This window comes from Streptomyces sp. NPDC043867, from assembly GCF_056435845.1.
This window is the reverse complement of sequence record NZ_JBWKDS010000008.1, coordinates 77482-188876: the sequence shown is the minus strand read 5'-3', so window position 1 is coordinate 188876 and position 111395 is coordinate 77482. Positions and strand designations below refer to the sequence as shown.

Annotated in this window: 94 protein-coding genes and 2 pseudogenes; 49 read left to right on the top strand and 47 right to left on the bottom strand. The window is 72.1% G+C overall.

Features of this window, described 5'->3' with window-relative positions; genetic code table 11:
* Positions 1-99 precede the first annotated feature (99 nt).
* Together ppk2 and AC069T_RS10880 are read right to left on the bottom strand one after the other, a co-directional pair.
* Positions 100-1089, bottom strand: a complete 990-nt coding sequence (ppk2, locus tag AC069T_RS10885; protein WP_478782478.1) for a polyphosphate kinase 2 — start codon at positions 1087-1089, stop codon at positions 100-102.
* Positions 1090-1196: 107 nt separating this feature from the next.
* Complete coding sequence (locus tag AC069T_RS10880; RefSeq protein WP_478782418.1) at positions 1197-1439, bottom strand: DUF6411 family protein; 243 nt, start codon at positions 1437-1439, stop codon at positions 1197-1199.
* Positions 1440-1825: 386 nt separating this feature from the next.
* Between AC069T_RS10880 and AC069T_RS10875 the strand changes: the two genes are divergently transcribed.
* The 6 genes from AC069T_RS10875 to AC069T_RS10850 all read left to right on the top strand — a co-directional run bounded on the left by AC069T_RS10875 (position 1826) and on the right by AC069T_RS10850 (position 6310).
* Positions 1826-2266, top strand: a complete 441-nt coding sequence (locus tag AC069T_RS10875) for a helix-turn-helix domain-containing protein (protein WP_478782417.1) — start codon at positions 1826-1828, stop codon at positions 2264-2266.
* 208 nt (positions 2267-2474) lie between these two features.
* Entirely contained in the window at positions 2475-3626 is a 1152-nt protein-coding gene (locus AC069T_RS10870) for a winged helix DNA-binding domain-containing protein (RefSeq protein WP_478782416.1), read from the top strand.
* Between the two features lie 70 nt (positions 3627-3696).
* Positions 3697-4485 (top strand): SAM-dependent methyltransferase, encoded by a 789-nt coding sequence (locus AC069T_RS10865; protein WP_478782415.1) that lies wholly within the window; start codon positions 3697-3699, stop codon positions 4483-4485.
* 143 nt (positions 4486-4628) lie between these two features.
* The gene (locus AC069T_RS10860; RefSeq protein ID WP_478782414.1) at positions 4629-4889 is read left to right on the top strand and encodes a hypothetical protein; all 261 of its coding nucleotides are present in this window, start codon (positions 4629-4631) and stop codon (positions 4887-4889) included.
* 13 nt (positions 4890-4902) lie between these two features.
* Complete coding sequence (locus AC069T_RS10855) at positions 4903-5457, top strand: hypothetical protein (RefSeq protein WP_478782413.1); 555 nt, start codon at positions 4903-4905, stop codon at positions 5455-5457.
* A gap of 109 nt (positions 5458-5566) precedes the next feature.
* Positions 5567-6310 (top strand): phosphotransferase, encoded by a 744-nt coding sequence (locus AC069T_RS10850; protein ID WP_478782412.1) that lies wholly within the window; start codon positions 5567-5569, stop codon positions 6308-6310.
* A gap of 57 nt (positions 6311-6367) precedes the next feature.
* Here the strand turns inward: AC069T_RS10850 and AC069T_RS10845 are convergent, their stop codons facing one another.
* Positions 6368-7225 (bottom strand): isocitrate lyase/PEP mutase family protein, encoded by an 858-nt coding sequence (locus tag AC069T_RS10845; RefSeq protein WP_478782411.1) that lies wholly within the window; start codon positions 7223-7225, stop codon positions 6368-6370.
* A gap of 313 nt (positions 7226-7538) precedes the next feature.
* On the opposite strand from AC069T_RS10845, the gene AC069T_RS10840 reads away from it, so the two are divergent.
* A complete protein-coding gene (locus AC069T_RS10840) occupies positions 7539-8219 on the top strand; it encodes a beta-glucanase (protein WP_478782410.1) in 681 nt (226 codons plus the stop codon).
* Between the two features lie 112 nt (positions 8220-8331).
* Here the strand turns inward: AC069T_RS10840 and AC069T_RS10835 are convergent, their stop codons facing one another.
* A complete protein-coding gene (locus AC069T_RS10835; RefSeq protein WP_478782409.1) occupies positions 8332-10695 on the bottom strand; it encodes an AbfB domain-containing protein in 2364 nt (787 codons plus the stop codon).
* Between the two features lie 280 nt (positions 10696-10975).
* Between AC069T_RS10835 and AC069T_RS10830 the strand changes: the two genes are divergently transcribed.
* A complete protein-coding gene (locus tag AC069T_RS10830) occupies positions 10976-12544 on the top strand; it encodes a hypothetical protein (protein WP_478782408.1) in 1569 nt (522 codons plus the stop codon).
* 19 nt (positions 12545-12563) lie between these two features.
* Here AC069T_RS10830 and AC069T_RS10825 read toward each other — a convergent pair whose 3' ends face one another.
* The 3 genes from AC069T_RS10825 to AC069T_RS10815 all read right to left on the bottom strand — a co-directional run bounded on the left by AC069T_RS10825 (position 12564) and on the right by AC069T_RS10815 (position 16011).
* Positions 12564-13766: a hypothetical protein gene (locus AC069T_RS10825; protein ID WP_478782407.1), complete on the bottom strand. Its 1203-nt coding sequence runs from the start codon at positions 13764-13766 to the stop codon at positions 12564-12566.
* A gap of 256 nt (positions 13767-14022) precedes the next feature.
* Positions 14023-15387 carry an FAD-dependent oxidoreductase gene (locus tag AC069T_RS10820; RefSeq protein ID WP_478782406.1) on the bottom strand — a complete coding sequence of 455 codons (1365 nt, stop codon included), beginning with the start codon at positions 15385-15387 and terminating at the stop codon, positions 14023-14025.
* Between the two features lie 105 nt (positions 15388-15492).
* Positions 15493-16011, bottom strand: a complete 519-nt coding sequence (locus AC069T_RS10815) for an SRPBCC family protein (protein WP_478782405.1) — start codon at positions 16009-16011, stop codon at positions 15493-15495.
* Positions 16012-16327: 316 nt separating this feature from the next.
* Here AC069T_RS10815 and AC069T_RS10810 point away from each other — a divergent pair, with 316 nt between their 5' ends.
* Positions 16328-17629: a lipase family protein gene (locus AC069T_RS10810; RefSeq protein ID WP_478782477.1), complete on the top strand. Its 1302-nt coding sequence runs from the start codon at positions 16328-16330 to the stop codon at positions 17627-17629.
* Between the two features lie 133 nt (positions 17630-17762).
* Here the strand turns inward: AC069T_RS10810 and AC069T_RS10805 are convergent, their stop codons facing one another.
* Positions 17763-19019, bottom strand: a complete 1257-nt coding sequence (locus AC069T_RS10805; RefSeq protein WP_478782404.1) for a LuxR C-terminal-related transcriptional regulator — start codon at positions 19017-19019, stop codon at positions 17763-17765.
* A gap of 239 nt (positions 19020-19258) precedes the next feature.
* Between AC069T_RS10805 and AC069T_RS10800 the strand changes: the two genes are divergently transcribed.
* Together AC069T_RS10800 and AC069T_RS10795 are read left to right on the top strand one after the other, a co-directional pair.
* On the top strand, positions 19259-20173 hold the full coding sequence (locus tag AC069T_RS10800) for an NADP-dependent oxidoreductase (RefSeq protein WP_478782403.1): 915 nt from the start codon (positions 19259-19261) through the stop codon (positions 20171-20173).
* Positions 20174-20554: 381 nt separating this feature from the next.
* Complete coding sequence (locus tag AC069T_RS10795) at positions 20555-20896, top strand: DUF5713 family protein (RefSeq protein WP_478782402.1); 342 nt, start codon at positions 20555-20557, stop codon at positions 20894-20896.
* A gap of 43 nt (positions 20897-20939) precedes the next feature.
* On the opposite strand, the gene AC069T_RS10790 is transcribed toward AC069T_RS10795, so the two are convergent.
* Both AC069T_RS10790 and AC069T_RS10785 read right to left on the bottom strand, forming a co-directional pair.
* Positions 20940-21890 (bottom strand): ornithine cyclodeaminase family protein, encoded by a 951-nt coding sequence (locus tag AC069T_RS10790; RefSeq protein ID WP_478782401.1) that lies wholly within the window; start codon positions 21888-21890, stop codon positions 20940-20942.
* Positions 21887-22654, bottom strand: a complete 768-nt coding sequence (locus tag AC069T_RS10785) for an IclR family transcriptional regulator (protein WP_478782400.1) — start codon at positions 22652-22654, stop codon at positions 21887-21889. Before AC069T_RS10785 ends, AC069T_RS10790 begins: the two co-directional genes overlap by 4 nt.
* Positions 22655-22760: 106 nt before the next feature.
* Between AC069T_RS10785 and AC069T_RS10780 the strand changes: the two genes are divergently transcribed.
* The 4 genes from AC069T_RS10780 (at position 22761) to AC069T_RS10765 (ending at position 28043) form a co-directional block, all read left to right on the top strand.
* Complete coding sequence (locus tag AC069T_RS10780) at positions 22761-24116, top strand: amidohydrolase family protein (RefSeq protein WP_478782399.1); 1356 nt, start codon at positions 22761-22763, stop codon at positions 24114-24116.
* Complete coding sequence (locus tag AC069T_RS10775; RefSeq protein WP_478782398.1) at positions 24113-25189, top strand: dipeptidase; 1077 nt, start codon at positions 24113-24115, stop codon at positions 25187-25189. The genes AC069T_RS10780 and AC069T_RS10775 overlap by 4 nt, the downstream gene beginning before the upstream one ends.
* A 146-nt stretch (positions 25190-25335) precedes the next feature.
* Entirely contained in the window at positions 25336-27399 is a 2064-nt protein-coding gene (locus tag AC069T_RS10770) for a pectinesterase family protein (RefSeq protein ID WP_478782397.1), read from the top strand.
* A 35-nt stretch (positions 27400-27434) separates the two neighbouring features.
* On the top strand, positions 27435-28043 hold the full coding sequence (locus AC069T_RS10765; RefSeq protein ID WP_478782396.1) for a flavin reductase family protein: 609 nt from the start codon (positions 27435-27437) through the stop codon (positions 28041-28043).
* A gap of 143 nt (positions 28044-28186) precedes the next feature.
* On the opposite strand, the gene AC069T_RS10760 is transcribed toward AC069T_RS10765, so the two are convergent.
* Positions 28187-29212 carry a PP2C family protein-serine/threonine phosphatase gene (locus tag AC069T_RS10760; RefSeq protein ID WP_478782395.1) on the bottom strand — a complete coding sequence of 342 codons (1026 nt, stop codon included), beginning with the start codon at positions 29210-29212 and terminating at the stop codon, positions 28187-28189.
* Between the two features lie 329 nt (positions 29213-29541).
* On the opposite strand from AC069T_RS10760, the gene AC069T_RS10755 reads away from it, so the two are divergent.
* Positions 29542-30378 (top strand): hypothetical protein, encoded by an 837-nt coding sequence (locus AC069T_RS10755; protein WP_478782394.1) that lies wholly within the window; start codon positions 29542-29544, stop codon positions 30376-30378.
* A gap of 33 nt (positions 30379-30411) precedes the next feature.
* Here AC069T_RS10755 and AC069T_RS10750 read toward each other — a convergent pair whose 3' ends face one another.
* The 3 genes from AC069T_RS10750 to AC069T_RS10740 form a co-directional block, all read right to left on the bottom strand.
* Positions 30412-31146 carry an anti-sigma factor gene (locus AC069T_RS10750; RefSeq protein WP_478782393.1) on the bottom strand — a complete coding sequence of 245 codons (735 nt, stop codon included), beginning with the start codon at positions 31144-31146 and terminating at the stop codon, positions 30412-30414.
* Positions 31143-31709 carry an ECF RNA polymerase sigma factor SigK gene (sigK, locus tag AC069T_RS10745; RefSeq protein ID WP_478782392.1) on the bottom strand — a complete coding sequence of 189 codons (567 nt, stop codon included), beginning with the start codon at positions 31707-31709 and terminating at the stop codon, positions 31143-31145. The genes AC069T_RS10750 and sigK overlap by 4 nt, the downstream gene beginning before the upstream one ends.
* A gap of 162 nt (positions 31710-31871) precedes the next feature.
* Positions 31872-32279 carry an ATP-binding protein gene (locus AC069T_RS10740; RefSeq protein WP_478782391.1) on the bottom strand — a complete coding sequence of 136 codons (408 nt, stop codon included), beginning with the start codon at positions 32277-32279 and terminating at the stop codon, positions 31872-31874.
* Between the two features lie 366 nt (positions 32280-32645).
* On the opposite strand from AC069T_RS10740, the gene AC069T_RS10735 reads away from it, so the two are divergent.
* The 5 genes from AC069T_RS10735 (at position 32646) to AC069T_RS10715 (ending at position 35711) form a co-directional block, all read left to right on the top strand.
* Positions 32646-33029 carry a hypothetical protein gene (locus AC069T_RS10735; RefSeq protein WP_478782390.1) on the top strand — a complete coding sequence of 128 codons (384 nt, stop codon included), beginning with the start codon at positions 32646-32648 and terminating at the stop codon, positions 33027-33029.
* Between the two features lie 131 nt (positions 33030-33160).
* Positions 33161-33400 (top strand): hypothetical protein, encoded by a 240-nt coding sequence (locus AC069T_RS10730; RefSeq protein WP_478782389.1) that lies wholly within the window; start codon positions 33161-33163, stop codon positions 33398-33400.
* On the top strand, positions 33400-33777 hold the full coding sequence (locus AC069T_RS10725; protein ID WP_478782388.1) for a fic family toxin-antitoxin system, toxin component: 378 nt from the start codon (positions 33400-33402) through the stop codon (positions 33775-33777). The genes AC069T_RS10730 and AC069T_RS10725 overlap by 1 nt, the downstream gene beginning before the upstream one ends.
* Before the next feature lie 153 nt (positions 33778-33930).
* The gene (locus AC069T_RS10720; protein WP_478782476.1) at positions 33931-35283 is read left to right on the top strand and encodes a phosphatase PAP2 family protein; all 1353 of its coding nucleotides are present in this window, start codon (positions 33931-33933) and stop codon (positions 35281-35283) included.
* 119 nt (positions 35284-35402) lie between these two features.
* The gene (locus AC069T_RS10715; protein ID WP_478782387.1) at positions 35403-35711 is read left to right on the top strand and encodes a hypothetical protein; all 309 of its coding nucleotides are present in this window, start codon (positions 35403-35405) and stop codon (positions 35709-35711) included.
* 59 nt (positions 35712-35770) lie between these two features.
* On the opposite strand, the pseudogene AC069T_RS10710 reads toward AC069T_RS10715, so the two are convergent.
* From AC069T_RS10710 to paaA, 10 genes and pseudogenes are all read right to left on the bottom strand, one after another.
* Positions 35771-36190 (bottom strand): annotated as a pseudogene (locus AC069T_RS10710) (LLM class oxidoreductase); the annotation flags it as partial.
* Positions 36191-36236: 46 nt separating this feature from the next.
* Positions 36237-37487 (bottom strand): kynureninase, encoded by a 1251-nt coding sequence (kynU, locus tag AC069T_RS10705; protein WP_478782386.1) that lies wholly within the window; start codon positions 37485-37487, stop codon positions 36237-36239.
* On the bottom strand, positions 37484-38335 hold the full coding sequence (locus AC069T_RS10700; protein ID WP_478782385.1) for an alpha/beta hydrolase family protein: 852 nt from the start codon (positions 38333-38335) through the stop codon (positions 37484-37486). Before AC069T_RS10700 ends, kynU begins: the two co-directional genes overlap by 4 nt.
* Positions 38325-39173, bottom strand: a complete 849-nt coding sequence (locus AC069T_RS10695) for a tryptophan 2,3-dioxygenase (RefSeq protein WP_478782384.1) — start codon at positions 39171-39173, stop codon at positions 38325-38327. The genes AC069T_RS10700 and AC069T_RS10695 overlap by 11 nt, the downstream gene beginning before the upstream one ends.
* Before the next feature lie 90 nt (positions 39174-39263).
* Positions 39264-40034, bottom strand: a complete 771-nt coding sequence (locus tag AC069T_RS10690; RefSeq protein WP_478782383.1) for an SDR family oxidoreductase — start codon at positions 40032-40034, stop codon at positions 39264-39266.
* 84 nt (positions 40035-40118) lie between these two features.
* A complete protein-coding gene (locus tag AC069T_RS10685; protein WP_478782382.1) occupies positions 40119-41243 on the bottom strand; it encodes a 2Fe-2S iron-sulfur cluster-binding protein in 1125 nt (374 codons plus the stop codon).
* 8 nt (positions 41244-41251) lie between these two features.
* Complete coding sequence (gene paaD / locus AC069T_RS10680) at positions 41252-41716, bottom strand: 1,2-phenylacetyl-CoA epoxidase subunit PaaD (RefSeq protein ID WP_478782475.1); 465 nt, start codon at positions 41714-41716, stop codon at positions 41252-41254.
* Positions 41717-41871: 155 nt separating this feature from the next.
* The gene (paaC, locus tag AC069T_RS10675) at positions 41872-42675 is read right to left on the bottom strand and encodes a 1,2-phenylacetyl-CoA epoxidase subunit PaaC (protein ID WP_478782381.1); all 804 of its coding nucleotides are present in this window, start codon (positions 42673-42675) and stop codon (positions 41872-41874) included.
* Positions 42668-42970, bottom strand: coding sequence for a 1,2-phenylacetyl-CoA epoxidase subunit PaaB (gene paaB / locus AC069T_RS10670; protein WP_478782380.1), 303 nt, complete (start codon positions 42968-42970; stop codon positions 42668-42670). Before paaB ends, paaC begins: the two co-directional genes overlap by 8 nt.
* Positions 42967-44034 carry a 1,2-phenylacetyl-CoA epoxidase subunit PaaA gene (gene paaA, locus AC069T_RS10665; protein ID WP_478782379.1) on the bottom strand — a complete coding sequence of 356 codons (1068 nt, stop codon included), beginning with the start codon at positions 44032-44034 and terminating at the stop codon, positions 42967-42969. Before paaA ends, paaB begins: the two co-directional genes overlap by 4 nt.
* A gap of 512 nt (positions 44035-44546) precedes the next feature.
* Here paaA and AC069T_RS10660 point away from each other — a divergent pair.
* The 3 genes from AC069T_RS10660 to AC069T_RS10650 are packed head-to-tail and all read left to right on the top strand — an operon-like array spanning position 44547 to position 47000.
* Positions 44547-44795: an acyl carrier protein gene (locus tag AC069T_RS10660; protein ID WP_476753257.1), complete on the top strand. Its 249-nt coding sequence runs from the start codon at positions 44547-44549 to the stop codon at positions 44793-44795.
* Complete coding sequence (locus AC069T_RS10655) at positions 44795-46273, top strand: class I adenylate-forming enzyme family protein (RefSeq protein ID WP_478782378.1); 1479 nt, start codon at positions 44795-44797, stop codon at positions 46271-46273. Before AC069T_RS10660 ends, AC069T_RS10655 begins: the two co-directional genes overlap by 1 nt.
* A 52-nt stretch (positions 46274-46325) precedes the next feature.
* On the top strand, positions 46326-47000 hold the full coding sequence (locus AC069T_RS10650) for a 4'-phosphopantetheinyl transferase (protein ID WP_478782377.1): 675 nt from the start codon (positions 46326-46328) through the stop codon (positions 46998-47000).
* 255 nt (positions 47001-47255) lie between these two features.
* Here the strand turns inward: AC069T_RS10650 and ccrA are convergent, their stop codons facing one another.
* From ccrA to AC069T_RS10635, 3 genes are all read right to left on the bottom strand, one after another.
* The gene (gene ccrA / locus AC069T_RS10645) at positions 47256-48485 is read right to left on the bottom strand and encodes a crotonyl-CoA carboxylase/reductase (protein ID WP_478782376.1); all 1230 of its coding nucleotides are present in this window, start codon (positions 48483-48485) and stop codon (positions 47256-47258) included.
* Between the two features lie 106 nt (positions 48486-48591).
* Positions 48592-52464, bottom strand: a complete 3873-nt coding sequence (locus tag AC069T_RS10640; protein WP_478782375.1) for a type I polyketide synthase — start codon at positions 52462-52464, stop codon at positions 48592-48594.
* Positions 52457-61228, bottom strand: a complete 8772-nt coding sequence (locus AC069T_RS10635) for an amino acid adenylation domain-containing protein (RefSeq protein WP_478782374.1) — start codon at positions 61226-61228, stop codon at positions 52457-52459. The genes AC069T_RS10640 and AC069T_RS10635 overlap by 8 nt, the downstream gene beginning before the upstream one ends.
* Before the next feature lie 1221 nt (positions 61229-62449).
* Here AC069T_RS10635 and AC069T_RS10630 point away from each other — a divergent pair.
* The 3 genes from AC069T_RS10630 to AC069T_RS10620 all read left to right on the top strand — a co-directional run bounded on the left by AC069T_RS10630 (position 62450) and on the right by AC069T_RS10620 (position 65703).
* Complete coding sequence (locus AC069T_RS10630) at positions 62450-63754, top strand: phthiocerol/phthiodiolone dimycocerosyl transferase family protein (RefSeq protein ID WP_478782373.1); 1305 nt, start codon at positions 62450-62452, stop codon at positions 63752-63754.
* Positions 63755-63816: 62 nt separating this feature from the next.
* Positions 63817-64338 carry an RNA polymerase sigma factor gene (locus AC069T_RS10625; RefSeq protein ID WP_476753264.1) on the top strand — a complete coding sequence of 174 codons (522 nt, stop codon included), beginning with the start codon at positions 63817-63819 and terminating at the stop codon, positions 64336-64338.
* Positions 64339-64512: 174 nt separating this feature from the next.
* Positions 64513-65703, top strand: a complete 1191-nt coding sequence (locus AC069T_RS10620; RefSeq protein WP_478782372.1) for a cytochrome P450 — start codon at positions 64513-64515, stop codon at positions 65701-65703.
* Positions 65704-65825: 122 nt separating this feature from the next.
* Here the strand turns inward: AC069T_RS10620 and AC069T_RS10615 are convergent, their stop codons facing one another.
* Positions 65826-67001, bottom strand: a complete 1176-nt coding sequence (locus tag AC069T_RS10615; protein WP_478782371.1) for an amidase domain-containing protein — start codon at positions 66999-67001, stop codon at positions 65826-65828.
* 213 nt (positions 67002-67214) lie between these two features.
* Here AC069T_RS10615 and AC069T_RS10610 point away from each other — a divergent pair, with 213 nt between their 5' ends.
* The 4 genes from AC069T_RS10610 to AC069T_RS10595 all read left to right on the top strand — a co-directional run bounded on the left by AC069T_RS10610 (position 67215) and on the right by AC069T_RS10595 (position 72271).
* Positions 67215-67592: a hypothetical protein gene (locus tag AC069T_RS10610; RefSeq protein ID WP_476753280.1), complete on the top strand. Its 378-nt coding sequence runs from the start codon at positions 67215-67217 to the stop codon at positions 67590-67592.
* A gap of 4 nt (positions 67593-67596) precedes the next feature.
* Positions 67597-70377: a caspase family protein gene (locus AC069T_RS10605; RefSeq protein ID WP_478782370.1), complete on the top strand. Its 2781-nt coding sequence runs from the start codon at positions 67597-67599 to the stop codon at positions 70375-70377.
* A complete protein-coding gene (locus tag AC069T_RS10600; protein WP_478782369.1) occupies positions 70374-71795 on the top strand; it encodes an extracellular solute-binding protein in 1422 nt (473 codons plus the stop codon). Before AC069T_RS10605 ends, AC069T_RS10600 begins: the two co-directional genes overlap by 4 nt.
* 86 nt (positions 71796-71881) lie before the next feature.
* Positions 71882-72271, top strand: coding sequence for a TraR/DksA family transcriptional regulator (locus AC069T_RS10595; RefSeq protein WP_478782368.1), 390 nt, complete (start codon positions 71882-71884; stop codon positions 72269-72271).
* Between the two features lie 84 nt (positions 72272-72355).
* On the opposite strand, the gene AC069T_RS10590 is transcribed toward AC069T_RS10595, so the two are convergent.
* Complete coding sequence (locus tag AC069T_RS10590; RefSeq protein ID WP_478782367.1) at positions 72356-73279, bottom strand: NAD-dependent epimerase/dehydratase family protein; 924 nt, start codon at positions 73277-73279, stop codon at positions 72356-72358.
* A 252-nt stretch (positions 73280-73531) separates the two neighbouring features.
* On the opposite strand from AC069T_RS10590, the gene AC069T_RS10585 reads away from it, so the two are divergent.
* Both AC069T_RS10585 and uvrA read left to right on the top strand, forming a co-directional pair.
* Positions 73532-74233, top strand: coding sequence for a ScbR family autoregulator-binding transcription factor (locus tag AC069T_RS10585; RefSeq protein ID WP_478782366.1), 702 nt, complete (start codon positions 73532-73534; stop codon positions 74231-74233).
* A gap of 182 nt (positions 74234-74415) precedes the next feature.
* The gene (uvrA, locus tag AC069T_RS10580) at positions 74416-76884 is read left to right on the top strand and encodes an excinuclease ABC subunit UvrA (RefSeq protein WP_478782365.1); all 2469 of its coding nucleotides are present in this window, start codon (positions 74416-74418) and stop codon (positions 76882-76884) included.
* A 114-nt stretch (positions 76885-76998) separates the two neighbouring features.
* Here uvrA and AC069T_RS10575 read toward each other — a convergent pair whose 3' ends face one another.
* Positions 76999-77145, bottom strand: a complete 147-nt coding sequence (locus AC069T_RS10575; RefSeq protein WP_476753404.1) for a hypothetical protein — start codon at positions 77143-77145, stop codon at positions 76999-77001.
* Between the two features lie 622 nt (positions 77146-77767).
* On the opposite strand from AC069T_RS10575, the gene AC069T_RS10570 reads away from it, so the two are divergent.
* Positions 77768-78427 carry a YceI family protein gene (locus AC069T_RS10570; RefSeq protein WP_478782364.1) on the top strand — a complete coding sequence of 220 codons (660 nt, stop codon included), beginning with the start codon at positions 77768-77770 and terminating at the stop codon, positions 78425-78427.
* A gap of 99 nt (positions 78428-78526) precedes the next feature.
* Here AC069T_RS10570 and AC069T_RS10565 read toward each other — a convergent pair whose 3' ends face one another.
* A complete protein-coding gene (locus tag AC069T_RS10565; protein WP_478782363.1) occupies positions 78527-79981 on the bottom strand; it encodes an MFS transporter in 1455 nt (484 codons plus the stop codon).
* A gap of 204 nt (positions 79982-80185) precedes the next feature.
* On the opposite strand from AC069T_RS10565, the gene AC069T_RS10560 reads away from it, so the two are divergent.
* Together AC069T_RS10560 and AC069T_RS10555 are read left to right on the top strand one after the other, a co-directional pair.
* Positions 80186-80605 carry a MarR family winged helix-turn-helix transcriptional regulator gene (locus AC069T_RS10560; protein ID WP_388785040.1) on the top strand — a complete coding sequence of 140 codons (420 nt, stop codon included), beginning with the start codon at positions 80186-80188 and terminating at the stop codon, positions 80603-80605.
* 117 nt (positions 80606-80722) lie between these two features.
* Positions 80723-81220, top strand: coding sequence for an HIT family protein (locus AC069T_RS10555; protein WP_478782362.1), 498 nt, complete (start codon positions 80723-80725; stop codon positions 81218-81220).
* A gap of 40 nt (positions 81221-81260) precedes the next feature.
* On the opposite strand, the gene AC069T_RS10550 is transcribed toward AC069T_RS10555, so the two are convergent.
* Positions 81261-82508, bottom strand: coding sequence for an MFS transporter (locus tag AC069T_RS10550; RefSeq protein ID WP_478782361.1), 1248 nt, complete (start codon positions 82506-82508; stop codon positions 81261-81263).
* Between the two features lie 120 nt (positions 82509-82628).
* Here AC069T_RS10550 and AC069T_RS10545 point away from each other — a divergent pair, with 120 nt between their 5' ends.
* A complete protein-coding gene (locus AC069T_RS10545; RefSeq protein ID WP_478782360.1) occupies positions 82629-83633 on the top strand; it encodes a LysR family transcriptional regulator in 1005 nt (334 codons plus the stop codon).
* Between the two features lie 10 nt (positions 83634-83643).
* On the opposite strand, the gene AC069T_RS10540 is transcribed toward AC069T_RS10545, so the two are convergent.
* Positions 83644-84318, bottom strand: a complete 675-nt coding sequence (locus AC069T_RS10540; RefSeq protein WP_478782359.1) for a hypothetical protein — start codon at positions 84316-84318, stop codon at positions 83644-83646.
* A 399-nt stretch (positions 84319-84717) separates the two neighbouring features.
* On the opposite strand from AC069T_RS10540, the gene AC069T_RS10535 reads away from it, so the two are divergent.
* Complete coding sequence (locus tag AC069T_RS10535) at positions 84718-85710, top strand: AraC-like ligand-binding domain-containing protein (protein ID WP_478782358.1); 993 nt, start codon at positions 84718-84720, stop codon at positions 85708-85710.
* Between the two features lie 454 nt (positions 85711-86164).
* Here AC069T_RS10535 and AC069T_RS10530 read toward each other — a convergent pair whose 3' ends face one another.
* Positions 86165-86338 (bottom strand): hypothetical protein, encoded by a 174-nt coding sequence (locus tag AC069T_RS10530; protein ID WP_478782357.1) that lies wholly within the window; start codon positions 86336-86338, stop codon positions 86165-86167.
* A 307-nt stretch (positions 86339-86645) separates the two neighbouring features.
* On the opposite strand from AC069T_RS10530, the gene AC069T_RS10525 reads away from it, so the two are divergent.
* Positions 86646-87503: an AAA family ATPase gene (locus AC069T_RS10525; RefSeq protein WP_478782474.1), complete on the top strand. Its 858-nt coding sequence runs from the start codon at positions 86646-86648 to the stop codon at positions 87501-87503.
* Positions 87500-88861, top strand: coding sequence for a vWA domain-containing protein (locus AC069T_RS10520; protein WP_478782356.1), 1362 nt, complete (start codon positions 87500-87502; stop codon positions 88859-88861). Before AC069T_RS10525 ends, AC069T_RS10520 begins: the two co-directional genes overlap by 4 nt.
* 21 nt (positions 88862-88882) lie before the next feature.
* Here the strand turns inward: AC069T_RS10520 and AC069T_RS10515 are convergent, their stop codons facing one another.
* The 3 genes from AC069T_RS10515 to AC069T_RS10505 all read right to left on the bottom strand — a co-directional run bounded on the left by AC069T_RS10515 (position 88883) and on the right by AC069T_RS10505 (position 92369).
* Positions 88883-89656, bottom strand: a complete 774-nt coding sequence (locus tag AC069T_RS10515; protein WP_478782355.1) for a TIGR03943 family putative permease subunit — start codon at positions 89654-89656, stop codon at positions 88883-88885.
* Positions 89653-90633 (bottom strand): permease, encoded by a 981-nt coding sequence (locus AC069T_RS10510; protein WP_478782473.1) that lies wholly within the window; start codon positions 90631-90633, stop codon positions 89653-89655. Before AC069T_RS10510 ends, AC069T_RS10515 begins: the two co-directional genes overlap by 4 nt.
* 266 nt (positions 90634-90899) lie before the next feature.
* Positions 90900-92369, bottom strand: a complete 1470-nt coding sequence (locus AC069T_RS10505) for a glycosyltransferase (RefSeq protein ID WP_478782354.1) — start codon at positions 92367-92369, stop codon at positions 90900-90902.
* A 320-nt stretch (positions 92370-92689) separates the two neighbouring features.
* Here AC069T_RS10505 and AC069T_RS10500 point away from each other — a divergent pair, with 320 nt between their 5' ends.
* Together AC069T_RS10500 and AC069T_RS10495 are read left to right on the top strand one after the other, a co-directional pair.
* The gene (locus AC069T_RS10500) at positions 92690-93679 is read left to right on the top strand and encodes a hypothetical protein (RefSeq protein ID WP_478782353.1); all 990 of its coding nucleotides are present in this window, start codon (positions 92690-92692) and stop codon (positions 93677-93679) included.
* 247 nt (positions 93680-93926) lie between these two features.
* Positions 93927-96830: an nSTAND1 domain-containing NTPase gene (locus tag AC069T_RS10495; protein ID WP_478782352.1), complete on the top strand. Its 2904-nt coding sequence runs from the start codon at positions 93927-93929 to the stop codon at positions 96828-96830.
* A 209-nt stretch (positions 96831-97039) separates the two neighbouring features.
* Here AC069T_RS10495 and AC069T_RS10490 read toward each other — a convergent pair whose 3' ends face one another.
* The gene (locus AC069T_RS10490) at positions 97040-97462 is read right to left on the bottom strand and encodes a DUF6003 family protein (RefSeq protein ID WP_476753302.1); all 423 of its coding nucleotides are present in this window, start codon (positions 97460-97462) and stop codon (positions 97040-97042) included.
* 398 nt (positions 97463-97860) lie between these two features.
* On the opposite strand from AC069T_RS10490, the gene AC069T_RS10485 reads away from it, so the two are divergent.
* Positions 97861-98430, top strand: a complete 570-nt coding sequence (locus AC069T_RS10485) for an AMIN-like domain-containing (lipo)protein (RefSeq protein WP_478782351.1) — start codon at positions 97861-97863, stop codon at positions 98428-98430.
* Positions 98431-98568: 138 nt separating this feature from the next.
* Here the strand turns inward: AC069T_RS10485 and AC069T_RS10480 are convergent, their stop codons facing one another.
* A complete protein-coding gene (locus AC069T_RS10480; RefSeq protein WP_478782350.1) occupies positions 98569-99042 on the bottom strand; it encodes a carboxymuconolactone decarboxylase family protein in 474 nt (157 codons plus the stop codon).
* A 311-nt stretch (positions 99043-99353) separates the two neighbouring features.
* Positions 99354-99686, bottom strand: coding sequence for an antibiotic biosynthesis monooxygenase family protein (locus tag AC069T_RS10475; protein ID WP_478782349.1), 333 nt, complete (start codon positions 99684-99686; stop codon positions 99354-99356).
* Positions 99687-99990: 304 nt separating this feature from the next.
* Here AC069T_RS10475 and AC069T_RS10470 point away from each other — a divergent pair, with 304 nt between their 5' ends.
* Positions 99991-101610 (top strand): sodium/solute symporter, encoded by a 1620-nt coding sequence (locus AC069T_RS10470; RefSeq protein ID WP_478782348.1) that lies wholly within the window; start codon positions 99991-99993, stop codon positions 101608-101610.
* 163 nt (positions 101611-101773) lie between these two features.
* On the opposite strand, the gene AC069T_RS10465 is transcribed toward AC069T_RS10470, so the two are convergent.
* Complete coding sequence (locus AC069T_RS10465) at positions 101774-102304, bottom strand: GNAT family N-acetyltransferase (protein WP_478782347.1); 531 nt, start codon at positions 102302-102304, stop codon at positions 101774-101776.
* A 280-nt stretch (positions 102305-102584) separates the two neighbouring features.
* Between AC069T_RS10465 and AC069T_RS10460 the strand changes: the two genes are divergently transcribed.
* From AC069T_RS10460 to AC069T_RS10445, 4 genes and pseudogenes are all read left to right on the top strand, one after another.
* A complete protein-coding gene (locus AC069T_RS10460) occupies positions 102585-102842 on the top strand; it encodes a DUF5133 domain-containing protein (protein ID WP_478782346.1) in 258 nt (85 codons plus the stop codon).
* Positions 102843-102963: 121 nt separating this feature from the next.
* Positions 102964-103602: an LLM class flavin-dependent oxidoreductase gene (locus tag AC069T_RS10455; RefSeq protein WP_478782345.1), complete on the top strand. Its 639-nt coding sequence runs from the start codon at positions 102964-102966 to the stop codon at positions 103600-103602.
* 345 nt (positions 103603-103947) lie between these two features.
* Positions 103948-104774 (top strand): annotated as a pseudogene (locus tag AC069T_RS10450) (glycoside hydrolase domain-containing protein).
* 206 nt (positions 104775-104980) lie between these two features.
* Positions 104981-105352 carry an SgcJ/EcaC family oxidoreductase gene (locus tag AC069T_RS10445; RefSeq protein WP_478782344.1) on the top strand — a complete coding sequence of 124 codons (372 nt, stop codon included), beginning with the start codon at positions 104981-104983 and terminating at the stop codon, positions 105350-105352.
* Between the two features lie 60 nt (positions 105353-105412).
* On the opposite strand, the gene AC069T_RS10440 is transcribed toward AC069T_RS10445, so the two are convergent.
* The 5 genes from AC069T_RS10440 to AC069T_RS10420 form a co-directional block, all read right to left on the bottom strand.
* A complete protein-coding gene (locus AC069T_RS10440; protein WP_478782343.1) occupies positions 105413-105976 on the bottom strand; it encodes a CGNR zinc finger domain-containing protein in 564 nt (187 codons plus the stop codon).
* Between the two features lie 150 nt (positions 105977-106126).
* Complete coding sequence (locus AC069T_RS10435; protein ID WP_478782342.1) at positions 106127-106321, bottom strand: hypothetical protein; 195 nt, start codon at positions 106319-106321, stop codon at positions 106127-106129.
* A gap of 249 nt (positions 106322-106570) precedes the next feature.
* Entirely contained in the window at positions 106571-107377 is an 807-nt protein-coding gene (locus AC069T_RS10430) for an MBL fold metallo-hydrolase (RefSeq protein WP_478782341.1), read from the bottom strand.
* Between the two features lie 293 nt (positions 107378-107670).
* A complete protein-coding gene (locus tag AC069T_RS10425; RefSeq protein ID WP_478782340.1) occupies positions 107671-108138 on the bottom strand; it encodes an ATP-binding protein in 468 nt (155 codons plus the stop codon).
* Positions 108139-108410: 272 nt separating this feature from the next.
* The gene (locus AC069T_RS10420; protein WP_478782339.1) at positions 108411-108947 is read right to left on the bottom strand and encodes a DUF2269 domain-containing protein; all 537 of its coding nucleotides are present in this window, start codon (positions 108945-108947) and stop codon (positions 108411-108413) included.
* Positions 108948-109312: 365 nt separating this feature from the next.
* Here AC069T_RS10420 and AC069T_RS10415 point away from each other — a divergent pair, with 365 nt between their 5' ends.
* A complete protein-coding gene (locus AC069T_RS10415) occupies positions 109313-109591 on the top strand; it encodes a GlsB/YeaQ/YmgE family stress response membrane protein (RefSeq protein ID WP_358852397.1) in 279 nt (92 codons plus the stop codon).
* Between the two features lie 363 nt (positions 109592-109954).
* On the opposite strand, the gene AC069T_RS10410 is transcribed toward AC069T_RS10415, so the two are convergent.
* Positions 109955-111145: an MFS transporter gene (locus AC069T_RS10410; RefSeq protein WP_478782338.1), complete on the bottom strand. Its 1191-nt coding sequence runs from the start codon at positions 111143-111145 to the stop codon at positions 109955-109957.
* Positions 111146-111395 lie beyond the last annotated feature (250 nt).

Genomic DNA, 111395 nt, shown 5'->3' with positions numbered 1-111395 from the left:
CTCTCCCCCCCCCCCCCCCCCCCCCCCCCCCCCCCCCCCCCCCCCCCCCCCCCCCCCCCCCCCCCCCCCCCCCCCCCCCCCCCCGGCCCCCCCCCCCGCTCAGCTCGCCGTCTCGGGGTGCTGACCGGGGCCGTCGCTGTGCGGGGACAGCGGAGTGGGGGACAGATCGGTGGGTTCCTCGCCGCGCTCCAGAAGCGTGTCGGCGGCGCCGATGATCAGAGGGTCGGCCGTCCCTATCGCCTCCGCATCCTTCGCCGCGTAATCGCAGCGCAGCAGGAGATGGCGGATCGCCTCCAGCCTGCCCCGGCGCTTGTCGTTGGTCTTCACCACCGTCCACGGCGCATACGGCGTGTCCGTCGCCCGGAACATGGCGACCTTCGCCTCGGTGTACGCGTCCCACAGGTCCAGCGAAGCCAGATCGGTGGGGGACAGCTTCCACTGCCGTACGGGATCGACCTGCCGGATCGCGAAACGCGTGCGCTGCTCGCCGCGGGAGACCGAGAACCAGAACTTGATCAGCACGATTCCGTCGTCGGTGAGCAGCTTCTCGAAGACCGGGGCCTGGGCGTAGAAGTGCCGGTACTCGGCAGGGGTGCAGAAGCCCATGACTCGCTCGACGCCCGCCCGGTTGTACCAGGACCGGTCGAAGAAGACGATCTCCCCGGGGGCCGGCAGGTGTGGGACGTACCGCTGGAAGTACCACTGCCCGGCTTCCCTCTCGGTGGGCTTGTCCAGCGCCACCACACGGGCCCCGCGCGGGTTGAGCCGCTCGGTGAACCGCTTGATGGTGCCGCCCTTGCCCGCCGCGTCCCGCCCCTCGCACACCACCACCACGCGCTGTCCGGTCTCCCGGACCCACTTCTGGAGCTTGAGCAGCTCGATCTGCAGAATGCGCTTCTGCCGCTCGTAGGACCTGCGTCCCAGCTTCGCGTCGTACGGGTAGTTCTCACGCCAGGTGTCGAGGGGCTTGCCGTCACCGTCGAGCAGTACGGGCTGCTCGGGGCGCTCCTCGTCCACACGGAGGCCGGCGAGAAGTTCCGCTCCGGCGGGCGTGTCCGCCCGCTTCGCGGCTTCCGGGTGCGGCCTCACCGGATCAACCACGGACTGGGTTCCCTCCTGCTCGCGACATCGGTGGCTGCACGCGCCGAAGCCCGGTGCGAGGACCGGACCGCGGCGGAAAAAGGACCTCTACCAATTCAGAATGGCATGCGGCTACGCGCCCGGCGTCCCGTGGACCCGCTGTGGCCGACCGCCTTGGAGCTGCTCCGGAACGGCTTGCTCAGCCAGCGGCCGAGTCGGCCCGGAGCCTTGCCCGCGGCCTGCGAACCGGCTCCGAGCGTGCGCTGCGTGCCACGCTCGGGGTGCCGCGAGAGCCGAGGCACCAGAAAAGCGAGAACGAGCAGAACGACGCACACGGCGACGACGGCGAGGACGACCATGACACACCTCGGGTCTTGAATCGGACGGGGTGACCGCCTGCCCCGCACTCCTCCGGCGCGTCACTGGGGACGGCGGAGCGAGCGCACGACGGCTGCCCCTCTGGGGTCTTCCGCGTGCCCGCTGCCAGGCCCCTCATGCGTGGTCCGGCCGAGTCGGCGTCCGGCTAGTGGCCCGGTGGCTCGGTGGTCCACGTGGTGCCGGGGTGGGCCGGGCGCCGCCCGGCCGGGACCCGCGGATGCCCTGGCCTAAGCTGACCCGTGGGCCCGTCGGGCAGCCGCCGGGGAGACAGGCGGACGCGACGTGATGATCCGGCGACTCCCGGGATGGTGCCCGCGTGCGCGGGTACCCGGCCGCCTGCCGGACCCCTTTCACCAGCCGAAGGGACATGATGAGCCAGAACCGCAACCTCGACGGCGTGCCGGAGGGCAGGGCGATGACGCCGGCGGAGTTCAAGGTCGTGCGCGAGTTCCTCGGCCTGACCGAGGAATGGCTGGCCGAGCACGTGGGGGTCTCGCCCGCCACGGTCGAGGAGTGGGAGCAGGGCATGGAGCACGTGCCCGGTGCCGTCCGGGCGGCTCTCGGGGACCTGGAGCGCCTGACCGGGGAGTTCGTCGGCAAGGCGGTGGCGGGCCTCGCCGACCTCCCCGAACCCGGCATCGTCACCTACCGGAACGATCTCGAATACCGGGCCGCGCACCCGGAGTCCGAGTATCCGGCCGCCTGGCACCGGGCGGTCGTCGCGCGGGTCGCCCAGGAGGTCCCGGGACTGTCCATCGCGTACGCGACCGACGTGGTGTCGGACGACGTGAAGGTCTCCGCGCAGTAGCGGCGTCCCCTCGTACCGGCGGACGCGAGCCGCCCGCTCGCACCCCGGGCGGGCGACTTCGTGGTGTCGGAGCGGGCCGACCTGACGGAGCCGGATGCCGCACCGCACCGTGGCGGGAGACAATCGGAACCGCATGCCGCACCGCACCGTGGCGGGAGACAATCGGAACCGCATGCCGCACCGCACCGTGGCGGGAGAGAATCACGGCATGAAGACGACCGCACGGGCGCTCAACCGTGCCACGCTCGCCCGCCAACTCCTGCTGCGGCGCGAACCGTTGGACGTCCTGGACGCGGTGCGACGTGTGGTCGCCCTGCAGGCCCAGCAGCCCGCCTCGCCGTACCTGGCGCTCTGGAACCGGCTGAGCGACTTCGACCCGGCCGCCCTCGACACGGCCCTGGCCGGTCTGCGTACGGTCAAGTCGACGCTGATGCGGCTCACCCTGCACGTGGTTCACGTCGAGGACTACGCGGCCTTCCGTGAAGCCATGGAGCCGACGCTGCGCGGATCCAGACTCGGGGACGCCCGCTTCACCGCGTCCGGGCTCACCGCCGACGACGCCGGCCCACTCGTCGAGGACCTGCTGGAGTACGCCGACCGGCCGCGTACGGCAGCCGAGTTGGGGAGCCGGCTCGCGGAGCGACGGGGGGCGCCGGTGGAGTCGGGGGCCCAGCGGATGCTGCGGCAGTACGCGCCGCTGTGGCACGCGCCCACCGGCGGGCCCTGGTCGTTCGGCACCAGACCGTCGTACGTCGCGGCGGACAGCCGCCCGGTGCCGGCGGACCCCGACGCGGCGGCCGAGGGCCTGTGCGTCCTGATCCGTCGCTACCTGGAGGGCTTCGGACCGGCGTCCGTGGCCGACATGGCGCAGTTCGCGCTGGTCCAGCGCTCCCGGGTCAGGGCGGCGGTGCAGTCCCTCGCCGACGAACTCGAGGTGCTGCAGGGCCCCGACGGCACGACCGTGTACGACCTCCCCGGCGCGCCACGGCCCGCCGAGGACACCGCCGCCCCGCCCCGGCTGATGGCGATGTGGGACAGCGTTCTGCTGGCCTACGCCGACCGCAGCCGCGTGGTCCCGCCCGCCTACCGCAAGCACGTGACGCGTGTGAACGGCGACGTGCTGCCCACCCTGCTGGTCGACGGTCACGTCGCCGGTGTCTGGCGCACCGTCGACGGCGGTATCGAGGCCACCGCCTTCCACCGCCTCCCGGACGACGTCTGGGAAGCGCTGGCCGAGGAGGCCGCGTCGCTCACCGCCTTCCTCGCCACCCGGGAGCCCGCGGTCTACAGACGCTACGACCACTGGTGGGTCAAGGGGCTGCCCGCCGCGGAGACGAAGATCCTCCCAACTGCCTTGTGAGCGCGTTGAGATGCTGTGCCGGACTACGATGATCGAAAACACTGGACCCCCTTGCGCGCCGGAGCCCGCCATGACGACCGACACACCTCACCCCCCGCGGATCGACACCAGCAGGGCTCATCCCGCGCGGGTCTACGACTGGCTCCTCGGCGGCAAGGACAACTACCCCGTCGACGAGGCCGTCGGTGAGAAACTGCCGCCCCAGGCACGGGACGCGGCGCGGCAGAACCGTCAGTTCATGCACCGGGCCGCGGCCTGGCTCGCCGCGGAGGGCATCGACCAGTTCCTCGACATCGGCACGGGCATCCCCACCGAGCCCAATCTGCACCAGATCGTCCAGCGCATGGTGCCGTCCGCGAAGGTCGTCTACACCGACAACGACCCGATCGTGCTGCGGCACGCGGAGGCGCTGCTGATCAGCCACCGCGAGGGCGCCACGGACTACATCCAGGCGGACGTGCGGGAACCCGCGGCGATCCTCCAACGGGCGCGCGCCGTACTGGACTTCGACCGTCCCGTCGCCCTGTCCCTCATCGCCCTGATGCACTTCGTCCCCGACGCACAGGACGCCCACGGCATCGTCCGCAACCTGGTCACCACTCTGCCCTCAGGCAGCTACCTCGTTCTGTCGCACGCCGCCTCGGATCTCCATCCCGAGCTGGCGGCACAGGTCACCGCCGAGTACGCGAGGGCCGGCATCCAGCTCGGCTTCCGTACCCGCCCGGAGGTGGCCCGCTTCTTCGACGGCCTCGAGCTCGTCGAACCGGGCCTGGTCACGGCCCCGGAATGGTTCCGCACGACTCCGGCGCCCGAGCCCGAGGGCAGCGGCGTCTACGCGGGAATGGCACGCATCCCCTGACGGACGCGACCCGCGACCGAGGCACTGTCCCCCCAAGGCCGCCCCATCACCCAACACCCTTGCCACGTAAGCCACTTGCCCGGCTTGCGGCACCAGGTGCGGGGTAGACGGGAAGCCTCGAGGCAATGGAGGGGAGCAGGAACATGACGTCACGGGGGACGGACCAGACGTCCGGGCTCGGCGACCTCGAACCCGGTACCCGGCAGAGGGCGCAACTCCGCACGCGTATCACCGACATCGCCTGGACGGCCCTGTGCGTCGTCCTGCTGCTCTGGGCGCTCTGGAGCGCCGTCGGCGCAGCACGGGGCGTGACCGCCTGGGTGTACTGCGCGGTGGCATGGGTCCTGCTGGCCGTGGCTCTGGGGCTGCGCCTCGCCGCGGTTCACCGCAGGACGCGGCTCTAGGAGGGGACGCATCGTGGAGAAGCTCAACACCTTTCTGGCCGAGCACCTCTGGCTGCAGGTCGTCCTGTCGATCCTCGCCGCCGGCGGCCTGATCATGCTGATCAGTCCCGGCGAGTCACCGGTCGCGCTACTGGGGCGCCTCGCCGTCACCTCGGTCGGCGCGGTGATCGTGCTGAGCGTCGTACGGCGCAAGGAGAAGCGTGCCGCCGGCGGTTCGGCGACCGGTCTCGTGTCCCTGGACCAGAAGCTGCGCCGCGGCGAGGTACCGGCGGACCCGGCGGAGCGACAGGCCATGCGGGAGCTCGTCGCGCAGCGACTGCACCGCACCCGTCACCGGGTCGCCGCCACCGTCTTCCTGGTTCTGATGTCCGCCTCCCTCCTGGTCGCGACGGCCATGACGGCGGGTCCGCGACAGACGATGGGCTTCTCCCTGCTCGCCGTGGTCGGCCTGGGCTGGATGATCTACGCGGGGAACCGGCAGAACCGACGGCTGCGGCACATGCGTGACGTCCTGGGCGTCTCGCCCGCCGCGGCGAACGCGGGAGCCGGGTCACCGGACCGCCGCTGAGCGGACGAAAGGCTGCCGCTCCGGCAGCCGGCCACGTGGTGGTGACGTTCGGTGGCGCCGCCCCGGAAATAGCGGGCGCGGCACGCGACGGGAGGAGGAACATGTGTCCATGCCCTACTCCGGACCTCCCTCGTCGAGCGTGCGGGTGCCCGCGCCGGTCACCGCTTTGTCCCAGGGGCGCCCGATCCTGCCGGTGTGGCAGAACGAGCTGGGCGGCCTGACCTTCCGGATCGGCGACGGGCCGGACGGCCTGTTCGCCAAATGGGCTGCGGCGCACTCCCGGCTCGACCTGGCGGCGGAGGCCGTACGGCTGCGCTGGGCCGGTGACTTCACGCCGGTGCCGCGGGTGCGGGAGCAGGGGTCCGACGCCGAAGGGTCCTGGCTCGTCACCCACGGGCTGCCCGGTGACAGTGCCGTGAGCGAACGGTGGAGGGCGGACCCCGGCAGCGCGGTCCGTGCCATGGGCGCGGGCCTGCGGGCCCTGCACGAGCGGCTGCCGGTCGCCGAGTGCCCCTTCAGCTGGTCGGTCGGCCGGCGTCTGGCACGTGCCCGCGCGGCAGGCGTCCGGGTGCCCGCGGACCTGCCCGAACCTCCGCCGGTCGACCGCCTCGTGGTCTGCCACGGCGACCCCTGCGCACCGAACACGCTGCTGCACGACGACGGCTCCTGGGCCGCGCACGTCGACATGGGCGCGCTCGGCGTCGCGGACCGGTGGGCCGACCTGGCTGTGGCGACCTGGAACACTCTGCACAACTACGGCCCTGGCTGGGAGGACGACCTCCTCGACGCCTACGGCATCGCTCCGGACCCGCAGCGCACCGCCTTCTACCGAAGGTTGTGGAGCGTGACCTGAGGGCAGGCGGCCTACCGGGCCGCCGCCCGTCGCGCGCTCGAACCGGAGTCGCGGATGTCAGGCCGGGATGCGCCAACTCCCGTGACGCCTGCTGATGTTCCGTTCGAGAAGCTCCGTGGACGCCTTGACGCTCGCACCGCCGGGCGGGGGCTCCGGGAGCCGTCCGTCCGCGTCCCTGAGACGCGTGAGGGCGGTGTCGATGGCGTCGTGCGCGGCGAACAGGCAGGGCGTGCTGTAGATCGCCACGTCGACTCCCAGCTCCGTCAGCTCGGACAGGGACAGCCGGGGCGACCTGCCGCCGCCCCTCTGGTTGAACAGCAGCGGCACCCCGCCGGTCACCTCGCGGATCCGGCGGACGGACTCGACGGTACGCACGCCGTCGACGAGCACGACGTCCGCCCCGCTCTTCGCCAGAGCCACCGCGCGGCGCTCGATCTCCGCGTCCTCCGTGGCGTCGGTGCGCGCCACCACCACCATCTCGGTACGGCTGTCGAGCACCATGCGGAGCTTGTCCAGGTATTCCTCCAGCGGCAGGATCTGTTTGCCGTCGGCGTGGCCGCAGCGGCGGGGCCGCTTCTGATCCTCGAGGATCACCCCCGACGCCCCGGCACGTTCGAGACGCTGGACGACGTGGCAGGCCACCTCAGGGTCGGCGTAGCCGTCGTCGATGTCCACCAGCAGATGGTGCCGGGGGAACGCGAGGCGCAGCCGTTCCGTGAACGCCACGATGTCGGGCCAGGCGATGAACCCGATGTCGGGCAGCCCGTAGTGGGAGGCCGCGAAGCCGAAGCCCGAGACGAACAGACCGTCGTAGTGACGCGCCGCGAGGGAAGCCGAGTACATGTCGTAGATCCCGATCAGCGGTGTCGTCTCCGCGCCGGCGATGGCCTCACGCAGTCCGAGCCCGTAGCTCATTGACCCTCCGGGGGCAGGCGGCGGCGCACCGCCGCGGTGGTGAAGTACGCGGTGATTCTCACAGTGCCGCGCATACCGGTGCGAATCGGTGTCACTCGGCCGGACGCGGCACTTACGGACACCCGCTCGGATCCGATGGCCTGTTTCCTCACCGGCCCCCGCCGCCCCACCCGCGTTGTGCCGTCCCAGGTGGATTCATCCCATCGGGTTGTTAGGGCGGCCACGGGGCCGATCGGAGCATGGGCGGCTGCACGCTGGGGAGAAATCGACCGCCGCAAGGCCACGTTCCTCCCTCACGACAAGGAGTCGGCCCATGTCCGATGTCGTCTTCACGGCCGACTTCAGTTCGCGCCGTCAGTGGGTCGCCGGGCGTTCATGGGCCTATCCGGGGGGAGGCCCGGTCAACCGGTCGGACGACAAACTCGACTACCTGGTGTCCGACCCCGCCTACTCCCGCGGCGGGATCTTCCGTGCCACCCGGCGGCGGGACGGCCTGTGGAGCACGGGTCTGCTGACCACCGAGGGGAGCGAGGACGGTTTCGTCGTCCGCGCGGGGGACGTCCTGGAGACGCGGGTGCGCCTGCCGAGGGAGATGGGTGCCTGGCCCGCCGTCTGGACCTGGCGGGACGGAGACCAGGAGATCGACGTCTTCGAGTACCACCCCGACCACCCGGACCTGCTGGAACTGTCCAACCACGTCCGCGGTGGCCATCTCTACCACCAGAACGAAGCCGTCCGCCCCGGCGGGCTCCTCGAACTGCGCGTCGAGTTCGGTGCCCGCTCCGTGGTCTGGTGGGTGAACGGCGTACGCACCTTCGCCGACGAACGCGGCGTGGGGGAGGACTGGTTCGCCCACCTGATCGTCAACCTGTCCGTGTGCGGCGGGCGTTACCACCCGCCCCCGGACCCGGGCGTCAAGGAGATGTCGTACGCCGTGGAGCACCTGACCGTGCGCCGTCCGCCGCTCGCCGACGCGGCGGAGGACTGCCCTTGACCGTGCGCCGTCCGCCGCTCGCCTGAGCGGCGGAGGACTGAACGGGCGGGGGCGCACCGCCCGGTGACGCCGCCGGGCTCGGCGCCGTGGACGGTGCGCCCCTCCCCTCTGCTCAGGGCGCCCAGGGCGCCTCGACGGCCCAGGTGGTGTCCTCGGCGAACGAGGTGGGGTTGTCCCAGGCATGGGTGCCGCCCGGCGTGGCGAGCCACAACTCGGCGTTGTAGTGCCGCAGATACTGCTCGGGGAAGTTCGACGCGGACAGCCGTACGGCGCCGCCCGCGCCCCGTACGGCGCAGAAGGTCGCGTCCGCCCTGAACACGTCCCCGCTGCCCGCCTCCTTGTAGACGCGGAAGTCGCGGTGGCGCAGGTACTGGCCGGGATAGTTGCGTGACTCGAAGGAGTAGCACGCACTGTCGGCGAGGCCCGGCACGATCTTCCAGGTGGCGTCGCTCTTGAGCAGAGCGCTGCCGGTGGCGTCGACCACGTCGGTGTACGCGGCGCCGTCCCGGTGCCGCAGATAGCGGTTCGTATGGCCGGGTGTGGTGACCCGCAGGGACTTGTACTGGTTCGCGGGCAGGGCGACGGGGGTCACCGGTGTGCGGGAGGTGTCGATGAGCGCGCGGTTGGCGGCCCGGACGCGGGCCGTGTCCACCTTGACGACCTGCCGGTCATAGGTGAGCAGGCCGTTCGCCTCGTTCTCCACGTCGGTGATCTCCGTGTAGACGGAGGCGGAGAGCCCGGCCGGCATCCGCACCTCGCGCAGGGCGTCGAGGAGCCCGACCAGGCGGTTGTCGAGGTGGGCGGGGTCCGGCTGGTCCTCGTAGCTGAAGCCGCCGCCCGGATACCACTCGTGACCCGGCACCCTGTAGCCGAGGCCTCCGTACTCGCCGAGGACGGCGGCGCGGGTGGCGCCGGGCACGGTGGTGCCGGGGCCGACGTAGACATGCTGGTCGAGGACGTCGCCGTTGCCGCCGTCGACCGCGCCGCAGCAGTTGACGCCGCTCATGTTGTCCACCAGCCGCGAGGGGTCGTACGCCTTGACGTGGTCGGCGATGCGAGCCTGGTCGTACTGCCCCCAGCCCTCGTTCTGGTCGACCCACATCACCACGGAGGGTGAGCTGCGGTGCTGGTCGATGATGCGGTCGTACTCGGTCTCCCACTGCGTCCGGGCGGCGCCGTCCGGGGTGCGGGTGTCCATCGAGGGCATGTCCTGCCACACCAGCAGCCCGAGCTTGTCCGCCCAGTAGAACCAGCGCTGGGGTTCGACCTTGATGTGCTTGCGCACCATGTTGAAGCCGAGGTCCTTGTGCTTCTGCAGGTCGTACCGGAGGGCGTCGTCGGTGGGCGCGGTGTAGATGCCGTCCGGCCAGTACCCCTGGTCGAGGGTGCCGGTCTGGAACACGAACGTGCCGTTGAGGACGGGGCGCGGGACGCCGCCGGCCTTCGCGATGCCGATCGAGCGCATGCCGGTGTAGCTGCCCACGGAGTCGACCGTCGTCGTACCGGCGACCAGGTCCGCCTTCACGTCGTAGAGGAACGGGTCATCGGGCGTCCACAGGTGCGGGCCGGGTACCGGCACCGAGAACGTGCTGCCGACCGAGCCGGTCGCGCTGCCCACCGTGGTCGAGCCCGAGGAGACGCTCACCCGCGCGTTCTGGCCCAGGACGCCGTCACCTCTGACGGTGACCCGGAGCGTGTTGTTCGTGAGGTCGGGCACCAGGTCGAGCCGCGTGATGTGGGCCGCGGCCGTGGGCTCCAGCCACACCGTCTGCCAGATGCCGGAGGCGGCGGTGTAGAAGATCCCGCCGCCGGGGTGCGGGGCCACGTCGTTGATGCGTTGCTTGCCGATCGCCTGGCCGCCCGTCTGGGTGGGGTCCCAGACCGAGACGACGACGGTGTTGGTGCCGCCGTTGAGCAGGTCGGTGATGTCGTACGAGAAGGAGTCGTACCCCCCGCTGTGGGTGCCCCCGGCCTGCCTGTCGTTGACCCAGACCGTCGTACGCCAGTCGCTGGCACCGAAGTTGAGCTGGACGCGGCGGCCGTTCCAGCCCGCGGGGACCGAGAAGCTGCGCTTGTACCAGAGCTTGTCGTTCTGGGTGATCTTGCGCTGGATGCCGGAGAGCGCGGACTCGGCGACGAACGGCACCCGGATCCGGTCGGGGAACGACGCGGGCCGGCCCGCGTCCGCAGGGGTGACGGCGAAGTCCCAGACGCCGTTCAGGTTGGCCCAGTCGGGGCGGGTGAGCTGGGGGCGAGGGTACTCCGGCAGCGGCTTGTCGACGGGGACCTGGTTCGTCCACGGGGTGGTCATCGGGGACGGTTTGGGGGTCCACGCGGCGGGAGCGGCCTGGGCGGCGCCCGTGGCCGTCAGGGCGGCCGCGCACACCAGCGTGAGGGTGGCGAGCACGGAGGTGATCCGCCTCGCTCGCCGTCTGAGCCACACGGTCGGGGGGCGTGGAGGGGCGGTGCTGCGCATCGTGACTCCTTGGGGTCGGAAGGGGGCGCAAGGACGTGCACGTACGTCGAGCGGCCGGGGTGGCGGCTCGCCGCTCCGGCCTGTACAACGTTGGAAAGGGCGGCAGTTGGCATGACAGCACGGCCTCGACCGGCTGTACAGGTGCATGACAATGCAGTTTCCGGAGATTCGCCCTGTCGTTCCGTGAGATCACCCCGTGCACCTACTGTCGCGACCGGGCCGCCGAACGTACACTGCCAGATCGCAGACATGCGGGCGTAGTTGACCGGGGGGAGCCGACATGTCAGGTGATCAGTACGGGGCGACGCACGGATTCGTGGTCCCCCCGATGCCGTCCGCCCCGCCGCCCGCTCCCGCGGATCCCCTGCGGGCCGTGGCGGTGGCGCTGCTCAACTGCAGCGGCCTGGGGCTCGGTTACGTGCTCGTGCGCCGCAGGCTCCTCGCGGCGGTGTGCTGGGCCGCGACCGGCATCCTGCTGTTCGTCGCGCTGCCGGCCGACCCGGACGGCGTCTCCGGCACCGCTCTGACCGCCTACGTGGTGTTCCTCGTGCTCGCGGCCGTCCACGGCGGGGTCGTGGGCTTGCGCACCCGGCTGGCGTGGCCGCCCCGGGCTCCCCTCGCGATCGGGCTCGGCCTGCTGCTTCTGGCCGTCCCGGCCGGCGGTGTCGTGCTGTACGACGGTGCGCGTGACGAGGCCACCGAGCAGATGCTCCTCGACCGGCTGGAGCGGGCCGACCGCCTCGTCCGGGCCGCCGAGGGCAAATCGTTCAGCGGGGCCGAGTCCGACTTCCGCGACGCGTGGCGCGTCTACAGCGACCTGCGGGACGACCACCCCGGCTCCCGGGCGGCCGATCGCGTGCCGGACAGCATGAGGACCTACTACACGACGGTCGGCGCCGCCTACGAGGACAAGAAGTACTGCGACGCGATCCCGTCCCTCACCTACCTGCGCACGGTGTCCCGGTCCACGGACAAGGAGGTTCTCGGGTCGCTGGCGACCTGGCCCGACGACCGCCTGGCCACCTCCCTGTACGAGTGCGGATCGGACGGCCTGACCGAGGGCGACGCCGTCTGGCCGACCCGCTTCGGTGAACTCCTCACCGCCTTCCCGGAGTCGGAGCAGGCGGCGAAGGTCGAACCGGCCGTCGGCTCCGCGGTCGACAGGGCGGTCAAGGACGTGCGCGGCGACGAACCCTGCGCGGCCGTCGAGCGGTTGAAGGCGCTCAGTGCCCAAGTCGCGGGTCTGAAGGGGGAGGAGGCCGGCGCCGGCCAGGCACTCGCCAAGGATGTCGGCCGGGCCGACAGAAGCGCCGACTCGGGTGCGTACGACTGCGGAGTGGACCAGTACAAGGACGGTGACTTCGCGGAAGCGGTCACCACCATGAACGACTTCGCCGACGACAACAAGGGGCACAAGAACGGGGCGCGCGCCCGGAAGATCGCCATAGCGGCGGAGATCGCCCAGACGATTCCCGCGGCGGGCAAGCGCCTGCCGACGACGGCTTCCGGCGGCAGCATCTCCGTCACGCTCAAGAACGACAGCCCCGACGAGATCACCGTCCTGTTCACCGGACCGGTGACGGGCAGCGTCACGCTCAAGGGCTGCGGCAGCTGCACCGCCTACTCCACGTCGAGCACGCTCGGACCGGGATTCAAGCCCTGCAGCGACAGCGGCAAGAAGTACCCGCAGCGCACGATCAGCCTGCCCGTCGGCACGACGTACTTCCTGCACAAGCCGAAGTCCGGCACCTCAGGTACGACACCCGCCTCGGACACGGCCAAGCTGTCGTCCGGCTACGTCTACACCGAGTGCGCCTACACGACGAAGGGCTTCGGTCTGGGCACCTGAGAGCCGGCGCGGGGCCGCTCTACCCGCGCACGTCGCGGGCGGGAGGCACCTCGGTGGCGGGATCGGCGCCGGGCACGCCGGTCTCCTCGGGCGGCGTGCCGGGCGTTTGTGCGGACGCGGCCGGCAGGCGGAGCGACGCGGCGGTGTCCCTGAGCCGTTCGAAGGTCTTCGTCAGTCCGCGGAGCGGGGAACCCTCGGGCCTGCGGGGCCTGCCGACGGCGGGCGCGCCCCCGGGCGCGTCCTGGACGGCGGCCAGTGCCTCATGGGCGAGTTCCGCGGCTTCCCGGTACAGGTCACGGGACTTGGTCATGGCGTCCAGCGCTTCGGCGTACGTGGCCACGAGGGCGCGGGCGTGGGCCAGCTCCTCCTCGACGGTCATCAGATGCCACTGTTCGCGCAGCTCGGACACCGCAGCCGAGGCGTCGGCCGGCAGGGGTCTGGGCAGCGCGGCGAAGCGTGTCACCTTGTCGATGAGCTCGGTGGGCCGCGACCCGTCCAGGAAGACGCTCCGCACGGTGAAGTCGTCGTCCTCGTAGCCGGGCCTCGGCGGCGTCCCGGGCAGGACGACGGCGCCGCCGCGCGGCACCCGTACGCCCAGGTCGTAGAGCGCCCAGTTGACGATCTGGTACTGGTCGGGCGCCGCGCGGTGCTCCACGACGCGGTGCCGCAGGCTCGGCGGCAGCAGCCGTGCCAGCGGCCGGTGACCGCGCTCGTCGGTGGTCATCGCCTCGTGGACGACGACGTGGATGCTCCAGGTGTGGCGCGCGGCGGTGGTGAGCAGGCGCCGCAGCGCCTTGTCCTCGGCCGGCAGCGGATTGATGTCCCGGAACCGCGGTCCGGGGACGACGTCGTGGTCCCAGGGCACATCGGCGTCCTCGGGCCAGAACATGGTGGCGGGTGACGGCATGTGCAGGTCCCAGGGCTGCTCCGCCTCGGCCACGAGGGACCAGGTGTACTCGTCGTCGCTGCCGTCGACGGCGTCGACCGTCAGCCGGGCGCGCACGGTGACGGCGTCGAGGACCTGCCAGCGCGCCTCGAAGACGCGGCGGTCCGCGCCGTCACCGGTGGCGTCGAGTTCCAGGTGGTCCTGGATCACCTGGTTGCTCTTCTGCTCGCGCAGACGCCGTCGGACGACCTCGTCCGCGCCGGGGCCTGCGTAGCGCCCGCGTGCCAGCCACACGGTGTCGGGGACCGAGGCGCGGACGGTGGGGGACTTAGCCATGAATCACTCTGCAGGTGGGGGACGGCGGGCGTCTCCCAGTATGGGCCGTGCCGACCACGAAGCCGGGGGAGGGGGGCGTGGTTCTTCGCTTCGCGTCGTGAGCGGATTCGTCCGCCGGCCGGTGGGCGCCCGCCGGGCAGGGGCGGTGCCTCGGCGGCGTACGGGCACGGAATCGCCCTGACGCGGCCCCGGCGAGCCGGCCCCCGTGATCCCGGCGGGGATCACGGGGCTGCCGCCGTACCGCGCGGTGCGGTTCCTACGCGCCGCTGGCGTCGAGCATCCCGTCCCGCTCGACGATCTTCACGCGCTCGCGGCCCTGGGGTTCGCCGAGCGCCTTCTCCGCGGCGTCCAGCCGGTACCAGCCGTCCCAGGTGGTGTAGCGGACGTTGCGCTCGGCGAGGAACGCCTCGACCGCTTCCGGTGCCGGGGAGACGGGGGTGAGCAGGCGGTCGTTCGCGTGGTCGTCGAGCAGGCTGGCGACGGTCTCGTTGGCGTCGCCCTTGGTGTGCCCGATGAGTCCGATGGGCCCCCGGCGGATCCATCCGGTGACGTAGGTGGACCGGAGGTGCTCGCCGGTGGCCTCGATGACCCGGCCGCCCCGGTCGGGGACGGTGCCGGACGCGAGGTCCCAGGGGAGCTTGGGCAACTGGTCGGAGAGGTAGCCGACGGCGCGGTAGACGGCGGTGACGTCCCAGTCCTTGTGGATTCCGGTGCCCTTGACGTTGCCGGTGCCGTCGAGCGCGGTGCGCTCGGTGCGCAGCCCGGTGACGCGGCCGTCCTCGCCGAGGATCTCGGTGGGCGACTCGAAGAAGTGCAGGAACAGCTTGTGCGGCCGGTCGCCGACGTCACGGATCGCCCAGTTCTCCAGGGTCTTGGCGACCATGTCGGCCTGCTTGTTGCCGCGCCGGGTGGCGATCGAGCCGTCGTCGTAGTCGATGTCCTCGGGGTCGACGATGACCTCGATGGTGGGGGAGTGGTCCAGTTCCCGCAGCTCCATGGGGCTGAATTTGGCCTGTGCCGGGCCGCGGCGCCCGAAGACGTGGATCTCGCGGGCCGGGTTGGCCTTCAGGCCGCCGTGGACGTTCGGCGGGATCTCGGTCGGGAGGAGTTCGTCCGCCGTCTTGGCCAGGATGCGGGCGACGTCGAGTGCGACGTTCCCGACGCCGAGGACGGCGACCTTCTCCGCGTTCAGGGGCCAGCTGCGGGGGACGTCCGGGTGCCCGTCGTACCAGGAGACGAAGTCCGCCGCGCCGTACGAGCCGTCGAGGTCGATTCCCGGGATGTCGAGCGCCCGGTCAGCCGTCGCGCCCGTGGAGAAGACGACGGCGTCGTAGAAGGCGCGCAGGTCGTCGAGGTCGATGTCCCGCGGATAGTCGACATTGCCGAAGAGACGTATCTGCGGCTTGTCGAGCACCTGGTGCAGGGCGGTGATGATGCCCTTGATCCGCGGGTGGTCGGGCGCCACGCCGTAGCGGATCAGGCCGAAGGGGGCCGGCATCCGCTCGAAGAGGTCGATGGAAACCCCGGGGTCGCCGGCCGCTTCCGATTTCAGCAACGCATCGGCGGCGTAGATACCGGCGGGACCGGCTCCGACGATGGCTACCCGCAGGGGGCGCGGCATGATCAGGTTCCCTTCGAGCGACGACAGGCTGGCTCGTCGGGAAGCCTAAACTAAGGCAATCCTAACTTGGTACGCGGGTCCGGTTGATGACGTCATAAGGCCGCCTTATGAGTGCGGTCCCGGGGTCCGGTCGGCCTCCAGTTCCCGCTTCAGATTGCGCAGTGTCCGGTCGATGTTGCCGACCTGGAAGGCGGCGAAGGTCTTTCCGCCGGTCGCGGCGAAGTCGAAGGCGTTGGCCAGGAAGGTCGGCCAGCGCCGGTCGTCGGTCCAGGACTCGGTCACCCGCGTCGCGTCCCCCTGCTCGGCGAACCGGTACTCCCAGGTGGCGATCGGTGCGCGCAGTCGCGGGCGCTTGAGTCCGATCGCGTGGACACGGAAGGCGAAGCGGCGGCCGGAGTCGGCCGCGATCACGGTGCAGCGGGTCGTCCACCGGAACGGGCCGCGCTTGTTGTGCCCGTCGAAGACCAGGCCGACCTGTGCCGGTTCGTCCGGCTGCGGCACGGTCGCGCCTAGGTTCTCGGGGCTCCACCGCCCCATCCGGGCCGGGCGGGCGACTTCCTCGTACACCGACGACGGCGACGCCTTCACGAGGATGCTGCGCGTCACGGTGAGTGTGCGGGGCATGCGGGAGTCCTTTCCTCGCCGCTCAACCTACTCGCCGGTAGGGGCGGTGTCATGGGTCGCGCGGGTTCCGGCCACCTGTACGTGGTTGACCCAAGGAATAGTTACCGTGCCGTAACTTACTGACCAGTTACCTCCGGTAAGGGGTCGGTGCTAGCTTCCGCTCACCTGCATCGGAGCAGAGCGAGGAGTAACCGTGAGCCGCATGAGCACCCGGTCGCGTCCCATCGTCAGCGAAGCCGGCGACCAGCCGGCCCCGCACCGGACGGCCGCGGCCGTCCGCGGGCAAAGACCCCACCGCACACGGCTGTTGGCCGTCATGGTGGCCGCGACGGCCTGTCTGGGCGTGCCCGCCCTGCCGGCCTCCGCCGCCACCGGGACGGAGCCCGTCGTCTCCCGCGGGGTGACCATCCCCGCCTTCTACGACCCGCCGGCCCAACTGCCCGCCGCCAACGGCACCCTCATCCGCCAGGAACCCCTTCCCCTGGGGCTGAGCCTCCCCGGCCTGGACGGCCGCCCGCTGCCCGGCACGGCGACCAGGCTGATGTACAAGTCCACCGACTCGAACGGGCAGCCCGTCGCGGTGACCGGCGCCTACATAGAACCGTCGGCCGCCTGGAAGGGCGACGGACCCCGCCCGCTGGTGGCGCTCGCCTCGGGCACCATGGGGCAGGGCGACCAGTGCGCACCCTCGATGGCACTGCAGTATCCGCTGACCCTGCGGGGCGAGACCGTCTCGATCGCCTACGAGGATCTGGCGATCTACAAGCTCCTGTCCACCGGGGCGGCGGTGGTTGTCACCGACTACGTCGGCCTCGGCGCGACCGACCGACTCCACACCTACGTCAACCGCCTCGACCAGGGCCACGCACTCCTGGACGCGGCCCGCGCGGCCCACACCGTGCCCGGCGCCTCGATCACGCCTGACTCACGCGTCGGCCTGTACGGCTACAGCCAGGGCGGCGGGGCCAGTGCCGCGGCCGCCGAACTGCAGTCCGTCTACGCCCCCGACGTGAAGATCGCCGGGACCTACGCCGGCGCCCCGCCCGCCGACCTGACCGCGGTCATGAAGGGCATCGACGGCAGCGCCCTGGCCGGCGCGCTCGGCTGGTCCATCAACGGCTTCGCCCAGGCGGACCCCGACCTGCGGGCCGTCGTCGAGGCCAACATCAACGCCACCGGCAGGGCCGCCCTCAAGGACATGTCGACCATGTGCGTCGGCGACGCGATCTTCGGCTACGGCTTCGCCAAGAGCACCAAGTGGACCACCGGCGGCACGTCCATCGCCGACGTCATCGCGGCCGAGCCCAAGGCGCAGGCCGCCCTCGACAAGCAGCGCATCGGCACCCTCCGGCCCACCGGTCCGGTGCGGGTGGCGACCGGCACCCAGGACGACATCGTCCCGCACGCGCAGGCGCGCCAACTGGCCGTGGACTGGTGCCGCAAGGGCGGCAACATCACCTACGAGGCCGTCGACCTGCCGAACCTCGGCGACAAGCTGATCACCAATCACCTGGTTCCCCTCATCACCGACCAGGGCGACGCGGTGTCGTGGCTGACCGACCGCCTCTCCGGCAAGCCGGCCGCGTCCAACTGCTGGTCGATGCCTTTCCAGCACTGACCGCCCCGGCACACCCGCCGCGCCCACCACGCTCCCGCGCGGTGGGCGCGGCCGCTTCACGCCGTCGGGCAGCAGCGCGCGACGAGGATGTCGGACTCCCCGATCACCGAGCGGCTCAAACGGGACCGTCGGGTCACGCGGCGGCGTGGAAGAGCGCCGCCGCCTCACCGCGCGAACCGACGCCCAGCTTCGTCAGGATGTTGGCGACGTGGAACTTCACCGTCGACTCACTGATGTGCAGCTCCTGCGCGATCACCCGGTTGCGGTGCCCGAGCGCCAGCCTCCTCAGCACCTCCAGCTCCCGCCCGCCCAGCGAGGTCAGCGGGTGCGCCACCGGGTCCTGCGGCGCACGCAGCGGGATGGTCGCCGTGACCGTCGTACCCCAGCCCGGCACGGCGTCGACGTCCAGGCGTCCGTCCAGCACGTCGAGGCGGTCCACGACCCGGCCGGGTCCGAGGGCGCAGTGCGACAGGGTGCCGGGCCCGTCGTCCCGTACGGTCGCGCGCAGTTCGTCCTCGGTGACGTGCCAGCCGACGTGGACCCGCTGCACCGCGTCCTGCTCCAGCACCTTCATGAGCACCGCCCGCACGACCGCCCTCGCAGTGTGGGCCACGTCGGCCGCCAGTGGCTTCGTGGCCTGCGGCGCGCCCAGTTCCAGGCGGACCGGGCCGTAGCGCACGAGCGGCCGCAGGGAGTCGGCGAGCCGCGCGAACGCCTGGTCGGCGGGCTCCTCGGCCATCTCCCGGTCCCGTTCGGCCCGCGCCCTCAGCTCGACCATGCCCGTGACGGCCAGCTCGGTGGCGGCGGCGCGGGCGGCCGCGTCGTCGAGGGTGCGGCTGCGCAGCACGCCCAGCAGCCCGGTGAGCGCCGCGGCGTGCGCCTCGCCCAGTTCGGCGATCACCTGCGCGCGTGTCCCGGCGGCGGTACGGGAGCGGGCCAGCGCTCCCGGCACGGCCTCCGCCGCCAGCCGGTCGAAGTGGCTGGTCACCACGTCCCACAGCGCCTGGACGACGGCGAGGACGTCCGCCTCGAGCACGGTGTCGTCCTCCCGCACCAGCAGCAGGACCGCGCCCCGCGGCGTCGCGTCGCTGCGCACCGCGAGCACCGGGTGCTCCGCGCCTGCGAGCGCGAGCACGCCCTGCCAGGGACGGCCTGCGACACCGGTCTCGAGCAGCGGCACCAGGTCTGCGGCGGTGAGCCGGGCGACGACGGCCTCGTCGCCGTGGGTCTTGAACGGCGAGTGCGCGCAGTGGGTGGACAGCTCGGCGGCCGCGCGGTGCGGGACCGGCTCGGCGAGGACCGAGGACAGCCGCGGCAGGATCTCGCCGAGGGGCCGGCGGATCACCTCGTAGGCGGCGGTCAGGGCGGGCACGGAGCCGGTCAGTTCCATGCGCTCCAGCGTAGGCGAGCCGCCCGGTGGTACCCCCCGTCCTTTCGGACAGGTGGAACTGTCCCGAAGACCGGCCGCTGCCGTCCGCCCCGCCGCTGAGGCTTGAGCCATCGGCCGGTTCGTCGAGGCCTGGGCCACCAGCCACGGTTCCGCCGTGTCACGGCCTCGGCACACGGCGGACCCAGCGCACGACGGCCCCAGCACACGACGGCCTCACCAAGCGACTACGGGAGTGACAGATGAAGGCGATCAGCTATGACGAGTTCGGCGGCCCGGACGTTCTCAAGTTCGGCGAGGTGGACCGGCCGGTGCCGGGCCCGGGTGAGGTGCTGGTCCGTGTGGTGACGGTCGGCGTCAACCCACTGGACCACAAGCGCCGTCACGGATGGGTGGAGCAGTTCTACCCGACGACCTTCCCGGCCGTACCGGGCCTCGAGTTCGCCGGTGTCGTGGCGGAACCCGGCGAAGGCGTCACCGAGTTCGCGGCCGGTGACGAGGTGTTCGGATGGACGAAGACGGGCGCGTACGCGGAGTACGCAGTCGCCGGTGACATCGTCCACAAGCCGGCCGGACTCTCCTTCGAGGCGGCGGCTGCCCTGCCCGTGGCCGGCGAGACCGCGCGGCGCGTCCTCGGGCAACTCGGCCTGAAGGCGGGCGAGACGCTGCTGCTGCACGGGGCGGCGGGCGCGGTCGGGCAGGTCGCCGTCCAGCTGGCGGTGACGCTCGGCGCGACGGTGATCGGTACGGCGTCCCCGGCCAACCACGCCTTCCTGCGTGCGCTGGGCGCGGTCCCCGTCGCCTACGGGCAGGGCCTCGCCGACCGGGTGAGGTCGGCCGCTCCGTCCGGTGTCGACGCGGTCTTCGACGCCGCCGGACACGACACGCTGCCCGTCTCGATCGAACTGCGGGGTGGCACGACGGACCGGATCGTCACGATCGCGGCGACGGACGCGGCCTACTACGGCGTCCCGTTCTCCGGCGGCGGCACTCCGCCGGAGCTGGTGCGAGGGTGGCTGACGGAGCACGGCCGCCTCGCCGTCGAGGGCAGGCTGACCGTCCCGGTCGCGGAGACGTTCCCGCTGGCCGACGCGGCGAAGGCGCAGGAGCTGAGCGAGACGGGACACGGGCGCGGCAAGCTGGTCCTCCACGTGTGACAGGCCCGGGACGGCCGTCCCGCAGAACCCGGTTCGGCGGAGCGGCGTTCACAGCCGCGTGCGCGGGGACGTGGGTGTGAGGTATCATCGATCTTGAGCGCGTCGCCGAATTACCGGCATCGCGCCTCGCGTTGGTGGTCCAAGGAAAGACGCCCCGCTTCCTGCGGGGAGATGCAGGTGCAAGGCCTGCCCGGCGCTCCACACAGCCCCACCCCGGTCGACCGGGGTGGGGTTTTCCCGTTGCGCAGCGGCATCCTCAAACCCGGCCTCGATGTTCGGGACGCCGGGGGTGGCCTGACCCCGGAGCGCCGCGCGGCGATGTCAGTGGGGTCCGGCATGATCCGGGTGACACGTCGTCGGGCCGGGCAGGGAGCCAACAGGATGTCCATCAGCAATCAGCAGGTGCTTGACCACGCGTTCCTCCGGGCGCTGTACGAGGACGACTACTACCCCGACCACGTGCTGGACCGGGGCACGGCGATCCTGCTGAGGCTGTGCGGACGCATCGAGGAGGAACGCCCGGCGGACCTCGCCGCCCTGTACGCGCTGACCGAAGCGGCCACGGAGGAGTTCAACGCCCTGGAGGCCGAGTTCGACGCGGCCGGCAGCGAGATCGAGACCGTGGCCCGTGAGGAGATAGCCGAGGAGTTCGCCTTCATCGCCGACACGTACGGGTTCCCCGACGCGGACGCGGAGGAACTGATCTCGGCCCGTGAGTGGTGAGGTGACCCGGTCCTGAACGCCCGGCTCGGGCAGGGCCGTTCGATCACAGGTCGACGGGCGTGCCCCAGCCCTCCGCGCGGGCGACGGCATGCGCGACGTGTGCCGCCGCGACGTCCAGGGCGGCGTGACCGGTGGACTTGAAGACGGTCAGTTCGGTCCCGTTGCGCCGGCCGGGGTGCTCTCCGGACAGTACGGAACCGAGCAGGGTGACCGTCCGCCCGGGAGGCAGTCCCTGCAACTCGTGGGCCCCCGCCGGGACTCCGGCCGTGGCGGCACCCGCCCACTCCGCGAAGAGAGTGGCGTCGTGCACGGTGGCCGCGTCCAGTTCCGGGCCGTGCGAGCCGCCCACCGAGCTGATGTGGGTGCCGGGAGCGAGCCAGGCCCGCTCGATCACCGGCCGGACGGCCCCGGTGCAGCAGAAGACCGTGCCGGCCTCGCGGACCGCCGCCTCGATGCTCCGCCCGGTCCGTGCGGCCGGGTGCAGTGCCGCGGCGCGTCCGGCGCGCTCGGGGTCACGGCCCGCGACCACCACGGGGGTCGCCGGATCGAGTGCGGCGAGCAGCTCGATCTGGGCGCAGGCCTGCGCGCCGGTCCCGATGACGGCGACGGTCCCGGCGCGGGGAGCCGCCAGGGCGCGGGCGCTGTGGGTGGCCGACGCGGCGGTCCGGACGGCGGTGAGGGACTCGGCGTCCATCAGGGCCAGCGGGCTGCCGTCCTCGGCGTCGAACAGCGCGACGACCCCCCGGTGTGTGCTGCGTCCGGGCCGGGTCGGGTCGGCGAACACGGAGACGAGCTTGGCCGCGAGCCCCAGTCCTGGCACGTGTCCTGGCATCGCGCCCAGCAGCCCGCCCGGGGCACGGGCGGCGATCCGCGGCGGTGCGGAGGTCTCGTCGGCACTGACGGCCATGAGTGCCGTCGCCACGGCGTCCATGACCCGGCGGGGATCGAGGGCGGCGCGTGTCTGCGCGCGGTCGAGGACGAGGACCCCGCTCACGCCGAACCGTCCGCGGGGACGCCGGGACCGGCCAGGAGACGCTGCAAGTCGTCGGCAGCCGACCGGAGTTGTCCGCGCAGCCCGGCGAGGCGGGCCTCGTCGAACTCCGTGGCCAGGCCGACGACGGTCAGGGCGCAGGCGGGTGCTCCCGGGGTGGGGACGACGGCGCGGCTGAGGGAGGCGACGGGCTGTTCGTTGCGGCCGCGCTCGACGGCGAACCCGCTCCGCTCGGTGCGCTCGATGTCGGCCAGCAGCCCGTCGGGCCCGGTCAGGGGATGTCCCGCCGCCTCTGCGAGGCGGAGGTAGGGGGCGCGGGAGCCCGGAGGGAGCGCGGCGACCAGCGCGAGGGGGCCGGCGAACCGGTGGACGGGCAGGGCCTCGCCCATGAGACGCGTGATCATGGCGAGCCGTTCGGGGCGTACGACGTCGATCACCCGGGCCCGGTCGGCCTCCAGTACCTGCAGGTTGACCATCATCCCCGTGCCGTCGGACAGGGCCGCGAGGACGGGGCGGGCGAGAGCCGTCAGCGAGTTCCGCGCCGCGGAGGACGACAGGCCCAGCACCGCGGTGCCGGGCAGGTAGCGGTCACCGGCACGCAGCACCCAGCCCCGGCGCACGAGGTCGAGCAGGACGCGGTAGGCGGTCGCGCGATGCAGGCCCACCGCGTCGGCCAGTTCGGTGAGGCGAAGGGGGTGGGGCGAGCGGGCCACGGCCTCGACCAGATCGAGCGCCTTGTCCACGGCCGAACTGCGTGCTTCGGGCAATTCCGACCACTCCTTGTGGTGTCGAGAGCGGCCAGCGTACGGTGCACTTGTTTCCAGTGACGATACAGCTGTTGCGTACAGCGTAACAAGTCCTCTTGAGGTGAAGATGATCCACGCGGCACCGGCCGAGCCGAACCCACACGCGCCTCCGCCGGACGGTGCGGTCACGGTGTACCGCGGAGCCACGCTGTTCGACGGGAGCGGGGGACCGCTGCGGCCGTCGACGACGATCGTCACCGACGGCGCGTGGATCCGGGCGGTCGGCGACGACGCCGAGACCACCGGTGAACTGCCCGCCGACGCCGAGGTGTTCGACCTCGACGGATGCTTCGTCATCCCCGGCCTGATCGACTCCCACCAGCACATCGCGACGCCTCCCGACCGGCCTGCGGCCGAGGCGGTGCTCCGCCGGCTCGTGCACAGCGGCGTCACCGCGATCCGTGACATGGCGGACGATCTGCGGCAGGTGGGCGACCTCGCCAGAGCCACCCTCGTCGGCGAGATCCCCGGCCCAGACATCCGCTACGCCGCACTGATGGCGGGCCCCGGCTTCTTCGGCGACCCGCGTACCCACCAGGTGTCCCAGGGCGAGACCCCGGGAGCGGTGCCGTGGATGCAGGCCGTCACCGACGACACCGACCTGCGCCTGGCCGTGGCCGTGGCGCGGGGCACCCACGCCGCCGCGATCAAGGTCTACGCCGATCTCGATGCCGAGGCCGTCGCCGCGATCACCGCGGAAGCGCACCGTCAGGGCATCCCCGTGTGGGCCCACGCCACCGTGTTTCCCGCCTCTCCCCGGCAGGTGGTCACGGCAGGCGTGGACAGCGTCTCGCACGTGACCCTCCTCGCCTTCGAGGGCGCCGACGGGCCGTTGACGAGCTACAGAGCCAAACCCCCGGTCGACTACGAGAGGTTCGCCGACGGCGACGACCCGCTCCTCGCGGACCTGTTCGCCCTGATGCGCCGGCGGGGAACCGTCCTCGACGCGACCGCCGGCATGTGGCGGAGTGACGCCCTCGCCGGCGACGGACCGGAGGCCGCCGCGCGTGCCCGCGCCAACAGCGAACTCGCGGCCCGACTCACGGCCCAGGCGCACCGGGCCGGAGTGGACATCTCCACCGGCACCGACTACGAGACCGACGCCGAAGACCCGTTCCCCGCCCTGTACGAGGAACTGGCGTTCCTGGTGAGCCACTGCGGCATGTCCCCCGCGCAGGTACTGCGCTCGGCCACCCTGATCGGCGCCCGCAGCGCCGGTGCCGAGGCCGTCATGGGCAGCGTCGAGCCGGGCAAACTCGCCAACTTCGCCGTCCTGCGGGACGATCCGCTGCGCAGCATCGACCATCTGCGCAGTGTCACCCTGACCGTCAAGCGCGGCCGCCGCTTCGCCCGCAGCGAGTTCGACCGCCCCGGATCCGCAGCCGGACAGCCCCGCCGTGACGAGGCCGAGGAGGGCCGATGACATCCACCCCCATGATCATCAACGCGCTGGGGCAACTCGACAACCCCAACGCTCCGCGGTCGGCCGGGGCAGCCGCGCAACTGAACGCCTCCAGCGAGCAACTCACCATCGACGCCCGCGCGCTGGCCGACGCACACGCCTCGGGCCTCACCGCCGTCAACGTGACCCTCGGCTACACCATGGGCGACCTGCCCCCGTACGAGCACACCCTGCACGAGATCGCCGTATGGGACGCGATCGTCCGCGACAACGCGGCGGACCTCCTCAAGGTCCGCACCGTCGCCGACATCCACCGCGCCCGGCGCGAGGGCAGGATCGGGGTCGTCTACGGCTTCCAGAACGCCGTCGCCGTCGGGGACGACCTCGACCGCGTCGCCACCTTCGCCGGGCTGGGCGTGCGGGTCGTCCAACTCACCTACAACCAGGCCAACCACCTCGGCGACGGGTCGATGGCGCCGTCCAACCGGGGCCTGAGCGACTTCGGCCGCCGCGTGGTCGAAGCGCTCAACGACCAGCACCTCATGGTCGACCTCTCCCACAGCGGGGAACGCACCTGCCTGGAGGCCGCGACGGTGTCCCGCACTCCGGTGTCGGTCAACCACACCGGCTGCCGGGCCCTGGCCGACCTGCCCCGCAACAAGACCGACGAGGAACTGCGCCTGGTCGCCTCCCGCGGCGGGTTCGTGGGCATCTACTTCATGCCCTTCCTCCACCTCTCCGGGCACGCCGGTGCGGCGGACGTGGTCGAGCACATCGACCACGCGGTGAACGTGTGCGGGGAGGACCACGTCGGCATCGGCACCGACGGCACCATCACGTCCATCGACGATCTTGACGCCTACCGCGCGCACCTCGCGGAGCACGTGGCCCTGCGCCGGCAGGCCGGCGTCGGAGCGGCGGGGGAGCGCGCCGACACGCTCCCGTTCGTGCTCGACCTGCGCGGAGTGGACCAGTTCCGGGAACTGATCCGCCTCCTGGAGAAGCGCGGTTACCGCTCCGGGCGCATCGAGAAGATCCTCGGGCGGAACTTCCTGGACTACGCGGGACGGGTCTGGGCACCGCAGCCCGCCTGACGCTCATCGCCGGCGATGCCGCGACCCGCACCGGCCGCCGCCTCACCCGGCCGGCCGGACAGAAACTTCCGGAACGACGGCAACCTCCCCGCGAGCGGCGGCGACCGACAGCCGAACCCCTCACACAGATCGGGACGGAAGTCGGTATGACCCCTCAGCAGAACAGGACCGCACCCGCACGCCACGGACGCCGCAGAAAGGGCGTCGTCGTGGGCCTGCCCGTCGCGCTGGCCGCCGCGGCCGGCCTCGCCTACGGCGGTGCGTTCGGGGTGTTCGGTGACGACGCGGGTGCCACGGCGTCGGCGGCACCTGCCCCGGCGGCAGCCACGCAGGCGGCCGACGGGTTCGCCTCCGTCGACGCCCTCGGCCAGAAGGGCACCTACGGCGGACGGGACGGCAGAACCGTCACCGTGAAGACGCTCGCGGACCTGGAGAAGTACGCGACCGCCGCCGAGCCGTACGTCATCGTCGTCGCGGGCGCGATCACGATGGAGCCCAAGGGCAAGGAGATCAAGGTCGCCTCTGACAAGACGATCGTGGGCGCGGGGACGTCCGGGCACATCGTCGGCGGCGGGTTCTTCCTCGGCCAGGGCGTGCACAACGTCATCATCCGCAACCTGACCATCCGGGACGCCTACATGGGCACCTGGAACGACAAGGAGCACGACTTCGACGCCATCCAGCTGGACGGCGCCCACCACGTCTGGATCGATCACAACGACCTGCGGCACATGGCCGACGGGCTCATCGACAGCCGCAAGGACACCACCTTCCTGACGGTCTCCTGGAACAGGCTGAGCAACGAGAACAAGGCCTTCGGCATCGGCTGGACCGACAACGTCACGGCCGACATCACGATCCACCACAACTGGATCCGCGAAACCGAACAGCGCAACCCGTCCACCGACAACGTCGCCCACGCGCACCTCTACAACAACTACCTCCAGGACGACCCCGGCACGGACATCACGTCCTCGTACGGCAACTACGCGCGCGGCAGGACGAAGATGGTCCTGGAGAACAGCTACTTCGAGGGACTGCGCAACCCGGTGACCAGGGACGGGACGGCCTCGCTCGTGCAGCGCGGAAACGTCTTCAAGAGCACCACCGGCCGCAACGAGAGCGGGGGCACGGCCTTCGACCCCAAGAAGTACTACGCGTACACGCTCGACCCCGCCGCCGACGTCCCCGCGATCCTGCGCCGGGGCACCGGCCCCCAGGCATCCGTCGGCACCACCACGAAGGCAGCCGCCGCGACGACGCTCACCGTGGCCAGCAACGGCAGCGGACAGTACCGGACCGTGCAGTCCGCCGTGGACGCCGTACCCGCGAACAGCCCCTCGCAGGTGATCGTCGCGGTCGCGCCGGGCACGTACCGCGAGACCGTCAGGGTGCCGTCGAACAAGCCGCACGTCACGATCCGGGGCACCGGCAAGCACGCCGCGGACACGGTGATCGTCGAGGGTCACTCGGCGGGCACGCCGAAGCCGGGCGGCGGAACGTACGGCACCTCCGGGAGCGCCACGCTCACCGCGGACGCGCCGGACTTCGAGGTGCGCAACCTCACCGTCTCCAACGACTTCGACGAGGCGGCCCACCGCGGCGAGGAAGGCCATCAGGCCGTCGCGCTGCGCACCTCGGGCGACAGGACGTTTTTGAACCACGTCATCGTCACCGGCGACCAGGACACCCTGGAACTGGAGAGCCCCTCGAAGGACCGGCCGGCCCGGGTCTACGTCGACAACTCGTACGTCGTCGGCAACGTGGACTTCGTCTTCGGCCGGGCGACCGCCGTCTTCAACCGCTCCACCTTCACGCTGAAGAAGCGCGCGGACGGCACCTCGGCCGGCTTCGTCACCGCCCCGTCGACCCCGGCGGGCTTCAAGGGCTTCCTCATCACGAACTCCAAGGTGAACGGCGACGTGGCGGCCCGCAGCTTCTACCTGGGCCGGAACTGGCACGCGGGCGGCGACGCGACCCTCCGTCCCCAGGCGGTCGTGCGCGACAGTGTGCTCGGTGACGCGGTCAGGACCACACCGTGGACCGACATGGGCGGGTTCTCCTGGAAGAAGGACCGCTTCGCCGAGTACCGGAACAGCGGCGCGGGATCCGGCGCGGCGAGCGCCGACCGGCCGCAGCTGTCCGACGCGGCGGCCGCCGGCTACGAGATCGCGGACTGGCTCGGCGACTGGACTCCGCCGGCCTCGTAACACCCGCGCCGGTCAGGCCAGCGATACTGCCTGACATGCGTATCGACTATTCCCCCGAGTCCATGGACAAGGGAGCGTTCTACAAACTGCTCACCGCGGTGGTCGTGCCGCGCCCGATCGCGTGGGTGTCGACGCTCACGGGCGACGGCAGGACCGCCAACCTGGCACCGCACTCGTTCTTCACCGTCGCCTGCACCGACCCGCCGATCGTGCAGTTCACCTCCGTCGGGCGCAAGGACTCCCTGCGCAACGTGGAGGAGACCGGGGAATTCGTCGTGAACTTCGCACCCGAAGCGCTTCTCGAGCAGATCAACGCGACGGCGACCGACTTCCCCAGTGAGGAGGGCGAGTTCGACGCGGTGGGCATCGAGCGGGAACCCTCGCTGCGGGTGAGGCCGCCGCGGGTGGCCGCCTCGCCGGTGGCGCTGGAGTGCCGGCTGCACGCGACCCTGTGCCTGGGGAACTCGACGGTCGTGCTGGGGCGCGTCGTCCACGCCGCGGTGCGCGCGGACACCGTCGTGGACGGGCATCCGCGGATCGACCTCCTGCGGCCGCTGTCCCGGCTCGGGAAGAACGAGTGGGGCACCCTCGGCGAGATCAGGGACCTCGCGCGGATCCGGTACAGCGACTGGCCGCAGGACTGAGGCCGGGGCGGTCACCAGACGGGTGGCCCGCCCCTGCCTGGCTACGGGGCCCTGGGGCCGGGTCGCCGGCTCGTCCAGGACGACACGGCTGCCAGCCCGACGGCGTACGACCGCGGCGGGCGTTCGCCGGAGGGACCGGGACGTCACGGCTCGCTCGGGGCAACGCGTTCGATGGCGACGAGAGCGGCGTCGTCTCCCAGGGTTCGGCGCGCGTGGGTCAGGAGGTCGTCGCACAGGTAGCGGAGAAGAGCGTCCGGTCCTTGCCCGGACCACGCGGCGAGCCGGTCGGCCAGCGGGTAGAAGTCTCCCTTGCCGTCGCGGGCTTCGGTGACCCCGTCCGTGTAGAGCAGGATGATGTCTCCGTCGGCCACGGTGAAGTCCTGGACGGAAAAGGGGTTCTCCACGTGTCCGGTCAGCCCCAGTGGCGGCGCCGGCCGGCGCACCCCCAGCTCGTGGACGTCGCCCCGGGACCACAGCAGTGGCGGCGGGTGACCGCAGTTGATCACTGAGACGTTCGTGGCGTGGTCGGGGATGTCCAGGACGACCGCTGTGGTGAAGGCCTCCAGCCCCTCCATGTCGTCGTCCCAGTCGCCCGGCGTGTCGAGGTCCGAGGAGACAGCGTCCTCGAGGAAAGCCACCAGAGCCGGCAGTTCGGGCTGCCGGTGCGCCGCGGCTCGGAAGGCGCCCAGGAGGCGGGCGGCATCCCCGATCGCCTCCAGGCCCTTGCCGCGGACGTCGCCGATGAGGACGCGGGTGCCGTGCGTGGTGCGCGCCGTGGCGTACAGGTCGCCGCCGATCTGCGCCTCGGCTTCTGCCGCCAGGTAGACGGACGCGAGACGGAGTGGACCGATCCGGCGCGGAAGAGGTCGAAGTACGACCTCCTGAGCCGCCTGCGCCACCCAGCGAAGCTGGATCAACTGCTTCTCGTGACGCTCGCGCAGATGGGCGAGGAACGTCACGAGCACGGAGATCAGGGCCAGGGCGACGATCTGAAGGGTGTGGTTGAGGTCCGTGAGGCTGGTCCGGGTGACGCCGACCGTGCCCTGAGCAAGGACCGCGAGTGCGCCGACCAGGGCCGTCATCCGCGGGCCGGCGAACGACGCTGTGATCGCGGGTGCCGCGACCAGGAAGGGACCGAGGTGAACGTCGGGAGGGGCAAGGATGTCCACGACCGTGACGATCGCGATCAGGGCGAGAGGCAGAACAAGCCGGCTGCTCGACGCGTTCCACAACCGGATGACATGCCCTGACTCCCGAGGAAGGTCCACACGATCTGGATACACCCCTGGTGCCGCGTCGTGGCAGGCCGGACTGGTGCGTCGCGCCACTTCTACCCACCCGGCGGCCGGGCGGTGCCTCCTCGCGGCAGGCCCGGCAGCGAGCCGCGGCCGGGGGCGCTCGGCAAGCGGCCGCAATGCCGTTCCACTGGCGAACATGTGTGCACAAGTGGGCTGCGTCGAAGGGGAAGGAGCCGCTGCCGGACGGCTACGGTCGGCGGGTGAGCAACCTGGAGGAGACCGCCGAGGGAGCGGGGCCGTTCACCACCCGGCTGACCTGGATCCTTGAGAACGGTGGCACCGCCGTCTGGGAATCGCGTCCGGCACGCAAACGTGGCCTGCTCACCGTGCGGACGCCAGGCGGGCCGGAGCAGCGTTCCCGGAGAGCGGACAACGAATCGATCGCCCGGCTGCGCAGCCTGAATTCCCTTGCCGCGGGGGCGTTCGCGGTCGGTGGGGCCCTCTTCGCCGCCGGAGCGGGGGTGGCCCAGTTCGGTTCGGGCGGCGCGACGGGCGTCTGGATCTATTTCGCCGGCGGTCTGTTCTTCAACACGGGGGGCTACGCGTCACTGCTCCAGGCGATCAATGCTCCCCGCCGGGACAGCGGGGCCGGGGCGCCGGCCGCACGGAGCCGGCGATGGTGGAGCTACGAACCCGGCCGCATCGACTGGCTGAGCACCTTCCTGCTGTTCGTGGGCACGCTGGTGTTCGGCATCAACCTGCTGAGCTCTCTGCTCCAAGGGCTCTCGACGCAGCAGACGAACAGGCTGATCTGGGCCCCCGACATGGTCGGATGCATCCTCTTCCTGATCTCGGGGCACCTCGCGCTGGTCGAGGTGTGCCATGGGCGGCCAGGCGTGCGTCGCGCCGACCTCGGCTGGTGGATCGTCGCCGTCAACCAGTTCGGATCCGTGCTCTTCCTCGTCTCCGCACTGGCCGCCTTCACCCGGCCCGTGACGGGAAGCGTCCTGAACGCCGACATCGCGAACTGGGGCACTCTCGCGGGAGCGCTCTGTTTCCTCGTCGGAGGGGTGCTCCAGTGCTTCGAGCACCCCTGACCCACCACCGGCCGGACGGCGGAGAGCCGCACTTCAGGCCGTGATGGGAATGACGGCGAGGGGTTCGGTCGTGGGCTGCCGGGAGCCGCCGGCGGGTTCGACGGTGATGCCGACAGCCACAGCGCCGGCCAGGGGGCCCCGCAGGACGTGCGAAGCCTGCTTCGCCCCGCTCGGCAGGAGACCGGCGGGACGCAGGTCGTCCGCCGTGGTGGCGAACCAGAGCTCGTAGACCTTGTCTTCGGCGAGGGCTGGAAGGTCGTGAGCGGCGAAGAGGGCGCGGGCCTCGGAGCGGGACACGATGACGGCTGCCGTGCCTCCTCCGGTCATCGCTCCGGTGTGGAGGGTGGCGTCGGGCGCGGTCACGACGTCGGTGAGGGCTCGATCGGCGACGTGCGCTCGGGTCGCCTGAGCGCGTGCGTCGTCCGCCTGGGAGTGCTGCCACGCGGCGGCCCCGCCGAGAAGGGCGGCTGCGGCGATGCTCGCAGTCAGCGCGAAGCGCAGGGCACGGTGCTTGGCCGCCGACGGACGCCGAGGCCGGTCCAGAGGGATCCGACTGACGGCGTCAAGGGTGCGGGCGCGCACGTGCGGCGGCACGGAGGCGGTCTCCGCGCCCGCGAGGAGAGTGACGACCTCCAGCGATTCGGCGACTTCCGCGCGGCAGTCCTCACAGCCGGCGAGATGGTTCTCGAACGCGGCTTCCTCGGCCGCAGGCAACGCGTGCAGGACGTAGGCACCGACGGCGAGGTGCGGGTCTTCCTCGGGCGTCATTCGCCGGCCTCCAGACAAGCTCGCAGGTGCAGCAGGCCCGCGCGCATGCGGGACTTCACCGTGCCCTCGGGCGTGGACAGCGCGTCGGCCACCTCGACGTAGGTCAGGCCCTGGTAGAAGGCGAGGACCAGAGGGACCCGTCGCAGACGGGTCAGTGCGGCCAGGCAGCGGTAGATGCGCCGCTGCTCGTCATGGTCCTGCACGGCCTCGGCGACCTGGTCGAAGGCCCTTTCGGAGAGCAGCTGCCCGGCGCGCCGCTCGCGTTCCGAGCTCGCCTGGGCGGCCCGTACCCGGTCCACCGCGCGGCGATGCGCGAGGGTGAGCACCCAGGCCTTGGCCGTTCCCCGCCGGGGGTCGTAGCGGTCCGCGGTGCGCCAGACCTCGATCATGACGTCCTGGGTGACCTCCTCCGCCTGGGCGGCGTCGCGCAGAATGCGGCAGACCAGTCCCATGACGGTCCCGCTGAAGGCGTCGTAGACCCCCGTGAACGCCTCCTTGTCGCCTCCGGCGACACGCGGCAGCAGCTCCTCCGCTGGTGTGCTGAGCTCGGATCGGCGCGGCAAGCTCCGCTCCCCTCGTACGTCGGGCTGCGATCCGCGGTGTGCCCGCAGCGCCCTGTGTGCCGTGTTCGACTGTGGCACCGGCCGCAGCACCGCGCAGTGCGGCATGGGCGTGCGGGTGACGTCGTCTCGGACCGAGAACCCGGTCACACGTACCCATGTGGTCTAACCCGTCTCCAGACGGAGCAGGACATGGACCGTCTTGCCTCCGAGAGCGGGGACGACCCGGACCTGTTCACCGAGCCGGCAGACGAGATCCATGCCGAAGCCGCCATGATCGCCCGCTCCTGCCCGTGAGCCGAGATCGGGAAGCTCTTCGCTGTGGTCCGCGACGGCGATGTCCAGTTGTCTTCCCTGGACCGTGAGGATCAGCAGGCACGAGTCACCGGTGTGACGGACCGCGTTGGTCACCAGCTCGGAGACGATCAGCACGGCGTCCGCGATGCGATCCGGCCGGTCGGCGGTCTTCAGCCATCGTTCGGTGATGTGGCGGGCCACGGCGGGTGCGCGCCGCCCGCAGGGCAGAGCAACCGAGTGCCGCTGTGTGACCGGCGGTGAAACGATCGTGGACATGACCGCCCCCTCTGAGGGCCTCAATACCGATGATTCCTCTGTGCAGGTGATTCGTAGCCGCCGCCCGGACGGATGGCGGGAAGGCGCGAAGCCTCGACCCCGCAGTCGCGGCTGAAGCGCGAGCGGGACGCGCCGACCGGGTCCGGGTCACCTGCCGACGACGCCGGTTCACCAAACGATCCCTTTGCGATTTTTTCCCGTTGTGTCATCCGGTGCGGCCCCGGCTCCGAATCCCTCATGTCCGACACAACAGGAGAGCGGAGCAGCCGGTGTCACGTATCCGCCACACCGCACCGCGGCAGCGGCGGACAGGACCGGCATCCGTTTCGTTGTGTTCGCCAATGCTCTGGCAAGGAGATTCGTGCGATGACAGCATCCATGCGAGTCCGGCGGCTGGTGGTGGGAACCGCAGCCACGGGGCTGCTGACCGGAGGTGCCGCTCTCGGCATGTCCACAACGGCCAACGCGGCTCCCGCGCCTTCTTCCGTCACCACCGTGGTGACCGGTCACCATCACGGCCACCACGACAAGTGCGAGTGGAGGAACGGGCACTGGGAGAAGACGTGGGTCAAGGGCCACTGGGAGAAGAAGCAGGTCGACCACAAGACCTGGCACAGGGGCTACAACGACCGTCACGGCACCTGGCACCAGGGCTACTGGGAGCACCACCACAGCTACAAGTGGGTCTACGTCCCCGGCCACTGGGACCACCAGTGGATCAAGGGTTACTGGGACTGCAAGCACCACTGACATCTGCGTGAGGTAATGGCCAGGGCTTCCACGAGCCCTGGCCATTACCTGTGCACCTTCCGGTCCTGGGCGGGCGGACCAGCGGTTCATGTCGCGCGACGCGGCATGGTAACGGCTGTTACCATGCGGGTATGGCGAAGACACAACTGGGCGCGCGCGTGAATGAAGAGGTCGCGGAACTCGCGAAGCAGCGCGCCGCCGACCTGGGACTGAGTATCGGGGACTACCTGGCCAGGCTGGTGCAGGACGATGCAAGCGGCCTGCGCGCCCGGGCGGTGGACGCGGCCGCCCGCTTCCTGGCCGAACACCAGGCGGTCTTCGACACGGCCGAACAGGCCCAGCAGACGCCTCGGGGAGCGCACGCGGCCTGATGGACCTGCACATCGACGTTCCCTGGATCCTGCAGGTCGCGGAGGCCGCCGGAGCAGACGATCCGGCTCCTGACGACTACGGCGTCCCCGTGTCGGCAGTCGCACGCCACCGGGCCGAACTCTTCGAGCAGTCCGTCTATGACGGCCCTTACTCCAAGGCCGCCGCCCTGGTGCACACGCTGGGCCGGTGCCGCTGGCTGGAGCGCTCCAACCTCGCCGTCGCCGCCGCCTGCGGCGTGATGTACCTGGAAGCGGCCGGGGTTTCCGTCAAGCCCGTCCGAGAGGATGCCGTCGCCCTCAAGGACCTGCTCCTCGATCCCGCCTGCACGGCCGGGAAGATCGCCGCGTTGCTGCGGAGCTGGCCGACCGTCACCTGACGCCCGCCGCACCCCGTTCCGCCCCCGGCCACACCGCAGGACGGCGACGGCCGAACCCGGGCCGGAACCCGCGCGGTGTTTTTTTCGTCCTGCCCGGGCGGGTAGGACCGACAGCACAACCAGTATCTAGTGAAGTGGTCTGGATTGATACACATACGGCGTCAACCACAAGCGGGCCTGTGGGCCGCAGCGGCGGTCGCGGCTCTCGGATTCCTCGTCGCGCTCGAATGCGCCGTACGTCACTACGGCCTGCCGGGTCCGATCACCACCCAGGCGCGAGAGGTGCTGTTCCCGCCCAAATCCGGCGGACTGCTGTACGCCGGTATGGCGTTGATGATGGTGGTTCTCACCTGGCGGCAGCGGTTCATCGCGCTGGGCGCGGCGGTCGGCGTCGACGTCGTCTTCTGGGCGGTCCGCTGGGTGGCCGACATCAGAGTGACCGACGGCCACCCCTTCGGCAACGGCGCGCTGTGGGTGACCCTGGGCTGCGCGGTCGTTGCCGTCACCCGCCGTACCGGCCCAGAACGCGTCCTGCTGCTGAAGGGCGTGGGACTGGCCCTGCTCCTCATAGCGGGCCGCAAGACGGGCGACGCCTGGCTCTTCCTCACCTCCCAGACCCGGCCCATGGTGCTCGACCAGTACGTGGCGGTCACCGACCACGCACTGGGCAACCCGTCCTGGCTCGCGGGGCGGATCGTCACCGCCTCCGGCCCGATCGGCTTCAACACTCTCGACTTCGTCTACGGCCAGCTCCCGGTGGCCGCGGTCGTCGTCGCGCTGTACCAACTGCGCCACGTGACCGCCGAGCGCCGCTTCCCGCGCCACCACCTCGTGCGCACCTTCCTCACCATCGGCCTCATCGGACCGGCCTTCTACATGATCTTCCCGGTGGTCGGGCCGGTCTTCGCCTACGGCACCGGCGCCGCGCACTGGGAAGGAGTCAGCCTGTGGGCTCCGCACATGCCGCCCAGCGCGCCCTGGGCCGTGGCCGACCTGTGGCCGCGGACAGTGCCTCCGATCAGCGCCCCGCACCTCATGCCGTTCGACAAGATCACCCCGCGGAACTGCATGCCGAGCCTGCACACCGCGTGGGCCACCGCGATCTTCATCCACTCCCGCAAGGGCCCGCGCGCCCTGCGCTACGCCGGCGCGTTCTGGCTGATCGCCACCCTCGCCGCGACGCTCGGCTTCGGCTACCACTACGGCGCCGACCTCATCGCCGGCGTGGTGTTCACGCTCACGATCGAAGGGGCGCTGCGCGCCTACGACCACGGCTGGGACCGGTCGGGGATCCGACTGGTCGCCCACGGCTCGACGGTCTGCGTCGCACTCCTGGTGTCCTACCGCTGTCTGCCTCTGGAGATGGCCGCACACCCGTGGCTGGCCGGCCCCCTGCTCCTCCTCGCCATGGTCTCCGTCATCTACAACTACATACGGACAACCGCGGCCTGGGAACCGAAGACGCTGCCCGTCCGGCAGCCGGCCCCGCAACCCGAACTGACCTGACGACGACGCACCCCGTGCCGTGAGAACCCGGCCGGCGTTCCCGGACGCGGCCCGCGCGGTCATGGGGTGACGCGTTCGGACGTGTCCGACGTCGGCTGGAGGGTTTGTTAGGTTGGCCGGTGAACCGTGCACGCACCGGCGGCCGACCGCACAAGGAGCCGACCCGCATGATGGCGCGCGCCAGACTGGTACAGGAACTTCGCCGCGACGGTACCGGCCGCTCGGGCAGGGAAGCGGCGCTCCTCGTCGAGGACTACGCGCACCAACTGGCCACGCAGCTCCGGGAGGCGGGGCATCGCGAGGCAGCCGACCTCATCGACCCCACCGCCGGACGGTGCACCTGCGGCGCACCGGACGGTGCCGACGAGGACAGCCGGGAGACCCGCAGGTACTGGGAGCACTCCCGGTCGTGCTCGTTGGGGAGCTGACCCGGGCCTCACCCGCGGCGATCCGGCCGGGCAGGGACTGAGGCCCTCGCGCCCGATGCTCAGAGCTCCGGTGCGGCGTGCTGTCCCACCAGCTCGTACGAGCGCAGGCGGTCGGCCAGGGCGTAGACCGGCGTCACCAGCATCAGTTCGTCCGCGTCGGTCAGGCGTCGCACCACGGTGTCCGGCGTGCCGTGCGCCTGATGGGCCCGGGAACTCGCCGGCGCCTGGCGTTCCCCGGGCGTGAACGGGTGCGCGGACGCCTCCTCGGGCGAGGGGAAGGGAACGTCGCTCCGTCCCTGGAGGAGTCCGGCCTTGACGACGTCCATGGGTCCGGCGAGCCGCTCCGCTTCCTCCTGCGTCCCGGCACACACCACCTCCACGCACAGCAGCACGCGGGGGCGTTCGGACCAGCGGGACGGGGCGAAGCCGGCTCGGTAACGGGCGAGTGCGGCGCGGGTGTCGTCCGGCCGGATGTGGTGGGGCGCCGGTGCGGCCCGGCAGGGGCGGGCCATCGCGCCCCGGGCGTCAGGTCACCGTCCCCGCCCCCTCGGGTGACGGGTCGTAGGCGCCGGTCGCCGCCGTCTGCCGGAGACGTCGGACAGCGACGAGCACGTCCTGGTGGGAGGTGTAGAGCGCGTTGACACCGAACCGCAGAAGATCGGGTGCGCGCATGTCGGCGACGACGTCCTGGGCGGCCAGCGGCTGGATCAGGCCGTAGGCGTGGGGATGGCGCAGGGACACCTGGCTGGCGCGGCGGTCCGGGTCGGCCGGGGTGACCGGCTCGAAGCCAAGACCGGTCAGCATGTCCTCGGCGCAGCGGAGGAGGAAGCCGGTGAGGGAGAGGCTCTTGGCGCGGACCTGCGCCATGTCGATCCCGTCGAAGGCCTTCAGCGCGGCTTCCAGGCCGAGCAGGGACAGGATCGGCGGAGTTCCGATCCGGGCCCGGGCGATCCCCTGCGCGGGGGTGTAGTCCGGCCGGAGGCCGAAGGGATCCGCGTGCCCGGTCCAGCCGTTGAGCGGTGTCCGCCAGTCGTCGTGGTGGCGGCGGGCGGCGTACAGGAACGCCGGGGCACCCGGACCCCCCGACAGGAACTTGTAACCGCAGCCGACCGCGAAGTCGACCCCGAGGGCGTCCAGGTGCACCGGCAGCGCCCCGGCCGCATGGCACAGGTCCCACAGGGAGAGCGCGCCGGCCCGGTGCGTGGCCCGGGTCAGCGACCCCATGTCGTACAGCTCGCCGGTCCGGTAGTCGACGGGGGAGTAGCTGACCACGCAGACGTCGTCGCCCTCGGCGGCCAGATACTGCTCCAGTTCGCCCGGCGGCACCTGGCATACGCGCAGGCCGTGCAGTCGTGCCACCGAGTCCGCCAGGTAGCGGTCGGTGGGGAAGTGCCCCGGGTCCGTGACCAGCATCCGTCGGTCGGGGCGCAGGCCTGCGGCGGCGCTGAGCGCGGTGAAGAGCTGCACGCTGGTGGAGTCGCCCGCCACCGTCTGCCCCGGCGCGGCGCCGACGAGACGCCCGACGGCGTCACCGACCCGCAGCGGGGCCTGCCACCAGTCGTGGGAGTTCCACGAGCGGATCAGGCCGGTGCCCCACTGCTGGTGCACGACGTCGGCGAGCGCCGGAGGCACCGCCGCCGGCAGCGGGCCGAGCGAGTTGCCGTCCAGATAGACGAGCCCCTCGGGGATGAGGAAGCGCTCCCGGACCGGAGCCAGGACGTCGTCGGCGTCGAGGGCCGCGGCCTGCTCGTCCAGCGTGTGGGCGGCGGTCGTCACGGCCGCCCTCCGTCCTGTGCGGGTGCGGCGTCCGGCCGGACCGCGCCCCACTCACCGGTCAGACGCCACAGCGTGTCCGCGACGGCCCGTGCGGCCGGCGCGTCCGGCTCGATCAGCGTGTAGTGGCCCGTCCCCGGCAGGACTACGGTCTCCAGGTCCCGGTGGACGGCCGCGTAGTCGGCGAACTGCGAGAGCGGCACCTCCTCGTCGACCTCGCCGTGCAGCAGAAGGGTCCGCACCCCGGTGGAGCCGGCCCCCTTGAGCAGGCCGAGCGGATCCACCAGCGGCAGCCGCTCCTCGAACACGCCCTCGCCGCCCAGGAGTTGCAGCGCCGCGTCGTTGCTCAGGCCGTCACGGCGGGTCGCGGCGAGGTCGGTGAGCGGCGCGAGCGCCAGCACGGCGTCCGGCAGCCGGGTCGTGTGCCAGGGGGAGTCCTGCGGCAGCAGCCCGCGGGCCGCACACCACAGGGCGAGATGGCCGCCCGAGCAGTGACCGGCCAGGACGTAGCGCCTCCCCTCGGGCAGGGTGTCCACGATCCGCGCGATGTCGTCGAAGGTCTCCGGATAGCCGCCCGCGCCACCCGACCTGCGGAACCCGGGCAGCAGGACGGAGAACCCCTGCCGGGCCAGGTACGCGGCGAACGGCGTCAGATGCATGCGGTCGTAGCGCCAGTACCCGCCGTGCAGCAGGATCACCAGCGGAGCAGCCGGATCCGCGGCCGGCCACGCGTCGTAGACCTGGTGGGGGTGTTCGCCGTACGACCCGTGCCGCGGCGCCAGGACGGGCTTCAGGCTCAGCACCCGCTTCTCCTCCTCCGCGGCGAACGCGGAGATGACCCTAGATGTCACCGCGTACCGCCCAGAGTTCGGGAAAGACCGTGCGAGCGGCACGCTGTTCAAGCCAGGCCAGTCCCGAGGATCCGGCGCTGCCCGACTTGGTGCCCATCGCCCGCCGCACCACCATGACGTGGTCGAACCGCCAGCGCGCGACCAGTTCGGCGAGATCGGTGAGCAACTCGCCCAGCGCGAGCAGCGGATCGTGCTGCGGACCGGCGTACACCCGCCGCCACACCTCGACGACGCCGGGATCCATCACGTACGGCTCGGTGACGTCCCGCTCCCGGACGTGCTGCGGCACCGGCAGGCCGCGGCGGTGCAGGAACATCAGGACCTCGTCGTAGAGCGAGGGTTCACGGTGGGCGTCACGCAGTGCCTCGTGGACCTTCGGGTCGCCCCGATGCGCGCGCACGAGCGCGGCGGACTTCTCACCGAGCAGGAACTCCAGGTGCCGGTACATCGCGGACTGGAAGCCGGACGCCTTGCCGAACGCGGCGCGGAAACCGTTGAACTGAGCGGGCGTCAGGGCGGCGATGGGCTGCCAGGAGGCGACGAGGGCACGCAGAGCGCGGCGACTGCGCACCAGCGCGTCCACGGCCGCGTCCAGATCGTCCTTGACGAAGGACTCCCGGGCCGTGCGCCACTCGTGCACGATCAGTGTGAACCACAGCTCCATCACCTGGGTGGTGACGAGGAAGCCCATCTCGTCGGCCGCCTCGGTGAGCGGTTGCTGGAGCGAGTTGAGGACCGAGGCGTGGACGTAGTCGTCGTAGGGACTCGTGCCCCGGAAGGGCTGGGTGAGCGGATCGTCCGTGGACAGATCCGCGAGTACGGACGTGCCGTCTTCCATCAGGACTCCTAGAAGGCCGCGGGCGGCGGGGAGGCGGACGGTGTGGGGGCGTGCCGTGCGCGGTCCGGTGCCGGGCCGCCTCGACGGCGCTCAGAGCTGGACGCCGCCGCTGGCGTCGATCCACTGGCCGGTCACCCAGCGGGCGTCGTCGCTCGCGACGAAGGACACGACGTCGGCGATGTCGGCGGGGGCACCGAGCCGGCCGAACACGGACGCGGCCGAATAGGCCTGCCGGATCTGCGGGTTCTTGAGCGTGGGATTGATCTCCGTCTCGGTGAACCCGGGCGCGACCGTGTTCACCGTGATGGCGCGCGGCCCCAACTCCTTGGCGAGCGACAGGGCGAGCGTGTCCAGGGCACCCTTGGTCATCGTGTAGGCGATGATCGCGGGGAACGCGACCCGGGTGGCCACCGACGAGATGTTGATGATCCGCCCGCCGTCCCGCAGCCGCCGCAGGCCGCGCTGGATCACGAAGAACGGCGCCCGCGTGTTGATGGCGAACACCCTGTCGTAGTCGTCCTCGGTGACGTGCTCGATGGTGCGGGGGAGGGTGATGCCGGCGTTGTTGACGAGGATGTCCAGGGCGGGTTCGGCTCCCCGGGCGGCCATTTCACGGTCGAAGGCGGCCCAGAGGGCGTCGGCGTCGCCGGGAACGCCGAGCTCGGCGTGCACGCGGAACGCGCGCCCGCCCTCGGCCTCGATCTCCTTGACCGTCTGCTCGGCCGCCTCGTGGTGGTGGCCGTAGTGCACAGCGACCAGGGCGCCCTCCCGCGCCAGCCGCAGGCTGATGCCTTTGCCGATGCCGCGGCTGCCGCCGGTCACCAGGGCGGTTCTGCCTTCGTGCCGCAGGGTGCTGGGCAAGATGCTCTCCTTCGGTGGAACGTGCAACGTGCAAGGGGGAACGACGGGGCGGAAAGGGACGGGGGATCGAGGACGGGACGGCGGTCAGGCGTCGAAGTCCAGCGTGAGGTCGTCGGTGCGCGGGCGGGCGCGGCAGGCGAGTGTGTAGCCCGCCGCCAGGTCGCGGGCGTCCAGGGCGTGCTGGGACCCCAGCGTCACGGCTCCCCGCGTCACCTTCGCCCGGCAGCTGCCGCACACACCGTCGCGGCAGGCATACGGCGCCTCGGGGCGCTGACGGAGCACGGCGTCGAGGATCACCTCGTCCTGCGGCAGCACGGTGACCACGCTGGTACGGCCGCCGAGCACCGCCGTCACCCGGCCCCGGGGGACCGCCGCGGCGGCAGGAGCCGGCTCGGCCGGCGCCCCGGCGGCGGAGAACAGCTCCGAGCGCACACGGTCCGGGGGCGCGCCCCACGCCGCGAGCGTCGTGCTCACGGTCCGGAGCAGCCCGTACGGCCCGCACAGGGCGAACGTCGTGGGGGAGCCGGGGCGTACGTCCAGCAGTGCGAGCAGACGCAGCAGTTTCGGCGCGTCGACGCGCCCGGTGAACAGATCGCTCTCGCGGCGTTCGCGCGAGAGGACGTACAGCACGGTGAGGCGGTCGACGAACGCGTCCTTGAGGACGGCGAGTTCGTCCGACAGGAGAGCGTCGCCCGCGCTGCGCACCGCATGGATCAGCGAGACGCGGCAGCCGGGGTCCTCACGCAGGGCCGCGGCGGCCATGGGCGCGAGGGGCGTGATGCCGCTGCCGCCCGCGATCAGGACGTGGTGCCCGCCGGTGCTGTCGGGCAGGCCGAACCGGCCGCCCGGCGGGGAGAGTTCGAGCCGGTCGCCCTCCTTCAGCGCCGACAGCGCGTAGTTGCCGAAACCGTCCGGGGTGTTGCGCTGGACGACCAGGCGGAGGGCGTCCGGCGCGTCGGGCGGCGGGCAGATCGAGTAACTGCGCCGCAGTTCACCGCCGTCGCGCCGGTGCCGTACGACGACGTGCTGACCCGGCCGGTGGGCGAAGGTGGCCGCCAGGGCTTCGGGGACGTCCAGCGTGACCGCCACCGCGTTGTCCGTCAGGCGGTCGAGCCCGGTGACGGGGAGCCGGAACCAGCCGGTGCGGCGGTCCGCGGTCCCATGGGCGTCGAGCGGTCCGCTGTGCTGTGCGACGGGAACTGGGTTCATGGGTCGTCTCACATCGCCGTCAGGTGGGGAAAGGTCTCCCGGCAGGCTGTGCACCGCAGCATGGACTGGCAGCGTGCGGGCCCGAAGGGGCTGTGCGGCCGGGTGGCGTGTGAGCCGCAGTGCGGGCAGGGCACGCCGAGTCCGAGGCGCACCGGCTGGGGCGCGTTCCGGGGAGCGGGCGGGGCGATGCCGTGGGCGGCGAGCCTGGCGCGGCCCGACGGTGTGATGCGGTCCGTGCTCCAGGCCGGTGCAAGGACGTGGCGCACGCGGCCGTCGGTGTGGCCGCAGTCCCTGAGGATCTCCTCGACCGCGGAGGCGATGGCGGGCAGCGCCGGGCACCCCAGGAACGTCGGGACGAGCTCCACCTCCAGGCTTCCGTCGGCTGCCGCGGCGACGGAGTGGATCACCCCCAGTTCGCCGAGGCTGATCATCGGCAGCTCGGGATCCGGGAGCGCCTCCACGCGGGCCCGCACCTCCGCGACGTCCCGGCGCGCGGAGGCGGCCGGGCGTTCCCCGCCGGCACCGGGGTCCGGCGCCTGCGGGTACGCGGCCGGGAGGGCCGGGCCGGTGGCGGGCGAGCAGGTGAGCGGGACGGCCGGGCCGGTGACCGGGGCGTGGTTCGGGCCGGTCACCAGGTGCCTCCCGGGAACTGCCGGTGCACCGACTGCATTTCGGCGATGAGCGGAGCGAAGTCCTCGGTGTGCAGGCCCTCGCGTCCGCCCCGCGCGGTCCAGGCGGGTGCGGGCACGGCAAGCCCGGCCCGGGTCACGACGGCGGCGACACTCTCCTGCCAGCCCGTCCGCAGCAGACCGGGAGAGGGGACCGTCCCGGTCCCGACGAGCCGGCGCACCGCGTCGTCCTCGTCGAACAGCTCGGCCGTGTAGGGCCACACGCGGTCCAGGCCGGCCTGCATGCGGCGGGCGCTCTCCGCCGTGCCGAGACCCAGCCGCACCGTCCAGTTGTCGGCGTGCAGGCGGTGGTAGCCCGTTTCCTTCGCGGCCCGCACCGCGAAGGCGGCCAGCTCCCGGTCGGCGGAGCCGGCCAGCGCCTCGTAGAGCAGTACGGCGTAGTGCGTGTACGTGAGCTGGCGGGCCACGGTCGCGGCGAAGTCACCGCCCGGCAGCTCCAGGAGGAGGGCGTTGCGGAACTCCCGCTCCGTGCGGCCGAAGGCGAGGTCGTCCTCGGAGCGTTCGCTGCCGTCCAGCCGTCCGCTCCACGCCAGCAGGGTGCGGGCGTGGCCGACGAGGTCGAGGGCGATGTTGGACAGCGCCAGGTCCTCCTCGATCGTCGGCGCCCGCGTGATCCACTGGCACAACCGCTGCCCGAGGATCAGGGCGTCGTCGCCGAGACACAGGGTGAACCGGGCGAGATCCCCGTCCTCGGTGCCCGCGCACGAGGGCGCCGGGGCGGTGGCGTCGTACGTCTCAGTCATCGTGTTCGCCTCCCTCCGTCGGCGATGCGTACTGCTCGGGGTAGCGGTAGGGCTTGTGGCTGGCGTTGCTGAAGTACGGGTCGTGCTCGTCGGGGGACACGGTGTGCACCGCGTCCGAGCGGACGACCCACAGGGACAGCGGATCGCCCCGCCGTGTGTAGAGATCCCTGGCGTGGGCCAGGGCCATGTCCGGGTCGCTCGCGCGCACGGACCCCACGTGCTGGTGGGACAGCCCTCGGCGCGGACGCAGGAAGACCTCCCAGGACGCCGGTGCCTGCGTACCCGCGGCGCTCATGCGGCCGGCTCCCTCGTACGGCCGGCACCCTGGTCGTCCGGGTCCCCCGCGTCCGGTGCGTCGAGGGGCCCGCGGGCCGCGTACGCGGCCGCGGCCTCCCGGACCCAGGCACCGTCCTCGTGCGCCGCGACCCGGTGCGCAAGCCGCCGGCGGGCACAGTGCGAGTCGTCGGCGAGGGCGCCGCGGTAGACCTCCCAGTCGATGGGACCGAAGTCGTAGTGTCCGCGCTCCTCGTTCCACCGGATGTTCGCGTCGGGGAGGGTCAGACCGAGGCGCTCGGCCTGCGGCACGCAGTGGTCGACGAACCGCTGACGCAGCTCGTCGTTGGTGTGCCGCTTGATGCCCCAGGCGATGGCCCGGCGCGACACGGCCGCACCCAGCGCCGCCGTGCGCGCGTCGGCGCCTCCGGCGACCGTGTCGGGCGGCCCGAACATGAGCGCCACCGCCGGCAGCCACCAGCGGTTCACGGCGTCCTGGGCCATCTCGCGCTGCGCGGGCGTGCCCTCGCACAGCGACCGCAGCAGGTCGTACCCCTGCCGCACGTGGAAGGCCTCCTCCTGGCAGACCCGGCGCATCGCACGCGCGTAGGGCCCGTACGACGTGTGGCACAGCGGCGCCTGGTTGATCACCGCGGCGCCGTCCGTGAGCCAGGCGATGGCTCCCGTGTCGGCCCATGTGAGCGCCGCGTGGTTGAAGGTGGCCGCGTAGCGCTGCTGTCCCCGGTGCAGGGCGTCCAGCAGGTCGGCGCGGTCCACCCCGAGGGTCTCGGCGGCCGAGTAGAGGTACATGCCGTGGCCGGCCTCGTCCTGGACCTTGGCGATCAGTACCGACTTGCGGTGCAGGGAGGGCGCCCGGGTGAGCCAGGAGCCCTCGGGCTGCATGCCGATGATCTCGGAGTGGGCGTGCTGGGCGATCTGCCGGATCAGCATGCGCCGGTAGCCGTCGGGCATCCAGTCCCGCGGCTCCACCGTCTCGCCCGCGCTCAGCAGCGCCTCGAAGCGGGCGGCGAGTTCCGCCTCCGAGACGGGGGCGGCCGGGTCGGCCGTGTTCGGCGCCGCGCTCATACCGGCCCCTCCCCGGTTCGCCCGGCGCAGGTCATGGCGGTGCCGGACCGGACCGTGATGCCGCTCCGTCCGGGGACGGCGAGCCTGCCGGCGGTGCCGCTCCGGTTCGCGGGTCCGTTCGCGCCGGCGGTCCGTTTCGCGGGTCCGTTCGCGCCGGCGGTCCGGATCGCGGGGCCGTTCGCGCCGGCGGTCCGGATCGCGGTGCCGCTCCGGCCCGCGGTCGTCCTCCCGCCCACCGTCCCGACCCGTACGCACTGCCTGGGCACCGGCATCACCACTCCCTCGACTGTGATCGCCCGCCGGCCGTCGTGCCACGCGGGCCGGGGGCGCAACCCTCACCGAGAAGAGAGGGCGCCGGGCAGCCGCGCTATCCCCGGCCGTCCCGCCCGGACGCGTGACGAACGTCACCCGGGGGGCGGGGGAGTGCGTGACGGCTCGTGCGCCTCTTCTTCTTGCGACACACGGGCTCGGCCGCGACGACGGCCGGCCGCGGCACCGCGAAAGGGGACACCATGAGCACCATCAGGACGTTGCTGGTCGAACTCACCGGTACGGCCGAGTACGCCGACGCCATCGGCGACGACGTCGACCTCGCCGGCAGCGGCATCGACTCGGGTGACCTGGTGCGCCTGGTCCTGCTCGTCGAACAGCGGACGGGCGTGGAGATCACCGCCGAGGACATGGAGAAGCTGCACACGATCGCCGACTACGAGCGCTTCGTCGCCGAGCACACCGTCGCCGGAACCTCCGGCGGTGCCTGATGTGGCTGACGCAGCTGGTGGAACGCAACCGCCAGTGCTTTCCCGACCGCACCGCGCTGGTCGACGAGCGGCGCAGCGTCACGTGGGCGCAGTTCGACGACCGTACGGCCGAACTCGCCCGCGGCCTGGCGGAGCTCGGGATCGAGGCCGGTGACCGCGTCGCCGTCCTCTCCCAGGACCGGATCGAGGTGCTGGAGAGCTACTTCGCGCTCGCCCGGCTCGGCGCGCTGTTCGTGCCGCTCAACCACAGCCTGGCCGTACCCGAGGTGGCCGGTATCATCGAACGGGTCGGCGCCGTCGCGGTGCTGGGGGAATCCGAACTGCTGGACCGGCACACCTCGCTGCCGGCCACCGTGCGGATCCGGATGGCGTTCGACAAGCCCGTGTTCGAAGCGCTCGGCACGGTGGCCGACCACCGCGACCTGCCCGGCGTACCCGACACCGCACCGATCGCCGTCCTGCACACCTCGGCCACCACGGGACAGGCCAAGGGCGTCACCGTCGACGAGGCGTCGTTCCGCGCCATCGCGCTCGGCTGGCTGGTGCAGGCCCGCCCCACCGATGACATCGTGATGGTCAACTGCTGCCCGCTGTACCACGGCAGCATGGTCGTGGGTCTCACCTACCTGGCCGCGGGTGCCACCTTGGTGCTGATGCCGGGCTTCACGCCTCAGCGTGCCCTCGCGGCCGTCGAACGGCACCGGGCCACCCACGTGTGGCTGGTCCCGCAGATGCTGCGGTTCATGCTCCAGGCGAAGGCCTCGCACCGTACCGACCTGTCCTCCCTCCGCGAGATCCTCTACGGCGCCGCCCCGATGCCCCTCGACGTGTACGCCGACGCCGTCGACCGCCTCGGCTGCGGCTTCCGCCAGGTGTACGGCATGACGGAGGTGGGCGGCCCCTTCGTCACCCTCGGCCCCGACGAACACCCCGAGCCGGGCGACGTGAGCGCACGCATCCCGTGCGGACGCGTCATCCCCGGCATGTCCGCGCGCGCGGTGGACGAGCGGGGAAGGGAGGTGCCGCGCGGGGAGATGGGCGAGATCATCGTCCGCGGGCCGGGCATCATGCAGGGCTACTGGAACGACCCCGAGGCCACCCGCGAAGTGACCCTCGACGGCTGGATCCTCACGGGCGACCTCGGCTACATGGACGAGGGCGGACGCATCCACCTCGTCGACCGGAGCAAGGACGTGATCATCCGGGCCGGCCAGAACGTGTACCCCTCGGAGATCGAACGCGTGCTCATGACCCATCCCGCCGTCCGGGACGCGGCGGTCGTGGGCGTCGCCGACGAGGACTACGGAGAGATGCCGCTCGCGTACGTCGTCGCCGCGGAGGGCACGGCCGCGTCCGACCTGCTGCGGCACGTCGCGGAGAACCTCGCGCCCTACAAGAGGCCCCGGAGGATCGAGTTCATCGAGCAGGTGCCGCGCAATCCCGCCGGGAAGATCATCAAGAAACTGCTGCGGGCCTGACGCCGTGGACACCCGGCCGCGGGCCCGGGCCGGCGTTTCCCTTCCGCCGTACGTGAGGGCCGAGTTGACGCGTCTGCGGGCACCGCTCGCCGCCGCGGGCCTCGGCCTGGGGGTCGCTCTGGAATCGGAGGCGGCGGCGCGTCCCGCCGGGCCCGCCGAGGCCGCGGCGGCCGCCCGGATGATCCCGCCCCGCAGACGCGAGTTCCTGGCCGGACGGCTCGCCGCCCGGCGGGCGCTGCGTTCGGTGGGGCTCGACTGCGGTGACATCCCCCGGGCCGGCCGGCTGCCCGTGTTCCCGCCGGGGCTGGCGGCCTCGATCACCCACAGCGAGGGCGTCGCGGTGTCGGTGGCGCGCGGCCCGGGGCGGTCCGGTGCGCCGGGCTGCGACCTGGAACTGCGTGAACTGCCGCCGACCGCCTCGCGGTTCGTGCTGCGCGAGGACGAGGAGGACTGGCTGCACGCCGTCGGCCCGGCCCTCGTGCCCGCCCGGTTGCTGACACTCTTCTCCGCCAAGGAGGCGGCCTGGAAGGCCCTTTGCGGCCTCCCGTCGCACGGGGCCGGGGACACCGGTGCGGATGCGGCACGTCCTCCCGGAACCCTGCGGGACCTGCGAGCCGTACCCACTCTGGCCGGCTTCAGGATCGAGGCCCGCGGCGGCTCCGGCACCTGCGTCGACGTCCGTGTCCGCAAGGTCGCGACGGGTGTGTTCAGCTGGGTGTGTCCGTAGCGTTCGACACCGCACTCCTCGAGGCGAGAGGCCGATGACTTCGCGTCGTCGGCCTCTCACCGTCTGCGAACGGGGGCGCTAGGCCGTGTCCGCAAAGTCCCGCCTGTTCCGCGACGCCTGGCACGCACTCTCGCCGCACCGGGCGAAGCCCCAAGTACGTCCAGTACGAGGGTCTCCGCCCGGCACGCCGAGAGCACGCACCAGACGCCGCGGAACCCGCCCTCCGGGCGGACGACGAGACTTTGCGGACACGACCTAGGCGGGCGCGTTCACCAGTACCGCCATGTTCCCGGCGGGGTGCTGGTTGTCATGGATGAGCTGGTGGGCGAGGCCGATCTCCTCGAAGCCGAACGTCCGCGACAGGCACGGGTCGATGATGCCCTGGTCGATCAGCCGGGTGATCTCCCGCCCTTCGCGGGCGTCGGCGACGTGCGAACCCTGGAGTCGCTTCTGCCGCATCCACAGGAAACGGAGGTCCACGTCGCCGTTGTAGCCGGTGGTGCCGCCGCAGATGACGACCATGCCGGCGTTGTCGCACAGGTAGACCGAGGTCGGGATGGTGTCGGCTCCGGAGTGCTCCAGCACGATCCGGGGTGCCCGGCGCTCCCCGAGCACCTCCCAGAAGCGCCGCCCGAAGGCCCGGGCCCCGGCCAGCCAGCGCGCCATGGCGGCCTCGTCCGACGCGTCCGGCAGCCGCCCCCAGTGGTCGAACTCCCGCCGGTCGATGTATCCCTCGGCGCCCAGCTTCACGCAGAACTCGCCGCGTTCCCGGCTGGAGACCACCGCGACCGGGATGCCGCCCACGTGCCGTACGAGCTGGATGGCGATGCTGCCGAGACCGCCCGCGCCGCCCCAGACCAGCACGGGGTCGCCGGGCCTGACAGTGTGCGGCGGCCAGCCGAACAGCTGACGGTAGGCGGTGGCGGCCGTCGCCATGTAGCAGGACGCCGCCGCCCACGACAGCCTGGCCGGCTTGGGGTGGCACATGTAGTCGTCGACCACCGCGAACTGGGCGAAGGAACCGTAGTTCTCCTCGTATCCCCACACCCGCTGCGTCGTGGAGGCGGCCGGGTCGCCGCCCAGACGGATGTCCTGCGCCGACTCGTCCCAGCGGCTGGCCAGCACGACCACCTCGTCGCCGAGCCGGACACCGCGCACGTCCTCACCGACGGCCCACACGATGCCGGACAGATCGGAGCCGCCGATGTGGAAGTCCTCCGTGGCGCCCGCCTTCTGCCGCGCGGCGATGACGTCCAGCGGTGAACCGAGCGCGGCCCAGACGTTGTTGTAGTTGACGCCCGCCGCCATCACCTTGACCAGGACCTGGCCGCGGCGGACCGGCGGAACGTCCACCACCTCGGTGCGGAAGGCGTCGCGCGGCTGTCCGTAGCGCTCACGGCGGATGAGGGAGGCGTACATCCGCTTGGGCGCGGTACCGAGGTCCGGTGCGTCACCGAGGTCGTAGAGGTCCTGGGACAAGGTCACGGGTGATCTCCTGAGCGGGTCGGGGCGTCGCCGGCCGCGGAACCGGCCGGCCGCCGGGGTGTGTCCGGCGTGGGGGGAACGGGGCTCGGGACCGGCGCGCGGTGCTTCAGCCGGACGCCGGACGCAGTGCCTTGGCGACGACCGCGCCGATCCTGGCGATCGGTTCGGGTTCGGTCATCTCGTAGTGACCGCACGGCACGGCGTGGTCGTCGAGCCGGCCGTCGACATGCGGACGCCAGCGGTCCGCCTTGCCGGGGGTGAGGGCGAGGTCGGCCGGAGCGGACGCTGTGGACGGTTCCTCCAGCGCGCTGAAGAACAGCACGTCTCCGCGGAAGACACCGGGGGTGAACTCCGGTGCGATACGCAGGTTGTTGCGCATGACGGCGGCGATCGCGGCCGCCTGCTCGCGTGTCACCGGTGCGGTCCTTTCCCCGGAGTCTGCCGCCTCCCCGTCGGAGTCCGCCGCCCCGGCGGTCGGGCCCGCCCCGAGGCGGTCGAGGACGGACTCGACGTCGGGCACGTCGCCCCGGGGGCCGACGGGCAGGCCTGCCACCCGCATCAGCAGTGCGGCGACCTGCCGCTCCGCCGCCTCGGGGGAGTAGAGGACGTCCTGCGGGAGAGGCGCGTCCAGCAGGGCGAGCAACTCCACCTCCTCGCCCCGCTCCTGGAGCGCGCACGCCATCGCGTGCGCCACGAACCCGCCGTAGGACCAGCCGAGAAGCCGGTACGGGCCGTGGGGCTGGACGTCGCGGACCAGGTCCAGGTACGAGGCCACCATGGACGCGGCGTCCGGCGCCGGCGGCCGGGTCCCGTCGAGACCGACGGCCTGGATCCCGAACACCGGCTGCTCCGCGCCCAGATGCGGCAGAAGGCCGGTGTACCGCCACGACACTCCCGCCCCGGGGTGGACACAGAACAGGGGCGTCCTGGAACCCTCGGAACGCAGCGGGAGCAGCGGCCGCAGCGGGTCGGAAGCCGTGTCGTCGCCGGCCGCGGCGAGCAGCCCGGCGACGGTGGGCGTGGCCAGCAGCGAGGCGGCGGGCACGTCCAGCACGCCCGCGCTGCGCAGCCGGCCCGCCAGCAGCACGGCTCGCATGGAGTCACCGCCGAGGTCGAAGAGGTTGTCGTGGATCCCGATGCCGCCGATACCGAGCGTCTCCTCCCACAGCCGGGTCACCTCCCGCTCGCGTTCGGTGCGCGGAGCCACGTGCTGCGTGGTCAGACGCGGACGCGGGGCGAGTGCCGTGCCCGGAACCGCGGGGGAGGCGGCCGTCTCCCGGGCGTCGGGGCCGGGGCGGGCGCCCGGCGCGTCGATCCAGTGGCGGTGGCGTTCGAAGGCGTAGCCGGGCAACGGGACACGCCGGGGCGGGACTTCGGTGCCGGTGCCGTCGGGGAGCGCCGTGTCGACACCCGCGCTCCACAGCCGGCCCAGCGCCTCGGCGAGGACGAATCCGTCGGGGCTGTCGGCCTTGGCGTGCCGCATCGTGGTGACCGTGACCGGATCCTCCGCGGCGAGCTGGGCGCGGGCCAGCTTGGAGAGGCTGTCGCCGGGGCCGATCTCGACCAGGACGGGGCGGTGACGCTGCCACAGGGCCGTGATGCCGTCCGCGAAACGCACCGTGCGGCGGGTGTGGTCGATCCAGTGCCCGATGTCGGTGGCCTGCGCGTCGGTGGCCCAGCCGCCGGTGACATTGGTGACGTAGGGAATGCGGGGCGGGCGCAGGGTGAGGGAACGCAGGTGGCCCGCGAAGGTCTCCAGGATGGGGTCGAGGACGTGGGAGTGGGCGGCGGCGGGCAGTCGCAGCCTGCGGAACGGCACGTCGCGGCGCGCCAGTTCCGCCTCCAGCCGGGTCACCGCGTCGGTCCGCCCGGCGACGGTGCAGGCGGCGGGCCCGTTGACCGCGGCCAGGGACAGCTCGTCGTCGAGCAGGGGCAGCAGGCTCTCGGCGGAGGCCGCCACGCCGACCGTCGCACCCCCCGCGGAGGTGATGAGCCGGATGCGTTCCGCGACCAGCGGCAGCATCTCGTCGAGGTCCATGACCCCGGCGAGGCAGGCCGCCGTGTACTCGCCGAGCGAATGCCCGATCAGCGCGTCGGGACGCACGCCGGACTCCATCAGGGTGCGGGCGAGCGCGTACTCGGTTGCGACGAGGCCGAGGAACGCGGACGTGCTGCCGGGCTCGACGCGTTCGAACAGGGAGGTGCGCAGATCCTCCCCGGTCACCGGGCGCAGGATGCGGGCACAGTGGTCGACGACGTCGCGGTAGACGTCGTTGTCGCGGTACAGCTCCTTGCCCATCCCGAGGTACTGGGTGCCGCCGCCCGGCAGCAGGAACGCCACCTTCGGAGCCTCGTCGGGGACGGGCGGGCCGGCCGGTCCCGTGGCACCGAGCGCGGCGACGGCCTCGTCGACGGACGCGGCGGTGACGGTCAGCCGGTGACGCAGGGCGGGGCGGTGGGCCCGCAACGAGTGCGCCACATCGTCCAGGCGCAGTTCCGGGCGCGTCCGCAGGTGCCGGGCCAGGGCGTCGGCCTGGCCGCGCAGCGCGCCGGGCGTCCGCGCGGACAGCGGCAGGACGTGCCGCCGGCCGTCCTCGGGCGGCCGGGGTGCGTCCCGGCCGGTGGCGGGTGCCTCCTCCAGGATGACGTGCGCGTTGGTGCCGCCCACTCCGAAGGCGCTGACCGCCGCCCGGCGCGGGTGGCCGGCCGCGGGCCAGTCCTCCAGCGTGGTCGGCACGCGGAACGGTCCCGAGGCGAAGTCGATGAGCGGATTGGGCTGTTCGAAGTGCAGGTTCGGCGGGATTTTGCGGTGCTCCAGGGCCAGCACGGCCTTGATGAACCCGGCGATCCCCGCGGCGGCGCCGAGGTGTCCGATGTTGGTCTTCACCGACCCGAGGGCGCAGAATTCGCGCCGCTCCGTGCTCTGCCGGAAGGCCTCGGTGAGCGCGGCCACCTCGATGGGGTCGCCGATGCGGGTGGCGGTGCCGTGCGCCTCGACAAGACCGATGGTGTCCGCGTCGACGTCGGCCTGGGCCTGCGCCGCGAGGATGACCTCGGTCTGCCCTGCGGTGCTCGGGGCGGTGAAGCCGACCTTGCGGCGTCCGTCGTTGTTGACGGCGGTCCCGCGGATCACCGCGCGGATGCGGTCGCCGTCGGCGAGGGCGTCCTCCAGGCGCTTGAGGACCACCACGCCCACCCCGTCGCCCGAGGAGGTGCCGCGCGCGTCGGCGGCGAAGGCCCGGCAGTGCCCGTCGGGTGAGAACGGCCCGTCGGGCACGTGCCGGTAGCCGAGCAACGCCGCGGGGTTGAGGGAGACCGCGGCGGCGAGGGCGGTGTCGCAGCGGTACTCGATCAGGTCCTGGCAGGCGGTGTGCAGGGCGACGAGGGCGGTGGAGCAGGCCGTCTGGAGCGACACGCTCGGCCCGGTCAGCCCCAGCTCGTAGGAGAGCCGGGTGGCGAGCGTACCCAGCGAGTTCGCGGTGGCCGCGTGCACGAGGTCCACGGTGCCGGGCTGCCCGGCGAACCGCGGATACACGTGCGCGGGGTAGTAGCGGCTGTCTCCGCCGCCCGCGTACACACCCGTCGTCCCCGCGCTCGACCCGCCGGGGCCGCCCGCGTCCTCCAGGGCGTGGTACGCGGTCTCCAGCAGGAGCCGCTGCTGCGGGTCGACGACGGCGGCCTCGGCGGGGCTGTAGCCGAAGAACCCGGAGTCGAAGAGGTCGATCCCGTCCACGACCGACGCCATGCGCACGAGCGAGGGGTCGTCGAGGTCGCGCGGATCACCCCCCGCGGCCAGGAACTCCTCGTCGGTCACCGGGCGTATCGACTCACGGCCGCTCGCGAGGTTGTCCCAGAAGGCGTCCACGTCGTCGGCGCCAGGGAAGCGGGCCGCCATGCCGATCACGGCGACGGCGGGTGCGCCACCGTCCTGCGGGTCCGTCGTCCCGTCAGTGTCCCGGGGGCCGGTCGTCTCATGCATGGCCTCGGTCCTTCCGTTCCCGTGCGGAGCGGCGTGCCGTGCGGGCTGCCCGCTGCCGCTGTGCTTGTTCCTTGGCCCGCTCCAGACCCGTTGGCCCGGGCGGGGGCGCGGGCGTCTCCTGCCGGACCGGACCCGGTGCCGTGGGAGCCGTGACGCCACGCTCGGTCAGGTGCCGGGCGAGGGCCCGCACGGTGGGGTGTGCGAACAGGTCGACGACGGTCAGCTCGCAGCCCAGCGCCTTGTTGATCGTCGTCTGCGCGGTGACCAGCAGCAGCGAGTTGCCGCCCAGGTCGAAGAAGTTCTCGTCGCGGGCCACGCGGTCGCGTCCGAGGACCGTGGACCAGAGCGCTGCCAGTTCGCTCTCCAGCCGGCGCAGTCCGTCCCCGGCTCCGGGATCACCGTCCGACGGCTGTGCGGCGGTGCCCGCCGAGCGCAGCACCCAGGCACCACCGGCCCCGCTCGCCTCGGCGGCGCCCGCCGCGGCCGTGTACAGGGCGCCCAGGTCGGTGCCGTCGTCGAGCCCGACGCGTGCGCTCAGACGCCGCAACTGCCGTACGGGGGCCACCACATGACTGCGTACCCAGGGCGCCGTGCGGTCGGCGCCGATCAGGACGTGCGGTTCGTCGACGGTGCGGGCCAGGTCGAACGAGCGCAGCGCGGCGGCCGCGTCCAGGACCCGGTAGCCGCGGGCCTCGGTGAGCGAGACGAGCTGGTAGCCGAGGCTCATGCCGCGCTCGCGCCACATGCTCCACGCCAGGCTCTGCCCGGGCAGTCCGGACCTGCGCCGGTGCACGGCCAGGCCGTCCAGGAAGGCGTTGGCCGCGGAGTAGGCGGCGTTCATCGAGCCGCCGAAGTAGCCGTTCACGGAGGAGAAGGTGACGAAGGAGGTCACCGGGTGCTCGGCGGCGACCCGGTGCAGGGTCCAGGCGCCCCGCACCTTCGCGTCCATCACCCCCCGCCAGTCGGCCGGCGAGAGGTCCTGGAGGGGCCGTTCGTCGAAGGCTCCGGCCAGGTGCAGCACCGACGTCAGTCCTGTGCCCCACGTGCCGGCGGCGTCGCGGACCGCTCGCCTCACCTGCCCGGCGTCGGTCACGTCCACGGCTTCGTAGCGGACCTCGCCGAGCCGGCGCAGCCGCTGGAGCGCCTCGATGCGCCCGGCGGCGGGTCCCGCGTCGTCGAGGTGCCGCTGCCAGGTCGCCTCGTCGGGCAGCCGAGTGCGGCCGAGGAGCAGGAGTCGCGTGCCCGGTGTCCTGAGCAGGTGCGCGGCGATCTCGCTGCCGACCCCGCCCAGACCGCCGCTGACGAGATGGAAGCCGTCGTTCCCGGGCGGCGCGCTGCGGGGGAGCGGATCGGGCAGCGGTGCCAGCCGGCGGACGTGCCGGTGCCCGTCGCGCCACGCGACCTCGGCGTCGGCGGGGTGGTCCGAGACCTCGGCGAGGATGGTGTCGGCCGCCTCCTCGGCGTCGGCGGGTGCGAGGTCGAGATGGACGCCCCGCAGCCACGGCAGCTCCTCCCGCAGCGACTTGAGCAGGGCCCCCGCGGCGGTGTGGGCGAGCGAGGGGACCTCGTCGGCCGTGACGGCCTGGGCGGAGGTGGTCACGTGGAGGAGGTTCACCGGGCGGTGCGGACCCGGCCGCCCGGCGAGCGAGCGGGCGAGCACCAGCAGCGACTCGGCGCTGTCCTGACCGACGGGAGGCACCGTGCCGTGGTCGTCGTGCAGGGCCGGCAGGTGCAGGACGGTGTCCACCGCGCGCCCGTCCGCGGCCAGGTGCGCCAGCAGCGCCGCGAGTTCGCTCTCGCTGCCGGGGCGGACCCGGTAGCGGGCGGCGTCGAGCCGTTCGTACGCCGGGCCGTGGGTGACGATCGTGCACAGTCCGGCCCCGGCGCGCAGCCGGCCGGCGATGTGCCGGACCGTGCTCTCGGTGCGCGCGTCGTCCCCTGCCAGGACGAGCGTGTGATGCCCGGCAGGGCGAGTGGCCGGACGCAGGGAGCGGGCCCGCTGCCACACGGGACGCAGGAACCAGTCGGGCAGCGTCTCGGCCGTGCCGAGCAGCACCTGGGACTCGCGCACGGCCGCGTCGAACTCACCGGCCTCGAAACTCTTGCGCAGCTTGGTCCGCTGGATCTTGCCGATCTCCGTCTTGGGGATCGCCTCGGCCGGGACGGGGACGAGGAAGGCGGGGCTGACCCCGATCTCGCGGGTCACCTTGCCGCCGATCTCCCGCAGCGCGGCCGCCGGGTCCTGTCCGGGGGCGAGACGGAAGAACAGGGCGAGTTCGTCGGTGGTGGCGGAGGGGTCCGAGCGCACCGCGCAGGCGGCGGTGAAACTCCGTACGACGGACGGCAGTTCCTCGACGCAGGCCTCGATCTCGTGGCTGTAGTGGTTCACGCCGTTGACGATGATGACGTCCTTGGCGCGGCCGGTGATGTACAGCTCGCCCGTGCGCAGGAACGCCAGGTCGCCGGTGTCGAACCAGCCGTCGTCCGTGAACGACTCGGTGTTCGCCCGCGCGTTGTCGTAGTAGCCCCCGGTCACGGACGTGCCCCGCACCTGGAGCCGTCCGACGTCGCCCTCGGAGCGGAGCCGGTCCTGTTCGTCGACGATCCGCATGGCGAAGCCGGGGTAGGGCAGGCCGCAGCTGACGAACGGCTCGTCGTGCTCGGGCGGTTCGCCCGGCAGGACGCAGTCGGTGACCACCGAGCAGGTCTCGGACATGCCCCAGCCGGGGTGCATGACGTCCTGCGGCAGACCGAACGGCCGCAGCGCGTGCAGGAACCGGCGAGCCGCCGAAGCGACCACGACCTCACCCGCGTTCATCACCAGACGCATGGGGGACAGGTCCCAGTCGCGGTCCCCGAACCGGTCCTCGTGCTCGGCGAGGAGCCCGAAGGCGAAGTTGGGGGCCCAGGTGACCGTGACCCGGTGGCGGTGGGCGAGGTCGGCCCAGCGCGTCGGGTCCTGGAGGATCCACGGGGTCGGCGCGTGGACCTGGCGGCAGCCGAGGTAGACGTCCCGCAGATGGAACATCACCACACCGGTCACGTGGTCCAGCGGGATCCAGTTGAGGGTGACATCGCGCTCGCCGAGCGAGTTCATGGCCTCGGTGGCCGCGGAACGGGTCAGCACGTTGCGATGGGTGAGCCGTACGGCCTTCGGCAGACCGGTGCTGCCGGACGTCATGAGCAGCAGGATCAGGTCGTCCGGCCGCGCGGGATGCCAGTCGCGGTCCTCGGGGGCGTCCCGCAGGACGTCGGCGGTGGTCAGCCGCAGGTCGGGCCACTCCTGCCGGGCAGCGAGTTCCCGCAGTCCGGCCTCGCAGTCCGGCGAGGCCACGATCCAGGGGCGGTCCAGCATCCGCCAGACGCCTTCGAGCTTGGTGACCGCGGCCGACGCGGTGGCGTAGGAGGGGGGCACGGTCAGCGGCACGGCGACGAAGCCGCCGAGGATGCAGCCCCACAGCACGGCGACGAAGTCCTCGCTGTCGCCGCACTGCAGGATCACCCGGTCGCCCGGTCGCAGCCCCGCCCGGCGCAGCCCGGCCAGGACCCGTGAGGCCTCCGCCACGAGCGAGGCGTAACCGCGCCGCGTCTCGCTGCCGTCGGCGCGTACGTGGACGATCTCACCGTGGGGGCTGCCGGCCGCGCGGGTGAGCGCGCCGGCCCAGTCGGGCACCGACGGCTCCGGCAGTGCGGGACCCTCGCTGAGCGCGGGCACGGCGGACGTGCGCGTCCCGGTTCCGTCCGGTTCGGGCGAGGGCGGGGCAGGGGCCCGGGACGCGCCGGCGTGCCGGCGGTCCAGTTCCTCGGGTACGTCCTCCACACGGACGTCCGCCCCGAGGACGCCGGGGAGGCGGGTGAGCTGTCGCCGCCAGGTCTCCGCGCTCCGCCGGTCGACGGGGACCAGAGTGCGCAGGGCGTCGGTGTCCAGGTGGCCGTCGGCGGTGCGCGGAAGGTCGCTCACCGCGGTGATCCGGGCCGGGGCGCCGCCGCCGAGGGCCTGTTCCACCTGGTCGGCGGCGCCTGCCCGGTGCGGGACCACATAGGCCGTGGGCGCCCCGCCGTCCGGCGCGGGCAGGACCACCGCGTCGCGGACACCGGGGACGGACAGTGCCTCGCGTTCCAGCGCGGTCGCGGCGGACGCGCGGAAGCCGCCGGTGTCCGTCCTGACGGACCGCCGGGAGGGCGCGGGCAGGGCGCCGACACGGACGTCCGGGTCGGCGCACACGGCGTCCAGGAGTGCCCGCAGATCCCGGACGAACTCCTCGACGGTGCCCGCGTCGTAGAGGTCGGTCGCGTATTCGACGTGCAGTTCCAGGCCGTCGGGCGCGTCCTGCCCGTCGTACCGTTCGAGGACGTCGACGAAGAGGTCGAACTTGGCGGTCCCGGTCGGCGTCGGACGCAGCGGAACGTGATCGTCCGCGAGCCGCAGCAGGGCCCGCTCGTTGTTCTGCAGGGCCAGCATCACCTGGAACAGCGGGTGGCGCGCCGGATGGCGCGGCGGGTTGAGTTCGTCCACCAGACGGTCGAAGGGCAGCTCCTGGTGGTCCAGCGCCCTGAGGTCGAACTCCCGGGCGGCTGCCAGCACGTCACGGAACCGGGGATCGCCCGAGGTGTCGGTCCGCAGCACGAGTGTATTGGTGAGCAGGCCGATCACGTCGTCGAGTGCGGGATCGGAGCGGCCGGCGACCGGTGTGCCGATCGCCACGTCCTCACCGGCGCCCCAGCGGGTGAGCAGGGCGGCCAGCGCACTGTGCAGCACGATGAACAGGCTGGCGTCCTCGGCGTCGGCAAGGCGCAGCAGCTTCTGGTGCAGGCCGCCGTCGACCGTGGCCGTCACGCTCGCGCCCTGGCCGCCGGTGACCTCCGGCCGGGGCCGGTCGGAGGGCGGCGAACTCTCCGCGGGCAGCCCGGCCAGCGCCTTCCGCCAGAATCCCGTGAGCTGCTCGAGACGGCCCGGTCCCGCGGGCGCGGGTGCCAGCAGCCGACGCTGCCAGACGGCGTGGTCCGCGTACTGCACCGGCAGTGGTTCGAAGCACGGGGCCTCGCCCGCACGCCGTGCCCGGTAGGCGGCGCCCAGGTCGTCCGCGAGGGGACGCAGCGACCAGCCGTCGGCCGCGCTGTGGTGCAGGAGGAGGAGCAGCGTGCGGTCCGTGCCGGTGCCGAACACGGCGGCCCGCAGGGCGCTTTCCCGGGTCAGGTCGAAGCGGTGGCGCAGCGCGCCTTCGACGTGGGCGGCGACCTCTTCGGCGGGGCAGTCCACCACCCGCAGCGCGGGCCGCAGTTCACCGGCCGGGAGGATCCGCTGGTGGGTGGTGTCGCCGTCCTGCGCGAACACCGTGCGCAGACTTTCGTGCCGGGCCGCGACGTCGTCGAGGGCGGTCCGCAGCGCCGGGACGTCGAGCGTGTGCCGCAGGGGTACGACCAGCGGGATGTTGTACGTCGCGGACGCCTCGCCCAGCCGGTCGAGGAACCACATGCGTTCCTGGGCGAAGGAGAGCGGCACCCGCTCGGGGCGTTCGGCGGCCCGGAGGGGCGGCAGCCGCGGTCCCTCGTGTCCGTCGGCGAGCCGGGCCGCGAGGGCGGCCGGCGTGGGGGTGTCGAACAGAACGGTGATGGGGATGTCGATGCCGGTCTCGGCACGCAGCCGTGCCAGCAGGCGGGTGGCGAGGAGGGAGTGTCCGCCGAGGTCGAAGAAATTGTCGTCCGGTCCGACGGTGTCCTCGGCGAGGCGCAGCACGTCTTCGAACAGAGCGCAGACGAGCGCCTGTTGGGGTGTGCCGGGGCGAGCGCCACCGGCGGACGCGGCGAAGTCGGGCGCCGGCAGCGCCTTGGTGTCGAGCTTTCCGTTGGCGGTCAGCGGCAGGTCGTCGACCAGCACGCAGGCTGCCGGGACCATGTGCTCGGGCAGGTGCGCGGCGAGATGGCGGCGCAGCTCCGCGAGGGCGGGGCGCTGGCCCGCGGCGGGGACCGCGTAGGCGACGAGCTGTACGCCACCGCCGCCACCACCGTCCATGCCTACGGAGCCGGAGCCTGTGTCGGTGTCGCGGGCGACGACGGCCGCCCGGGCGACGGAGGCGTGCCGGGTGAGGACCGACTCGATCTCGGCGGGCTCGATCCGGAAGCCGCGGATCTTGACCTGCTGGTCGGCACGTCCGAGGTATTCGAGGGTGCCGTCACCTCGGCGCAGGGCGAGGTCACCGGTGCGGTACATGCGTGAGCCGGGCAGCCCGAACGGGTCGGGCACGAACCGCTCCTCGGTCAGCTCCGGACGGTTCAGATAGCCGGGTGCGACGCCCGGGCCCGAGACGTACATCTCGCCGGTCACGCCCGGTGGCACCGGCCGCCGGGCCGGGTCGAGGACGTGGACGCGCAGGTCCGCGAGCGGCCGGCCGATGACGCTCGCCCCGTGGGGATCGTCCAGGTCGGCCCGTGTGACGCGGTGGTGGGTGACGTGCACGGTGGTCTCGGTGATCCCGTACATGTTGACCAGTGCGGGCGCGTCCAGCCCGTGCCGGCCGGCCCAGGGGCGCAGCCGCCCGGCGCGCAGGGCCTCCCCGCCGAAGATCACATACCGCAGCGCGCCGGCCGACGGCCGCGCTCCGTCCGGGGCGGCCTCGGCGTCGGCCTGCATCAGCTGCTCGAAGGCCGAGGGGGTCTGGTTGAGGACGGTGACCCCCTCGTCGTGCAGCAGCCGCAGGAAGTCGCGGGGGGAGCGGCTCACCGCGTACGGCACCACGACCAGACGCCCGCCGTGCAGCAGGGGGCCCCAGATCTCCCACACGGAGAAGTCGAAGGCGTACGAGTGGAAGAGGGTCCACACGTCGTCCTCACCGAAGGCGAAGTGTTCCGAGGCGGCCTCGAAGAGCCGGACCACGTTGGCATGCGGTACGGGCACGCCCTTGGGCCGTCCCGTGGAGCCCGAGGTGTGGATGATGTACGCGGTGTCGGACGGGCCGGTCGCCCCGGTGCGTTCGGCGTCGGTGAGGTTGTCGGGCCGGTGTGCCGCCAGCTCCCTGTCGACGTCCGGCTCGCCGAGGACGACGGACGGCGTCGCCGAGGCAGGGAGCTGTGCGGCGTGGGCGGCGTCCGTCACCAGGACGGCGGGGCCGACGTCCTCCATGACCAGGCGCAGCCGCTCCGCGGGATGGCCGGTGTCGAGCGGAAGATAGGCGGCTCCCGTCTTGAGCACGGCGAGCAGGGCCGGGACCAGCCGGAGTCCGCGGGGAAGGGCGAGCGCCACGACACGGCCTGGCCCCGCGCCGCGCTCCACGAGCAGACGTGCCAACCGGTTCGCCTCTGCGTTGAGTTGAGCGTAGCTGAGCGTCTCACCCTCGCAGGAGACGGCCGTCCGCCCGGGCACGCGCGCGGCCTGGGCTTCGAAGCGTTCGGTGAGCGTCGTGGTGACGGTGTGCTCCGGGGCGGCGGTGTCCTGGGGATGTTCGCCCGGGAGGAGGATCGAGGTGTCCGCGAGCGGCATCTCGGTTCGCGCGTCGGCGAGTTGGCGCAGCACGAGGAGGAACCGCTCCAGGTGCAGGACGAGTTCCCTCTCGTCGTACAGGGCGGGGTTGGCGTCGAAGGCGAGCCACAGTCCGTTCGGGTCGGCCCCGGGGCGCACGGAGATCTGCAGGTCCTCGACGGCGCCGCCGGACAGGTGGTGGGAGGTGGACGGGCTGCCGGCGAACACCAGGTCCTCCGTGAAGGGCACGATGTTCACCACGGGCCCGTGCACACGCCGGTCGCTGCCCAGCAGCCCCAGATCCCGGCGGAGGAACTCCCCCCGGTACTGCTGGTGCCGGCGCAGCGTCCGGACCTCGTCGGCGACGGTCCGTACGAACTCGCCGGCCGGTGTCCCGGGCGCGGCCGGCACCCGCAGCGGCAGGATGTCGGAGGCCGTGCCCGGCGTGCGCAGGGCCGCGCTGCCGGCCCGGCTCATGGTGGCCAGTCCGAGGACGAGGTCGCCTGCGCCGGTCACGCGGTGCAGGTAGGCGGCGACCGCGGCGACGAGGAGGTCGGTGCGCGAGATGCCCAGCCGGGCCGCCGACGCGGACAGGTCCTGCGCCTCGGCGGGCGTGAGGTCCACGGTGCGGCGCAGGAAGGGTGCGGTGGGGGCGGCGGTGCGCGAGGTGAGCCGCACGGGGTCCGGCAGTCCGGCCAGCCGCTCCGCCCAGTGCTCACGGTCGCGTGCGTGTCGCTCGGAGGCGAGGTAGGACGCCTCCTCGGCCTGGAGGCGTGCGACGGACTCGAAGCCGGACGGGCCGGGCTCCTCTCCGGCGGCCAGGGCCGTGTAGGTGTCGGCGAGGCGGCGGGCGACGAGCTTGTAGCTGTAGCCGTCCAGCAGGATGTGGTGCGCGCGCAGGAACCAGAAGTGCCGGTCGGCCGCGAGGGTCAGCAGGGCGTGGGAGAACAGGGGACCCGACTCGATGTCCACCGGGGTGGCCAGGTCGCGCCGGATCCACTCCTCCGCCGCGGCCGCCGGGTCGGCCGAGGCGCTGACGTCGATGCGGTGCAGCGGCCACGCGCCGGGTGCCGGGGCCGGCACGCATACGGGACCGTCGGCGGTGTCGGAGAACCGCAGTGCGAATGTGTCGGCCTCGGCGACGGTGCGGCGCAGCGCGGTCTCGAACAGACCGGTGTCGAGCGGCCCGTGGATCTCCACGTACTCGCCGGTGTTGTAGGCGGCGCTCCCCGGAGCGAGGCGGTGGGCGAACCAGAGGCCCTCCTGTGCTCCGGACAGCGGTCGACGGTCGTCCTGGTGGACTGACATGGCACCAACCCTCAGTGGCGAGTTGACTTCAGACGAATCTCAGGAGAGGCCCGGCGGCGGCCGGGCGGGCCGCTGTGGGTGCCACCACCCGCCCGTCGGCCCGGCCAGTCGGCGTACCGGGCGCCACTGAAAGCGGGGGTGAATGCGACGGGGGAAACGGTTGCACGCTCAGGCGCAGGAATCGCTTGGTCGGTTGCGATCGCCTGCCGCCGCTTCACCTTGCATGACGCCCTGTCGGGCAGTCAAGGGCGCCTGGGCCTGCACGGAATGCGTCCCGCGGAATTCCCGGTGAATGCCGCCCGCTGCCGCGGAGGTGCCCCGCCGGGAGTGCGGCTGCATTTCAGTCATCCTTTCCCAACGCCCTGTTGCGCGGGCGATGAATGCCTGCGGGCCGGGTCGCCGGGGGTGCCCGAACGGGCGGCGCGGCCCGTCCGGAAGCCCCGAAACGGGCACGGGAGGCGCCGCGTCGTTTGATCGATCGTGGTGGGCGTGACCGGTCCGGGGCGGTTTCGAGGCCACCGACGGGCAGGGCCGGGGGGCCCGGCCGCATGGAACGGACACCTCCGCCAACCGGTCGGAACATCTTGTTCCACAACGAGACTGCCGTGTTGTCGAGGGGGTGAATCGGCCAACTTCGCTGATCCGACGGCTCATCGGTGAAGGGTTTGTGGAAGACTCCACTGCGTTGGGGCGGCACGGCCGTGCACCAGTGCGAGTCGGCGGCCGCCACGAACGGATGCGAAGACTTTCGAACAGCCGGCGTCTCGACGGCCCCGGCGTCCGCGGAGCGGCCGCCTCCCGGCGTCGGACGTGGACCGCGCGATCACCGCGACGGGCCGCGCCGGACGAGGCCCGCCGGTCTCGGTGGCTTTCGGCCCGGTGCGGGGAGGTGCTCAATGGCGTGTGCGAGAAAGTCCGGCGACGAGAATCCCTCCCGAATGGACGGCATGTGACGGAAGAATGAATCGGGAATGTCGGCAAGAGGTTCCCGAGGTGGTGAAGGGCTGCTTCGGCAGCCACTTCCGGTGAATACCGGCGACTTCCTTTCACCCTCGCTCTCCTGTCCGCGGCACCCGATCTCCTCGTCCCCTAGCGATCCGACTGCGTCAAGAATCCGGAAATTCTGTGCAAAGGACCGTCTCCGTTCCCGGCCCGCCTGGGGCGGAGGCGGCGAGAAAGGCTGAACGCATGCGCGCGCTGTGTCCCGTCGAAACCCTTTACGTGGCCCAGAGAAGCAGGGCGGTGCTCTCCTGCGCCGTACGCGGACACCTCGACGCGGTCGCGCTGTCGAGGGCGCTCGACGCGGTGACGGCCGAGCGGCCGACCCTGCGGGCACGCATCACCCCCGACGGGCCGGGATACGCCCTGCAACTCCTCGGTGAGGACGACAGGCCGCGGCTCGTCCTGCGGACCGGCGACACCGAGAAGACGTACGAGGAGGAGCTCAACACCCCCCTCCCGGTGGGCGGTCCGCTCCTGCGGGCCGTCCTCACCAGCGAACCCGACGAATCCCGTCACCTCCTCGTCCTGACGGTGGACCACACCATCACCGACGGACACAGCGCCATCGCGCTCCACAACACCCTCTGGGACCGGTACCGCGCCCTCGTCGAGGGGACGGAGCCGGCGCCGAGCCCCTCCGCTCCGGTCACCGAGGAGACGGACCCCCCGGCCTGGCCCGAACCCGTCAGCGCTCTGCTGCCGCCCTCGGAAGAGGCGGAGACCGCCGAGTACCTGGAGCGCCGCCTCGCCGAGACCGGACACCGTCCCGTCGAGCTGGTCGCCTACGACGCACCCCGGCAGCCGGAGGCCGACGCGGCCGCGGCGGAGAACGGCCACCGCATCGAGGTGCGCCGCCTGCTCCTCGACGCCGACCACACCACCCGCCTGCGCCGGCTGGCCCGCGACTCCGGCGTGTCCGTGCACGGCCTCGTCAGCGCGGCGGTGCTGACCGCCGCCCGCAAGCGGCTCGACGGCGACGGCCCGCGCGTCCTCGGCTGCCTGTCGCCCGTCGACCTGCGCTCCCGCCTGACGCCGTCCCTGGCGCCCGACGTGATGGTCCCCGCGGTCACCATGCACCTGCACGCCGTCACGGTCGGCGCGGACACCGAACCGCTCGCCCTGGCCCGCGAGGTCGGCACCCACCTGCGCCACTCCATCGAACAGGGCGACCACTTCCAGGACCTGCGCATCATGCCGCAGATCCCTCGGCACCCCGCCCTCCAGACGGGCACCGTGATCGTGACCAACATGGGTTCCGCCCCCGGCCCCCGGCTGCCCGACGGGGCGCAGGTCACCGACGTCCGTCTGGTGCCCGCCCGCGAGCAGTACTTCCCGCAGGCCGGCCGCAGCCCCGTGATGGCCTGCGTGGTCTCCTTCGACGGGCGGCTGGCCATCGAGTTCCCCCACTACACGGCGTGTTTCACCCCGGCGTTCATGCGTGGCTTCCGCGACGACGTCCGTACCGCGCTCCTGACCTTCGCCACGACCGGCGACCGACCCGCCGTTCCCGCCATCACGAGCTGAGGGCACCCCTCACCGCGGCCGCGGCGCCCCCACCGGCTTCCCCCAAGGAGCACCCCTCCGAGATGAAGACCGCGCACGAACTCCCCACCCCCCTCGCCCTGTTGCTGCCGCGCGCCCAGGCAGGCAACGAACAGGCGATGAACGACCTGCTCACCCACATCACGCCGTACGTCGCCCGGGTCTGCTACTCGATCGCTCATGACAACGGATCCGACGCGACACAGGAGGCGCTCCTCGCCATATACCGGGGCCTCGCCACCCTGAGGGAACCCGCGGCCTTCTACGGCTGGGTCCGCTCCGTCACCATCCGCGAGGCGGTCCGTACCGTCAAACGCCTCGACGACGCGATGACCTGTCCACCGGTCGAGGCTCGGCACGAGGCGAACCCCCTGGACACCGTCCACATCAACGACGTCCTGGAACGACTGTCGACGCAGCACCGCGAAGTACTCACACTGCGGGTCTACGGACTCAACGAGGAGGAGATGGCGAAGACCCTCTCGCTGCCCGTCGGGACGGTGCGCTCCCGGCTGCACCGCGCCCGCCGCCGGTTCCAGGAGGCGTGGCAGCCGTCGGCGGCGTGAGCCGGCCCCGCAGACGTCCGGCAGCACGGCGTGACCTCGCCGCGGTGTCGGACGGGCGGACCTTGGCGGCCGGAGTGCTGGTGGCAGGGGCCGGTGTCCTGAAGTTTGTCGGAACACACCTGACGGCCGACTCCCGCGGAGCGGGCCGACGGCGACGACGGAGGGCACCGGCCGATGAGCAGAGCCGACGACGACGCACGGAAGACCGACAGGGACCGTCCCCGCCGGGCCTGCCCGGTAGGCCGCGACGACGACGGAACGTGGCAGATACGCGAGTACCGGGCGGCACGCACCGTCCTGCGCAGCGCCGACACCGTCCAGGCCGGCCTCGGCATCGAGACCGTCGAGAAACTGCCGGCCCGCATCCGGCGTCCCGTCCTGTACCGGGACGGCCCCGAGCACCGTGAGCACCGCCGCCGGACCGCGCGCTACTTCACTCCCCGCCGGGTGGAGGAGCACTACCGGGACCTGGCGGAACGCGTCACCGAGAAACACCTGGCGCCCCTGCGCACGGCGGGCGCGGCCCGGCTGGAGGACCTGAGCTTCGGCGTGGCGATCGACGTGGCGTGCGAAGTCATCGGCCTCACCCGCAGCAGACCGGGCATCCAGCGGCGGCTGGAGCGGTTCTTCCCCGAGAAGTTCGGCAGGCCGGGACTGACCAGCCCGCACGGGATCTACTGGCTGTTCCGCCAGAACACGAACTGGCTGCGCGTCTACCTCGCCGACGTGCGCCCCGCGATCCGCGCCCACCGTGCACGGCCCGACGACAACCTCATCTCACATCTGATCGCGGAAGGCTGCACGGACGCCGAGATACTGGGAGAGTGCCTCACGTACGCGGCGGCCGGAATGGTCACCACCCGTGAGTTCAGCTGCGTCGCCGCCTGGCATCTGTTCACGGACGCCGGCCTCCGCGACCGGTTCCGTGCCGGGGACGGGCCGCAACGGCTCGCCGTCCTCCACGAGATCCTGCGCCTGGAACCCGTGGTCGCCCGCCTCAGCCGGAGGACCACCGGCGACCTGGAAGTGCCGGGCGCCGAAGGCCCCGTCACGGTGCCGGCCGGTGCGCTCGTGGACATCCTCGTGGACGAGGTCAACACCGATCCGGGAGCGGTGGGCGCCGATCCGCTGCTGGTCCGCCCGGGGCGCCCGGCGACGACCGGCAAGGCGATGGCGCTCTCCTTCGGCGACGGTCCGCACCGCTGTCCCGGAGCCGACCTCGCCATGACGGAGACCGACGTCTTCCTGAGCGGCCTCTTCGCGCTGAAGGGCATCCGCATGGTCACGCCCCCTCGCGTCTCGTTCCAGGACGAGACGAGCGGCTATGTGATCCGCGGCCTGGAGGTCGCCCTCGACGGGCCCTGACCCTCCACTCGTCGGCCACGTCCCGGCCATCGCGCTCCGCGGGAACGGGAGAGCCCCGCGTCCGGCCCGCCCCGGAAACCCAGGGGGCGGTTCGTGCCGGTCGCGGGGCACAGCCGGTCGGATCAGGTGCGGTACGCGTAGTACGCCGCGTTCGGGTTCGCGGCGATGATGCTCGCCACCGACCTGCGGTAGGTGTCCGCGGAGTGGTACGTCAGATACGGCACGCCCCGCGAGCTGCGGTACGAGACGATCATCGTGTGGTCCTTGGACCCGTCCTTGTTGAAGTCCATCTGCAGCACGTCGCCGACGTCCATCTGGTAGACGTTCGCGAGGCTGGTGGCCCGCTTGGAGTTCAGGGAGAACCAGGAGAACTCGTTGACGCCGACGAACGAGTCCGAGTGGATGTCGGCGTTGCCGAACCACTTGGTGTAGTCGTACACGTAGCCGGGGACGTGCTTCCAGCCGCCGGCCTTGAGGGACTGGCTGACGAAGTTGGTGCAGTCGCCGGCGCCCCCGTCGAAGCTCGGATAGGCCGGGTTGTAGTCGTCCCAGTACTTCTCCGCGTAGGCGGCCATGGCCTTGTAGTTGTAGCCGGTGGCGGAGAAGTTCTTGGCCTTGGCGGGAGCGGGCCAGGAGGTGGCCGAGCGGGCGGCGGCGGGCATGTCGTCGTCGGCGACCGCCGCCGTGAACGAGGTCTTGGCCGGCTGGTTCACCGCCAGGTAGCCGTCATCCGTGTTGCGGACGTTCGTCAGCTGCCAGTCGCCCTGCCGGTCGGCGGTGAACGTCAGCTTGTGGTGGGCCTGGAAGCCGGTGGTCTTCGGCTCGTCGCCACGCACCTTCTCGTACGTCAGCATCGTGGTCTCGGTGACCTGGACGGTGGCGTGCCCGCCCCGCACCCGGGTCCTGTCCAGGGTGACGCTGGTCTCGGCCTTGCTGTACCGCTCGCCCAGGGTGGCGAGGCGGGACTTGCGGCCGCGCAGCGAGGACAGCGTGGAGTCCTCCTTGTTCTCCAGCGAGGAGGACAGCTCCACGTCACCGGAGAAACGCGAGGCGAGCGGCGAGCGCCCCCGGTTCTGCTTGTGGTCCACCAGGGCGTCGGTACGGTCGGTGAAGACCGCGTCCGCCAGCCGCTGGAAGGTGGCCCTGGTGGCCGGATCCACCACGGGCTCCCCGGCTCCGGCGCTGCTCGCACCGGCACTCCAGTTGGGCAGCATGGCCGCACCCGCGACGACCGAAGCGGCCGCCGCCGTCACTATGGTGGCGCGACGCCGCGTTCCGCTCAATTTCCTTGACTTCACTGAGTTTCCCCTCTACCCCGGACGCCTGCTGCCGGGGCAGGGCATCTTCGCACGTCAACGGTTCCGGTTGGGAAGAGGGATGCACAAGTGATACACGGGCACTTCACGACGCCGTCCCGGGAGTACCGCACGCCCGCGTGTGCGCCGGTCCGCCGGGCAACGTCGGGGCAGAATCCTCGCACAGCGCCAACGCCCGTGCCATGATGCTGAGTTATGACTGACGGGGAGGGTGTGGCGACCCGTGCGATCCGGGTCCGGCTGGACGGCACCGCGAGCCAGGGAGACATCGGTGCTCTGAAGAAGTGGCTGGAGCGGGAGAAGCCGCTGGAAGAGCTGGCCAGAAACGGCGATCTCCGCATCCAGGAGCGCGCCGGGACGGACGACCAGGAAACGGACGAACACGGCAGACCCATGGGCGCCGGGATCGAGATCCTGCTGCTGCTCGCCGGGGCCGCCGCCCAGTCCACGTTCGACATCGTGTTCAAGCAGGTGAGGAGAGGCGTCAAGGCCTGGTACGAGAACCGCCGTTCCGTGGAGAGCGGCGATCCGCCCGACTACGACGTCGACCCGGTGGACCTCGACGAGAGGTAGGCCGGTGCACCGCTTCGACCCGCGCGGAGAGGTGAACCGGGCCCTGCTGGTCGGCGTGTCCGTGTACGACTCCACGCGGCCGAAGGACCCGCACGGCGTCCCCGGCGACCTCGCCGCCGTGGAGCACAACCTTGCCCTGCTGGAAGGTGCGCTGCTGCGGGGCGAGGTGTTCCGGAAGGGCGAGGTCGTCATCTCCGGGTCGCCGTACCTGGACGCCTTCAGCGAGGCGCTGCGTACCGCCGCCGACGAGGCCGAGGGGCTGCTCCTCTTCTACTTCGCGGGTCATGGAGCCGTGCCCAGCGCGGGCGACGAGCTCTGGCTGCAGATGCGCAACGCGCGCGTCGTCCCCGGCAGCCGGGCCGTGTTCCCTGGCGCCGACCCCTTCTCCAGCGTCCTGACCGTGCTCGCCACCAGCCGGGCCCGGCACGTGGTCGTCGTCCTGGACTGCTGCAACGCCGGCAACGCCGCACAGGTCTGCGAGGCGCTCGCGGACCGGCGCCGCTTCTCGGTGCTGATGAGCGCGCAGGCCAACAACCGGGTCGACGCCGGGGACGACGCGACGCCCACGCCCTTCACCTCCGAGCTGGTGCGGATGCTGGAGGAGGGGGGTGCCGGACGGGACGGCGAGGTCACGTTCCTGGACCTGGCCGAGACGCTCACCGCGCACATGTCCGCCCACTACACGACGTTGCGCAACGAGCCGTGGGAGCCGCAGCGGTGGGGCGACACCGACATCGTCCTGGCCGGCCCAACCCCGGCGCCCGTGCCCGTCGACACCGTCCCGGTGCCCCCGGAGCAGCCCCGGGAACCCGCGAAGGACCATGAGGGGCGTCGGACGCCTCCCGCGCAGCTCGACGAGCCCGGGAAAGGGCGGGAATTACGGCCGCCACGGCACGCGGTGGTGCTCCCGCCGCGGGAACGGGAGACGCCCCCGGACCATGCTCCGCCCGGCGCGGAGCAGCAGGCCGGGGGAGGCCGGTCGCGGCCGCGCGCGTTCGCCCTGCTCCGGTCCCGGGCCCGCCGGACACCGTCCGCGGGCTGGGCGGGCCGGCTGCTGCTCTGGTCGCGGAGCAAGCCCCGCCAGGCCGTGGTCGCGGCCGCGGTCGTCCTCACGGGCGCGGGCGCCGGCGGCTACGCCCTTCTCTGGGGCACCGGCCCCGACCAGTCGTCCTGCGGCCCGACCCTCGAACTGCGCCTCCTCACCGACCCGGACCTGGAGCCCACCGTGCGCAGGGCCGCACAGGCGTATCTCACCTCACCGGCCAACACGACGTCCGCCGGCTGCCGGCGCAGCGGGATCACGGTGTACGGCGCCGGTACCGCCGACGCCGTGACGGGCTTCCACGACCGGTCCGACCCCTGGCAGCGTCCCGTCAGCGACGAACTGAACCCGCAGCGCGACATCGGCCCCCAGCCCGACATCTGGATCCCGGCGACGTCCGCGACCGCGGCGCGGGCCCAGCCGGTCGAACCGCTGCGCAAGTACGTGACGCTGGAACCGGACAGCAAGCCGTTCGCGTACTCCCCGATGGTGCTGTCGGTCCCGCAGAACATCGCCGAGGAGTCGTTGCGGGACAGGACCGGACGACCGCTCGCCACCCTCAGGAACAAGCTCCTCCAGCGGCAGCGGGACGCCGGCGTACGGCGCACCGACCCCGAGTACACGGACTCCGCGCTGCTGGCCAGCGTCGGTCTCTACGGCTCCGGCACCGACGTGAGCCGCGCCGAGGGGACCGTGGCGCAGCCGGGACCGCCCGCGCCGACGGGCGCGGATCTGCTGTGCGCGCTGCCGGACCACCGGGACGTCGACAAGCGCACCGCCGCGCTCGTGCCCGAGTTCCTGATGGTGAGCGGACTCGGCTGCGACGGGCCGACGCGCACCCCGCGGCTGGCCGAGTACCCCACGGACGTACCGCCCCTGGACCCCACCTTCGTCCGCGTGCGCTGGGAGAACGCCGAACGCGACCGGGCCGCACGGGACGACGCCGTCCGGCGCTTCCACGACTGGCTGGTCGGCGGCACCACCGAGGACGGCCCGGGCGGACTCGACGTCTTCGGCGAGGACGGCTTCCGTGCCGTGTCCGGCGGGGACTTCCTCGCGCCCCGCGGCAACGACACCGGGACACTCGCCCGCCCCAGCCCGCTCCCGGCGCCCGCCCGCGGTGACGCGCTGACGACGGCCCTCGAGCGGTACCGCAACGCCAACGGTCCCGGACGGGTGCTGTTCCTGCTCGACAGCTCCGGCTCGATGGGCGACCTGTGGGAGGGCGCCGGCGGCGCCCCCGGCATCCTCAAGCAGTCACTGGGCGGACTGGGCGGGCGGGACGAGTACGGGGTCTGGGCCGTCGCCTCGCGCGGGAGCGGCCCGTACGACGTCCTCCTGCCCTTCCGCCGCCACTCGCGCGCGGACGCGGAGCGGACCATCGACCGCGAGGCCGCGGTCCAGGACGCCGAGGCCGACCCGTACGCGGCGCTGACGGCGGCCCTCGACTACATGGCGGGGCGCGGCCGGGACGACGAGCGCCCCCAGCTGATCGTCTACGTCACCGACGACGAGGACAACGACCGGCTCACCGCCGGCAAGGACTTGGGCAGGCTCCTCGCGTCGGCCGAGGACCAGGGGGTCCCGGTGGTGATGGCGGCGCTGGACAGCGGCGGCTGCGACCGGGACAAGCCCGACGCCCGTATCTCGGAGGCGAGCGGCGGGCGCTGCCTCGACACCAGGGCCGATCTCGTCGCGGGCCTGCGTGACGAGGTGGCGCGGACGGGGACGGGGGACGAATGAGGCGACCGTGGACGCGTGGGCGGGCCTGGGTGCTCGCCGTTCTCCTCACTGCGTGCGCCGCCTGCACCGGCGGCGGTGCCTCCGAGCAGTCCGGAGCGGGCGTCACACCCGGGGCCGCGGGCGACATCGTCGTGGCCAGCGGGCGGGACGTGACCGGCAAGGGCGGCATCCGGCAGCAGCTCATCGACACCTGGAACGCACAGCAGGACCGGCGCCACACGGGCCGCCGTGCCCGCCTGGTGGAACTCCCGGGCTCCGCCGACGAACAGCGCAGCCAGCTCCTCGGCGCGCTCCAGTCCTACAGTGCGCAGTACGACGTGGTGAACCTGGACGTGACCTGGGTCCCCGAGTTCGCCGAAGCGGGCCTGATCCGCTCGCTGCCGTTGGAGCTGGTCGACGACCACGACGTGATCAAGTCCGTGGCCAGCACCGCGCGTTGGGACGGCAAGGTGTACGCGGTCCCGTTCAACAGCGACGTCGGGCTGCTCTACTACCGCCGCGACCACCTGGACCGGGCGGGCGTCCAGAACACCGACCTGAGCAAAGGGCTCGACCGGGGACAGCTGCAGGAGCTGATCGAAACCCTCGGCGAGCAGACCGGCAAGGACCGGCCCAGGGGCTACGAGAAGGGCTGGACCGCACAGTTCGGAGCCTACGAGGGGCGCACGGTCAACGGGATCGAGGCGTTCGCCTCCGTCCCCGGCGGCGTCACCCTCACCGACGCCGAGGGCCGCTACACCGCCACCGTGGCGGACCTGGAGAAGGGCCTCGCGGAACTGCGCAACCGCACCCAGTCCTCGTACCTCCTCAAGGACGCCCTCCGCTCCGACGAGGCCGCGTCGCTCACCGACTTCGCGAACGGCCGGACGGCGTTCCTGCGCCACTGGCCCTACGCGTACCAGAGCCTTCACCAGTCCTTGCCCGGGGCGCGGCTCGGGGTGACGACCCTGCCCGGCAGGGCGGTGCTCGGCGGGCAGAACCTCGCCGTCACCCGGTCCTCCGCCCAGCGGGACGCGGCGACCGACCTGATCGGGTTCCTGACGAGCCGGGAGAGTGAACGCTGCCTGCTGGACGCGGGGTTCGCGGCCACGCGGGTGTCCGCGTACCGGGACGACGACGTCAGGTGCCGGTCGGCGAAACCGTCCGGCGCGGCGACCGGCGGCGCGAGCCCCTCGCCGTCCGGCGAGAGCGCCGACCGGATGCCGCGAGACGGCCAGGGCCGCCCCAGGTACGCCCGCGGCATCCTGCTGCCGGCCCTCACCCGAGCCGTGCAGCGCCCTCGCACCCCGCTCTACGGCGCCTTCACCCAGACCTTCACCACCGAACTCGGCAGGTTGTTCACCGCCGACCCTCCGAGCGACAGCGAACTCGCCGCACACCTGGACAAGGCGCTCCGGGGCGTCCTGCCGGACGGGTGACCGCCCCGGCCGCGAACGCCGCCGCACCGTGGCGGCGCCCCGACCGGACCCGGAATACCGGAAGGAATCCCGTCGTTCCAGCAGAAATGAGCACTCCCTCCGAGGACGGCACTCCGTCCGCCGACGGGCCGGGCCCGGTTCACGAGCGGCTGCTGGCGGAGCGCGCGGACACGTTCGCCCGGATCGCGGCCCTGGAGCGGGACTTCGACGCGATCGTGGAGGCGAACGCGCTGGTCGCGGTCGACGACGAGCACGACCCGGAGGGGTCGAGCACGGCGTTCGAGCGGGCGCACGTGGCATCCCTGCTGTCCCGGGCCCGGCAGTACCTGGAGGAGCTGGACGGCGCGCTGGAGCGTCTGGAGCTCGGCGCCTATGGCTCGTGCGACACGTGCGGTGAGGTGATCCCGGCGGAGCGGCTGGAGGTGCGGCCTGCGGCGCGTACCTGTGTCAGGTGCGCCTCCGTCCGTCACCGCTGAGCGGGGCGGGCGGCCCCGGGCTGACCGGTCCTGCCCAGCGGGGGCGGGGAGCCCCCGCGCCGTACTGCCGACCCCGCGGCCGGCTCACCGCGCGGCGGCCTGTTCCGGGCGGGGTGGCAGGTGGTCGGGGATCTGGAGGGCGGGCGCGGCCCCCGGATCCAGACCGAGCCGGTCCCACAGGGTGTCGCCGAGGAACCAGTGGTGGCGGGTGAGCATGGTCAGGTGGTGACGGGCCTGCGCGTCGCCCCGGACCTTGGCGAGGGCCTGGTCCGGGGTCAGCGGCGGGCGGGGCGGGAGGCCGAGGCGGTCGAGGACGAGAGCGATCAGCTCGGCGACGGCCAGCGGGGTCGGATGGTTGGCGTGCTGCGCGCCGGTGACCTCACGGTCGGTGAGAGCGGCGGCGACGACGGCCCGGGCGAGGTCGGCGACGTTGACCGCGGAGTGCAGGGCGGGGGTGTCCACGGCCGCCCCCAGGTACCGCAGGAGCCAGGTCAGGCCGGGCACGACCTGGCGGTCCCCGTCGCCGTAGACGAGGTGCGGGCGCAGGACGGTGCCGCCGGCGGCCAGGACGTGGCGCTCGGCGGCGGCACGCGTGCGACTGGCGGCCGATTCCGGAGCCGGGCGCAGATCCGCGACATCCGCCCGGTGGAAGGTGCCGTGGCCGTACACGGCGGCGGTGCTGACGTACACGACGCGGCGTACGCCGTGGCGCTCCGCGTCCTCGACCAGGGCCCGGGTGCCGACATCGTTGACCGCGTGCAGCGTGGACGCGTCCGCGTCGATGGCGGAGGCGCAGTGGACGACCGCGTCGACGCCCTCGCACAGTCCGCGCAAGGAGTCGGGGTCGCCCAGGTCGGCGGTCACCGTGGCCACCCGTGCGCCCGTCGCTGACCGCTCGGCGGTGCGCGTGAGGATTCGAAGCCGGACGTGCGGTTTTTTGAGGGCGGCGGCGGTGATGTGCTGTCCGATGAACCCGCGCGGGCCGGTGATGAGGAGGGTGGACGGCATCGGGGCTCCTTGAAGGCGGCTTGAACTGGTTGCTTACCGTGTTGCCCGACGTGCGGAGGGTGGCGGGAGTGGTCCGGAGACGGCGTCGGAGTTCCTGGACATCCGGTACCGAAGGGAGTAGTGGCTTGTGAAAATACGGACTACCTGGTTTTGTTTCCGTAAAGGAAGGCAGTAGAACACCCATGGTTGTACTGGCGTCGTCCCGTGCGGACGCCGCGGATGGTTGTACACAAGTGAACTTCGGGAGGTCTGGTGGCGCGTCAGGAGCGTGCGGTCCGTACGAAGCTGGCGATTCTGAACGCCGCGGCGGCGGTGTTCGACGAACGCGGCTACGAGGCTGCCACGATCGGTGAGGTGCTGGCCCGGGCCGGCGTGACCAAGGGAGCCCTGTACTTCCACTTCCCCTCCAAGCAGGCGTTGGCGGAAGGCGTGCTGGGACAGCAGTTCGCCGCGGTGTCCGTCGTACCGCAGGCTTCCCGGCTGCAGGAGTTCGTGGACACGGGCCTGCTGGTGGCCTATCAGATGCGCCGCGACCCGATGGTGAGCGCGGTGGCGAGGCTGTCGCTGGAACAGGACATGCGGGCCCAGTTCGGCACGGCGGCCCTGACGCAGTGGATCGACGCGTGCCGGTATCTCCTGCAGGAGGCCAAGAAACAGGGAGAGTTGCTGCCGCACGTCGACCCGGAGGAGAGTGCCTGGCTGTTCTCGGCGGCCTGGACCGGGGTGCAGGTGTACTCGCAGATCCTCGCCGGTCGCGAGGATCTGGAGACCCGCGTGGTGACGCTGTTCGAGCACCTGCTGCCCTCGATCGCCGTGCCCGCGGTGCTGGGCAGGCTCGTCATCACGGCCGAGCGCGCCGGCGAACTGGGCGCCGCGAGCATCCGTACCCCCGAGGAGGCCGAGGCCTCAGCGGCGCGACAGAAGGACGAGGGCCCCGTGGACGCCACGGTCTGATCCTCCAGGACCGCTCGCACCGGCCTGTCCGGGATGCGCCACCCGGACGACCGAAACGGACCGGGCATGCGGAAAGCGCTGCCCGGACCCCCGCCCACCCCGCACCGCCTTCCGCCCGCGGCCACCCCTGGTACGGCGGCACCGCTCGCGCGGTCCCCCGTCCCTTCGGGTAGGCAGGAGGGGTGACGAACGATCCGAGTGACTCCTTCGTGCGCGTGCGGGGCGCCTGCGAGCACAACCTGAGGAACGTGGACGTCGACCTCCCCCGGGACGCGATGGTCGCCTTCACCGGTGTCTCCGGCTCGGGCAAGTCCTCCCTCGCCTTCGGCACGCTCTACGCCGAGGCGCAGCGCAGGTACTTCGAATCCGTGGCACCGTACGCCCGCCGGCTGCTGCAGCAGGCCGGCGCACCCCACGTCCGGGAGATCACCGGGCTGCCGCCCGCCGTGGCGCTCCAGCAGCGCCGCGGGACTCCCGGCTCACGGTCGACGGTCGGCACCCTCACCACGCTGTCCAACCTGCTGCGGATGCTGTACTCGCGCGCCGGAACCCACCCGCCCGGCGCACCCCGGCTGGCTGCGGAGGCGTTCTCGCCCAACACCCCCGCCGGTGCCTGCCCGCGTTGCCACGGGCTGGGCGTCGTCCACGACGTCGCCGAGGACCTCCTCGTACCCGACCCCTCGCTGAGCATCCGGGACGGGGCGATCGCGGCCTGGCCGGGTGCCTGGCAGGGCGCCAATCTGCGCAGCATCGTGAGCGGTCTGGGCATCGACGTCGACCGGCCGTGGCGCAGGCTCGGGAAGAAGGACCGGGACTGGCTGCTCTACACCGACGAGCAGCCCTCCGTGCTGATCGAGCCGGAGCCCGGCCGCGCCGACCACGGCTACCACGGGAAGTTCTGGAGCGCCCGCGCGCACGTCATGCACGTCCTCGCCGACTCCAGGAGCGAGCGGATGCGGGAGCGGGCCATGCGGTTCGTGCGCGGCGTGCCGTGTCCGGAGTGCGACGGCAGCGGGCTCCGGCCGGAGGCGCTCGCGGTCACCTTCGCGGGCCGCACCGTCGCCGAGGTGAACGCGCTGCCGCTCGCCGGCGTGGTGACGCTGCTGCGGCCCGTCGCGGGACTGTCCGGCACCGGGACCGCCACGGGGAGCATTCCGCCCGCGGAGCGGACCGAGGCCGCGATCCGGATCTGCGCCGACGTGGTGGCGCGCCTGGAGGTGCTGCTCGGCCTCGGCCTGGGATACCTGAGTCTCGGACGCCGGTCGACGACGCTCTCGCCGGGAGAGGCACAGCGACTGCGGATCGCCACCCAGCTGCGCTCCGGACTCTTCGGAGTCGTCTACGTGCTCGACGAGCCGTCCGCGGGCCTGCACCCGGCGGACGCGGAGCCCCTGCTGGACGTCCTGGACCGTTTGAGGGCCGCGGGCAACTCGCTGTTCGTGGTGGAGCACGACATGGACGTCGTACGGCGTGCGGACTGGGTCGTCGACATCGGCCCCGGTGCGGGCGAGGGCGGCGGCCGGGTGCTGTACAGCGGGCCGGTGGCCGGCCTGGAGCGGGTGACGGAGTCGGCCACCGCCCGTCACCTGTTCGGCCGTGCCGAGCCGTGCGCTCGCCGCCCGCGGAAACCGTCCGGGCGACTGCGCCTGGACGGGGTGTCCCGTCACAACCTGCGCGACGTGTCCGTCGAGGTGCCCCTGGGGGTGCTGACAGCGGTGACCGGGGTGTCGGGATCCGGCAAGTCGACGCTGGTGACCCAGGTCCTCGCGGAAGTCGTACGCGCTCATCTCGGACTCGCACCCGATGACCCCGACGAGACGGAGTCCGAGGTCGAGGTGCGGGACGCCTCGGGCCTCGACGCGTTCGACCGGCTGGTGCGCGTCGACCAGCGGCCCATCGGGCGCACTCCCCGGTCCAACCTGGCGACCTACACGGGGATGTTCGACGCGGTGCGCAAGCTGTACGCCGCGACGGACGAGGCGCTGGCGCGCGGCTACCCGGCCGGCCGGTTCTCCTTCAACGTCCCCGAGGGGCGGTGCGAGACCTGCCAGGGGGAAGGGTTCGTCGCCGTCGAGCTGCTCTTCCTGCCCGGCACGTACGCGCCGTGCCCGGCCTGCGACGGCGCTCGGTACGACGCTGAGACGCTCGAGGTGACCTACCGGGGGAAGAACATCGCGGACGTCCTGGCGATGTCCGTGGACGAGGCCGCCCCGTTCCTCGCCGGGGTCCCGGCGGCCTCGCGAAGCCTGGAGACGCTCCAGGAGGTGGGGCTCGGATATCTGCGGCTGGGCCAGCCCGCCACGGAACTCAGCGGTGGTGAGGCCCAGCGCATCAAGCTGGCCACGGAGCTGCAGCGCGCCCGGCGCGGCCACGCCCTCTACCTGCTCGACGAACCGACGGCGGGACTGCACCCGGCGGACGTCGCTCTGCTGCTGCGGCAGTTGCACCGTCTCGTGGATGCCGGCAACACAGTCGTCCTGGTCGAACACGACCTGGACACGATCGCCACCGCGGACTGGATCATCGATCTCGGGCCGGGCGGCGGGGACGCGGGCGGACGGGTGGTGGTCACCGGCACTCCCGCCAAGGTGGCGAGATCCCGGCGCAGCGCCACCGCGCCCTACCTGGCGTCGAGACTGTCGCGCTCATGAGCGGCCGGCACCAGCACGTCGGCCGCCGACGCCGGGACTTCCCGGCCGACGCGGGCCCGTCGCCATCGCCGGTGCCGCCGGCGGTCGCCACCGGCGGCACCCGTCCGGCCGAGGTCAGTGCCGCCCGCGCAGCTTGCCCAGAAGCCGCTGGGCCTGGGCCCGGCGGCGGGGGTCGGCGGATGCGCGGCGGACCTGCTCGGCGGTGCGCCGGCCCTGCGGGCTCTTCGCGAACTGCTTGATCTTCTCCATCATGCCTGGCACGACGTTCCTCCTGTGGCGGGGTGCTTGCAGCGGATGCGTGCACTGCCCGTGTACCCCATTGACGCCGGGTAACCGGATTCTGGTCCATTCCCCGACCCGTACGGCGGGTACCGCGTCGGCGGGGTGGTACGGGCCGCTTCGTGATCTCCCGGTGCCTTTCCTCCACGCTTCTTTTACAAGCGGAGGTGGTTTCCGTCGAAAACGGACGGTGCGCGCATTTCGGCTCACGGATGCGCGGGATCTCCAATGGCAAAGCCGGGCGGCCTGTTTGTTTCGACCTTGCCGGATTCGCGTCGATCATGAAACGCGCCATTCCGAAGCCGGGCGGAGACTGGAACCCGCCACCGGATCAACCATGCCCGAGAGTGACTCCACAGGAGTGAAAAGTCCGCCTATGGGTGCTTGGTACCCCTGGGTCGTCGTCCTCCGCGTCGGGGAAACGTCCGTAGGCGGAATTCGGCGGTGCCCTCTTCTTCTGCCGGTATTCCGGCATCCAGTGTGCGGATCTGGTGAATATCCCGCAAGGGGGAGCGGTGTGCACGCCATTCGCCGCGGCTCCGGAGAAACTCCCGCGGCGAGAAACCCTTGCGGGAATACTGCTCGTCGAGTAACTAGATGACCTATGAATCTGTTCACCCGCAGCGCCTCACCACGCCGCACGATCTCCCCGGCCCCGCACGAACGCGCGGCGGTCGTGTCGGCGTCCGGCTCCGCCGTCCACCCGGACCCCCGCCTGGCGGCTCTGACGGGGGAGTGGGTCATCGACCCCGCGCACAGCCGGATCGGGTTCTCCGTCCGGCACGCCATGGTGACCACGGTGCGGGGGTCCTTCACCGAGTACCAGAGCCGTATGTACTTCGACGGGGGGAACCCCGAGCGCTCGCGGGCCGAGATCGTGCTGTTCACCGCGAGTGTCGACAGCGGTGTGGAACAGCGCGACGCCCACCTGGTCGGCCGCGACTTCCTGGACGCCAGGACCTATCCGCGCATGGCCTTCACCAGTACGTCCGTCGAGCTCGCCGGCCCGGACGTCTACCGCATGACCGGCGACCTCACGATCAAGGACGTCACGCGTCCCGTCGTCCTCGAACTCACCTACATCGGGCACGTCGTCGACCCGTTCGGCTATGAACGGGCCGGCTTCGACGGCACCACCACCATCAACCGCTCCGACTGGGGGCTGACGTACAACACGAGGCTGGCGGAGGGCGGCGCCATGGTGAGCGAGAAGGTGCGTCTGCAGTTCGACATCGCCGCCATCCGCACCACCCCCGTCGGCTGACCGGACCGGCCGCCACCCTGCGGCCGTCGGCGAGGCCGTGTGCATCGAACCGCGTCAGCCGCCGACGGCTGACGCGGTCCGTGGAGCTCCGGCTTCCCGTCAGGCCTCCACCGTGGCCTGGTCCGGCGTCGCGGCGCCGGCCCGGTCACCCGCCGCTTCCGGGGCGCGGACGGCCGGGATGAGGGCGGCGGTCACGGCGGCGACCAGGGCGACGCCGCCGCCGATCAGCAGAGCGGTACGGAACCCGTCCTCCGACGTGAGGCTGTAGCCGCCCATGGTGGTGGTGAGCTGGGAGAGGACGACACCGATCACCGCGGCTCCGATCGACGTGCCGAGCGAGCGCATGAGGGTGTTGAAGCCGTTGGCGGCGGCGGTCTCCGACAGCGGCACCGAACTCATGATCAGCGCGGGCATCGAACCGTAGGCGAGGCCGACGCCGCTGTTGATGACCATGCACACCAGCATCAGACCCCAGGCGGAACCCATCAGAGCCAGTGACAGGCCATAACCCGCGGCGATGACCAGGACCCCGCAGATCAGGGTGAACTTGGGGCCGCGGGCGTCGGTGAGCTTTCCGCCGAGCGGCGAGACGAACATCATCATGACGCCGCCGGGGGCCATCCACAGGCCGGCCGCGAGCATCGACTGGCCCAGACCGTAGCCGGTGGCCTCGGGGAACTGCAGCAACTGGGGGATGACCAGCATGCTGGCGTACATCCCGAAGCCGACGAAGACCGAAGCGACGTTGGTGAACAGCACGCGGGGGCGGGCGGTGGTGCGCAGATCGACCAGCGGGTCCCGGGTGCGCAGCTCCCACACGCCCCACGCGCCCAGCACCACGACGGCGGCGACGAACAGGCCCAGCGTGGTCGCCGAGCCCCAGCCCCAGTCGGCGCCCTTGGACACCGCGAGCAGCAGGCAGACCAGGCCCACGGCCAGGCCGAGCGCTCCGGGCGCGTCGAACCGCTGGCCCTTCGCGACGGCCGGCACGTCGGGAATCAGGAACCAGATCAGTACGGCGATCGCCGCGGCCAGGACGGCACAGGCCCAGAACAGCACCCGCCAGCTCGCGTACTGCGCGACCGCCGCGGCGATGGGCAGGCCGAGGCCGCCACCGATGCCCATCGAAGCGCTGACCAGCGCGATCGAGGAGCTGAGCTTCTCGGCGGGGACGACGTCACGCAGCAGGGCGATGCCCAGCGGCACCATGCCCATGCCCATGCCCTGAAGACCGCGCCCGACGATCATCGGTACGACGGAGGTCGCGAGCGCGCACACCACCGAACCTGCGACCAGCGGTATGGAGCATGCAAGGAGCATGCGGCGCTTGCCGAGGAGATCCCCGAGGCGGCCGGAGACCGGCACGCACACGGCGGCCGCGAGCAGGGTGACCGTGATCACCCACGCCGAGTTGGACGGGGAAGTGTGCAGGATCTCCGGCAGTTCCGCGATGAGCGGGGTGACCAAGGTCTGCGTGATCGCTGCCACGATGCCGGCGAAGGCGAGCGTGGCGACCACGCCTCCTGCGCGCGCTGACGGCTGGGGGGCGCCCATGGCGGGACTCCTGAGGTGCTTGTCCGACGAGAGTGTGCATCGTACATGTCGTATGTATTCAGCACGTCTCATGTACGGGGCACATGGTCATGAGAGGATGGGAGCCGGACCGGGCACGACGAGACGTGACGTGCCACCGGACCGGCGGACGCAGGAGGCAACAGGCACGTGGTCAAGCCCACGCACGAAGTCGAGTACGAGCAGATGCTGCTGAGCCGCCACGGGCTCATGCACCACAGAAACGGGCGCCGCAAGGGCGGGCTGCTGGAACGCAGCGCCTACATCCTGCTCAGCCGTATCCGCGTGCAGGGGCCGATGTCGATCGGTGAACTCAGCGACGCCTTCGGGCTCGACGCCTCCACCCTCAACCGGCAGACCGCCGCGGCGATGCGCGCGGGACTCGTGGAGCGCATCCCCGACCCCGAAGGGGGCATGGCCCGCAAGTTCCGCCTCACGGACGAGGGCGCGCGTCTCCTCGACGAGGAACGCGACGGCATCATCCACTCGCTGGACCAGGTCATGGCCGACTGGCCGGACGAGGACATCGCCGCCTTCGCCGCCTACCTGAGGCGCTTCAACACGGACATCGAACGCCTGGGCGGGCGCCCGTGGCCGCGTCCGTGACTGGACGGTGGACACCGTGCCGCCGTGCTCCGGTGCCGCCCGGGCCGACGGGGCCGACGGGGCCGGTTTCCGTCCTCGCGGAGCCCGCCGTGCCGCGCGGCTCTACGCTCCCGGTACATGACGAGCCCCGACTGCTACGCGTGCGCCACCGAGGCGCGGTTCGAGGAACTTCCGCCGCGCGAGCGCATCGCGAGTGACGAGTACTGGCGCGTGGCCCATGCCGTCGGCACCTCTTTGCCGGGATGGCTGGTGCTGCTGCCCCGGCGCCACGTGACGGCGGTCCACGAACTCACCGACGCCGAGGCCGCCGACCTGGGCATGTGGCAGGTCCGGCTGTCCCGCGCCCTGCGGGACGTGACCGGTTGCGCCAAGACGTACGTCGTCCAGTTCGCCGAGGCCGAGGGCTTCGTCCACGTGCACTTCCACATCGTGCCCCGCGGCGCGGATCTTCCTCCGGAGATGCGTGGGCCGGGCGTCTTCGCGCTGCTGGGCCGCCCGGAGGCGGAGCAGGTCCCGGCCGAGCGTGCGGACCGCCTGGCTCACGCCCTGCGAGCCCGCCTCCGGGGTCGTACGGACGAGGAGGAAACCGCGGAACCCGGTCGCGGCCGCCGCTGACGCGCCCCGACGGGCGGACGCGGAGCGCCGGGGAGAGCGGTCACGCGGCCCGGACGTCCTCGGCCGGCGCGGCGGGCCCGGGGGCGGACAGGTGCGCTCGTCCAGGCAGGAGCAGCGGGGTGAAGAGCAGGAGAGCGCCGGACACGGTGATCGCCGTGAGCGGGCTGGTGAGGGTGGCGAGCAGGCCCCAGAGCACCATCAGGGCAGCTTGCACGAGCTTGCTGACGGCACTCCAGGTACTGAGGACCCGGGCCGTCCGGGCCGCGGGTGTCCGTCGCAGGCGCTCCGTGGCGCAGACGGGATTGAAGACGCCCATGCAGGTGATCAGCAGCCCCTCGACGATGATCACGGTGAGGAGTCCGCGGAGGCCGGGACCGACCAGGGCGAGCCCGAGCGGGAAGAGCGATCGCAGCCGGCCGAAGACGGTCATGATCCGGTGCCGGCCGTAGCGGGTGACGAGGCGCGGCGAGAGGCGGGCACCCGCGAACCCGCCGAGAGCCGGCACGCCGAAGGCCAGACCGTATTGCCAGGCCGGGACGTTGTACTGGCCCAGCAGGAGGACGGACAGGAGCGGGGCGGTGGCCATGATCAGACCGCTGACCAGGATCGAGTTGAGGAACAGGCGCCTCAGAGCGGGATCGTGGAGGATGAACAGCCACCCGCCGAGCAGCTCGGCTCCGCGCACCCTGGTGACCCGCTCGCGAGGTGTCACGATGTCGCCGCCGCGGATGCGCAGGACCCCGAGCGCCGACAGCAGGTAGCTGAAAGCGTCCGCCGTGACGGTGACGACCGGGCCGAGCACGCCCATGAGCGCACCGCCGACGGGCGGCCCCGCCGCGATCGCCACCCAGCTCGTACCCTCGAGTCTCCCGCTCGCCACCAGAAGGCGATCGCCAGGGACGAGATACTTCAGATACGCACCCGACGCGGCGGTGAAGGCGATACCCGCGGTCCCGGAGACGACCGAGACCCCGAGCAGCTGGCCGTACGACAGCAGGCCGAGGACGTACGCGACCGGGACGCTCACCATCGCGGCGAACCGGACCAGGTCCATCGTGATCATCACGCGGCGCTTGGCGCGGTGCTCCACCCACGGCCCGAGCCAGAACGCGACGAGCGCCGCCACGGCGAGCCCGGCAGCCTCCAGGAGCGACACGGCGAACGCCGACGAGTGCAGCACCCGGACCGCGATCACCGGGAACGCGCCGAAGGCGATCCACGTACCGTACGTACTGACCGCGTAGGCCGACCACAGCAGGCCGAAACCGCTCCCCAACTTCGCGCCCATGCGCCCCCGCCACAACCGATGTTCGAGTCCTCCCATCACACCGGCCCTGCCGCCGCAGGATCAAACAACCGCATCCCGGGCGAGCCACAACCGTCGGTTGAGCGCCTCTATGCTGGCTCCATGGATACCGAGGCGGTGCGCTCGTTCGTCCGCGCGGCCGAACTGGGACAGCTGCGGCACGCGGCCGACGAACTCGGCGTCACGCAACAGGCCGTGTCGAAGCGGATCGCCGCCCTGGAGCGCGAGCTCGACGTCCGGTTGTTCACCCGCACCGCCCGCGGGGTCGAGCTGACACTCGACGGCCAGGCCTTCCTCCCGCACGCCCGGAGCATCGTCACGGGTGTCGACCGCGCCGTCGGCGCGATCCGGCCGGGTTCGCGGGCACTGCGGATCGACGTTCTCGGCCTGCGGTCCGCGCAGGCCGTCGTCCTGCACGACTACTGGCGGTCGCATCCCGAAACCGACCTCGACGTGGTCACCCTCAAGGGCAACGACCCGCGCACGGCCGTCACCGCCGTCCGGGCCGGCGACATCGACGCCTCGTTCCGCTCGGTCACCGACCCGGCCGCACTACCGCCCGACGTGCGGATGATCCACGCGTTCGACTCCCCGCTGGAACTCCTAGTCGGCCCGAAACACCCGCTCGCCGCCGCACGCACGCTCACACCGTTGCAGCTGCGCCGGCACCGGATCTGGGTGCCGGGCATCGCGCCGCGCAGCGAGTGGGCGGATTTCTACGACCAGCTCGCCACCGACTTCGACCTCCGCGTCGACGCCGCGGGCCCGAACTTCGGCAACGAGGTACTCCTCGACGTCCTGGCCGACTCCGCGGACGTGGCGACCCTCGTCGGCTCCCGCGACCGGTACATCTGGCCGACCCACCACGACCTGCGCCGCATCCCGATCGTGAATCCGACGATCGCCTACCCGCTCTCCCTCATCCTCCCCCGCGCGGATCCGCACCCCGGACTCCGGGCGATCATCGACCACTTCGCGAGCCTGGCACCGCTCCCCGAGACGACCTGGCGGCCGTCCTGGGCACCGGCACCCCGCCGCGGCGGCGGACCTCGAAAGGGGGCGGCGGACCTCGAAGGGGTTCGACGACCGCCGCCGACACCGTCGTGACCGACCGCATCTAGGGGGTGAACACCTCGTCGAGGCGGTCGATGGCACCGTCGGCACCGAGGTGGTAGGTGAAGACCAGACCCGAGTTCGGGTGGGCCTCCAGCCAGTCGAGGAACTCCTGCACGCCGATGTGCTGGTTCTCGGTGCTCTCCACGATGGGGTTGGTCACCGTGACGTCCGCGGCCTGGTCCATCGGGATGAAGGTCTCCTTGCCGACGGTCTCGAACGGTGCGCCGTCCGAGTCGGGCGAGCCGCAACCCCAGTTGCCGTGCTTGACGATGAGGCTCAGGGATCCCCCTTCCGGGGTGTAGCGGTAGACCGCGATCTCGTCCGGGGAGATGGGCATCTTGTGGTCGCAGCCGTCGTCGTCGGCGCCACCCGCGCCCGTCGGCGTGGCAGCGGGGGACTTCGACGCGGCCGGAGCGGCGCCGGGGGACTTCGCGCCGCCGCCCGTACCCGCGGAGGCCTTCGCACCGGCCCCGGGCTTCTTGCTCGCCGAGCCGGTGGCCTTCTCCTTATCGCCGGTGCCGCCCGCCTTCGTGGCGCTCGCGCCGCTGCCGGCGCCCTCCGCGCCGCCGTCGCCGTTGCACCCGGTGAGGGCCAACGCCCCCACCACGCACGCTCCCAGCACGGCAGCGCGCAGGGTGCCCGGTCTGCGGCGGCTCTTCGTCGGCGTCTGGTTCATCGTTCGTCCCCCTGGTGTCAAAGAATCCGTGTGCCTCAACAGCTTGACCGGAAGGACGACTTTCGGCCGTCCGCAGTTGCACGTTCGCGCGACCTGTTCACGCGTCACCGGCTGGTCGATTATGCGTGAGGAGTCCACCACCGGCGAGGGCCGGGTCGCGATTGACACAGGTGTTCCGGGGACCGCGAGCGAGATGCCGCTCCCACAGCGGCCCGGACGGGCGCCGGTGACGAATGCTCAACAGACCGCATGTACCGGACACCTTGCCGTCGGTGGACGGCATGGCCTGTTCTCGCCCGCGCGCACCCCTTGCGACGGGGACGCTCCCGCGGACGTTCCGAGGCGCGGGTCCACGGTCCCCGAACGGCTCCACCACCACCCGTGTGATTGACTACGGCCGTGCTGCACGAGTCGGTCTTCCGCACCGTAGATCTTCCGGTGGGCGACCGGTTCGAGGCCTGGACGGAGCGACTGGGCCGTACCCACGCACCCATGGACCTGGCCAGTGACCGCACGGCCGACTACCGCGCCCAGCAGCGGCTGATCCAGCTCGGGGACGTGACGATCTGGCCGGCGACGTTCGACCAGCTGGTCTTCCGCCGGACAGCGAAACTGATCCGCCGGTCCGACCCCGAGGTTCTCCACCTCTCCCTCCTGCTGCGCGGAGAGGCGGCCGCCACCTGGGACGGGCGGGACGTCGCGTACGGCGCCCACGACTTCCACGTCAACTGCTCGTCACGGTCGTACGAGATCTTCACCGGCCCCGACCCGGTCAGCAGCATCGGTGTCGAGATCCCGCGGGCGCTGGTCGCGCTGCCCGCCCACCAGACGGACGGCATGATCGGGCGCCGGATATCGGGCCGGGAGGGATTCGGTGCCCTGCTGCGCCAGTTCCTGGTCCAGGTGGCGTCGGACACCGGCTCCTTCCAGCCGTCGGACGCACCCCGGCTGGGCACGGTCGTCGCGGATCTGGTCACCGCGGTCGCCGCGCACGTCGTGGAATCCGACGTGCGGCTGCCACCGGAGACCCACAGCCGGACGCTGACCCTGCGCATCAAGGCGTTCATACGACGTCACCTGGGCGACCAGGAACTGACACCCGCCCGGATCGCCGCCGCGCACCACATCTCACGCAGCTATCTGCACCGCCTTTTCCAGGCGGAGGGCATCACCGTGGCCTCCTACGTCCGGGACCAGCGACTGCGCAACGCCCGCCGCGAGCTCACGGACCCGGCCCTGCGCACGCAACCCGTCCACGCCGTCGCCGCCCGGTGGGGGTACCCCCGCGCCGCCGAGTTCAGCCGGGCCTTCCGCACCGCCTACGGCGTGCCGCCGAGCGAACTCCGCCACCAGGCGCTCGGGTCGGACGCCGGCCGCGGCACCGGGCGGTAGACCCACAGCCAAGGGACTGTGGACTGTCGGCCAACGACAGGCGGTCTCCTGCCCGTGCATGCTTGTGATCACCGCGGCCGGGGGGCGTGCGAGCGTCTGGAGCGGGCCGGGTACGGGGGTCCTGGCCCTGCTCCGGCGCGCACGTCGCCGGCCCGGCGTCTCGGTGCTCGCGGTGGGTCGTGAGCAGGGGCCGTGCCGCAGCCGACGGTTTCCCCGGGGGCCGCGTGGCGAGGGGGCGTTGCGGCCGGCGAGCAGCCGGTCCGGGGGCGTCTCGACCGGGTCGTGTGCCGGGGAGGCCTCGTGCACCGGCAGGGTGGCCCACCCGCCGGGTGCGTGGCGGGGAGCTCGTATCGCACCTGCGGGGGACGACGATGGCGCGCAGCCGGAGAACCCGGCTGCGCGCCATTGTCTGCACGCGGCTGCACGCACGCCGTGCGTCCCTGCGACCGTTCGGTCAGCGCTTGAAGCTGTCCTTCGACTTCTCCTTGGCGTCCCGGGCCTTGCCCCGGGTCTCCAGCGCGGCACCCTTCGCGGCGGTGGTCTCGTTGCCCGTCGCGTGGGCCGCCTTCCGCACGGCCTTACCGACGACCTGCTCGGTCTTGGCCTTGGCCTTCTCTCCGGCGCTCATGTCGGTCCTTTCGTAGGCACTCACCGGACCGACTGCCCGGGGCCCCCGGAAGAAAACCGCGGCCTGAGGCCGTGTACCTGTCCGGGTGGCGGGACCGCAGGTCTGCCGGCTCGGGATGCGTGAGAGGTTCGGCCTCCCGTGGCCGACCCACGTGACCGCGCTCGCCCCGCGTGACCGCGCTCGTCCCGGTGACCGCGTGGCTCGTCCCCCGTGACAGCGGAGGTGAACAAGCGCTTAGATAGTGCTCGTCCGATCTCTGCCTCTCCTTCGACCCCGACTGGCTCGCGCCGCGCTGGAGGCCCCGTTGCTGTTCACATCCGTCGACGACGTGTCCGCGCGGCTGGCCGAGACCGGCTATCTCGCCTCCCCGGCCGTCGCCACCACGGTCTTCCTGGCCGACCGGCTCGGCAAGCCGCTGCTCGTCGAGGGCCCCGCGGGCGTCGGCAAGACGGAACTGGCCAAGGCCGTCGCCCAGGTCGCCGGGGCAGAGCTGATCCGCCTGCAGTGCTACGAGGGAGTCGACGAGTCCCGGGCACTGTACGAGTGGAACCACGCCAAGCAGCTGCTGCGGATCAGCGCGGGCCGTGACGAGACCTGGGACGAGGCGCGCACGGACATCTTCAGCGAGGAGTTCCTGCTGCCCCGGCCGTTGCTGACCGCGATCCGCGGGGACGAACGGAAGGTCCTGCTGATCGACGAGACCGACAAGGCCGACATCGAGGTCGAGGGCCTGCTTCTCGAGGTGCTCAGTGACTTCCAGGTCACGGTCCCCGAACTGGGCACGATCACCGCGACGAGCCGCCCCTTCGTGGTGCTCACGTCGAACGCGAGCCGCGAGCTGTCGGAGGCGTTGCGCAGGCGCTGCCTCTTCCTCCACATCGGTTTCCCGGACGAGGAGTTGGAGCGCCGCATCGTGCGGCTGAAGGTACCGGACCTCGACGAGGCGCTGACGGAGTCCGTGGTGCGCGTGGTCGGCGCGCTGCGCGAGATGGACCTGCGGAAGGTCCCGTCGGTCGCCGAGACCATCGACTGGGCGCGCACCCTCCTCGCACTCGGCGCCGGCACCCTCGACGAGTCGGTGGTACGCGACAGCCTCGGCGTCCTACTCAAGCACCAGGACGACGTGCTCAAGGCGACGGCGAAGCTCGACCTGGACGCCGTGTGAACGCCCCGGCCGGGGTGGCGGAGCGGCTGACGGGTCTCGTCGCCGCGCTGCGCTCGCACGGCGTCGGCATCGGCACCGGCGAAACCGTGGACGCCGCACAGGCGTTGGAGGCGCTCGGTCTCGCCGACCGGGAACGGCTGCGCGAGGGACTGGCTGCCACGCTGCTCCACAGCACGGGGCAGCGGGCGGTGTTCGACCCGGTCTTCGACGTGTACTTCCCTCGTCGGGTCGGGGTGGCGGACGTCGAAACGCCCGCCGACCGGGAGGAGTTGCGGGACCGGCTCGTGGCCGCGCTCGCCGCGGACGACCGGGCGGTGCTGGCGGGGCTGGCCGTCGAGGCCGTGGACGGCTTCGGCGGTTACGGTTCCTCGCCGGGCTCGGACGGCTGGTCCTCGTACCAGACACTGGACCGGCTGCGTCCGCAGACGCTGATGGCGCGCGTGCGCGACACCGTCAGGGCCCAGGCCGGGGGAGCGGGGTTCGCCGACCGGCTGCTGGAGGACGAGGTCCGACGGCGGATCCAGGCCTTCCGCGCGCAGGTCGTCACAGAGGCGCGGCGGCGGGTGGCCGAACGGCGCGGCCGGGACCGGATCGCGCGGCGGGCGGTGGTCACCACCGCGGACCGGGTCGACTTCCTGTTCGCCGGACGGGATCAACTCGCCGAACTGCGCAGGGTGGTTCAGCCACTGGCGCGTAAACTCGCCACCCGTCTCGCCGCACGGCGCCGTCGCGCCTCCCGGGGGACCGTTGACCTGCGGAGGACGCTGCGCGGGTCGCTGTCGACCGGCGGGGTGCCCATGCGGCCGGTGCTTCGCCGTCGCCGTCCCGCCCGCCCCGAACTGGTCCTGCTGTGCGACGTGTCGGGCTCGGTGGCGGGCTTCTCCGACTTCACGATGCTGCTGACACAGGCGCTGCACGACCAGTTCAGCAAGGTGCGGGTGTTCGCCTTCGTCAACCGGATCGACGAGGTGACGGGTCTGCTCGTGCGCGGCGCCGCCGACCCCGAGGGGCTGAGCGGCCGGATCCGGTCGGAGGCGACACTGACCGGCTGGCACGGCAGCAGTGACTACGGCGCCGCGTTTGGTGAGTTCGGTGAGCGGTACGACGCTGCCGTGGGGCCGCGTACGACCGTCTTCGTCCTCGGTGACGCCCGGACGAACATGAGCGACCCGAATCTGCCGGCCGTGCGCCGGCTCGCCGGACAGGCCCGCCGTTTCCACTGGCTGAACCCGGAGCAGCGGTCCCAGTGGGGCACCGGCGACTCCGCGGCGCTCTCCTACGCCGAGCTGGTGAACATGTACGAGTGCCGCAACGCCCGGCAGCTCGGTGACCTGATCGCCCGACTGCTGCCCGTCTGAACGTCGTTCGGCCGTGGTGTGTCAGCGGGAGAGGGGGAGCGGAAGGGCGTCCGTGTAGGCGTTCACCGGTTTGGCGACCTTGTCGACGGTGCGGGCGTCCAGCGCGATCGCGGCGGATTCCGTGCCCAGGGTGCCGCCCCGGTGCCAGGTACCGGTGACGGACACCCAGGTGTTCGCGGGCAGCGCGGCGGCGCCGTGGATCCGTACCCGCACGGACTGGGCGTCCGCCGCGCAGCACGAGATGATGATCCGGGTCAGGTACCAGCTGTCGTTCCGTCGGCCGGGGGTGACGAAGCCGGTCATCCGGACGGTGCGGCCCGCGACGGCCCGCTCACGGTCCTGCCGTACGCGGCTGGTGAAATCCGTCAGGGTCATGGGTACCGGCGAGGTCGCGGGCAGCCGGTCGAAGTCCCTCTCCTCCGTGACCGCCCGCGGCGGCTGGCGGGAAGCGGTGTAGGCGCCGAGGGCGGGCGGCGCGAGGAAGAGCAGACTCAGCGCCGGGAAGAACAGCAGCCAGGAGACGCGGGGCACGGAGGAGTGGTCATGACCGTGGCCGTCGCCACTGTCGTCGTTGCTGTCCTCGCCGTGCCGCCCGTCATGCCCGCCCTCCCCGTCCGGACGGCGGACCGACCACGCCTCCGCCAGCCCGAGCAGGATCAGCAGGGCCCCCGAGGCGATCAGCATCGGACGCATGCCGGGCTTCACGTATCTGAGGCACAGGTCGGTGAAGAGCGAGGCGTGCAGCAGGCCGAGGCCGCTGAGGACGAGCAGGAGTACCTGAAGCGGCCGTCTCACAGCAGTAGTCCTCCGGTCAGCGTGCTGCACAGGATCGCGACGACCGTGGTCGCGGCGGAGAAGCGGAACGCGAAGGCCCGTCCGAAAGTGCCCGCCTGAAGAGCGATCAGCTTCAGGTCGACCATCGGCCCGACCACCATGAACGTCAGCCGGGCGAGCGGGGAGAAGCCGGTGAGCGAGGCCGCGAGGAAGGCGTCGGCCTCCGAGCACACCGCGAGCACGACGGCGAGCGCGGCCAGGAACAGCACCGACAGCCACGGCGAGCCCGAGAACGTGTCGAGTACCGAGCGCGGAACCGCCACGTTGAACGTGGCCGCGGCCATGGCCCCCAGCACCAGGAACCCGCCGGCGTGCAGGAAGTCGTGCTGGAAACCGCGCCGGAACTCCCGCAGGCGGCTGCGCCCCGGCTCGTGCCCGGTGTGACGGGCCATGGGCTTCAGCCACTCCTCGCGACCCAGCCAGAGCCACAGCCATCCCATGACCGCTGCGGTGACCAGCGAGGCGAGCAGCCGCGCCAGGACCATGCCCGGACGGCCGGGGAAGGCGACGGCGGTCGCGGTCAGCACCACCGGGTTGACGGCGGGTGCCGACAGGAGGAACGCGAAGGCGGCGGCCGGGGTGACACCGCGCCCGATGAGGCTGTTCGCGACCGGCACCGACGCGCACTCGCAGCCGGGCAGCACGACTCCCGCGACTCCGGCGACGGGGACGGCGAGCGCGGGCCTGCGGGGCAGCAGGCGGCTGAACACGCGGGCGGGTACGAACGCGTTGATGGCACCGGACAGGGCCGTGCCGAGGAGGAGGAACGGCAGCGCCTGCATGGTGATCGCGAGGCAGACGGTCCGCCAGGCCTGCACGGCCGGTGTGTCCCACCGCATGGCGACGAAGGCCGCGGCGGGAGGCAGGACGATCGCGCACAGCAGTTCGAGCGGCCAGAAGCGCGGCCAGTTTCCCGACGAGGTGGTCTCGGCCGTCATGGGCTCCGTGAGGGCCGCCCGCAGCTCTCCGGCCGGTTCATCCGTCGTCCGCATGCCCGCTCCGCTTGTCCGATGTTCAGAGCGAACATAGCGGGTGGCCGGACCGGGGTATGACCCGCCCCGCACCCAGCCCCGGACCCGACCCGGACCTGCCCCGGACCCGACCCGGACCTGCCCCAGACCTGCCCCGGGGCGGGTCACGGGACCCCGCCCCGCCCGCTCCGACAGCTGCCGTCCCCGCGGGCGGGTGACGGCCGGCGTCCGGCTCAGGCCACGGCGAGGCTCTGGTAGAGGGCGGACTGCTGGCACAGCTGGCGGTCGTCCAGGAAGTGTTCGAGTGCGCGGCGCCGGGCTCCGGCACCGAGTGCGGCGGCCCGGCCGGGATCCTGGAGCAGCCCGCCGGCGTGCGCCGCGAAGGCCACGCGGTCGTGCGGGTCGTCGAGGAGGATGCCGTGGACGCCGTGCTGGATCTGGTCGCGGATGCCGCCGACGGCGCTCGCGACGACCGGACGGCTCTTCCACATGGCCTCGGTCACGGTCAGCCCGAACCCCTCGGCAAGGCTCTTCTGCGCGACGACGGTGGCCTGCTGCTGAAGGGCACTGACGGTCACCGCGTTCTCCTCGGCGTCGGCCATCGGCAGGCAGACCAGATGGATCCGGGAGCGGCTGCGAAGCGGCAGCCGGCCCCACAGGTCGACACACTGTGCGAACACCGCGCCGCCCTCGGGGTCGTCGCCGACACCGGTGACATCGGGTCCCACCAGCGCGAGGTGTGCCCCGTCGAGCGAGGCGGCGCCCGCGGCGAAGGAGCTCATCACCCCGGCCATGTCCTTGAGCGGGTCCCAGCGGGAGATCTGCACGACCAGCGGAGCCTCGGCCGGGGGAGGGGAGACGCTGTACAGGCAGATCGGCCTGCGACGGACCTGCCCCACGGTTCCGTCCCCGCGCCGGTAGGAGGCCCGCTCGCGGGCGCGGCCGCCGGCACGCAGACCCATCCGGCGCACGATCGCGGCGGCGGCATGGTCGTCCAGCGGCCGGTTCTTCGCCGACAGGGGATCGATCGACGGCTGGATCACGGCGACCTGCCGTTCCGCGAGCCAGCCGGGCACGTACTGGGCGCGCGAGAACACGAACGCGTCCGCCGGATCCAGAAAGGGCCGCAGGAACGCCCACGCCCGGTCGGTGAACTCGTTGTGCGCGTCGCTTCCTATGTGCGAGCGCCACACCACCCGTACGCCTGCTCGCCGCAGCGCCGGAGCCAGGCCGGCCGTCTGGGGATCGTGCAGGGTGACGAGGTCTCCGGGCCGCACCGACCGCAGGAGCGCCCGCGCGTTGCGTTCACCGACGGCCGCGTAGTAGGCGGTGGTGTGGGTGTCCAGGGGTGGACCCGCGGCGTCCTGGCCGTGCAGGAGATGGTGGAGCCGCTTGGTGAGCGCGAAGAACGTCGGATCGGCCTCGATCGTGAACCACCGCGCGTCGACCCCGGCGCCGCGCGTGTACCGCACGATCCGGTAGAGCATCTCGGCCACTCCGCCGCCGGCCGTCGTGGAGTTCACGTCGATCACCCGGCGCGCACCGAGCACCGAGCGAAGGCCGCCGACCGCCGCGTCGAGACCGGCCGCACGCTCGGGCCCGATGGTGTCTTTCAGCAGAGAGGGATCGGCGGGGGCGACGGCCACCTCCGGCAGCGCCGCCTCCCCGGCGGTCGCATGCGGAGAGAAGAAGAGCTGTGCCATGGCAGTCCGTCCACTGAGGATTCAGCTCCACCGCTCGTGCGGAGCCCGACGCGGATCGTTCGTTCTCCGCTTCATGACGTTCTTGACGCACTCGGCCTTTTCGGCGGCCCCTCATGGCCTTGTCCCCTCAGGGTGATCCGGAGAAACCATTCAAAACACTACTTTCTTACGAATTGCGGTGCGGTCGTTGTTCGCGTCGCGTTGTTCGGCGTTCCGCGTCGGATCGTGAACAACGTCCCCCTGGTAGGGCTGGAAGACCGAGGGCCCGTCCGCACCGGTGGCGAGCGGCCGGGGTATGTCGGGGAATGGGGGACGGGGCAATGCGCGAAACGGTCCTGCGGCTGGGTTCGGCCGACGATCTGAAGGTCTCCGTGGGCAGGCAGCCCCTGCCCACGGTGCTCTCGCTGCTGGCCGACGCGCTCGGTGCGGCGGTCCAGGGTGTACCGCCGGGATGGCGGTCGGCGGCCCGTGCCGCGTGTCCGAGCGGTGCGGCGCGGACGCTGGGCCCCGCGTGCGAGCCCCGCGGGCTGTGGCTGCCCGACTGCGTGTCGCCCCTCCCGCTCGACCCGAACCCCGTGGCCGCGCAGCTCGACCGGATCGCCGCGGTCACACCCGAGCAGCTCGCCGGTGAGGTCACCGAGCGCTTCCCGGACGGAGTTCCGCACGCCTGGCAACGTGTACTCGACGGGCCGGCGCCGTTCGTCCACGCCTTGGTCGCGGCCACGGCGGGCATCTGGGCGGCTTTCGCGCCGATGTGGCGACGGTCGCGGCACCTGATCGAACTCGAGGCCGAACGCATCGGCGTCGCCACAGTCACCGGAACGCTGGACTCGGCGCTCGCGCGTCTGGGGCCGCGCGTCCGCCGTACCGGCGAGGGTTTGGCCCTGCCGGGCGGCCCCACGGACCGGGGCCCGCTGGAGCTCGTCGACCGCAGGCTCCTGCTCGTGCCCCTGGTGTCCGGCACCACGGCTTCCGTGCACTCCCTCGGCCGACGGGGCCCGAGCTGGATCGGCTACCCCGTGCCGGGACTGCGGGACTCGGTATCCGGTGCGGCCACCACGAGTCGCCGCGCCCTCGATCCGCTGGAGGCGGTTCTCGGCGGGATGCGCGCCCGGGTGATGCGGGTCGCGCACCGGGGGCTGAGCATGGGCGAGATCAGCTCCCTGCTGAGCTGTGCGCCCGGCGCCACGACGCATCACTGCAAGCTGCTGGAGACGGCCGGGCTCGTCCGCCGCAAGCGCCAAGGCCAGCAGGTACGGCTCCTGCTGACCCGGCGCGGCGAACAGCTGCTGGGTGTCCTCGCGCCCTGAAACCGCCCACGCCCTGCGCCGTGACGCACCGATGAGACTTTTCGGCCGAGCCGCAGAAGGGATTTCCTCCCTCAAGCACTTCAAGGAACTTGGTACGGCGTACGACGGGACCCGGACCCACGGCGCGATCGAGCCTTTCGACGCCGGCCGGGCCCGGCACCGCCGAGCGCACGGGATCATCATCGGGTCGGCACTCACCAAGTGGCGGACACGGTCATGAGCACGTGGAGCGTGAGGGGGTCGCACCATGCCGCGCAGGGAGCAGCCGCTCCCGCAGGGGAACGCGGCGCTGCGCAGGTTCGCCGCGGACCTGCGCCGGCTGCGCCACGACGTCGGCAGCCCCTCCTACCGCACCCTGTCGGGGATCGCCCACTTCTCCGTCGCCACGCTCTCGGGCGCCGCAGCCGGGCACAAACTCCCCTCCCTGGACGTGACACTGGCGTACGTCCGCGCCTGCGGCGGTGACCCGGACCGGTGGGAGCCGCGCTGGCACGATGTCGCCACGGAACTCGCGGCGGAGGCCGCGCTGCGGGACGCCCCGGACCCGGAGCGCGACGACGCCGAGAGCCCGCGGCGCGCGCCGTACGCCGGGCTGGCCGCTTTCCAGGCCGACGACTCCCCCTGGTTCTTCGGCCGGGAACGCCTCGTGGACGACCTCGTGGCCCGGGTGGCGAAGCAGCGGTTCGTCGCCGTTTTCGGGGCGTCGGGCGCGGGGAAGTCCTCGGTCCTGCGCGCCGGGCTGCTGCCCCGACTGCGCGCCCGCGACCGCCAGGTCTTCCTTCTCACACCGGGACCGCACCCGGTGGAGGAGGCCGCGATCCTGCTCGCCGCGCCGGCACGGACGACGCCGGGCCGGCTCCACCAGGACTTCACCGCCGAGCCGCGTAACCTGCACCGGACGCTGCGCAGTATCGCCGCGGAACAAGGGCCGGACGCCGAGGCCGTCCTCGTCGTCGACCAGTTCGAAGAGCTGTTCACCGTCTGCCAGGGGCAGGAGGAGCGGACACGCTTCATCACCGCGCTGGTCCACTGCGCCCGGACCGCGAACAGCCGCTGCCGGGTGGTCCTCGGCATACGCGCCGACTTCTACTCCCACTGCGCCGAACAGGCCGAACTGGTGGACGCGATGCGCGACGCCCAGGTCACCGTCGGTCCGATGAGCGCCGACGAACTGCACCGCGCCATAGTCGAACCCGCCGCCCGGGCGGGGTGCCGGGTGGAGGGACGGCTGCTCACCCACCTCGTCACGCACGCCCAGGGCCACGGGGCGGTACTGCCGCTGCTCTCGCACGTGCTCCTGGAGACCTGGCGCCGCCGTCGCGGCAACCAGCTCACCCTCGACGGCTTCCGCGCTTCCGGCGGGGTGGAGGGCTCGCTCGCGCAGACGGCGGAGGCCTTCTACGGCGGGCTCGACGCGCGTCGGCGGGTCGTCGCCCGCCAGGTCTTCCTGCGACTCACCGCACCGGGCGAGGGCACGGAGGACACCAAGCGCCGGGTCGAGCGCAGCGAACTCGACCCGGACGACGACACCCGGGTCGTTCTCGAGCGCGCCGCCGAGTCCCGTCTGATCACCCTCGACGGGCAGCGGCTGGAAATCACCCACGAGGCGCTGATCCGCGGCTGGCCCAGGCTGCGCGGCTGGCTGACCGGCACCAGACAGACACTGCGTGAGCACCGGCGGCTCACGGAGGCCGCGGCGGTGTGGGAGTCCCTCGGCCGGGACCCCGGAGTCCTGTACCGGGGCGCACGTCTCGCACTGGGGCGACAGCTGGCGGACTCGGGCGGCATCGAGCTCACCCGGCGGGAGCAGGCCTTCCTGGAGGCCGGAACCGCGGCGGAGACGGCCGAGACCGAGACCGCACACCGCCGCGCCCGCCGGATGCGGATGCTGGTCACCGCACTCGCCGCGCTGCTCGTGCTCACCATGGCGATGACCGCGTACGCCATGCGCGCCAACGAGCAGATGACCAGGCAGCGCAACCGCGCCGTCGCACAGAACGCGGCGGCCAGGGCCCCCGAGCTCGCGGGACAGCACCCGGCCCTCGCCGTGCAACTCGCTCTCGTCGCGCACCGGCTGGCACCCACCCGTGCCACCCGGGACAGTCTGCTCAGTACGCTCATGCCCTCGTGGTCCGGACACCGGGGCGAACTGCTCTCGCTGTCCCTCGCGGCGCACGGCGGGACGATGGCCACGGGGGGAGGCGACGGCGCCGTACGGCTGTGGGACGTGGGCCGGCCGTCGAAAGTCCGGCTACTCGCCACCCTGCCGGAACACGAAACCACCGTCCACGCCGTGGAGATGAGCCCTCGCGGTCACCTCCTGGCCGTCGCCGGCACCGACCGGAGGATCCGGCTGTGGGACGTCGGCGACCCGGGGCGCCCGCAACTGCTGTCGGCCACCGGCGCCCACACCGGCAGCATCCGCGCGCTCGCGTTCAGCCCCGACGGCCGGATCCTGGCGAGCGCCGGCAACGACCGCACCACCCGGCTGTGGGACACCGGGAACCCGCGGCGCCCGAAACGGCTGAGCGTGCTGAAGGGCCACACCGACACGGTGCGCTGCGTCGCCTTCAGCCGGGACGGGCACACCCTGGCCACGGCCGGCGAGGACGAGAGAGTACAGCTCTGGGACGTGGAAGTTCCTCGCGCGCCCGTCCGGCTGGCCCGCTGGCGGGCGCACCACCTCGGCGTCTTCGCCGTCGCCTTCAGCCCGCGGGAGGACGTCCTCGCCACGTCCGGCGGCGGGGAGGCAGCCGTCCGGCTGTGGTCCGTGCGCGACCGGCGGCCCCGCGAGGTCGCGGCGCTCACCGGCCACAGCGACGTCGTGGGCGCCCTCGCGTTCAGCCCCGACGGGCACACCGTGACGACCGGGAGCGACGACCGTACGGTCCGCTCGTGGGACGTCACCGACCTGGCTCACCCCCGACGCGGAATTGAGCTCACCGGGTACCGCACCGCGGTCTCCTCCCTCCGCTTCTCACCCGACGGTGGCACGCTGTTCTCCGGTGTGTACGACGGCATGGTGCGGGTGCTGCCACTCGACTTCCCCCGCGTCATCGCCCACGCCTGCGCCCAGGGCCGACCGGACATCACACGAGCCGCGTGGCGGAGGTACCTGGCGGGCATCCCCTACCGTCCGCCGTGCCAGTGACCCGGCAACCTCCGCATGGCAGCACTCACCCTGGACGACGGCCCGCTCCGTGCGCGCGGCGGTGATCCGGTGCGGTGCAGGCGTGGTCGGCGAGGGCGGCAGCTCGACAGGGTTTGCGGTCCACGTGACCGGATTCCACTGGCGCCGGAGCGTGCCGGAACATCCGTCCGGCACGCTCCGGTCGGCCGGGGCTACGGCAAGGAGACTGTTCAGCGGCAGGCGGCTTTCACGGCCGTCAGCTCTTCACCGGTGAGTTCCGCGACGCGGTGCGCCGGCACACCGGCGGCAAGTGCACGCGTCAGCAGCGCGTCGCGACCGTCGGTGCAGGAACGGTAGGCCAGCAGCTCCTGCTCCAGCCGGGCGATGTCCTGAGGTGCGGACTGGTTGCGTACGAGGCTCAGCTCCTCGTCGCTGAGGGGGACGGGCAGGCGTTCGGCGTCCTCCGGGACGGCCGAGGTCTCCTCCGGCGGCAGCAGACGCAGCTGCGGCGACGCCGCCGTGATGCCCTGCGCGTTGAGCCACGCCTGGACGGCGGGGGTCTCCAGACACGCCAGGTCTCCTACTGCTGCCGGGGGGACCCCGAGCGTCGCGGCCGCGCCGTCCAACAGGACGAGGTAGGCGTCGTCAGTCATTCTCGGTTCCTAACGGGGGGTGGGTAGTGCTGTTGGCGGCCCTATACCCCGTACCGGCCGTCGCATAGCGGCGGGATGAAACCGACAGTGGCGACATCTCGCGTGAAAGCACAGGCAACGGTGTGCTGTTCGGGGGAGGTCCGTTGCGGCGACTGGGCAAGCGAGCCATGACGCTGCTGTGAACAGGTGGGACGACCGGGATGTCGCCATACGTACATGTGGGCGACCCCGGCCCCGGGTTCAGGCATGCGTTCGGCTGGGCTGGCCTCCCCACCGGGACTCCACGACATGACCCGGCGAACTTCGGCACGGAACACAACCTTTTACGCCGCCGGACTGTCTCATTTTCGTAGCTGCCCGCACGGGGCGGGGCGGCACTGAACCGACAGGGGGATGTCATGCGCAGGAGCGGTATGGCAATGGCGGCGCTCGTACTCGCGGCCGGGGGACTGGGCGTGACGGCCGTTCCGGCCGCAGCCGCGGGTGCGGCTACGACACGAGCAACGGCCTGCGCGACGGCCTGGGGCAGCGGCCCGAAGAGCGGGGCCGCGACCACCTCGGCATCGCTGACGGACGTCAGAACGGGCCGGCACGAGTGTTTCGACCGGATGGTGCTGGACATCCCCGGCGGGGGCACCAGCGGCCTCGGCTACCACGTCCAGTACGTGGACCGGCTGTATCAGGACGGCTCGGGCCAGTACATCCCGGTCGGCGGCGGTGCCGTGATCGAGGTGCGCGCGGGGGCGCCGAGCTACGACCCGGAGACGGGTTCGCCGACCTACCCGGGGCAGGCGGCGCAGCCGCTTCCCGGCGTCAACCTCACCGGCTACAAGACGTTCAGGGACACGCGTTTCGCCGGCAGCTTCGAGGGTGACACCCAGCTCGGTCTGGGCGTGCGGGCGCGGCTGCCGTTCCGCGTGCTGCAACTGGACGACCGGCTCGTGGTGGACGTCGCGCACACCTGGTGAGACGGCACGCGTAGTGCTCCGGCCACGCGCGCCGCGCACCGCCCCGCGGATCCACGGATCCAGGGGTTCGCGTGGTGCGTGGCGCGTGGCCGGCATGTGGAATGGCGTCGCCCGGTTGTGCAGACCGGATACGCGCTTCTATCCGAACTGGCCGGGCTGGTAGTCGCCGGCGGGCTGCTGGACGATGACGTTGACGCGGTTGTAGGCGTTGATGAGGGCGATGAGGGACACCAGGGCGGCGAGCTGGTCCTCGTCGTAGTGCTTGGCGGCGTCCGCCCAGGCCTCGTCGGTGACGCCGCCGGCCGCGTCGGCGGTACGGGTGCCCTGCTCGGTCAGTTCCAGGGCGGCCCGCTCGGCCTCGGTGAAGACCTTGGCCTCCCGCCAGGCGGCGATCAGATGGAGACGCGTCGAGGTCTCCCCGGCGTGCGCGGCGTCCTTGGTGTGCATGTCGGTGCAGAAGCCGCAGCCGTTGATCTGGCTGGCGCGGATCTTCACCAGTTCCTGGGTCTCGGCGGGGAGCGTCGAGTCGGAAAGCACCTTGCCGGCCGAGTTGATGTACCTCAGGAACTTGGTCGCGACCGGGTTGCCGTAGAGGTTCAAGCGAGCGTCCATGGTGAACTCCTGTGCCGTCGTCGGGTTACACCTCACTGACGGAGCCGCTCGACGACATGTGACAGGAGCGAATGTGACGTGCGTCTCCCCGACCGCCGGGGTGCCGGGCACCAGGTATCGGAGTGCCGTGTGCCGGGCCGCCGGCTGCGCGGGCTCGGCCGTCAGTCGCACGGGCGGGCCGCAAGTCGCGCGGCTCGGCCGCAAGAACAGGCCGCCCCGGACGAGTGCCCCCGACGCGTGACCGCCGCCAACGCGTGACCGCCGTCCGGCCGCTTGCGCGGCCGGACGCGATACGAACCACGCGGGACGAACTACGCGTCCTTCGGAGCCGCCTGCTGCACGACCTCGAACGACCACAACGTGGACCCGCTCGCCGCCGGCTTGGGACGCTCCCCTCCTTCCGTGGCGCCGCCGCCCTGGTGGGCGGCCTTCATCGGGCCCTCCATCCACGCCTGGAAGGACTCTTCGTCACGCCACCGCGTGTAGACGAGGTAGCTGTCGGTGCCTTCGACCGGGCGGAGGAGTTCGAACCACTCGAACCCGTCGGAGTTCTCCACGGCATGGGCACGGGAGGCGAAGCGCTTCTCCAGCGTTTCCCGCTGCTCGGCAGGGACGGTCAGTACGTTGATCTTGACTACGCTCATGGCTCCATCCTGCCCCACCGGACCGGACGGGCAGTTCGCCGGCCACGCCCCCACCGGCTCGACGCCGCCCGTGAAAGCCACGAAGCCCCGCGGACCACCGTCCCGCCCACCGGTCCGCGCGGCCCTGTGCTTCAGCACAAGGCCGCCCCGGCCTCGCTGTGCACTCGCCTCTCACCCGCCCCGCCCCCTGTACGGGGCACCGGGCCGCTGGTGCCATGTCCGGCATGTCTCCTGCTTCCCCTGCGACGTCGGGCCCGGGCGCGCCAACGCACCTGAACGCATCAGCGGCACCGGAGCGCCGCCCGTGAGTACCGGCGACGGACAGTCGCTCGCCGCCATGGTCTTCCTCGCGTTCGTCGCGGTGTCCCTGCTGCTGTGCGGTCTCGCCGCCGCCGACTTGGACGACCCCGAGCACTTCTACGCGGGCGGCAGCGCCGCCTTCGGTCCGGTCGGCAGCGGGCTCGCCGTCGCGGGCGACTACATCTCCGCGGCCACCCTGCTCAGCACCACGGGAGCCGTCGCCCTCGACGGGACCGACGGCATCCTCTTCGCCTGCGCCACCGTCGTCTCGCTCTACCTCGTCATGCGGATCCTGGGTGAACCCCTGCGCCGCCGGGGCGTGTTCACCCTGGGCGACTTCCTCGCCGAACGGCTCGGCGACGTCTCCGTACGGCGCGCTCTCGGCATCGCCACCCTCGTCGTGCTAGCCCCCCTGCTCCTGGTGCAACTGTCCACCGCCGGCCACATCATGGCGGCCATGTTCGGTCTTCCGGAGGGCGCGCTGACCGGCTGCACCGTCGCCGGCGGGACCCTGATGGTCTGTTACGCCGCGTTCGGCGGGATGCGTGGCATCGGCTACGTACAGATTCTCAAGGTCGGAGTGACCCTGACCGCCGTACTGCTTCTCGCCGGGCTCGTTCTCGCCCGGTACCGATGGTCGCCCCTCGCCCTCTTCGGCGCCGCGCAGGACCGCTCCGAGGCGGGTTCCGACTACGCGGCCCCCGGACTGCACTTCGGTCACTCCTTCGCCGGGCGACTGGACCTGATCAGCTTCGAGTCCACCCTCCTGATCGGCGCCGCCTGCCTGCCGCACCTCACCATGCGGCTGCACCCGCTGCGCGACGCCCGGACCGCGCGCCGTGCCGTCGGGTGGGCCGTGGGCCCCGTCGCGGTGGTGTGCGCCGGAGTCGTGGTGGCCGGGCTCGGGGCCTGTGCCCTGATCGGCCGGGACCTGATACGGGCCGCCGACCCCGGGGGAGCCACCGCCCTGCTGATGGTGACGGGCGCACTCGACCCGGTCCCCGGGGGCGCGCGGCACAGCATGCTGTTCGCGATCGTCGCCTGTGCCGTCTTCGTCACCACTCTCGCGGCCGTCGCGGGCATCACCCTGGCCGCCGCGTCCAGTCTCGCCCGCGACTTCGGCGCCCGCCCGGCCGACGGGACCCCGGGCCGCTCACCCGGGGGAGAGATCCGCAGGGCAAGGGTGGGCATCGTCGTGGTCGGCGCCGCCGCCGTGATCCTCTCGGTGCTTCTCCAGGACCGCGGCAGACTGACCCTGATCTCCATGTCGTTCACCGTCGCGGCCTCGGTACTCGCTCCGGTCCTGCTGTACGCGCTCTTCCTGCCCGGCCACACGGCCACCGGGGCGCGCTGGACCGTCTACGGGACGCTGCCGCTGATCGTGCTGTTGCTTGCGGGATCCCCGGCCGTCTCGGGCACGCCGATCGCGCTCTTCCCCGACCGCGACTTCCACTGGTACCCGCTCCAGACCCCGGGCCTTGTCACCATCCCGGTGGGCTTCCTGCTGGGGCTGGTCGGCCGGGACCGCACCCGCACCCGCACCCGCACCCGCATCCAGGGGAGGCAACCTCCTCGGGACGCACAGACCAGGTCCCTGAGGAGGAGCTGGGTCTCCACGAAGTAGGGGCCCACTCGGGCTGCCCGCATGTTCCCTGCCGCCCGTCTCCGCCGGCGGCTGGCACTGCGTAGGCGGAACCCGCGTCCCAAGTGCTCCTAACCGCAGCCCTGTTGGGCGTCCAGAGAGCGTGGGCGTCGTGAACGGTGCCCGGCCACCGGACACGTAGCCGTCAGTCCAGGCGCCGGGGCAGCACCTGCCCCGGCCAGCCGCTGGACAGGAAACGGTCGGTGGGGGTGAAGCCGTTGCGCTGGTAGAACGCGACCAGCTCGCCCCCGCCGCCCGCCCAGCAGTCGACCCGCAGCAGTCTCACGCCGGCCCGCCGGGTCTCGTCGGCGGCATGGGCCAGCAGCGCCGCCCCGATGCCGAGACCGGCGTGCCGCCGGTCGGAGACCAGCAGCCGGACGTACCGCTCGGGCTCCTGGGCCCGGGCGATCGGCATCCGCGGGCTGGGCCCGGAGTCCAGCACCATGGCGCCGACAGGTGTCCCGTCCGACTCCGCGATGTAGGGGGCGTTCTCGGTCGTGTACCGCTCGACGCGCGCCACCCCGCCGGGCGTCTTCGAGTACGGTGTCGTGCCCCACTGCTCGGTGTTGCCACGGGCGTTCATCCAGGCCACCGCGGAGTCGAGCATGTCCAGCACGGCGGGTGCGTCGGCCCGGGTGCCGGGTCTGATCCGTATCTCGGGCGTGATGTCGTTCATGCCGGAAGCCTAGGCACCGCTCGGATCCGGCCGACGCCGACGCCGACGCCGACGCCGACGCCGACGCCCGTGCCGGTGGTGGGCCAGTGGTGCCGGTGGCGCCGGGTGGGGGCATCGTGCCGGCACCACGTATGTCCCGGTCGGCACGCGGACGCGGCTCGCACGAGCGAGGTCGGGCCCGGCCTGCCGCCGAAGTCCGTGCCCGGGCGCGGGCATGGACTCGTTTGTCCGGGGCACACGGACAACAGTTTCCCGGACAGATCACCGAAGGGGTGTCACCGTGTCGACGCCGGACCCGCGCCATGTGAGAAAGCTTCTCGCCCGGTACGCGAGCGCACGCATCGCTCTCGCGGAGAGGAGCACGCGTGAGTGGCAGCGGGAGCTGGACGACGTGACGCGTACCCTCTGCATGCTGACCGGCACCCGCTCGGTCGCCGACGCGATCTGCGCCGCCGACGAGATCCTGGCGCAGCATGCACGGCGGCGGCGAGCCCCCCGCCGAGCGACGGCGGGAGAGGGCAGCGCCGTGGCTGCCTGAGGACCTCGGGACGGGCCGGACGGACGTGCTCCGCTCCCGGTGAGCACTCCCAGGACCTGACCTCCGACCTCCGACCTCCTGCGACGGTTCTTGCCGTCCCCGACTCGGCGGAACTAGCGACTTGCCGGAGTCCGCGAGTCACCGGAACTCGTCGGGCGTCACGGTCATCAGCTCCGACGATCCCGTCCGCGTCTACCAGCGCTACGCCACACTCGACGCCGTCTCCCACGGCCGGGCGGAAGTCATCCTGGGCCGCGGTTCGGAAGGTCGGCCTGTTCGCCCGTCGGTCGTCCGTACGGCGCGCCACGGGTTCTCGCTGATGCTCGCGATCATCGGCGGACCGACGGCGCGGTTCGCCCCCTTCACCGAACTCTTCCGCGAGGCACTCGAGAAGTCGGACCGGCCCGAACGCCCGGTGGGCGTGCACTCCCCGGGGCATGTGGGGGAGACGGACGAGCAGGCGGTCGAGGAGTTCTGGCCGCACTACGAGAGCACGATCCGCAGGGTGGCCAGGCAGCGGGGCTTCCGCGTACCGACCTTCCAGCAGTTCCTGCGGGACGCCGGCCCCGAGGGCTCCCTGTACGTGGGTTCCCCGGAAACCGTCGCCCGGAAGATCACGGCGACCCTGCGCACGCTGGGCGCGACCCGCTTCGACCTCAAGTACGGGATGCACGGGATGCCGCACCGGACGCTGATGACGAACATCGAGCTGTTCGGGACACGCGTCGCGCCGCTGGTACGCGACATGATGGCGTCCTGAAGTCGTGGTCGGCGGAGTGCGCGAGCGCCGCCGGAACCGACTCGGGCGTCGACGATGCGATCCAGGATGCCGCAGGGGGCGTCGGGATCACTCGACGGCCGGGGCAGAGCGACCGGAAGCAGCACCTGCCCGTACGGCGAGTCTCAGCACTGATGGACATGCCAGGTTGCCAATCCGCCCCCTGATCTTGGGTAGGCTACGGAGCGCTCCGGACGTCGGAGTCATACCGCGCCGCTGCGGGCGCCACCTGGCACTGCAGTCATCACCACGGTGAACTCCGCACGCGCGTCGGGCCCGGAGCCGCACCAGTGGCGCTCCGTCGGCCGCGATCAAAAGGGGTGGGGAATGTCCAGTCACCGGTTGTCCAAAAAAGGCCGCTATCTCGCGTGGTCGATAACGGGCGTGGTCGTCGCCGCCGGCGCCGGGATCGCGGCGCAGACCTCGATGGCAACCACCACCTGGCCGGCGCAGAAGACGTATACGGGCCGGGCGTTCGACGCATGCACGGCGCCTTCTCTCGCGGCGATGAGGGCATGGAACACGGGCTTCTACGGTGCCGCCGCCGTCTACATCGGTGGCAAGAACCGCGGGTGCGCTCAGCCCAACCTCACGGCGTCCTGGGTGAAGTCGGTCAACTCCCTCGGCTACAAGCTCATCCCGCTCTACGTCGGCGCCCAGCCCCCGTGCCAGACGGGCAACAACCCGGAGAAGCTCACTGCCTCCACGGCGGCTTCCCTGGGTGTGAGCAACGCCAACGACGCGGTCGCCAAGGCATCGGCGCTCGGAATGAAGGCCGGCAGCGCCGTCTACCTCGACATGGAGCCCTACGACATCACCAACAAGGCGTGCAACGACGCCGTGTTGACGTACGTACGCTCTTTCACCAAGACCCTGCGGGCCAAGACCTACCGCGCCGGGTACTACGGCTTCAGCAGTTCCAGCGCCAAGGCCATCGCCACGGCTTCCGACAGGACGGACCTGCCGGGCAACCTCGGTACGCGTTGTGGGACAAGAAGAACACCACTACGACGGACTGGCCCTGGGACCCCAAGCTGTTCACCGGCCACAGCCGCGGCCACCAGTACATGGTCAACAGCAAGGAGACCCGCGGCGGTCACACGATCACCGTGGACCGCAACGCCTGGGACGCCCCGGTCGCCCTCGTCGGCTGAACAGGCCCGCGGTTCCTCCGGCGGACTGGACGGGAGCTGTTCGACCGTGACCCGCGGCCGGTCTCCCCCGCGGCCGCGGCACCTCGCCGCTGCCACGCTCTCGTCCAGACTTTTTGCTCAATAGTCGACCAGTCGCCTAGTGAGTGGCATCCTGGTTGGGTCCGCCGGTTCGGAAGCCGGCGGTTCCAATGGACGGGAGAACCCTGATGCACAGCACGACGGAGACGGAAGCGATCCTGCGCGGCGTCGCCGACCAGTGGAAGGCGGCCGTGGACGGGCACGAGCCGCAGCGGGTCGCGTCCCTGTTCGCCGAGGACGCCATCTTCCAAGGGCTGCACCCCTACAGCGTGGGTCGCGAGGCCATCGCGGACTACTACGACTCCCAGCCGTTGGGGCTCACCGCGGACTACCGGATTCTCGAAACCAGACGCCTCGGCGACGATCTCGTCCTCGGGTATCTCGGTGTGGACTTCTCGTTCACCGACTGGCCCACGGTCACCGTCAGCCTGAGTCTGCTGCTGAAGCGCACGGACGGAGGCTGGCGCGTCGCCCACTACCAGGTCTCGCGCCTGAGCTGATCCCGTCGGCTCAGAGGGAGCGCGAGGGCTCCTCCCGGGCCGACCGGTGCGCCGACGGGGTCAGTGGGCCGCTGCGGAGTCCGCGGTCTTCTTGCGAGCGCGGTACGCGGCGGCCTTGAGTTTGTTGCCGCAGGACTCCATGCCGCACCACTGCCGCCGCATTCCCCGCGAGCGGTCGATGTAGACGCGGGTGCACTCGGGGTTGCCGCACTCCTTGAGCAGCGGGACGTCCGGCCCGTTCAGGAGCTCGATGGCGAGGCGCGCCACCGCCGACAGCGCTTCTTCGGATGTCGCCGCCGTCCAGCGTCCGGACGGGGTCAGCTGGGGCACCGCCGGAGGCCTGCGGGCCGCGCTGTTCACGACGGCCAGCGCGCCCTTGGCGTACTCCTCGCCGAGCCGCCGAGCCGTGACCAGCCGGTACACGGCTTCCCGTACGGCCGTCGCCTGGTCGACGTCGGTCTCCTGGCTGGGGGAGACCGCGTCCACGATTCCCGACTCCACGTACCAGGCGTCCAGCCGGTCCGGCGTCGCGAACATCTCGAAACGCGTCGAACGTCGCGCCCGGAGGGTCGCGGCGAAGTCGAGAGCCGGGTTTCCGCACACGAAGACGTGGTCTGGGTTCACATCACTATCTTGACAGGTGACTGGTGTGCCGGCCAAGGCGTGCACCGGCGACCCGGCGGGTCGGCCCGTGCGCCCGGTTCTGCGCGTGAGTCCGGCGCGTAAGGGCGCGGCGTACGGGTGCCGCGCCCTTCGCTTTTCGCGGGCGCCGACTCACAGGCCCAGGTCGGCGGCCAGGCATGAGAAGGACGTCCACGATCCCTCGGGGTTGTAGGGGTTCCGTGCCGGGCCGCCGGGCGTTGCCGCCCGCTCCTCGATGGTGTCCTCGTATCGGATGCGCGCGGGCAGCTTGCCGAACCGTGCGTGTCGCGCGGCCGCGGCGCTGTCCATGATGCCCTGACTTTCCACGGTGACCCTCCGCTCAATCGGTGGCGGGCAGAGCCCTGTGGCTCTGTGGGTGCCAGGCTCGCATCGCGGTGCGTCACCCGTCAAGGGGGTGACGATATTGCGAGAGGGGTAGGTGGCGATCGACTTCCATGACCCTTGCGGAAGATGTTCCTGCTCACCCTCACCAGCGTGACCGGTGGCGGCAGGCCGGATGCTGCCGGTCACCTCTTGAACGGGTGACACCAGCGCGGCGGTCGCCGCCGGGACGCGTCAGAAAGGCAGGTCGATCCACGTGCCGTTCTGGGCAGTACGCAGGCACCCGGCAAGGCCCGCGTCGTCGAACGCGCGCTCGATGTCGGCGCGCCCCTCGCTGAAGTGCGCCCAGCCGTCGCAGTGAGCGGGGATCACGACGGGTGCTCCGAGTACGGACACCGCGGCGCTCGCCCGCTCCGCGGACAGGGTCAGCGGGCGTCCGCGCATCTTGCCGGGCACGCGGGCCGCCCCCATGAACACGACCGCGACATCGACCGGCGCCATGCGGCGGGCGATCTTGGCGACGATGCCGACCGAGGCGTTGTCACTGCTGACGTAAAGGGTCGGCAGGCCCTCCCCGCGCAGCACGAACCCGGTCACCTCGCAGTTCACGTGCCCGTCCTGGTCGCGATCCCCGTCGTCGGGCCCGTGCTGGGCGGGAACAGCGCATACTTCGAGCGTTCCGCCGTCGGGGCGGGGGAGGCGGGCAGGTTCCCAGGTCGCGAGCCCCCGCGCGGGTGAGCCCAGACGGTCGGCGGACGCGGGACCGGTGAGCACGAGCGGAGAACGCAGAGCGAACGCCCGCCCGCGGTCGTCCAGGTTGTCGGGATGCAGGTCATGGCTGACGAGGACGGCGTCGACATCACCGAGGTCGTCCTCCGTGGCCGCGGGCCCGGCGGTCTTCGTCAGGTAACCGTGATCGCCGGCTTCGTCGAAGGTGGGATCACACACCAGACGGAGACCGCCCATATCGATGACGGTGGTCGGCCCGCCGAGCACCGAAACGGCGCAGGGCCGGCGTTCAGGACTGACTGTGTGAGCCATGACCGCACCTCACTGATGAGTTGCCTGCCGTAACCGACGGTGTCCCGCCGGTGCGAGTCGGTGACCGGAGTCGAGAAATCCACTTGAACCGGAACCGGAACCGGAACCGGAACCGGAACCGGCCGGCCCGTCGCCGGAAGCCGGGTGCCCGAGCAACATATCCCGCCGATGACGAGCGGGCGTTCTCGGCAGTCACCGCGATCACTTGCGTCAACACCGTCGCCGCCCGGCCGCGTCTTCGGGAGCGGCGAGCGGTTTCGATGCAGACGCCGACCGGGGCGCGGCCCCGTTGCTCAGGCCTCTTGGTCGGACTTCAGGGAGGAGCGCGCCGGCTGTTGCCGTCCCGCGCCGGTGACCCGCGTCTGCTTGGAGGACCAGTTGGACGGCTCCGGACGGGCGAGCGGCAACTCGACGATGATCACCTTGCCCGTGCCGTCCGGGCGGGTCTCCACAGTGAGGCTGCGGCTGACGGCCTCGACGATCTCCAGGCCGTGTCCGCCGAGGCGTCCGGGATCCCGCTCCAGCACCTCGGGAGAGCGGGCGGAGGTGTCGCGGACACTGATCCGGGCGCTGTCGCCCTCCGGCGCGAGGCCGATGTGCAGGCTGCCGCCGCCGGCTGTGTGGCGCAACACGTTGGTGACCAGCTCGCTGACCACGAGCTGTACGTTCTGGGTGTCGCGCGGGGTGGGTGAAATCCGGCCGGACTGCCGGGACCGCTCAAGGAATGCGCTTGCCGCGTGTCGCGCATGCGCACTTGTCATCGCGCCACCGTCCCAGGAAATCTCCCAGTTCAGTGCCACGTCCGAGTTCGGCCCTGGCTCATCCGACGCCTGCTTCCTAAGCGGGATGACCATGGGTAACACGCCCTGTCAATATGTGCTGCTTCGTCACTGAGGTGCTCTCGGCACGACAGCCACATACCCGTGGGCGCCGGCTTTAAGGGCCCGGACACGTAGGGGAAGGCATCCGCTGTCTCCTGCGGGGCGGTGACACGCGCGGCCCGCCCTTGACCGTGGAGCCGGGACCGGGGGCCTCAAACCGTCCGGCGAGCGCGGTCGGCGCCGGTGGGGCCGCGAGCTGTCCCGCGCAGTCTCCGGCCGCGTCGCGTCAGTCCCCAGGGCTTGAGGACCGAGATCACGGTCATGAAGACGTATGTGGACAAAGAGACAATCGGGCCGAACAGGAGGTCGCCGGCGTCGGGCAGCGGGCCGCCCTCGGAGAGTGCGGCGACGGCCGCGTTCACCCCGGGGCGCAGCGCGAAGACCGTGGCGGTGGTCGTCGCCAGAGTCAGCCAGAACTTCGTGTGGACCCACCTGTACCTTGCCAGACCCCAATGGGTGCTCAGGGACAGCAGCAGGCCGCTGACCAGGGTGAGAAGCGCGACGGGGAGCAGGAGCCAGTCGGCGAACAGCTTCATGGACCGGGCGGAGGCCGCCACGGAAGCCGCGCCCGAGGTGGTGGTCGCGGTGATCCCGAGGGCGAGCAGTCCGAGCGACAGCCCGAGCCAGCTCGCGGAGGCGGCTACGTGGACGACGAGGAAGGCCCGGCGTGCGGGGCGGCTGGCTTTCATCTGGACACCGTGCCCGGCGGGGGAGGGGCGGGGCGTCTGCCGACGGGAGTATGTACGCGTACTGGCCCGGGCGTACACGCCGGGACGCCTTCCGTGACACGGTTCCTCTCCAGCAGGTCCGGACCCCGTGCGAGCGGGCGCGCGACGCCCGCCGGGTTTCTGCTGCGCGCCATCCGCCGTCCCCGGCCGCAGCGACCTCGAACCAACGGGGCCCGCTCCGGAGGGCCCGGCCTTCGCCGGGTCTGGGTCGCCGGTCTGCGGCCCGGCGGGGGTCGCTGGGCAGGCCTCGGCTTACGGGATGTTTATCTTTGCCTTATGGGTGCATTCGGAGAAGGAACGCACTTCCGATTGTCTGAGGAGGAGTCGTGGGCATCATCGCCTGGATTCTGATCGGCCTGCTGGCCGGTGCCATCGCCAAGCTGTTGCTGCCCGGCAAGGACCCGGGCGGAATCATCGTCACCATGCTGATCGGTATCGCGGGCGCCCTGCTGGGAGGCTGGCTGGGGAAGGTCCTCTTCGACGTCGACTCGGTGGACGGCTTCTTCGAGCTGTCGACCTGGGTGGCGGCGATCGTCGGTTCCCTCATCCTGCTCGTGCTGTACCGCCTCATCACAGGCAATCGGCGTTCCCACCGACACGCCTGACGTACCCCGCCTCAGCCGGCGTCGCCATCACGGGCGAGGCCGGCTGAGCCGTGTTCGGGGCCCGCGGTTCCGGCGCGGGGCGCGGGCGGTTCCATGCGCGGGCCCCGGACACGGTGTCCGCGGCCCGCGCCTCGCGTTTCAGGGCGTAGCTCGTCGTGCCGCGTCTCACGCCGGCGCGAGACGGAGGCCGGGGCAGCGGGCGTCAGGAGTCCTCCGTGCCCGGCCGCAAGCGGTCAGTGCTCCTGCGTATGAACTCCACGAGGGGCGACGGTACATGTACCGGTCCGTTCCCGTTCCCGGGGTTCCCGGCGTTGGCGGAGCCCCGCGGCCGGGGCGAACGCCTTGGCCGGAAAGCCGCTCGTGCTAGGTCCTCGCCGGCACCGGCCGCCGGAGCAAGTACACGCCGGCGACGGTCACCAGGACGGCCATGCACGCGATGAACACCAGCCCCGCGCCCTCCAGACCGATCGGACCCGCCAGCAGCCCCACGCCGATGACCGGCACCGAGATGCCCGCGTAGGCCACGACGAACAACGTCGAGATGACCGCGGCACGTCGACCGGCGGGAGACGCCCCGGCCACCGCGGACAACGCTCCGCGAAAGGCCAGGCCCTGCCCGGCTCCGCCGACGATCGCGCTCAGCACCACCAGCGGCAGCGACTCCCACCGCAGCGCACCCGCGAGCAGCGCCAGCCCGGTGAAAAGACCCGCGCAGCCGAGTGGCAGTGACCTCCTCACCCCGACCCGGCCGACGGCCAGCTGCCCGCCGGTCGAGGCGAAGAAGGCCAGTGCGACGACCAGCCCGCTCACAGCGTGGTTGCGCACGTCCAGGGACTGCGCGAGGAACGACGGGCTGACCGACGTGAACACGCCGAACAGGGCGAACCCGACGAACGAGGCGATCGCCGCCGGCCCGAACACCGTTCGGACCTGGCCGGGCAGGCTGGGGCGCTGCGGCCGAACGGTACTCAGCGGTCGCCGCTCGCGCACGGTCTCCGGCAGCCACAGCAGAACGGCCGCCGAGCAGGCCACCAGCGCGAGGTGGACGGTGAACGGGAGGTACAGCGGCCGGTCGGCGTACTGTGCGAGCACTCCCGCGAGCAGCGGGCCGCAGCCCAGCCCGCCCATGTTGGCGGCCGTGGCCACGAACGTGGCGCGAGAGGCTTCGCCCGGCGGTGCCAGATCCATGACGTACGCCGTGGCCGCCCCGGTGAACAGACCGGCGGACAGTCCCGAAAGGAGCCGCCCCGCGTACAGCCAGCCCAGACCGGTGGCGCACAGGAAGCAGGTGGCGCTCGCCGCGGCGAACCCCAGTCCCACCAGCAGAACGGGACGTCTGCCGACGGCGTCCGAGGCGTTGCCCGCCAGCAGCAGCACGGCGATGACTCCGAACGCGTACACGGCGTACACGACGGTGACCGTCAACTCGGAGAAACCGAACTTCTCCTGGTAGAGGCCGTAGAGCGGAGTCGGCAGCGTGGTCCCGGCCATGCACACGGCGAACACCGCTCCGCCGAGCAGACACGGGACCCGGCCACGGCGATCACTGTCCATGCCGCTGACCGTAGCTCCGCGTGCCACCCGGACCGGGGAGCGGCGTGCCGGTGGGGGAGGGGCCGGGACGGCCGACGTGGCAAGAGCGCACAGGGCATCGGCCCGGGGCTTGTCGTCATGGCCGGTTCCGGAACGGGCCGGGGGGGGGGGGGGGGGGGGGGGGGGGCGGGGGGGGGGGGGTGGGTGGGGGGGGGGGGGGGGGGGGACGAGAGCCACAGGTTCCACCCCAGGGGTTTTTGTCTTCCTTACG

Coding starts and splice junctions, on each gene's coding strand:
- AC069T_RS10880 (WP_478782418.1), bottom strand. CDS start 1,439: ATGGTCGTCCTCGCCGTCGTCGCCGTGTGCGTCGTTCTGCTCGTTCTC.
- AC069T_RS10875 (WP_478782417.1), top strand. CDS start 1,826: ATGATGAGCCAGAACCGCAACCTCGACGGCGTGCCGGAGGGCAGGGCG.
- AC069T_RS10870 (WP_478782416.1), top strand. CDS start 2,475: ATGAAGACGACCGCACGGGCGCTCAACCGTGCCACGCTCGCCCGCCAA.
- AC069T_RS10865 (WP_478782415.1), top strand. CDS start 3,697: ATGACGACCGACACACCTCACCCCCCGCGGATCGACACCAGCAGGGCT.
- AC069T_RS10860 (WP_478782414.1), top strand. CDS start 4,629: ATGACGTCACGGGGGACGGACCAGACGTCCGGGCTCGGCGACCTCGAA.
- AC069T_RS10850 (WP_478782412.1), top strand. CDS start 5,567: ATGCCCTACTCCGGACCTCCCTCGTCGAGCGTGCGGGTGCCCGCGCCG.
- AC069T_RS10845 (WP_478782411.1), bottom strand. CDS start 7,225: ATGAGCTACGGGCTCGGACTGCGTGAGGCCATCGCCGGCGCGGAGACG.
- AC069T_RS10840 (WP_478782410.1), top strand. CDS start 7,539: ATGTCCGATGTCGTCTTCACGGCCGACTTCAGTTCGCGCCGTCAGTGG.
- AC069T_RS10835 (WP_478782409.1), bottom strand. CDS start 10,695: ATGCGCAGCACCGCCCCTCCACGCCCCCCGACCGTGTGGCTCAGACGG.
- AC069T_RS10830 (WP_478782408.1), top strand. CDS start 10,976: ATGTCAGGTGATCAGTACGGGGCGACGCACGGATTCGTGGTCCCCCCG.
- AC069T_RS10825 (WP_478782407.1), bottom strand. CDS start 13,766: ATGGCTAAGTCCCCCACCGTCCGCGCCTCGGTCCCCGACACCGTGTGG.
- AC069T_RS10820 (WP_478782406.1), bottom strand. CDS start 15,387: ATGCCGCGCCCCCTGCGGGTAGCCATCGTCGGAGCCGGTCCCGCCGGT.
- AC069T_RS10815 (WP_478782405.1), bottom strand. CDS start 16,011: ATGCCCCGCACACTCACCGTGACGCGCAGCATCCTCGTGAAGGCGTCG.
- AC069T_RS10810 (WP_478782477.1), top strand. CDS start 16,328: ATGGTGGCCGCGACGGCCTGTCTGGGCGTGCCCGCCCTGCCGGCCTCC.
- AC069T_RS10805 (WP_478782404.1), bottom strand. CDS start 19,019: ATGGAACTGACCGGCTCCGTGCCCGCCCTGACCGCCGCCTACGAGGTG.
- AC069T_RS10800 (WP_478782403.1), top strand. CDS start 19,259: ATGAAGGCGATCAGCTATGACGAGTTCGGCGGCCCGGACGTTCTCAAG.
- AC069T_RS10795 (WP_478782402.1), top strand. CDS start 20,555: ATGTCCATCAGCAATCAGCAGGTGCTTGACCACGCGTTCCTCCGGGCG.
- AC069T_RS10780 (WP_478782399.1), top strand. CDS start 22,761: ATGATCCACGCGGCACCGGCCGAGCCGAACCCACACGCGCCTCCGCCG.
- AC069T_RS10775 (WP_478782398.1), top strand. CDS start 24,113: ATGACATCCACCCCCATGATCATCAACGCGCTGGGGCAACTCGACAAC.
- AC069T_RS10770 (WP_478782397.1), top strand. CDS start 25,336: ATGACCCCTCAGCAGAACAGGACCGCACCCGCACGCCACGGACGCCGC.
- AC069T_RS10765 (WP_478782396.1), top strand. CDS start 27,435: ATGCGTATCGACTATTCCCCCGAGTCCATGGACAAGGGAGCGTTCTAC.
- AC069T_RS10750 (WP_478782393.1), bottom strand. CDS start 31,146: ATGACGCCCGAGGAAGACCCGCACCTCGCCGTCGGTGCCTACGTCCTG.
- AC069T_RS10740 (WP_478782391.1), bottom strand. CDS start 32,279: ATGTCCACGATCGTTTCACCGCCGGTCACACAGCGGCACTCGGTTGCT.
- AC069T_RS10735 (WP_478782390.1), top strand. CDS start 32,646: ATGACAGCATCCATGCGAGTCCGGCGGCTGGTGGTGGGAACCGCAGCC.
- AC069T_RS10730 (WP_478782389.1), top strand. CDS start 33,161: ATGGCGAAGACACAACTGGGCGCGCGCGTGAATGAAGAGGTCGCGGAA.
- AC069T_RS10725 (WP_478782388.1), top strand. CDS start 33,400: ATGGACCTGCACATCGACGTTCCCTGGATCCTGCAGGTCGCGGAGGCC.
- AC069T_RS10695 (WP_478782384.1), bottom strand. CDS start 39,173: ATGGAAGACGGCACGTCCGTACTCGCGGATCTGTCCACGGACGATCCG.
- AC069T_RS10685 (WP_478782382.1), bottom strand. CDS start 41,243: ATGAACCCAGTTCCCGTCGCACAGCACAGCGGACCGCTCGACGCCCAT.
- paaC (WP_478782381.1), bottom strand. CDS start 42,675: ATGACTGAGACGTACGACGCCACCGCCCCGGCGCCCTCGTGCGCGGGC.
- paaB (WP_478782380.1), bottom strand. CDS start 42,970: ATGAGCGCCGCGGGTACGCAGGCACCGGCGTCCTGGGAGGTCTTCCTG.
- paaA (WP_478782379.1), bottom strand. CDS start 44,034: ATGAGCGCGGCGCCGAACACGGCCGACCCGGCCGCCCCCGTCTCGGAG.
- AC069T_RS10660 (WP_476753257.1), top strand. CDS start 44,547: ATGAGCACCATCAGGACGTTGCTGGTCGAACTCACCGGTACGGCCGAG.
- AC069T_RS10655 (WP_478782378.1), top strand. CDS start 44,795: ATGTGGCTGACGCAGCTGGTGGAACGCAACCGCCAGTGCTTTCCCGAC.
- AC069T_RS10640 (WP_478782375.1), bottom strand. CDS start 52,464: ATGCATGAGACGACCGGCCCCCGGGACACTGACGGGACGACGGACCCG.
- AC069T_RS10635 (WP_478782374.1), bottom strand. CDS start 61,228: ATGTCAGTCCACCAGGACGACCGTCGACCGCTGTCCGGAGCACAGGAG.
- AC069T_RS10625 (WP_476753264.1), top strand. CDS start 63,817: ATGAAGACCGCGCACGAACTCCCCACCCCCCTCGCCCTGTTGCTGCCG.
- AC069T_RS10620 (WP_478782372.1), top strand. CDS start 64,513: ATGAGCAGAGCCGACGACGACGCACGGAAGACCGACAGGGACCGTCCC.
- AC069T_RS10610 (WP_476753280.1), top strand. CDS start 67,215: ATGACTGACGGGGAGGGTGTGGCGACCCGTGCGATCCGGGTCCGGCTG.
- AC069T_RS10600 (WP_478782369.1), top strand. CDS start 70,374: ATGAGGCGACCGTGGACGCGTGGGCGGGCCTGGGTGCTCGCCGTTCTC.
- AC069T_RS10595 (WP_478782368.1), top strand. CDS start 71,882: ATGAGCACTCCCTCCGAGGACGGCACTCCGTCCGCCGACGGGCCGGGC.
- AC069T_RS10590 (WP_478782367.1), bottom strand. CDS start 73,279: ATGCCGTCCACCCTCCTCATCACCGGCCCGCGCGGGTTCATCGGACAG.
- AC069T_RS10570 (WP_478782364.1), top strand. CDS start 77,768: ATGAATCTGTTCACCCGCAGCGCCTCACCACGCCGCACGATCTCCCCG.
- AC069T_RS10565 (WP_478782363.1), bottom strand. CDS start 79,981: ATGGGCGCCCCCCAGCCGTCAGCGCGCGCAGGAGGCGTGGTCGCCACG.
- AC069T_RS10560 (WP_388785040.1), top strand. CDS start 80,186: ATGCTGCTGAGCCGCCACGGGCTCATGCACCACAGAAACGGGCGCCGC.
- AC069T_RS10555 (WP_478782362.1), top strand. CDS start 80,723: ATGACGAGCCCCGACTGCTACGCGTGCGCCACCGAGGCGCGGTTCGAG.
- AC069T_RS10550 (WP_478782361.1), bottom strand. CDS start 82,508: ATGGGCGCGAAGTTGGGGAGCGGTTTCGGCCTGCTGTGGTCGGCCTAC.
- AC069T_RS10545 (WP_478782360.1), top strand. CDS start 82,629: ATGGATACCGAGGCGGTGCGCTCGTTCGTCCGCGCGGCCGAACTGGGA.
- AC069T_RS10540 (WP_478782359.1), bottom strand. CDS start 84,318: ATGAACCAGACGCCGACGAAGAGCCGCCGCAGACCGGGCACCCTGCGC.
- AC069T_RS10530 (WP_478782357.1), bottom strand. CDS start 86,338: ATGAGCGCCGGAGAGAAGGCCAAGGCCAAGACCGAGCAGGTCGTCGGT.
- AC069T_RS10510 (WP_478782473.1), bottom strand. CDS start 90,633: ATGACGGCCGAGACCACCTCGTCGGGAAACTGGCCGCGCTTCTGGCCG.
- AC069T_RS10505 (WP_478782354.1), bottom strand. CDS start 92,369: ATGGCACAGCTCTTCTTCTCTCCGCATGCGACCGCCGGGGAGGCGGCG.
- AC069T_RS10500 (WP_478782353.1), top strand. CDS start 92,690: ATGCGCGAAACGGTCCTGCGGCTGGGTTCGGCCGACGATCTGAAGGTC.
- AC069T_RS10495 (WP_478782352.1), top strand. CDS start 93,927: ATGCCGCGCAGGGAGCAGCCGCTCCCGCAGGGGAACGCGGCGCTGCGC.
- AC069T_RS10490 (WP_476753302.1), bottom strand. CDS start 97,462: ATGACTGACGACGCCTACCTCGTCCTGTTGGACGGCGCGGCCGCGACG.
- AC069T_RS10485 (WP_478782351.1), top strand. CDS start 97,861: ATGCGCAGGAGCGGTATGGCAATGGCGGCGCTCGTACTCGCGGCCGGG.
- AC069T_RS10480 (WP_478782350.1), bottom strand. CDS start 99,042: ATGGACGCTCGCTTGAACCTCTACGGCAACCCGGTCGCGACCAAGTTC.
- AC069T_RS10475 (WP_478782349.1), bottom strand. CDS start 99,686: ATGAGCGTAGTCAAGATCAACGTACTGACCGTCCCTGCCGAGCAGCGG.
- AC069T_RS10465 (WP_478782347.1), bottom strand. CDS start 102,304: ATGAACGACATCACGCCCGAGATACGGATCAGACCCGGCACCCGGGCC.
- AC069T_RS10445 (WP_478782344.1), top strand. CDS start 104,981: ATGCACAGCACGACGGAGACGGAAGCGATCCTGCGCGGCGTCGCCGAC.
- AC069T_RS10430 (WP_478782341.1), bottom strand. CDS start 107,377: ATGGCTCACACAGTCAGTCCTGAACGCCGGCCCTGCGCCGTTTCGGTG.
- AC069T_RS10425 (WP_478782340.1), bottom strand. CDS start 108,138: ATGACAAGTGCGCATGCGCGACACGCGGCAAGCGCATTCCTTGAGCGG.
- AC069T_RS10420 (WP_478782339.1), bottom strand. CDS start 108,947: ATGAAAGCCAGCCGCCCCGCACGCCGGGCCTTCCTCGTCGTCCACGTA.
- AC069T_RS10410 (WP_478782338.1), bottom strand. CDS start 111,145: ATGGACAGTGATCGCCGTGGCCGGGTCCCGTGTCTGCTCGGCGGAGCG.